The 115343-nt window shown below is 37.8% G+C and carries 113 protein-coding genes and 1 riboswitch; of the genes, 55 read left to right on the top strand and 58 right to left on the bottom strand.

Annotation, left to right across the window (positions count from 1 at the left end; genetic code table 11):
* Positions 1–143: 143 nt before the first annotated feature.
* Positions 144–863, bottom strand: coding sequence for a hypothetical protein (locus H6G06_RS18630; protein ID WP_190562804.1), 720 nt, complete (start codon positions 861–863; stop codon positions 144–146).
* A 220-nt stretch (positions 864–1083) separates the two neighbouring features.
* Complete coding sequence (locus H6G06_RS18625) at positions 1084–1473, bottom strand: hypothetical protein (protein WP_190562802.1); 390 nt, start codon at positions 1471–1473, stop codon at positions 1084–1086.
* A gap of 118 nt (positions 1474–1591) precedes the next feature.
* On the opposite strand from H6G06_RS18625, the gene H6G06_RS18620 reads away from it, so the two are divergent.
* The 5 genes from H6G06_RS18620 (at position 1592) to H6G06_RS18600 (ending at position 4665) form a co-directional block, all read left to right on the top strand.
* The gene (locus H6G06_RS18620) at positions 1592–1885 is read left to right on the top strand and encodes a hypothetical protein (RefSeq protein ID WP_190562800.1); all 294 of its coding nucleotides are present in this window, start codon (positions 1592–1594) and stop codon (positions 1883–1885) included.
* 190 nt (positions 1886–2075) lie between these two features.
* The gene (locus H6G06_RS18615) at positions 2076–2432 is read left to right on the top strand and encodes a YtxH domain-containing protein (RefSeq protein WP_190562798.1); all 357 of its coding nucleotides are present in this window, start codon (positions 2076–2078) and stop codon (positions 2430–2432) included.
* Between the two features lie 11 nt (positions 2433–2443).
* Positions 2444–2914 (top strand): DUF948 domain-containing protein, encoded by a 471-nt coding sequence (locus H6G06_RS18610; RefSeq protein WP_190562796.1) that lies wholly within the window; start codon positions 2444–2446, stop codon positions 2912–2914.
* Positions 2915–3152: 238 nt separating this feature from the next.
* Positions 3153–3962: a TPM domain-containing protein gene (locus H6G06_RS18605; RefSeq protein ID WP_190562794.1), complete on the top strand. Its 810-nt coding sequence runs from the start codon at positions 3153–3155 to the stop codon at positions 3960–3962.
* Between the two features lie 73 nt (positions 3963–4035).
* On the top strand, positions 4036–4665 hold the full coding sequence (locus H6G06_RS18600) for a precorrin-8X methylmutase (protein ID WP_190562880.1): 630 nt from the start codon (positions 4036–4038) through the stop codon (positions 4663–4665).
* Between the two features lie 17 nt (positions 4666–4682).
* On the opposite strand, the gene H6G06_RS18595 is transcribed toward H6G06_RS18600, so the two are convergent.
* Entirely contained in the window at positions 4683–5387 is a 705-nt protein-coding gene (locus H6G06_RS18595; protein ID WP_190562792.1) for a phosphate ABC transporter permease, read from the bottom strand.
* A 159-nt stretch (positions 5388–5546) separates the two neighbouring features.
* Positions 5547–6383 (bottom strand): 4-hydroxy-tetrahydrodipicolinate reductase, encoded by an 837-nt coding sequence (gene dapB, locus H6G06_RS18590; RefSeq protein WP_190562878.1) that lies wholly within the window; start codon positions 6381–6383, stop codon positions 5547–5549.
* Positions 6384–6929: 546 nt separating this feature from the next.
* Between dapB and H6G06_RS18585 the strand changes: the two genes are divergently transcribed.
* Positions 6930–7313: a hypothetical protein gene (locus tag H6G06_RS18585; RefSeq protein WP_190562790.1), complete on the top strand. Its 384-nt coding sequence runs from the start codon at positions 6930–6932 to the stop codon at positions 7311–7313.
* A 151-nt stretch (positions 7314–7464) separates the two neighbouring features.
* Here the strand turns inward: H6G06_RS18585 and H6G06_RS18580 are convergent, their stop codons facing one another.
* Positions 7465–7656: a hypothetical protein gene (locus H6G06_RS18580; RefSeq protein WP_190562787.1), complete on the bottom strand. Its 192-nt coding sequence runs from the start codon at positions 7654–7656 to the stop codon at positions 7465–7467.
* A gap of 103 nt (positions 7657–7759) precedes the next feature.
* On the bottom strand, positions 7760–8533 hold the full coding sequence (hisF, locus tag H6G06_RS18575) for an imidazole glycerol phosphate synthase subunit HisF (RefSeq protein WP_190562785.1): 774 nt from the start codon (positions 8531–8533) through the stop codon (positions 7760–7762).
* A gap of 176 nt (positions 8534–8709) precedes the next feature.
* Here hisF and ruvB point away from each other — a divergent pair, with 176 nt between their 5' ends.
* The 4 genes from ruvB (at position 8710) to H6G06_RS18555 (ending at position 13564) form a co-directional block, all read left to right on the top strand.
* A complete protein-coding gene (gene ruvB / locus H6G06_RS18570; RefSeq protein WP_190562783.1) occupies positions 8710–9825 on the top strand; it encodes a Holliday junction branch migration DNA helicase RuvB in 1116 nt (371 codons plus the stop codon).
* A 251-nt stretch (positions 9826–10076) separates the two neighbouring features.
* On the top strand, positions 10077–10895 hold the full coding sequence (locus H6G06_RS18565; protein ID WP_190562781.1) for an FkbM family methyltransferase: 819 nt from the start codon (positions 10077–10079) through the stop codon (positions 10893–10895).
* Positions 10896–11002: 107 nt separating this feature from the next.
* Complete coding sequence (locus H6G06_RS18560; RefSeq protein WP_190562780.1) at positions 11003–11803, top strand: tetratricopeptide repeat protein; 801 nt, start codon at positions 11003–11005, stop codon at positions 11801–11803.
* Between the two features lie 207 nt (positions 11804–12010).
* On the top strand, positions 12011–13564 hold the full coding sequence (locus tag H6G06_RS18555) for a cytochrome P450 (RefSeq protein ID WP_190562779.1): 1554 nt from the start codon (positions 12011–12013) through the stop codon (positions 13562–13564).
* A gap of 137 nt (positions 13565–13701) precedes the next feature.
* Here H6G06_RS18555 and H6G06_RS18550 read toward each other — a convergent pair whose 3' ends face one another.
* Positions 13702–15090: a cytochrome P450 gene (locus tag H6G06_RS18550; RefSeq protein ID WP_190562778.1), complete on the bottom strand. Its 1389-nt coding sequence runs from the start codon at positions 15088–15090 to the stop codon at positions 13702–13704.
* Positions 15091–15238: 148 nt separating this feature from the next.
* A complete protein-coding gene (locus H6G06_RS18545) occupies positions 15239–16027 on the bottom strand; it encodes a TIGR01548 family HAD-type hydrolase (protein ID WP_190562777.1) in 789 nt (262 codons plus the stop codon).
* 396 nt (positions 16028–16423) lie between these two features.
* Between H6G06_RS18545 and H6G06_RS18540 the strand changes: the two genes are divergently transcribed.
* Entirely contained in the window at positions 16424–17008 is a 585-nt protein-coding gene (locus H6G06_RS18540) for a hypothetical protein (protein ID WP_199306785.1), read from the top strand.
* 291 nt (positions 17009–17299) lie between these two features.
* Here H6G06_RS18540 and H6G06_RS18535 read toward each other — a convergent pair whose 3' ends face one another.
* On the bottom strand, positions 17300–18112 hold the full coding sequence (locus H6G06_RS18535; protein WP_190562776.1) for a Cif family virulence factor: 813 nt from the start codon (positions 18110–18112) through the stop codon (positions 17300–17302).
* 85 nt (positions 18113–18197) lie between these two features.
* Here H6G06_RS18535 and murG point away from each other — a divergent pair, with 85 nt between their 5' ends.
* On the top strand, positions 18198–19271 hold the full coding sequence (gene murG, locus H6G06_RS18530; protein ID WP_190562775.1) for an undecaprenyldiphospho-muramoylpentapeptide beta-N-acetylglucosaminyltransferase: 1074 nt from the start codon (positions 18198–18200) through the stop codon (positions 19269–19271).
* Positions 19272–19579: 308 nt separating this feature from the next.
* On the opposite strand, the gene H6G06_RS18525 is transcribed toward murG, so the two are convergent.
* Positions 19580–20443 (bottom strand): isocitrate lyase/PEP mutase family protein, encoded by an 864-nt coding sequence (locus H6G06_RS18525; RefSeq protein ID WP_190562875.1) that lies wholly within the window; start codon positions 20441–20443, stop codon positions 19580–19582.
* Positions 20444–20495: 52 nt separating this feature from the next.
* Between H6G06_RS18525 and H6G06_RS18520 the strand changes: the two genes are divergently transcribed.
* On the top strand, positions 20496–20735 hold the full coding sequence (locus H6G06_RS18520) for a hypothetical protein (RefSeq protein ID WP_190562774.1): 240 nt from the start codon (positions 20496–20498) through the stop codon (positions 20733–20735).
* 163 nt (positions 20736–20898) lie between these two features.
* On the top strand, positions 20899–21321 hold the full coding sequence (locus H6G06_RS18515; RefSeq protein WP_190562773.1) for an NlpC/P60 family protein: 423 nt from the start codon (positions 20899–20901) through the stop codon (positions 21319–21321).
* A 30-nt stretch (positions 21322–21351) separates the two neighbouring features.
* On the opposite strand, the gene H6G06_RS18510 is transcribed toward H6G06_RS18515, so the two are convergent.
* Positions 21352–22320 carry a DUF1152 domain-containing protein gene (locus tag H6G06_RS18510; protein WP_190562772.1) on the bottom strand — a complete coding sequence of 323 codons (969 nt, stop codon included), beginning with the start codon at positions 22318–22320 and terminating at the stop codon, positions 21352–21354.
* A 136-nt stretch (positions 22321–22456) separates the two neighbouring features.
* On the opposite strand from H6G06_RS18510, the gene H6G06_RS18505 reads away from it, so the two are divergent.
* The 10 genes from H6G06_RS18505 (at position 22457) to H6G06_RS18460 (ending at position 32875) form a co-directional block, all read left to right on the top strand.
* Positions 22457–23506, top strand: coding sequence for a nitrilase-related carbon-nitrogen hydrolase (locus H6G06_RS18505; RefSeq protein ID WP_190562771.1), 1050 nt, complete (start codon positions 22457–22459; stop codon positions 23504–23506).
* 31 nt (positions 23507–23537) lie between these two features.
* On the top strand, positions 23538–24959 hold the full coding sequence (locus tag H6G06_RS18500) for an aldehyde dehydrogenase family protein (RefSeq protein WP_190562770.1): 1422 nt from the start codon (positions 23538–23540) through the stop codon (positions 24957–24959).
* Between the two features lie 72 nt (positions 24960–25031).
* Positions 25032–25481, top strand: coding sequence for a DUF3598 family protein (locus H6G06_RS18495; protein ID WP_190562873.1), 450 nt, complete (start codon positions 25032–25034; stop codon positions 25479–25481).
* A gap of 247 nt (positions 25482–25728) precedes the next feature.
* Complete coding sequence (psbP, locus tag H6G06_RS18490; protein ID WP_190562769.1) at positions 25729–26274, top strand: photosystem II reaction center PsbP; 546 nt, start codon at positions 25729–25731, stop codon at positions 26272–26274.
* A gap of 120 nt (positions 26275–26394) precedes the next feature.
* Positions 26395–26988, top strand: a complete 594-nt coding sequence (locus H6G06_RS18485; RefSeq protein ID WP_190562768.1) for a Maf family protein — start codon at positions 26395–26397, stop codon at positions 26986–26988.
* A 165-nt stretch (positions 26989–27153) separates the two neighbouring features.
* Entirely contained in the window at positions 27154–27891 is a 738-nt protein-coding gene (locus tag H6G06_RS18480; RefSeq protein ID WP_190562767.1) for a phycocyanobilin:ferredoxin oxidoreductase, read from the top strand.
* Positions 27892–28093: 202 nt separating this feature from the next.
* A complete protein-coding gene (locus tag H6G06_RS18475) occupies positions 28094–28459 on the top strand; it encodes a hypothetical protein (RefSeq protein WP_190562766.1) in 366 nt (121 codons plus the stop codon).
* Between the two features lie 882 nt (positions 28460–29341).
* Positions 29342–30781 (top strand): HlyD family efflux transporter periplasmic adaptor subunit, encoded by a 1440-nt coding sequence (locus H6G06_RS18470; protein ID WP_190562765.1) that lies wholly within the window; start codon positions 29342–29344, stop codon positions 30779–30781.
* 131 nt (positions 30782–30912) lie between these two features.
* Complete coding sequence (devC, locus tag H6G06_RS18465) at positions 30913–32067, top strand: ABC transporter permease DevC (RefSeq protein ID WP_190562764.1); 1155 nt, start codon at positions 30913–30915, stop codon at positions 32065–32067.
* A gap of 67 nt (positions 32068–32134) precedes the next feature.
* Complete coding sequence (locus H6G06_RS18460) at positions 32135–32875, top strand: DevA family ABC transporter ATP-binding protein (RefSeq protein ID WP_190562762.1); 741 nt, start codon at positions 32135–32137, stop codon at positions 32873–32875.
* 17 nt (positions 32876–32892) lie between these two features.
* On the opposite strand, the gene H6G06_RS18455 is transcribed toward H6G06_RS18460, so the two are convergent.
* Positions 32893–33702, bottom strand: coding sequence for a hypothetical protein (locus tag H6G06_RS18455; RefSeq protein ID WP_190562760.1), 810 nt, complete (start codon positions 33700–33702; stop codon positions 32893–32895).
* A 114-nt stretch (positions 33703–33816) separates the two neighbouring features.
* Between H6G06_RS18455 and H6G06_RS18450 the strand changes: the two genes are divergently transcribed.
* The 5 genes from H6G06_RS18450 to H6G06_RS18430 all read left to right on the top strand — a co-directional run bounded on the left by H6G06_RS18450 (position 33817) and on the right by H6G06_RS18430 (position 38181).
* Complete coding sequence (locus tag H6G06_RS18450; RefSeq protein WP_190562758.1) at positions 33817–34596, top strand: HAD family hydrolase; 780 nt, start codon at positions 33817–33819, stop codon at positions 34594–34596.
* Between the two features lie 664 nt (positions 34597–35260).
* Positions 35261–35599: a Mo-dependent nitrogenase C-terminal domain-containing protein gene (locus H6G06_RS18445; protein WP_190562756.1), complete on the top strand. Its 339-nt coding sequence runs from the start codon at positions 35261–35263 to the stop codon at positions 35597–35599.
* 22 nt (positions 35600–35621) lie between these two features.
* Positions 35622–35894, top strand: a complete 273-nt coding sequence (locus H6G06_RS18440) for a cupin domain-containing protein (RefSeq protein WP_190562755.1) — start codon at positions 35622–35624, stop codon at positions 35892–35894.
* 417 nt (positions 35895–36311) lie between these two features.
* Positions 36312–37058: a creatininase family protein gene (locus H6G06_RS18435; protein ID WP_190562753.1), complete on the top strand. Its 747-nt coding sequence runs from the start codon at positions 36312–36314 to the stop codon at positions 37056–37058.
* Positions 37059–37113: 55 nt separating this feature from the next.
* Entirely contained in the window at positions 37114–38181 is a 1068-nt protein-coding gene (locus tag H6G06_RS18430; RefSeq protein WP_190562750.1) for a PDDEXK nuclease domain-containing protein, read from the top strand.
* 73 nt (positions 38182–38254) lie between these two features.
* On the opposite strand, the gene H6G06_RS18425 is transcribed toward H6G06_RS18430, so the two are convergent.
* The 4 genes from H6G06_RS18425 to H6G06_RS18405 all read right to left on the bottom strand — a co-directional run bounded on the left by H6G06_RS18425 (position 38255) and on the right by H6G06_RS18405 (position 42867).
* Positions 38255–38722 carry a thioredoxin domain-containing protein gene (locus H6G06_RS18425; protein WP_190562748.1) on the bottom strand — a complete coding sequence of 156 codons (468 nt, stop codon included), beginning with the start codon at positions 38720–38722 and terminating at the stop codon, positions 38255–38257.
* Positions 38723–38880: 158 nt separating this feature from the next.
* Complete coding sequence (locus H6G06_RS18420) at positions 38881–40272, bottom strand: malic enzyme-like NAD(P)-binding protein (RefSeq protein ID WP_190562746.1); 1392 nt, start codon at positions 40270–40272, stop codon at positions 38881–38883.
* 727 nt (positions 40273–40999) lie between these two features.
* Positions 41000–42244, bottom strand: a complete 1245-nt coding sequence (locus tag H6G06_RS18410) for a pentapeptide repeat-containing protein (RefSeq protein WP_190562744.1) — start codon at positions 42242–42244, stop codon at positions 41000–41002.
* Positions 42245–42516: 272 nt separating this feature from the next.
* Positions 42517–42867: a histidine triad nucleotide-binding protein gene (locus H6G06_RS18405; RefSeq protein ID WP_190562742.1), complete on the bottom strand. Its 351-nt coding sequence runs from the start codon at positions 42865–42867 to the stop codon at positions 42517–42519.
* Between the two features lie 120 nt (positions 42868–42987).
* On the opposite strand from H6G06_RS18405, the gene H6G06_RS18400 reads away from it, so the two are divergent.
* Complete coding sequence (locus tag H6G06_RS18400; RefSeq protein ID WP_190562740.1) at positions 42988–43584, top strand: Rpn family recombination-promoting nuclease/putative transposase; 597 nt, start codon at positions 42988–42990, stop codon at positions 43582–43584.
* Between the two features lie 62 nt (positions 43585–43646).
* On the opposite strand, the gene H6G06_RS18395 is transcribed toward H6G06_RS18400, so the two are convergent.
* From H6G06_RS18395 to H6G06_RS18385, 3 genes are all read right to left on the bottom strand, one after another.
* Entirely contained in the window at positions 43647–44261 is a 615-nt protein-coding gene (locus tag H6G06_RS18395; RefSeq protein WP_190562738.1) for a Uma2 family endonuclease, read from the bottom strand.
* Between the two features lie 199 nt (positions 44262–44460).
* Entirely contained in the window at positions 44461–44751 is a 291-nt protein-coding gene (locus H6G06_RS18390; protein ID WP_190562736.1) for a hypothetical protein, read from the bottom strand.
* Between the two features lie 117 nt (positions 44752–44868).
* Positions 44869–45474, bottom strand: coding sequence for a Uma2 family endonuclease (locus H6G06_RS18385; protein WP_190562734.1), 606 nt, complete (start codon positions 45472–45474; stop codon positions 44869–44871).
* A gap of 147 nt (positions 45475–45621) precedes the next feature.
* On the opposite strand from H6G06_RS18385, the gene H6G06_RS18380 reads away from it, so the two are divergent.
* Positions 45622–47157 carry a YifB family Mg chelatase-like AAA ATPase gene (locus tag H6G06_RS18380; protein WP_190562732.1) on the top strand — a complete coding sequence of 512 codons (1536 nt, stop codon included), beginning with the start codon at positions 45622–45624 and terminating at the stop codon, positions 47155–47157.
* Positions 47158–47201: 44 nt separating this feature from the next.
* Here H6G06_RS18380 and H6G06_RS18375 read toward each other — a convergent pair whose 3' ends face one another.
* Complete coding sequence (locus H6G06_RS18375; protein ID WP_190562730.1) at positions 47202–47840, bottom strand: hypothetical protein; 639 nt, start codon at positions 47838–47840, stop codon at positions 47202–47204.
* A 239-nt stretch (positions 47841–48079) separates the two neighbouring features.
* On the opposite strand from H6G06_RS18375, the gene H6G06_RS18370 reads away from it, so the two are divergent.
* On the top strand, positions 48080–48847 hold the full coding sequence (locus H6G06_RS18370) for a nucleoside phosphorylase (protein ID WP_190562729.1): 768 nt from the start codon (positions 48080–48082) through the stop codon (positions 48845–48847).
* A 273-nt stretch (positions 48848–49120) separates the two neighbouring features.
* Here the strand turns inward: H6G06_RS18370 and H6G06_RS18365 are convergent, their stop codons facing one another.
* Entirely contained in the window at positions 49121–50215 is a 1095-nt protein-coding gene (locus H6G06_RS18365; protein ID WP_190562727.1) for a Gfo/Idh/MocA family protein, read from the bottom strand.
* Positions 50216–50380: 165 nt separating this feature from the next.
* Between H6G06_RS18365 and H6G06_RS18360 the strand changes: the two genes are divergently transcribed.
* Complete coding sequence (locus H6G06_RS18360; RefSeq protein WP_190562725.1) at positions 50381–50614, top strand: DUF6737 family protein; 234 nt, start codon at positions 50381–50383, stop codon at positions 50612–50614.
* Between the two features lie 46 nt (positions 50615–50660).
* Here the strand turns inward: H6G06_RS18360 and H6G06_RS18355 are convergent, their stop codons facing one another.
* A complete protein-coding gene (locus H6G06_RS18355; RefSeq protein ID WP_190562723.1) occupies positions 50661–51251 on the bottom strand; it encodes a thioredoxin family protein in 591 nt (196 codons plus the stop codon).
* Between the two features lie 66 nt (positions 51252–51317).
* On the opposite strand from H6G06_RS18355, the gene H6G06_RS18350 reads away from it, so the two are divergent.
* Positions 51318–51722, top strand: a complete 405-nt coding sequence (locus tag H6G06_RS18350) for an NIL domain-containing protein (protein WP_190562721.1) — start codon at positions 51318–51320, stop codon at positions 51720–51722.
* A gap of 328 nt (positions 51723–52050) precedes the next feature.
* Positions 52051–53064 carry a CHAD domain-containing protein gene (locus H6G06_RS18345; protein WP_190562719.1) on the top strand — a complete coding sequence of 338 codons (1014 nt, stop codon included), beginning with the start codon at positions 52051–52053 and terminating at the stop codon, positions 53062–53064.
* A 72-nt stretch (positions 53065–53136) separates the two neighbouring features.
* Here H6G06_RS18345 and H6G06_RS18340 read toward each other — a convergent pair whose 3' ends face one another.
* Complete coding sequence (locus H6G06_RS18340; RefSeq protein ID WP_190562717.1) at positions 53137–54084, bottom strand: N-acetylmuramoyl-L-alanine amidase; 948 nt, start codon at positions 54082–54084, stop codon at positions 53137–53139.
* A gap of 269 nt (positions 54085–54353) precedes the next feature.
* Here H6G06_RS18340 and bchH point away from each other — a divergent pair, with 269 nt between their 5' ends.
* On the top strand, positions 54354–58103 hold the full coding sequence (gene bchH, locus H6G06_RS18335) for a magnesium chelatase subunit H (protein ID WP_190562715.1): 3750 nt from the start codon (positions 54354–54356) through the stop codon (positions 58101–58103).
* 286 nt (positions 58104–58389) lie between these two features.
* On the opposite strand, the gene H6G06_RS18330 is transcribed toward bchH, so the two are convergent.
* Positions 58390–59127 (bottom strand): class I SAM-dependent methyltransferase, encoded by a 738-nt coding sequence (locus H6G06_RS18330; protein WP_190562713.1) that lies wholly within the window; start codon positions 59125–59127, stop codon positions 58390–58392.
* 548 nt (positions 59128–59675) lie between these two features.
* On the opposite strand from H6G06_RS18330, the gene H6G06_RS18325 reads away from it, so the two are divergent.
* A complete protein-coding gene (locus tag H6G06_RS18325) occupies positions 59676–60260 on the top strand; it encodes a cytochrome b (RefSeq protein WP_190562711.1) in 585 nt (194 codons plus the stop codon).
* Between the two features lie 38 nt (positions 60261–60298).
* Here H6G06_RS18325 and H6G06_RS18320 read toward each other — a convergent pair whose 3' ends face one another.
* Complete coding sequence (locus H6G06_RS18320; protein ID WP_190562709.1) at positions 60299–60592, bottom strand: hypothetical protein; 294 nt, start codon at positions 60590–60592, stop codon at positions 60299–60301.
* A 278-nt stretch (positions 60593–60870) separates the two neighbouring features.
* Positions 60871–61692, bottom strand: coding sequence for a SirB1 family protein (locus H6G06_RS18315; protein WP_190562707.1), 822 nt, complete (start codon positions 61690–61692; stop codon positions 60871–60873).
* A gap of 517 nt (positions 61693–62209) precedes the next feature.
* On the opposite strand from H6G06_RS18315, the gene H6G06_RS18310 reads away from it, so the two are divergent.
* From H6G06_RS18310 to atpC, 4 genes are all read left to right on the top strand, one after another.
* Complete coding sequence (locus tag H6G06_RS18310) at positions 62210–63028, top strand: DUF1194 domain-containing protein (RefSeq protein WP_242039764.1); 819 nt, start codon at positions 62210–62212, stop codon at positions 63026–63028.
* A 712-nt stretch (positions 63029–63740) separates the two neighbouring features.
* Positions 63741–64601 (top strand): choice-of-anchor L family PEP-CTERM protein, encoded by an 861-nt coding sequence (locus tag H6G06_RS18305; RefSeq protein ID WP_190562705.1) that lies wholly within the window; start codon positions 63741–63743, stop codon positions 64599–64601.
* A 228-nt stretch (positions 64602–64829) separates the two neighbouring features.
* Complete coding sequence (gene atpD / locus H6G06_RS18300) at positions 64830–66278, top strand: F0F1 ATP synthase subunit beta (RefSeq protein ID WP_190562703.1); 1449 nt, start codon at positions 64830–64832, stop codon at positions 66276–66278.
* A gap of 107 nt (positions 66279–66385) precedes the next feature.
* Positions 66386–66799: an ATP synthase F1 subunit epsilon gene (gene atpC, locus H6G06_RS18295; RefSeq protein WP_190562701.1), complete on the top strand. Its 414-nt coding sequence runs from the start codon at positions 66386–66388 to the stop codon at positions 66797–66799.
* Positions 66800–66960: 161 nt separating this feature from the next.
* Here atpC and H6G06_RS18290 read toward each other — a convergent pair whose 3' ends face one another.
* The 8 genes from H6G06_RS18290 to H6G06_RS18255 form a co-directional block, all read right to left on the bottom strand.
* Complete coding sequence (locus tag H6G06_RS18290) at positions 66961–67287, bottom strand: 30S ribosomal protein PSRP-3 (protein ID WP_338422961.1); 327 nt, start codon at positions 67285–67287, stop codon at positions 66961–66963.
* A gap of 246 nt (positions 67288–67533) precedes the next feature.
* Entirely contained in the window at positions 67534–68703 is a 1170-nt protein-coding gene (bioF, locus tag H6G06_RS18285; RefSeq protein ID WP_190562699.1) for an 8-amino-7-oxononanoate synthase, read from the bottom strand.
* A gap of 81 nt (positions 68704–68784) precedes the next feature.
* Positions 68785–69429 carry a Holliday junction branch migration protein RuvA gene (ruvA, locus tag H6G06_RS18280; RefSeq protein WP_190562697.1) on the bottom strand — a complete coding sequence of 215 codons (645 nt, stop codon included), beginning with the start codon at positions 69427–69429 and terminating at the stop codon, positions 68785–68787.
* Positions 69426–70172 (bottom strand): sucrose-phosphate phosphatase, encoded by a 747-nt coding sequence (locus tag H6G06_RS18275; RefSeq protein ID WP_190562695.1) that lies wholly within the window; start codon positions 70170–70172, stop codon positions 69426–69428. The genes ruvA and H6G06_RS18275 overlap by 4 nt, the downstream gene beginning before the upstream one ends.
* A 76-nt stretch (positions 70173–70248) precedes the next feature.
* Positions 70249–70809, bottom strand: a complete 561-nt coding sequence (locus tag H6G06_RS18270) for a Uma2 family endonuclease (protein ID WP_190562693.1) — start codon at positions 70807–70809, stop codon at positions 70249–70251.
* Positions 70810–71070: 261 nt separating this feature from the next.
* The gene (locus tag H6G06_RS18265) at positions 71071–72714 is read right to left on the bottom strand and encodes an acetolactate synthase large subunit (RefSeq protein WP_190562691.1); all 1644 of its coding nucleotides are present in this window, start codon (positions 72712–72714) and stop codon (positions 71071–71073) included.
* A 101-nt stretch (positions 72715–72815) separates the two neighbouring features.
* A complete protein-coding gene (locus H6G06_RS18260) occupies positions 72816–74183 on the bottom strand; it encodes an NAD-dependent succinate-semialdehyde dehydrogenase (RefSeq protein ID WP_190562689.1) in 1368 nt (455 codons plus the stop codon).
* A 333-nt stretch (positions 74184–74516) separates the two neighbouring features.
* Complete coding sequence (locus tag H6G06_RS18255) at positions 74517–76133, bottom strand: adenylate/guanylate cyclase domain-containing protein (RefSeq protein WP_190562687.1); 1617 nt, start codon at positions 76131–76133, stop codon at positions 74517–74519.
* 1063 nt (positions 76134–77196) lie between these two features.
* Between H6G06_RS18255 and H6G06_RS18250 the strand changes: the two genes are divergently transcribed.
* Complete coding sequence (locus tag H6G06_RS18250) at positions 77197–78717, top strand: VanZ family protein (protein ID WP_190562685.1); 1521 nt, start codon at positions 77197–77199, stop codon at positions 78715–78717.
* A gap of 319 nt (positions 78718–79036) precedes the next feature.
* On the opposite strand, the gene H6G06_RS28030 is transcribed toward H6G06_RS18250, so the two are convergent.
* The 13 genes from H6G06_RS28030 to H6G06_RS18190 all read right to left on the bottom strand — a co-directional run bounded on the left by H6G06_RS28030 (position 79037) and on the right by H6G06_RS18190 (position 90771).
* Complete coding sequence (locus H6G06_RS28030) at positions 79037–79297, bottom strand: PIN domain-containing protein (RefSeq protein ID WP_338422958.1); 261 nt, start codon at positions 79295–79297, stop codon at positions 79037–79039.
* Positions 79237–79482, bottom strand: coding sequence for a type II toxin-antitoxin system VapC family toxin (locus tag H6G06_RS28025; protein ID WP_338422957.1), 246 nt, complete (start codon positions 79480–79482; stop codon positions 79237–79239). Before H6G06_RS28025 ends, H6G06_RS28030 begins: the two co-directional genes overlap by 61 nt.
* Positions 79483–79493: 11 nt before the next feature.
* Positions 79494–79754, bottom strand: a complete 261-nt coding sequence (locus H6G06_RS18240; protein WP_190562683.1) for a hypothetical protein — start codon at positions 79752–79754, stop codon at positions 79494–79496.
* Positions 79755–80025: 271 nt separating this feature from the next.
* Positions 80026–81891, bottom strand: a complete 1866-nt coding sequence (locus tag H6G06_RS18235; RefSeq protein WP_190562680.1) for a hypothetical protein — start codon at positions 81889–81891, stop codon at positions 80026–80028.
* Between the two features lie 21 nt (positions 81892–81912).
* A complete protein-coding gene (locus H6G06_RS18230; RefSeq protein WP_190562679.1) occupies positions 81913–82971 on the bottom strand; it encodes a 5-methylcytosine-specific restriction endonuclease subunit McrB in 1059 nt (352 codons plus the stop codon).
* Between the two features lie 128 nt (positions 82972–83099).
* Positions 83100–84017: a hypothetical protein gene (locus H6G06_RS18225; protein WP_190562677.1), complete on the bottom strand. Its 918-nt coding sequence runs from the start codon at positions 84015–84017 to the stop codon at positions 83100–83102.
* A gap of 19 nt (positions 84018–84036) precedes the next feature.
* The gene (locus H6G06_RS18220; protein ID WP_190562675.1) at positions 84037–84216 is read right to left on the bottom strand and encodes a PCP reductase family protein; all 180 of its coding nucleotides are present in this window, start codon (positions 84214–84216) and stop codon (positions 84037–84039) included.
* Between the two features lie 130 nt (positions 84217–84346).
* Positions 84347–84790, bottom strand: a complete 444-nt coding sequence (locus H6G06_RS18215; RefSeq protein ID WP_190562673.1) for a hypothetical protein — start codon at positions 84788–84790, stop codon at positions 84347–84349.
* A 150-nt stretch (positions 84791–84940) separates the two neighbouring features.
* Positions 84941–86314 (bottom strand): phosphomethylpyrimidine synthase, encoded by a 1374-nt coding sequence (thiC, locus tag H6G06_RS18210; protein WP_190562671.1) that lies wholly within the window; start codon positions 86312–86314, stop codon positions 84941–84943.
* Between the two features lie 8 nt (positions 86315–86322).
* Positions 86323–86419: riboswitch (TPP riboswitch) on the bottom strand.
* 384 nt (positions 86420–86803) lie between these two features.
* Positions 86804–87280 (bottom strand): DUF2726 domain-containing protein, encoded by a 477-nt coding sequence (locus H6G06_RS18205; protein ID WP_190562669.1) that lies wholly within the window; start codon positions 87278–87280, stop codon positions 86804–86806.
* A complete protein-coding gene (locus H6G06_RS18200) occupies positions 87280–87981 on the bottom strand; it encodes a hypothetical protein (protein ID WP_190562667.1) in 702 nt (233 codons plus the stop codon). The genes H6G06_RS18205 and H6G06_RS18200 overlap by 1 nt, the downstream gene beginning before the upstream one ends.
* 223 nt (positions 87982–88204) lie before the next feature.
* Positions 88205–89842, bottom strand: coding sequence for an alpha/beta hydrolase (locus H6G06_RS18195; RefSeq protein ID WP_190562665.1), 1638 nt, complete (start codon positions 89840–89842; stop codon positions 88205–88207).
* Positions 89843–89856: 14 nt separating this feature from the next.
* The gene (locus H6G06_RS18190; protein ID WP_190562663.1) at positions 89857–90771 is read right to left on the bottom strand and encodes a phosphodiester glycosidase family protein; all 915 of its coding nucleotides are present in this window, start codon (positions 90769–90771) and stop codon (positions 89857–89859) included.
* Between the two features lie 86 nt (positions 90772–90857).
* Between H6G06_RS18190 and H6G06_RS18185 the strand changes: the two genes are divergently transcribed.
* The 4 genes from H6G06_RS18185 (at position 90858) to H6G06_RS18170 (ending at position 95474) form a co-directional block, all read left to right on the top strand.
* Positions 90858–91445, top strand: a complete 588-nt coding sequence (locus tag H6G06_RS18185) for an rRNA large subunit pseudouridine synthase E (RefSeq protein WP_190562661.1) — start codon at positions 90858–90860, stop codon at positions 91443–91445.
* 113 nt (positions 91446–91558) lie between these two features.
* Positions 91559–93487, top strand: coding sequence for a serine/threonine phosphatase (locus H6G06_RS18180; RefSeq protein ID WP_190562659.1), 1929 nt, complete (start codon positions 91559–91561; stop codon positions 93485–93487).
* 230 nt (positions 93488–93717) lie between these two features.
* Positions 93718–94962, top strand: a complete 1245-nt coding sequence (locus H6G06_RS18175; RefSeq protein ID WP_190562657.1) for a protein kinase domain-containing protein — start codon at positions 93718–93720, stop codon at positions 94960–94962.
* Positions 94963–95069: 107 nt separating this feature from the next.
* Entirely contained in the window at positions 95070–95474 is a 405-nt protein-coding gene (locus tag H6G06_RS18170; RefSeq protein WP_190562655.1) for a four helix bundle protein, read from the top strand.
* 73 nt (positions 95475–95547) lie between these two features.
* Here H6G06_RS18170 and H6G06_RS18165 read toward each other — a convergent pair whose 3' ends face one another.
* Positions 95548–95766 carry a DUF4327 family protein gene (locus tag H6G06_RS18165; protein ID WP_190562653.1) on the bottom strand — a complete coding sequence of 73 codons (219 nt, stop codon included), beginning with the start codon at positions 95764–95766 and terminating at the stop codon, positions 95548–95550.
* A 381-nt stretch (positions 95767–96147) separates the two neighbouring features.
* Between H6G06_RS18165 and H6G06_RS18160 the strand changes: the two genes are divergently transcribed.
* The 5 genes from H6G06_RS18160 to H6G06_RS28020 all read left to right on the top strand — a co-directional run bounded on the left by H6G06_RS18160 (position 96148) and on the right by H6G06_RS28020 (position 101910).
* Positions 96148–96537 (top strand): tetratricopeptide repeat protein, encoded by a 390-nt coding sequence (locus H6G06_RS18160; RefSeq protein ID WP_190562651.1) that lies wholly within the window; start codon positions 96148–96150, stop codon positions 96535–96537.
* Positions 96538–96727: 190 nt separating this feature from the next.
* Positions 96728–97486: a Uma2 family endonuclease gene (locus H6G06_RS18155; protein WP_190562649.1), complete on the top strand. Its 759-nt coding sequence runs from the start codon at positions 96728–96730 to the stop codon at positions 97484–97486.
* Positions 97483–97653: a hypothetical protein gene (locus H6G06_RS18150; RefSeq protein WP_190562647.1), complete on the top strand. Its 171-nt coding sequence runs from the start codon at positions 97483–97485 to the stop codon at positions 97651–97653. Before H6G06_RS18155 ends, H6G06_RS18150 begins: the two co-directional genes overlap by 4 nt.
* Before the next feature lie 263 nt (positions 97654–97916).
* On the top strand, positions 97917–99800 hold the full coding sequence (locus H6G06_RS27065) for a methyltransferase domain-containing protein (RefSeq protein ID WP_242039763.1): 1884 nt from the start codon (positions 97917–97919) through the stop codon (positions 99798–99800).
* A gap of 13 nt (positions 99801–99813) precedes the next feature.
* Positions 99814–101910, top strand: coding sequence for a DUF5672 family protein (locus H6G06_RS28020; RefSeq protein WP_338422956.1), 2097 nt, complete (start codon positions 99814–99816; stop codon positions 101908–101910).
* Positions 101911–101978: 68 nt separating this feature from the next.
* Here the strand turns inward: H6G06_RS28020 and H6G06_RS18135 are convergent, their stop codons facing one another.
* The 9 genes from H6G06_RS18135 to H6G06_RS18095 all read right to left on the bottom strand — a co-directional run bounded on the left by H6G06_RS18135 (position 101979) and on the right by H6G06_RS18095 (position 110803).
* Positions 101979–102971 carry a hypothetical protein gene (locus H6G06_RS18135; protein WP_190562645.1) on the bottom strand — a complete coding sequence of 331 codons (993 nt, stop codon included), beginning with the start codon at positions 102969–102971 and terminating at the stop codon, positions 101979–101981.
* A 29-nt stretch (positions 102972–103000) separates the two neighbouring features.
* Positions 103001–104017 carry a hypothetical protein gene (locus H6G06_RS18130; RefSeq protein ID WP_190562643.1) on the bottom strand — a complete coding sequence of 339 codons (1017 nt, stop codon included), beginning with the start codon at positions 104015–104017 and terminating at the stop codon, positions 103001–103003.
* Positions 104018–104050: 33 nt separating this feature from the next.
* Positions 104051–104512: a DUF29 domain-containing protein gene (locus tag H6G06_RS18125; protein ID WP_190562641.1), complete on the bottom strand. Its 462-nt coding sequence runs from the start codon at positions 104510–104512 to the stop codon at positions 104051–104053.
* Between the two features lie 149 nt (positions 104513–104661).
* Positions 104662–104811 carry a hypothetical protein gene (locus H6G06_RS18120; protein ID WP_190562640.1) on the bottom strand — a complete coding sequence of 50 codons (150 nt, stop codon included), beginning with the start codon at positions 104809–104811 and terminating at the stop codon, positions 104662–104664.
* Positions 104798–107014: an O-linked N-acetylglucosamine transferase, SPINDLY family protein gene (locus tag H6G06_RS18115; RefSeq protein ID WP_190562638.1), complete on the bottom strand. Its 2217-nt coding sequence runs from the start codon at positions 107012–107014 to the stop codon at positions 104798–104800. The genes H6G06_RS18120 and H6G06_RS18115 overlap by 14 nt, the downstream gene beginning before the upstream one ends.
* Positions 107015–107146: 132 nt before the next feature.
* Positions 107147–107716 carry a type IV pilin-like G/H family protein gene (locus H6G06_RS18110; RefSeq protein ID WP_190562636.1) on the bottom strand — a complete coding sequence of 190 codons (570 nt, stop codon included), beginning with the start codon at positions 107714–107716 and terminating at the stop codon, positions 107147–107149.
* A 205-nt stretch (positions 107717–107921) separates the two neighbouring features.
* Positions 107922–108491 (bottom strand): type IV pilin-like G/H family protein, encoded by a 570-nt coding sequence (locus tag H6G06_RS18105; protein ID WP_190562634.1) that lies wholly within the window; start codon positions 108489–108491, stop codon positions 107922–107924.
* Between the two features lie 399 nt (positions 108492–108890).
* Positions 108891–110219 carry a class I SAM-dependent methyltransferase gene (locus tag H6G06_RS18100; protein ID WP_190562632.1) on the bottom strand — a complete coding sequence of 443 codons (1329 nt, stop codon included), beginning with the start codon at positions 110217–110219 and terminating at the stop codon, positions 108891–108893.
* A 59-nt stretch (positions 110220–110278) separates the two neighbouring features.
* Positions 110279–110803 carry a type IV pilin-like G/H family protein gene (locus tag H6G06_RS18095; RefSeq protein ID WP_190562630.1) on the bottom strand — a complete coding sequence of 175 codons (525 nt, stop codon included), beginning with the start codon at positions 110801–110803 and terminating at the stop codon, positions 110279–110281.
* A 162-nt stretch (positions 110804–110965) separates the two neighbouring features.
* On the opposite strand from H6G06_RS18095, the gene trxB reads away from it, so the two are divergent.
* The 4 genes from trxB to H6G06_RS18075 all read left to right on the top strand — a co-directional run bounded on the left by trxB (position 110966) and on the right by H6G06_RS18075 (position 114717).
* Positions 110966–112327, top strand: coding sequence for a thioredoxin-disulfide reductase (gene trxB / locus H6G06_RS18090; RefSeq protein ID WP_190562628.1), 1362 nt, complete (start codon positions 110966–110968; stop codon positions 112325–112327).
* A 190-nt stretch (positions 112328–112517) separates the two neighbouring features.
* Entirely contained in the window at positions 112518–113405 is an 888-nt protein-coding gene (locus H6G06_RS18085) for an ABC transporter permease (protein ID WP_190562626.1), read from the top strand.
* Positions 113406–113502: 97 nt separating this feature from the next.
* Positions 113503–113664, top strand: a complete 162-nt coding sequence (locus H6G06_RS18080) for a hypothetical protein (protein WP_190562624.1) — start codon at positions 113503–113505, stop codon at positions 113662–113664.
* A gap of 162 nt (positions 113665–113826) precedes the next feature.
* A complete protein-coding gene (locus H6G06_RS18075) occupies positions 113827–114717 on the top strand; it encodes an ROK family protein (RefSeq protein ID WP_190562622.1) in 891 nt (296 codons plus the stop codon).
* Positions 114718–114777: 60 nt separating this feature from the next.
* Here H6G06_RS18075 and H6G06_RS18070 read toward each other — a convergent pair whose 3' ends face one another.
* Positions 114778–115209 carry a hypothetical protein gene (locus H6G06_RS18070; protein WP_190562620.1) on the bottom strand — a complete coding sequence of 144 codons (432 nt, stop codon included), beginning with the start codon at positions 115207–115209 and terminating at the stop codon, positions 114778–114780.
* Positions 115210–115343 lie beyond the last annotated feature (134 nt).

The raw sequence follows: 115343 nt of genomic DNA, 5'->3' as shown, positions 1-115343 counted from the left end.
TCCGTTCCTGCCAGAGAAGATTAACTATAATCTTGGAGAGGGTGTAATCTTCTAAAAATATCAATATATTGTCAGTTTAACCAAACAACTGTGCGATCGCATACTAGATGAAAAAAAGGTTAACTTAATCTATTAATTGGGTTTTAACGCTGATTTTGTAACCTTCGCATTTCGTATTGGACATCTAAAGCAATTTGCAACGCTTCATTCAATAATCGGTCATGTTCAGTTGCTTGTTCAGTAACTTGTATGGAAGTTAATGTAGCTAAATTGTTAGCAAATAAATCCGAATTAGTCAAAATGAAATTTTTATTTTCTCGCAAAATTCTTTCGGTTTTTAAAGCACGTACTAAATCTAATTTGGTAAAAACTAAAGCTTCAATAACTCTCTCTCTTTGCTTGATCCCTACCTCTGGATTACCAGCATCTTCTATTTGGTCATTAATATCTATAGCTTTAATAACAGCATTATATCTTTCAACATCAGTGAGTAAAGTTTGCAGAGAATTTGTCATATTTTTTTTGATAAACTTAGCTTTGCTCTTCCACAGTAAATATAATATAGTCTGGATTACACCACCAACCCAAATACTAACTAAAATTAGTAATATCCAAGATGGTATTGTGATCCAACTAGCAAATACTTTGAGAAGTATGTCAAATAATAGATATGAAAACACCAAAGTAGAACAACCTATAAAAACTACCGTAGCCCACTCTGAACCTTTGATTTTTGCTATTAATAATTTTCTCACTTTATGCAGAGAATTAGTAATAATAAATAATTCATTTTTAACAGGTAAATTAGTCAAATTTTCCAACTCCTGATGACTAATTTCTAAGCCCTTCAAATCATCACGCACAGCTTTGCAAACCTCAGCAGAATAGTAATTTACTCTAATATAGCAATCAAATTTTGAGAATGGTAGTTGTCATGAGATTTTACCAAAACTTTACATACAACAGAAAGTATAAAGAAGATGACAGAAAGGAAGAAGAGAGGATAAATTTAGATTTTAGATTTTTAATTTATTGCTATCATAGTTACACTTGAGCATAACTGGAAATTGCCTGATTTCTTAATTATTTATTAATGATAGTGAATAAATAAAAACCAGCAGCAGTAAACATAAAGAGGATAGTTGAGGCATATACTATGATATCCCTCAAAAGAAATAATATCCAATCTTTCCTAAGTTCCTGTCGAAATTTCATTTCCCTTAACTTGCGTTCAAGTTCCAAATCTTCTTGAGTAGGTAAATTGACAAACCTACTGGTATATACATCCTTAAGTATTTCTGCGGTAGAGTGTGTTTCTTCTTCAGTTACAAAATTTTCTGGAAAACTATCTAATTGCTGATTTACCTCAGTTGAAACAATTGGTAAACTATCCTGATTGAGTTTCGTGATTTCCTTTTTGAGCAGCTTTTTCACAATTTTGACTATTAACGCTTCTAAATTTTTATCTGTCATCGGATTTAAAGTCAAATATGTCCTAGTATCAGCTTTTAAGTGTAGTTTAACTGAATGTCAAACAACTGAAGTTGAGGCTACAGGAACAAAAACCGTTTGAATTTCTGTAAGGACCAAAATGGTAATAATAGTTGTCCTGATTAATATCTTAATCTCACTAATACTTTTTTACATAGCTTGGCAGGTATGGAAACTCAAGCACAAGCTGCGAATTATAGCAGAAAGATTAAACAGCTATGAACGCGCTACCCATACAGTACTGTATACAGCACCAGAAAATATTTATACAGGGCAACAGCAAATTTATAACTTGCGACAAAAACACCAAAACCTGAAACTGCAAATCCAGCAAGTGCGGCAGATTCTCAACCTCATACTACTGGGGAGAAAAATTTGGCAGAGGTATCTTTGACAATCAAAATATAACGAGTGATTATAGAATTTGATAACTGTATGTTCTCATCCAACTGACAACCGCCTGATCTACACAACTGCGGTAAATGGTCATTTCCAAAAAGTCGGAATCTACCTATCGCTATTGCCAGAACATAAAACCAGCCTAAAATAAGTGTAAATAGATAAAAGATCAACCATAAAAATAAATGTCCAATAATCGTTCTGGAATATTTATTGGCGGCTTGATGCTGGGAGCTACTATCGGTGCTTTAACCGGCTTGCTCGCGGCTCCCCGCACAGGGCGCGAAACCCGTAAACTTTTGAAAAAATCAGCAGATGCCTTACCAGAATTGGCAGAAGATATATCAACAAGTGTGCAGATGCAAGCAGATCGGCTTTCTGCCAACGCACTGCGAAACTGGGATGATACCCTAGAGAGACTGCGGGAAGCGATCGCTGCTGGAGTAGATGCTACTCAACGCGAAAGTCAAGCCCTAAAACGGCCAAACCCTGCTGCTGCCGAAAACACAGATTCTATAAACCAGAATCTAGAACGCTTATAAATAGCATAACCGTGATTGACCCTCTGTTTTGGCTGGGACTGTCCATTCTCTTAGTCGCTGCTAGTCTCACTGCTGTTTTAGTAGCGGCTATACCCGCTTTGCAGGAGTTAGCACGCGCCGCTCGTAGTGCCGAAAAGTTTTTTGATACTCTATCAAGGGAGTTACCGCCTACTCTCAAAGCCATCCGTAATACCAGTTTAGAAATAACAGATTTAACCGATGATGTTAGTGAAGGTGTAAAAAGTGCTGGACAAGTCGTTCAACAAGTAGATCAAAGCCTGGATAACGCCAAAAAACAAGCTCAGAACATTCAAGTCAGCACACGCAGCCTCGTAGTTGGTGTTAAAGCTGCCTGGAAAAGCTTCACGCACCAAAAACCTGCTAGACGCAGTCCTGAACGCTTACCGATGAATGAAAAACCAGAGTTAACTCTGCGAGAGCGAGAAGTGCTGAGGCAAGAAAATAAGCGCACACATTCATAATGATAACTTAGTAGCAATGGCTACAGTGAAGCTGTTAATTAGGAAAGTGATTTTGATCAAGAATAGGTGAGAGGGAACAGGGAATAGGTGACAGGGAAAAGTGATAACTGATAACTGACCCATTCCCCATTGCCTTAGATTAGAGTAAAGTAAACAAGTGTAAAGAAGTATCACTTTTCTCGTACTCTTTTAAAACAACTTGTTCACTTCTGCCCTTAATATTTGTATAAAAAATTCCATGCAGCGTTGTTTTTGGCGACAAATTTTAGTATCCATTGCAGTATTTTTCTTTGCTGGATCAATTTGGGCGATTCATTCACCATCAGCCCTGGCTTATGAAAATCCTGACTTGCTACCTGACACATTTACCCCAGTGGTTGATTTAGCGAAAACTCTCCCCGACCCCCAAGAAGAAAAACTGGTCAACGAGTTAGAACAGTTTGAAACTGCTACTGGCTGGAAATTGCGAGTATTAACCCAGTATGACCGCACCCCAGGGAGAGCAGTAATCAAATATTGGGGTTTGGATGACAAAAGCATTCTCTTGGTTGCAGATGCTCGTGGTGGTAACATTCTCAGCTTTAGTGTGGGTGATGCGGTTTATGAACTTTTACCCCGTACATTTTGGATTGAACTGCAAACGCGTTTTGGTAACTTGTACTTTGTGCGGGAACAAGGGGAAGACCAAGCCATCCTCCAAGCCTTAGATTCAGTTAAAGGTTGTTTACTCAAAGGTGGTTGTAACGTCGTTCCTGGACTACCAAGAGAACAGTGGATACTCACCGTCATTACCTCAGCTATTGGTGGTGTGATTTGTGGCTTTGCTGCTCAACCCCGCAATGATAAACAAGTTTTTGCTTGGCAATGGGCGTTAATTTTCTCACCTTTGTGGGGAATTTTGTTTATTGCCTTCGGTATTGCTCCAGTCATAACCCGTACTAGCGACTGGGTTCCTCTGGTTCGCAATATTTCCGCTTTCTTAATTGGTGTTTTGGTAGCTTATCTATCTCCAGGTTTCAGTCGTCCTCCTTCTAGTAGCGAATCATAAATCTGTTCCCTGTTCCCTGTTCCCTACCTTGTGATGATAAGCTGAAAGCTGATATGTGAGAAGCTTAACAGCAATGGAATGGCACGTAACTGATGCTCAAAGCTTGGCAATCATTGATAGTGAAATTGGCGATCATGTCTTTTCACCAGCAGAATATGAGATAGTCCGGCGAGTAATATACGCCACGTCTGATTTTGAGTACAAGTCTTTGATTCGCTTTTCGGAACACGCTTTACAAGCAGGAGCAGCAGCACTAGCAGCACGTACTACAATTGTGGTAGATGTGCCAATGGTACAAGTCGGTATTGCCTACGATATTCAAAACACCTTTGCCAACCCGGTGTATTGCAGTATGGAAGCTCTGACTCGTCCACAAAAAGAAAGAACTCGCTCTGCTTGGGGGATTGAAACCCTGGCCAAGCGGTATCCAGAGGGGATTTTTGTGGTTGGTCAAGCCCAAACTGCTTTGACTGCACTTGTAGATTTAATTGAAGCGGAAGAAATTCGACCGGCTTTGATTATTGCTACTCCAGCAGGATTTATCAATGTAGATTCTGATAAAGAACGTTTGCAAGAATCTTTAGTACCTTATATTACTATTGACAGTCGTAAAGGTAATGCGGTGGTAGCATCTGCTATTGTTGATGGTTTGGTTGATTTGGCTTGGCAAGCCTATGGTCAAGATAGAAGTGGAGTAAGTTAGAAGAGAGATGGGGAAAATTAATATCTATCATCCCCTCTGCTTCTCTGGTTTTCTGGGCGACGACGACGAGGTTTTTCTTGTTGGTTTTCTCGTAAGCGGAGACTGACTTCATTAAAGAAATCCTCTCGCACGTAGGGGTAGTCACTTACCCAGAGGTTACGACTGGGGATGTAGATATTGCTAAATTCTTCAATGCTGCTTAAATCTGGGCTATTTGACATGACTATCATTTCTGCAATTTGACCACGTGCGATCGCTTTGTGAGCAGGACGTAATGGGGCATCAAATTCTACACTAAACCCTGTGTTATCACCAATTTCTAAGTTAATCCGTTTTTCGCGGTTTTCGATAATTACTAACTCGCCTTTGTTGTTGACGGTTTCTTGCTTACCTGTCAATTTATCTGTAATCCACCAATCTAGCACTCGTCCTCGGAAAAAGCCGCTGTACTTGTAACGGCGGCATTTTGCATTGCGAATACTGGCTTGAAATACGGGATACCACAACCAAAAAAAAGCGCCAAATACCCCGAAGGTGAAAATCAGCCCAAAATCCAGCTTCAAAAAGATTCTGCCCAGAAAAATTACAACTACAGTCACTACAGAAATTAATAGCCGCTGTAAAAAACTGTTAAACTTTCCCCAGTAGTATTTGTACTGTGAACCACTGGCAATAAGAGGGATAATTTGTTCAAATTTTTGGCGAGTCAGTGGAACAAGCATATTTTAGAATTTAGAATTTAGAATTTAGATTTTGGATGGGAAAAATCGCAAATCGAAAATTTATAACAGAGATATCAATGGACAGGGTAATCAGGATATCAATATAATTCTGAAAATCAGACTACACATTTATTTTACTCCTGACTCCTGACTCCTTTCTTACAGGATTTTTTCTAATCCATATACTAATGACTTTAGCTGGTTGACTTTGCGAATTGCTAGTAGGACTCCGGGCATATAGCAGGAGCGATCGCTTGTATCATGGCGTAAGGTGTAAATTTGCCCTGCTGCGCCGAAAATGACTTCTTGATGGGCAATGAGTCCAGGTAGGCGTACACTATGAATTCTAATGCCTTCTTCGGCTAAAGAGCCTCTAGCTCCTAGTATTTTTTCTGTTTCTTCGACTTGAGGAATGTTAAAAGTTTTACCCAATTCCGCTAATAACTGCGCTGTTTGAATGGCTGTACCGCTTGGTGCGTCGGCTTTTTGGTTGTGATGCAGTTCGATAATTTCTACATGATCAAAATATTGGGATGCGGTAACTGCGGCTTGTTGTAGCAGTACCATACCTATGGAGAAATTAGGAATTAGCAAGCAACCGGTACTGGCTTTTTCGGCAAAATCTGTCAAATTTTGAATTTGTTCGGGACTTAAACCTGTGGTTCCCACTACTGGACGAATACCGTAAGCGATCGCACTCCGCACGTTATCATAAACCGCATCAGGATGGGTAAAGTCTACCATTACCCCAGGAGCCATCTGTCTTTCACCAGCTACATAGCCTAACATTGGCTCTAATTGATTGGTAATAGGCACTTCTAAAGGTTCGCTTAAACCTGCCAGTTCTCCTGCGTCCTTGTCTTGATGTTCAGGTGAGGTATCGAGAGCGCCCATTAAAATCATATCAGGTGCTTGGGCTACTGCTTTGATTACTTCACGTCCCATTTTGCCAGCAGCACCGTTGACAATAACTGGGATGGTAGATTGATTGGTCATATTTCCTGCAAATGCGTTTTTAGTCATTTTACTCCTAAGAAACACATTTTATAACCCTTGCCAGGTAAGGATTTCAGGTTTCCAATCTGTTGGGTGTTTTTTTCAATTGTTGCGGGAGCGCAAACCGCTCCCGTTGGAGGCTCATATCTGATTAAATAATCACCTATGATGAGGATACGAGTATCTTCACTAGCTCCTCCGTCACAGAACTCAAGAAATCAGTATTTACCCTTAACTAATCAGGAATCTAAAAAATTAATTCATACATCCAATCACAACATTTGACACAGGTACTACGTCTTTTCTACTAGAGTTTATTGGATTTCTGATCAAGGTTTTGAAACCCACTCAGGTGGTTTTTGACTCTGTAGCTGCGATTTCTAATCGCTACGATTTCTCATCGCCCAGGCTAATATAGAAAAATTCTATCGTTTCTATTGAAAAACTGCGACATTTGCAGCGACTTTGTATAACATGGACTGATTCAGAACCAATTTATCTGAAAAAGTTGGTTTGGTTCCCTATTGACAAAGTTATTTGAAGCAGATGAACAGAAAATTTATCTTAGCCTTGCTTTCTAGCCCCGTCGTGTTTATGTCCATGCTATCTACAGTCATGATGGCTAGACCAGTTCACGCTAGTCAAACAGTTACCCCTGTAGGTACTCATCTTTCTTGTGTGCGTTCTCCCCACTCAGCAAATGTGCGTCAAGTATGTATATCGGTAGATAATGCTACTCCCACAACCGCTAAACCTGCGATGCAACTAGCACAAGTTCAACCTGAACAAAATCTAGAACAAAATCAGGCAGATGAACTAATATTTACGGAAGCAGAAAGTGATGAGGCTATCAAGTTATTTGGCTGTGATTGTCCAGCCTGCCTTAATGCTGTGCGTCAGTTGCATGGTTTAGCACCTTTACCAGTTTAGTTGGAATATCATATTTTCTAGATAAGGAGCTTCGATTTAAAAAATTTAATACTGAATACTGAGATCCCCAACTTCTCTAAGAAGTCGGGGATCTTAATTAATTGTTAAGGAAACTGGGGTAAATATTATCTCTTTATCCTGACTCTTGACTCTAAGACACTTGTAATAAATAGCTCATACAGTGTCCCATTAAGAAATAAACTACCAACATCGCCGCAGCCGCTAGGGCAACCAATGTACCAGCGAGCATCAGCGAAAATTCTTTATTTTCGTAGGCTTTCTCCATCAGGTGCAGGGACCAGGCTACAAGCGCCACATCAAAAAGTAAAATAGGAATCAACATATTTTTTCTTAATATTTCTTAATACTAGTAAAGTAATATTAACATTGTTTTGGCTAACTGTGTCTAACCTGAGAGGGATGGAATTGGTTGCTAGGGCATGGGATCAGCAAGGGAGACGGACTGGAACTGATCTTTCCTGCAAATAATTTTTAATTTGCGCCACGCTTAATTGCCCATAATGTAGTAAAGATGCTAATAATGCGGCTTCTGCTCTGCCATCGGTTAAAGCTTCGTGAATATGCTCACAATTTCCTGCACCACCAGAGGCAATCACAGGAACTTCGACAGATTGGGCGATCGCACGCGTCAAATCGAGGTCATATCCGGCTTGAGTGCCATCTGCATCCATACTTGTTACTAGCAATTCACCAGCCCCCCTTTTTTCTACTTCCTGCGCCCACAGTAAGGCATCTTTGCCAGTATTTTCCCTCCCTCCACGTATGTATACATCCCAACCAGGGTTGTTGGGGTCAAGTCTTCGTCTGGCATCAATAGCAACAACGATACACTGATTACCAAAGCGATCGCTCGCTTGATTGATCAAATCTGGGTTACGGACGGCCGCAGAATTAATACTAACCTTGTCAGCGCCGGCGCGTAACAAACCTTTAACATTTTCTAAGGTTTGAATACCTCCCCCCACAGTCAGCGGAATGAAGACCTGTTCAGCAGTCCGGTAAACCACATCAATAATCGTGTCTCGGTCTTCATGAGTCGCCGTAATATCCAGAAACACTAACTCATCCGCACCGGCTTCGTTATAAACCTTGGCTAGTTCTACCGGATCACCCGCATCCTTGAGGTCTACAAAGTTAACTCCTTTGACAACTCGTCCCGCCTTGACATCCAAGCAAGGTAAAATTCTTTTAGATAACATAGCAATTTCTCTATTTTTGGTAATTGTTCGGAATTTAAATTGTAAAGGCAATTGGGAAATTAGGTGACAGGTGACAGGTGATAAGGAAGAGATAATTAGTTATTTTCCCCAATACCCATCGATCTCCCCAATCCTCAATCCCCAATCCCCAGTCCCTAAGTTAAGATAGCGGAATTATGGCGATATACTCCTCAAAAAAACAGTCCCCAGAACCAGACGGACAGCCAAAACAGCGCCGGGAGTCGGCTAAAGCGCCTTCTCAGCCAGTACCTACCGAGGAAAAAATACTGCAACCTCAAGCAGCTATTGATGAAGAAGGTAAGCAGGAAGAGAGTATTCGACCTCAGCGATTTGCTGATTACATCGGACAGAAAGACTTAAAGGATGTGCTAGATATTGCCATTAAAGCAGCTAAGTCTAGGGGTGAAGTCATGGATCATCTGTTGCTGTATGGTCCTCCTGGCTTGGGTAAAACCACAATGGCAATGATTTTAGCTTCGGAAATGGGGGTAAATTATAAAATTACCAGCGCCCCAGCTTTGGAAAGACCAAGGGATATAGTCGGGTTATTGGTTGGTCTCAAAGCGGGTGATGTGCTGTTTATCGATGAAATTCATCGGCTTTCGCGGATGACGGAAGAAATTCTTTATCCGGCAATGGAAGATTATCGCTTAGATATTACTGTCGGTAAAGGTTCGAGTGCCAAGATTAGAAGTATACCTTTGGTTAAGTTTACCTTGGTGGGAGCGACAACCCGTGTCGGGGCGTTAACTTCTCCTTTGCGCGATCGCTTTGGTTTAATTCAAAAACTGCGATTTTACGAAGTTGACGAACTCAGTCAAATTGTCCTCCGCACTGCTGAATTATTACAAACTCCAGTTAACTCAGAAGGCGCTACGGAAATCGCCAAACGCTCACGGGGAACGCCCCGGATTGCAAATAGATTGCTCAAACGAGTACGTGATTATGCTGAAGTGAAATCCCATACAGAAATTAATCAACTGATAGCAGCGGAAGCATTGCAACTATTCCAAGTAGACCCCTGTGGGTTAGATTGGACAGATAGAAAGATGTTAAGTGTAATCATTGAAAACTTTAATGGTGGTCCAGTGGGATTAGAAACTCTAGCCGCAGCGACTGGGGAAGATACCCAAACCATAGAAGAAGTTTATGAACCGTATTTAATGCAAATAGGTTATTTAAGCCGGACACCAAGAGGTAGAATAGCGACAAAAACGGCATATCAACACATGGGATTTAAACCACCTAATGAGCAGTTATCATTGCTGTAAGCGCATCAACATCCAGATCATTGACTTCTCTCAAAAGTCGGGATCTAAAATCATGAGATTTGTTAAGTAGCCATCATGAACTGCGTACACCAGGACACGATGAAAAACTTCTTATTCCCCTCCCCGCTTGCGAGGAGGGGTTAGGGGTGGGGTCTTATTTTCAAGTCAGGTGGGTGGAAAAATTTATAACTGTAAATTTAGGGAGTATAATTTTTTAGGTATGATTTTTTGAAGCTAAAAGCTCTATCTCAATGTCAACTTTAATATCAGAAACTCGTCTTCCCAATGGAATGAAAATCTTTTGTCTACAAAAGGACGAAGCACAATTAATGTATCAGGAAGTACAGAATTATTTAAAATATGGTATTCAGGTAAAGGAAGGCGATACAGTTTTTGATGTTGGTGCAAATATTGGATTATTTACAATTTGGTTATCTAAAAAGTTTAATCATAAAATCAATATTTATGCCTTTGAACCCATACCTGATATTTATGAAGTCTTAAATGCTAATGTTCAGCGTTTTATTCCGGAAAATTTCCGATTATTTGCTTGTGGACTTTCGCTGCAACCTGGTAATGTAAAATTTACTTATTATCCAAATATGACTTTAGGTTCTACAGCATATCCTATTACTGAAAAAGCAGAAATAGATAAACTGCAAGAGATAAGTATAGCAAATTTTCAACATTTCCCTGCTCCTATTTCTTGGTTACGATGGTTGCCATATTCTTTATTTTCACGCATTATCAATCATAAATTAAACACCGCTTTCCAAGGAAAGGAAGTTAATGGCAAATTAAAAACTATATCAGAAATTATCCGTGAACATCAAATTGAGCAAATTGATTTACTCAAAATTGATGTAGAAAAAAGTGAACTGGATGTGATATTAGGTATTGAAGCTGAGGATTGGAAAAAGATTAAGCAAGTATTTGTGGAAGTACATAATTTAGATTTTAGGTTAGACAAGATCAGTAAATTGTTGAAAGATAAAGGATTTGCAAATATTACAGTTGAACAAGAACCAATACTAAATGGATCTGACATTTTTAGTTTGTATGCTTGGTGACAAAAGTCTCAGATACCCGAATTCATAGAGAAGTTGGGTATGTTGTTATTTACTAATGATTGAAGATTGTTTTATCATTGATTTTACTGCACATAACCTACTTATCAATGATTAAATTAATCAGTATTTTCCTGAGTATATTACTGGTGTTTGGCTTTTGTACACCAGTGATGGCACAAACCCAAACAATCACTGCCGAAGAGTTACAATTAGGAGATGAGTTAGCAACTAAAGCGTTTGCAGCCACTAATAATGGTGATTTTGCAACTGCGGAAAGCTATTGGACCCAGATTATTGAAAAGTTTCCCACTAATGCAGGTGCTTGGAGTAATCGCGGTAATTCACGGGTAAGTCAAAATAAATTGCAAGCTGCATTGACAGATTATAACCAAGCTGTAGAATTAGCACCTAATGTCACTGACCCTTATTTAAATCGGGGGACAGCGTTGGAAGGTTTGGGAAAATGGGAAGAAGCGATCGCAGATTATAATCATGTTCTAGAATTAGATCCGAAAGATGCGATGGCCTATAACAATCGCGGTAACGCTAGAACAGGTTTGGGAAAATGGGAAGAAGCGATCGCAGATTATCAAAAAGCCACAGAAATTGCTCCCAACTTTGCCTTTGCTCGTGCTAATTATGCCCTAGCACTGTATGAAACAGGTCAAACAGATCAAGCCATCCGCGAAATGCGGAATATAGTCCGTAAATATCCCCGCTTTGCGGATATGCGTGCTGCTTTAACCGCTGCTTATTGGGTTGGAGGTAACAAAGGGGAAGCTGAAAGCAACTGGGTAGCAGCTTACGGACTTGATGCTCGTTATAAAGATATAAATTGGGTAACAAATATCCGCCGTTGGCCTCCTAGTTTGGTAGCGGCTTTGGATAAGTTTTTGAAATTACAGTAAGATTTTTGGCGATTGCTGGGAAACATAGGAAACAAGAGAGCGATCGCCTACGGCAGTGCGCTTCGCGTAATCGCTTAATTTTCGCTTTACTATTCCCATAAGTATACATTTTCTGGTATAAATTTACATGATATTTATAATTAACCAGAAAAACGGAATATTAACAGCAGGTTGATAATTCCATAAAACTTTTTTGAAAGGAAATTTATGTTTCAAGAACTTGCTGGTCAGATTGCTGTTTCTTCCTCATCTCTAAATTTAGCCACAGTCTTAGGCATTAGTAGCACAGCAGGAATACTTGGTTGGCGGTGGTGGAAACAAAAAAACGCTTACAAATCACTAGAGTCCCTTCCTTCTCCTCCCAAACACTGGCTGTTAGAAAATATTCCTCAAGTATTGGCAGCAGTAAAACAAAAGAAATTCTTTCAATTATTATTTGATTGGAGCAAAGAACTAGGACCGATGTATGTTTATTGGGCTGGCCAACCCGTTGTTGTTTTGAGCCGGACAAAAGTGATCGAAGACACCATCGTCAATGGCATGAGAGACGGTAGCTTAATTAGATCCCAGCGAACAAGCACAGCTTGGAACGACATCGGCGGACCAATTCTTTTGGGTCAAAACGGCAATGAATGGCAGTGGCGACGTAAAGCTTGGAATCCTGAGTTTAGTTCTAGCGGTATTTCCAAATATGTTGATCTTATTAATCAAGCCTGTGAACAAGTAATTGAAAATATTCAGGAGGCAGGTCTATCAAAAGAGGTTCAGGTAGATCCTCTGTTTGTAGAACTGACAATGAGGGTAATTTCCTCTTTGGTACTGGGCATTCCTGTAGACAGAAAAACTGTTAGTCCCGAAGGTCAACCCCTTGATGTTGCCAAGGTATACGAAGCGATGTCTATTTTAAGCTATCGTTTCTTGCGGGTAGCAACTGGCGAGAAGATATGGAAGAAATATTTGCCAACTAAAAATTCACGAGATTATTGGGCAGCAAGGCGATATGTAGAGGAATTTCTTAGTCCCCGTGTAGATTTAGCTTTGCAGATGAGAGAACAAAACAAGACCGATTTAGAACAGGTGAGTTCTTTGTTCCAGGAATCAATGTTAGTGAAAATAGCTGCCAAAGAACCAAACTATAAGCGGGAATCACTGATAGCAGAAGCTATTGAACTCTTAATAGCTGGTACTGACACAACAGCCCATAGTTTATCCTTTGCAGTGGCAGAGTTGTCCTTAAATCCAAGGGTTTTTCAACAGGCACGGGCTGTAGTTGATCAAGTGTGGGAAAATCAAGGTGGTATTAATACAGATAGCTTCAAACAACTGAGTTACATCAGTGCTATTTTCAAGGAAACCTTGCGCCTTTATTCCGTTGCTTCTGGTTCAGCGCCATTAGAAGCCACACGAGAAATTGTGATTGAGGGTCAGGTGATTCCTCGTGGTACGAAAATATTCTGGTCAATGCTCGCTGCTGGGCGAGATCCAGAAGTTTATTCTCGTCCTGAAGAATTTTTACCAGAGCGTTGGCTAGAGAAAAACAAGGAAAGTAGTCAACTGCTAATGATAGACTTTGGATCAGGTTCTCATCGCTGCTTGGGTGAGCATCTGTCAATGCTGGAAGCAACGGTGATGCTGGCGCTACTGTTGCGTTATTTCGACTGGGAGTTGGTTAATGGTCGTTCATCTGTGGAAGAGTTACAGCAGAACCTTTTGATTTATCCATCTGATAGAATGCCAGTACGTTTTCGGCTGAGAAAATAGGTAATATGAGTGATCCGCGATAGGTAGCGTCTGATAAAGTTACACACTGCCTATGGTGAGGTTATCACAATTGATTTTATTCGTTCTGTACTCTAAGCGATACTTACAGTCAGCTACGCTAACGCATCCCAAACACCTCAACTAACGCTAGTCTCAAAAACTCGCTGACTTTCCTCTCTTCTCCCCCTCACAACCATCTTCACACCCCCAGATGGACCCAATAAAGCGCCCTTCCGTGCTGGTTGTACTGGTTCAGTATCAGCCAATTCCATCTCCCATTGAGATAAAACCGTTGCTAAGACCAACTTCATCTCAAACAGTGCAAAAGCCATCCCAATACAACGACGGTTTCCACCCCCAAACGGTAAAAACTCAGTCGAAGAAAATTGACGTTCTAAAAAACGCTCTGGTTTAAACTGTTTAGAATCAGGATATAAATCTTCTCGATGATGGGTTAAATAAATACAAGGAATCACCAAAGTTCCAGGTTCTAAATTATAACCCATCACTTCCAACGGTGATTTTACCAATCTATTTAAAGCCAACATTGCCACTGGATATAATCGCAATGTTTCCGAACAAACAGCATTTAAATAGGGTAATTTGAAAATCTCATTAGCATCTAGATTTTCACCCAAATTATCCAATTCTTGCAATAGTTCTTCTCGCACCTGTGGGAAACGATGAACCCAGTAAAGCGCCCAAGTTAAAGAAGTTGCAGTAGTTTCATGACCAGCTATCAACAAAGTAATCAACTCATCTCTTAATTCTACATCACTCATGGGTTGACCATTTTCATCTTTCGCAGCCATCATTAAAGATAAAATATCAGTGCGAGATGGATCTGGTTTTTCTTGACGTTCTTTTATTTCTGCATAGATCAGTGTGTCAATTTCAGCTTTTAACCGGAGGAATTTACCCCAAGGACTCCATGCACCTAAATCTTTTTGCAATGATGGAAAAAGTAACATCATTCCTCTCACAAAAGGTTTTTCAGGATTGAGAATTTTTAACAGTAATTCCTTTAGTTGTTCATAACGTGAACCTTCCTGTAAACCAAATACAGCTTTTAAAATTACCTCAAAAGAGATTTCTTGAATGGAATAAAGGACATTAAATGGTTCTCCAACCTGCCATTTATTAGTGACTTGCTGTGTAATTTCGCGGATTAAATCACCATAAGCCAGCATTCTTTCCCCGTGTAAAGGAGGAGTTAATAATTTGCGCTGACGTTGGTGAGGTTTTCCTTCTAGTGCTAATAAAGATTGTTGTCCCAATAAAGGGGCTTTAATCCCCGCTGGTTCCCCAGAATCTAACTGTTTTGTATCAGTGGTAAAAATCTGTTGAATGGCTTGGGGGTTGCTGATGAATACTTGCGGTTTAAAAACGGGTCCAATTCTTAAAGTGAAGATCTCACCGTATTTTTCCGCACATTCTTCCATATATCCCAAAGGATTTTTCAACCAGTGGAAAGTCTGTACCCAAGGGTGGTCTTGAGGTCCATCGGGCAGTTTAAATGTAGCCATTGTGATTTATCTCCTCATAATTCAAAGCAAGATTGTTATCAACCAATGATGTCTACACCCATGATTTCGTTTATTCTATGTCAAGATTCAGAATCAAGAATATAGATATATTGCTAATGCAAACAAATATTCTAAATTCTGACTTCTGCTATATTTCCCACTCCTGAATTTTTACTGGTGTTAATTCCTGCACATTATTAAATACTATCTTTGCTCCTGCTTTCATCAGTGTTGCAACATAAGCATCCCGTCTTGCTGCTGTTTCCTGTACGTGAGGTGGTAAAACTCCCACACCCACCCACTTCCGAGAACTATCCAAATTTCTTGCTTTTTCGACGGTGTGCATATCTGCTACTGTATCACCCACATATATCACCGTTTGTTTTTTATCAAATCCCTTTTCTAATAAATTAATAGTCGCAAAAAGTCCGGTAGGATCAGGTTTACCTGGTGCATCTTCCATAGCTATTAAAACCGGAGATTTTAAACCCAAACGTTTTTCTAAAACATAAGTAGCAGAACCGCGAGTAGCACCACTAAAAAATCCCCAACTAATATCTGCTTGTGTGAGTTCTTCTAAATATCGTGGTTGCAATAATAAAGGTTCATTACAAATATACCCATTCCAATTTTCTGGATCTGTACCCCGGTAACGAGATTGAAAATAGGTGACAATCTTTTCATAATTTAATTGTAGTTGTTCCCTGGTCTTTCCTTGGCTAACAAAGTGACGGTAAATTAATTCTTGAGAACCGTCCCAATCATTATTCCAAATTCCCTCAGACTTAAGATTGTCAATATCTACATCTGTAGGACGATAAACCCGATTAGTAAAATGCTCTACGGTATCTGCTATGGCGCGACGATAAGAACCGCCAACATCACGAATCACACCATCAATATCGAAAACAATGATTGCATTTGTTTGTTTGGTCATGGGAACAGTAATTAATATTTTCCAGAGTTTAGTCCTAATTAACCATAGATTTTAATTGATTAGACCTGATAAATAAACAAATTTCTGCATCTGGCCTGTCTTCACTCCGTGCTGGGAATGAGTCTTCAACCGGACACGATATCAATGGGGATCATTGCTACTTGGACAAAGACCCTTACCCACAAATTTAAGATTGGCTATAGGATGGTAGCAGTGGGGATCGCTATTATGTATCCTCCAGTAGCCAAACAAAAGGTAAAAAATTTATGCCGTAAATCCCATCTGTCTAAGTAAAACAACGTCAGGATTCTTGTCAAGGCTCCATATAGGGGGTTAAACCCCTGGTATCATAGTTATACAGGAATTAAGATTACACAATTACGGAGGTGCATCAATATGCTTAGGAGTAACACTAAGAAACAATTAACCTATTACCCTCAGAAACAATTCAGTTATCATCCTCAGAAACCATTAACCTATTACCATAAGAAACAATTCAGCTATTATCCTCAGAAACCATTAACCTATTACCATTTAATTGTTACCTTTGTGGTAGGAGCGTTAGGAGGATACGCGCTCAATCAACTTTATCAAAATCATCTTAACCAAAGTTTAGTTTACTCACCATCTCTAACTCAAGCAAACAAAGCTACTGCTGTGAAGGCTTATTACCCTAGCATCAAAATAGATAAGCAAAAAGCTTTCAACTCAGTCTGGAATTTACCACAAGTACAACGCAAAGCCAGAGAAATTGAAACCCTTTCTAAAGGGAGTATACGTGTTTCAGCAGTTGTTGATAGTTCCCCCACTTTCGATGCACCTTTTTATATAGTGAAAGTCTTTGAAAATCACCCTAATGACATTACTAGTCCAGTTTATTGGTTCAGAGTATCTAGTTCTAGCGGTGCGATTGAGCCTTTGGATTTGGTGCAGAACGAATACATTGCTCTTGAAACATGGAATCCTGATGGACGGCGATAGTTAGATATTTGTAGTCTATTAAATAGCTACTTGAAAATCATTTTCATTTTTTCCGGTCTTTACTCCTTGCATTTTGTCGTTTTTAAAGCACTTTAAGCAAACAAATCTTGAGCAAATGAGCAAAACAATAAAGGTAAAAAGGGTAACACAGCACCTTTTGGTCATCAGCGGTCAGCTATGAGCAGTAAAACCCTTTTAGTGCAAGGCTTTGTGATTAAAAATTGTACCTCATTAACCTGCAATATGCTGTAATTTACCTTTATCTTTTAACCTTTAATAGCAGCCTCAGTCCTACTTTTTCACTACTTGTAGACGCTGAGTAATCATTGTCATCCCATCATTACGAAGAATGACCGCAGAAATCCATTGTTGTCCGGGGGTAGATGGTGCGAGTCCAGTTTTAAACAGCCCACCAGCATTGAGTAATTCTAAATTTACTGGTGTGGGGGTGAGATATTTACTTGGTTGGATGTTTTCTTCTATGGCACTTCCCAACAAGAGATCATTGCCCAATGGTTCTTGGACAATAGCATCAAAGTGATATTTCTGCCCAGCTTTTACCTGTTGTGGCAGTTTAATTTCTACTTGGGGTGGTTTGTTGCCAGAGGTAAGTTGGGTGCGTTCTGATAAAATTTCTTGGCGCTGGATTTTTGTACCTGTAATGCGCTGGCGGGAAGTAATCGTCGCATTGAGAGCTAGATTATTACTGTTAGAAGATGGTAAACCTGTGATGGTGGTGACTGTTTCTGCAATGATGGCGTTGCCTTCTGATTTCCAAGATTGCAGTCTTGTGCTGTAGCGTAGTTGAGGATACCGCTGCCAGAAAGACTTCAAAGCTTGTTCCATAGTTTGGCGGTTTAGTCCATCGCCATGAGTGAAATTGGGGCTGTAAAATTGCATTACGCCTTTAATATCACCTCGGCTAGAGGCTGTGTCAATTTGTGTGAGTAGGTTTTTGAGTGCTGGGGGAGCATTTTCCGGTTTAGCAGCTTGAGCAAATAGCCCATTACTGGTTAAATCCAGTGTCAGTAGGAAGGACAACAGGGAAATACTGGCAGTAAATGTTTTGTTGTGTTTCATTAATAAAGCAATAATCTTAGTCATTGGTAATAGTTTACTGATTTGATCACAGAAGGTCAGGAATTTGTTTTATCTTAGATAAGCTAGGCGCTAAATGGTATAGCTTTCAATGGCAAACGCACGGTTAAAATTATTAATAGCTGCTAGTGGGACTGGTGGACATTTGTTTCCAGCGATCGCACTGGCTGATAAATTACAAGAATATGAAATTGAATGGCTTGGTGTCCCCACCAGACTTGAGTCTCAGCTTGTCCCTAGCCAATATCCTTTGAATACGATCGCTGTAGAAGGGTTTCAGCAAGGTTTGAGTCTTTCCTCTGTGGGTATCTTGTTTAAGCTCATCGGTGCGATTTTGCAGGTGAGACGTATTCTCAAACAAGGAAATTTTCAGGGGTTATTTACTACAGGGGGTTATATTGCCGGGCCTGCGGTGATTGCGGCTCGTTCTTTGGGTTTACCGATTGTTTTTCATGAATCTAATGCTTTACCTGGTAAGGTAACGCGATTTTTTGGACCATGGTGCAGTGCGGTAGCGGTGGGTTTTGATGTGGCTGCCCAGTATTTACCCCGTGCTAAAACTGTCTGTGTGGGTACTCCTGTGCGATCGCAATTCTTGGATCAAGGAATTGATCATGGTCTAGATTTACCTATTCCTGATGGTGTTCCTTTAATTGTGGTTTTTGGCGGTAGTCAAGGTGCGGTGGCGGTTAATCAATTAGTGCGCCGTTCTGCTCCAGCTTGGTTTGATGCTGGTGCTTATATAGTACATTTAACAGGTGATAGAGATCCAGATGCAGATAGTCTGCAACATCCCCAGTACATAGCATTACCATTTTACGATAATATGGCGGCTTTGTTACGACGGGCTAATTTAGCTATTAGTCGTTCTGGTGCTGGCAGTTTAACAGAGTTGGCGGTTTGTGGTACACCAGCTATTTTGATTCCTTATCCTTTTGCGGCTGAAGATCATCAATCTTTCAATGCTGCGGTTTTTAGTGATGTTGGTGCGGCTTTAAATTTTAAACAGTCGGAGTTGACACCGGAAATTTTGCAAAGGCAGGTGTTAGAATTGTTGCAATCTCCAGCAGATTTGGCAAGGATGGGAGAGAAGGCAAAAGCGATCGCATCTCCTGATAGTGCTGATAAGTTGGCTGCTTTGGTGCGGGAAATATTGACAAGTTAATCAAAGGTGAAAACTGCCGATATTTTCAGATCCAGCAGAATTCAGGAGTTATATCGTGTCCGGTTAAAGACTTATCATTAAGGCAGAAGGGGAGCTTTCTTGAAGGGAGTAGGTGAAAAAAGAGTTTACCCATTTCTGCACAGATATGGTAATTAGGCGTTGCTGATTAAGAGTATGATTTTGTTTCACGCAGAGGCGCTCCAGTCACAGAGAGTAAGAGTTTGAAATCATTGATTTTTCAATTTCATATCCTAATTCAGCAACGCCGGTAATTATAACTTATCAACCGGGCTTGATATCACTCTTTATTAAACTATATACTCTTTTTCAATTTGCAGATATTTGGGAACTCCTATCAATTCTTGAAAATCTTGAAAATTCATCAAACCTGTTAAATTAGCCGTACTTCCCTGTTCTTTGAGATGACGAAAACAAGCACTCATCACCTCAGTTACAGCCATCAGCGCAGTCAGGGGAAAAAAGATAATTTTAAAACCTAATTTTTGTAATTCTGCTGTAGTCATTTCTGGTGTTTTTCCACCTTCCACAATATTAGCTACTAAAGGTACATGAGGAAAAGCAGCAGCTATGGTTTGCAATTCTGCCACAGATTGAGGTGCTTCGATAAATAACACATCTGCACCTGCATTGATGTAAGATTTTCCCCGTTTAATAGCTTCTTCTAAACCCAAAGGTGCGCGGGCATCAGTTCTGGCTATAATTACCAAACCACTATCACCCCTTGCTTCTACAGCAGCACGAATTTTTCCCGCGTGTTCGTGCATAGAAATAACTCGCTTACCCTCAAAATGACCGCATTTTTTTGGCCATTCTTGGTCTTCCAAAATTATCCCCGCTAACCCAATTTGTACGGCATCTTTTACAGTCCGCATCACATTTAAAGCATTACCATATCCTGTATCACAATCGGCAATTAAGGGTATATTAATTGATTGTGTTATCCGTCCTACACTATAAAACATTTCTGTAGCAGTGAGAAAACCATAGTCAGGTAAACCCAAGGTAGAAGCAGCGATACCAAAACCACTGGTAGCAGCAACTTCAAAACCCGTTTGTTCTACCAACTTCGCACTCAGACAGTCATAGACACCGGGAATAACAATAATTTCAGGACGTGCGAGTAATTCCCGCAATTTTTGGGAAGTAGACATAACAACAATCATAAAGTTACTATCTTAAATATTACCTTACGGAGTCATAAAAATGCTATTTCCCATCAAGCAACGCCGTTATTTATTTTATCTGTGGAATTTGTCTTGGTTCTTTTTAGTAGTTTTGCTTTTAGCTCCTGTTAGTTATGGTATTCTTCGTTTAGCTACAGTATGTTTAATAGCTGGGATTGTATTGGGAGCATTAGTTTTATTCTGGCATCATCCGATTATCCGGTTTATAAATATTTTGATTTGTCTAAGTAAGTCGGCGGGAAAAAACCGAAGTATGTAACAAAAAGTAAATTCACCAAAACCCTCTTCCCCGTTCCCTGTTCCCTGTTCCCTTGTCATAACGACAATTTTTAACGCCCACTTACTTAATCTGTATTTTAATTGCCATTCTACCTGGGCATAAATTTGAACCAAATGTTCTCAGAGAATATTACGTGCAAGAAATGAATAGCTTTTTAGGAACTAATTATCTTTGGGGTGGGGAAAATAAACTGGGGATTGATTGCTCAGGTTTAGTGAGACAGGGATTAGTAGGTGCAAATTTAAAATATGGTTTACTTTCTCTTAACCCTCAACTAATTAGAGAAGGAATTTCCATCTGGTTTTTTGATGCTTCTGCTGAAGCTTTAGCCTCAGAATATCGAAATAAAACCAAGGTAATTATGAAAGCTAATAGTATTAATGAATTAGATCATGAAAAAATCCAACCAGGAGATATTGCTGTGACTCAAGATGGTACACATACATTAGCATATATAGGTAATCAAACTTGGATTGAAGCTGATCCCAATTATTTAAAAGTCATTCAATTGCAAGTTTCTGACAAGAATAATCCCTGGTTTAATGTTCCTATTTATATAGTGTAATGGCAACAATTTAATTTAAAATAATACAATTTAAACTAAGGGAATTTTATCAGCTATTCGTCGAGGTCTGGTTTGCATAACTTTTAGCATTACTTGGATGACATCTGCTACTGTCTCAGTTAAAAACAGTTCAGACAAAAACAAATGTTGCTCTACAATCGTAGATAATTCAAAAAACCAGTATATCGACATCAAGGGTGAAATCCATAGTTGACTACCTTTGGTTCTATATGTAAGGTGATAGTCTCCAAAATGCCCTTGGACTGCGGAAATAATAGATGAGTTAATAATACTAGGTTCTTGCTGTGGCTGACTCTGAACATATAACAAAGCTTTTTCATAGTTTTGATAACATTGCATTTGTTTCAGGAGTGAACAAGAACCTAAAAAACCGCCTGAATTAGCTAAACTCGCTATATTTTCTAAAATATGGGCATGACTAATATCTCGTTCTGCACCCATACCCAAGCATCCGATTAACCGCAAAGGAACTTGAGTTAGTTTGCTCACAGCTGCTATGGAAACAGCATCTTCCGTTACAGTTCCCATATTGGCTTCATCACCCCGTGCTAAACTATCAACTCCACCATCAATTAACAAAATACCATCAATAGAGAGATGTTCAATTAGTAGGTTGTAGTTAGTTAGTAAAGGTAACACACCTGTTTTTTTGAAACACCATAAGGTAACTGCTTCGTTCAATTCTTTTTTAAACCACTGCGCTAAATAAAGTTCAGGAAAATAAACGGGTAATTCTTCTGTTTCCGATGTAATACCTACCAAGGTTTCTGTTAATAGGATCGTCTGTTGAAGTTTGGCAGATTTTGAAAATGCAATATTAGAGAAACTAAGATTAGCAAGATGCACTTTTAGCCCCAACCGTCGCAACTCAAAGTAAATCGGTAAGCCACAAAAAATATCAAAGCCACCTCCCATCCCTGCAATGAGTAAGTTTCTGCACTCAGAGAGTTGCTTTATAATTGGTATATTTAAGTTCATTATGCTGGTTATAATCAGAAAAAAGTTGTCAATAAACACAAGAGAATTTTATGCTAATAGTGCTGTTTGCTGCAAAATCATCATGTTCCCGAATAAGATTTGTAACAAATTTTAATAAACTCAACATAAAAGGTATATGGAAACTAACAATTGTAACACTCATTCTCTCGACTCATTCCGCGCTTTAGCATTACAAGTTACCTGTCATGCAGTCAACCAAGCAAGTCCGACTGAAGCCCGTTTAATTATTCAAAATACCATTCAACGCTTGGAAAAACAAATTGCTGCTAGTCTAGCTTTTATAGGTGCTGACTGTCGTTTAATAGTTCTCCCTGAATACTTCCTTACAGGCTTTCCGATGGGAGAATCTCTAGAAGTATGGGCAGAAAAAGCCTGTTTAGAAATGGCAGGAGTTGAGTATGAAGCACTTGGTAAAATTGCCCAAAAACATAAAATATTTTTAGCTGGTAATGCTTATGAATTAGAACCAAATTTTCCTGGTTTATATTTTCAAACTTGCTTTATTATTGACCCCTCCGGCTCAATTATTTTACGCTATCGGCGCTTAAATTCAATGTTTGCACCCACACCTCATGATGTCTGGGATAAATACCTTGAATGTTACGGGTTAGAGGGTGTTTTCCCAGTTGCAAAAACGGAAATTGGTAATTTAGCAACTTTAGCATCAGAGGAAATTTTATATCCAGAAGTTGCCCGTTGTTTAATCATGCGTGGGGCAGAAATTTTATTGCACCCCACATCAGAAGTTTATAGTAAAAATCTCACGCCTAAAGATGCTGCTAAAATTACCCGTGCTGTAGAAAATATGGTTTATGTCGTGTCAGCCAATACAGGAGGTATAGTTAATAGTTATATACCTAGCGCCTCTGTTGATGGTGGTTCTAAAATTATTGATTATCGAGGCATTGTATTAGCAGAAACAGGTGCTGGTGAAAGTATGGCAGCATTCGCTGAGATTAATTTAGCAGGATTAAGGAGCGATCGCCAACGACCAGGTTTAAATAATTTACTCTCCCGTCAACGCTTTGAACTTTACGCCGAAAGTTACACCAAGTCACATTTTTACCCCCCTAATACCATGCTGAATGGCAACATAGACCGTAAACATTTCATCCAAACCCAACAAGAAACTATTGAACGCCTCACCAAATTAGGGATAATTTGAACAATGAGTAATTCCCTGTTCCCTGTTTCCAATGACCAAACCAATAGAAGTCCGTAACCCCCGCACAGGTAAATTTGATTATGTGATCATCCCCCCACCCCCGAAGTTGCTTTCTCAGCAATGTCACAGACTCCGCAGGGGACAAATTCCTTGGCAGGAAATGGGTATTGAAGGTAGAATTGAGGCACTACAGCAGTGGAAGCAAGCCCTATTATCTGATCGCAAACAGCTAACAGATGCTTTGGTAAATGATACAGGCAGATTATCAACTTCAATGTTAGAAATAGACTCTTTTTTATCTAGCATTGATAGATGGTGTAATTTAGCGCCCCAGCTATTACAAGAAACTGCCAAAAATACAACTATTCCCTTTATTGCTTTACAACAATCTGCTGTTCCTTACACCCTTGTAGGCGTAATTAGCCCGTGGAATTTTCCCCTGTTGTTGTCTACAATTGACACAATTCCGGCTTTATTAGCGGGTTGTGCAGTGATAGTCAAACCCAGTGAAATTACACCCCGCTTTGTTGCACCTTTGATGACTGCACTAAATACAGTTCCTAAATTGCGCGATGCCTTAAATTTTGTCGAAGGTGCAGGACAAACAGGTGCAGCTTTAATAGAAGATGTAGATTTAATTTGCTTTACAGGTAGCGTTGAAACTGGCCGTGTAGTTGCAGAAACCGCAGCCAGAAATTTTATTCCTGCCTTCTTAGAATTAGGTGGAAAAGACCCAGCCATTGTGTTAGAATCAGCAGATTTAGATTTAGCAACTTCAGCGATTTTATGGGGTTCTGTTGTTAATTCTGGACAGTCATGTTTATCGATTGAAAGAATCTATGTAGCTGAATCTATCTTTGCAGAATTCTATCATCAATTAGTAGCTAAAGCCCATCGCCTCCAACTCGCTTATCCCACAGTTGAAAGTGGGGAAATAGGTCCAATAATTTCCGAAAACCAAGCAGCAATTATTAATGAACATCTGCAAGATGCAGTTTCCAAAGGAGCAGTAATTCATTGTGGTGGTAAAGTTGAAGAATTAGGTGGTGGTTGGTGGTGTCGTCCCACAGTTATAACTGAAGTTGACCATTCCATGAAAGTGATGACTGAAGAAACTTTTGGACCGATTATGCCCATCATGCCTTTTTCTACTATTGAAGAAGCCATAGATTTAGCCAATGATTCTATTTATGGATTGAGTGCTGCTATATTTGCTGAATCAGAAGAGTTAGCATTAGAAATTGGTATGCAAATAGACGTTGGTGCTATTAGCATTAATGATGCCGGTTTAACAGCCATCATGCACGAAGGCGAAAAAAACGCTTTTAAATTTTCTGGTTTGGGAGGTTCCCGCATGGGTGCAGCAGGGTTGAAACGCTTTCTCAGAAAAAAAGCCTTTTTAATTAAAACCAACACAAGTAAAGACCCTTGGTGGTTTCATGATCAAGAGTAAGGAAGGTGATAGGTGACAGGTGACAGGATTCAAGAGTATAAGATAGATGAGGAAGTAATTCAATTACTAATTATGTCTAATATTCGTTTGGAAATGCCTGTTTTAGCCCGTCATGAAGGTGATTGGGTGGGAACCTATACCCTGGTTGATATAACCGGAAAAATTCTTGACACTCATCAATCTCATTTAAGTTGTCAATTTCCGGAAAATAGCGAGTATCCTTACTATCAAATCAATCGTTATACCTGGACTGATGGTAAAAAAGAAGAACATCAATTTCCTGGGACATATCAAGATAAAAAACTTTGGTTTGACACTGAACGTATTCAAGGTAAAGCCTGGGAAGTTGATGATTCAACCGTGATTTTGTGGTTTGGTTATAAACAATTTCCAGATATGTATTTATATGAAATGATTCAAATTAGTCCAGATAATAACCATCGTGCTAGGACTTGGCACTGGTTTAAAAATCATCAAATCTACCAACGCACTCTTATTCAAGAACAACGGGTAAGCAGTTAAACCTCATTGAAAATAAAAAGCTCAGGAGATATATCCCCTACTTCTTTGAGAGGATGTTTGTCAAGTTTCATGTTGTATTGAGATCCCCCTGACCCCCTTACAAAGAGGGGGAATAATTTCTCAAAATTGCGATCGCTCGATAATCAATCTCTTCTCCATAGCCTAAAGCGTACCAATTGATGGGAGAATAAAAACTTGCAATCATCCTTGTCTTAATATTGCTTCCATCCCAAAGGAATTTTGTCAAATGTGGAAACGAATTGCGTTAATTTTGGTTTTAGTGTTCAGTATCAGCTTCAGTAACCCTAGTGTAGCTGGTGCTGCTGGACTCAAAAGCTTTATAGATAGTGCTGATGGTTATCAGTTTTTATATCCTAATGGTTGGTTGCAGGTGAAAGTTGCCAACGGTCCTGATGTTGTCTTCCATGATTTAATTGAGGTATCAGAAAACGTCTCTGTGGTGATTAGTCCCGTTCCTGATGGTAAAACTTTGACAGAACTAGGAACACCAACAGAAGTGGGATATAAATTAGGTAAAGCTGCTCTTGCTCCTGTAGATTCTGGCCGTTCAGCTGAATTAACCAATGTTGCTCAAAAAGAAGTTGATGGTAAAACATACTACCTTCTAGAGTATGAGGTAACACTCCCTAATCAACAAAAAAGACACAATGTATCTAGTGTTGCGGTGAGTCGTGGTAAGCTTTTTACCTTTAATGCTTCAGTACCAGAAAAGCGTTGGAAAAAACTGCAACGCACAATTGATGAACTTGTAAATTCTTTTACGGTGTATTAATTAGGTGATTGGGGACTGGGGACTGGGGACTGGGGACTGGGGACTGGGAGCAGGGGAAAAATATGATCTTTCTTTTGCCTATTGCTTTTTCTCAATTACCAATTACTTATATTATTGACTATGAAAATTCCTCAATTTATACTCGCTTCCGCTTCTCCTGCGCGTCGTCGCTTGTTGCAAACTGTAGGTATTGAACCGATAGTTTGCCCTAGTGATTTTGATGAGTCGCAAATTCAAATCAGTGAACCAGCACAATTGGTACAGACTCTGGCTCAGTGTAAAGCGGAGACTGTAGCACCCCAGTTTTCATCGGCTTTGGTGATGGGTTGTGATTCGATTTTAGCTATGAATGGTGAGATTCATGGTAAACCAGCGGATGCACAGGAAGCGATCACTCGTTGGCAATTAATGCAAGGTAATTTTGGAGACTTGTATACTGGTCATGTTTTGATTGATAATACACAGAATCGCACTATTGTCAAATGTCAAGTGACTAGAGTTTATTTTGGTCAGATGAGCGATCGCGCAATTCAAGCTTATGTAGCTACAGGTGAACCTCTTAAATGTGCTGGTGCTTTTGCTTTAGAAGGATTTGGGAGTTTGTTTGTAGAAAAAATTGAAGGTTGTCACAGTAATGTGATTGGGTTAAGTTTACCCCTATTGCGGCAAATGATCGCCGAATTGGGGTATGATGTGGTTGACTTTTGGGAATAGTGATAATTGTTGGTTGTGAGGAAAAATTACTTTTTCAATCATAATTTTCACCTAAAATCATAAAAATAGAGTGTTGCTATGTGTGCTGTGTGTTTATAATTTTCAGTATAACAGAATGTACTTAGTAATTGTAAACTAGACACTAAATTACATGATTCAAATAATATGTCTTCCAACCCTACCGCCTCCCTTCGTGAACAACAACATCCCCTCATCCGTCAACTAGCTAATACCATTGAAGGGGTTTGGCATAAATACCTAGATTTATCACCCTATCATTTACCGGCTGAGTTGGGATATGTGGAAGGTAGACTAGAAGGCGAAAAACTGATTATAGAAAACCGCTGTTATCAAACACCCCAGTTTCGCAAAATGCACTTGGAACTAGCAAAGGTGGGGAATATGTTAGATATTTTGCATTGTGTAATGTTTCCCCGACCAGAATATGATCTACCCATGTTTGGTTGCGATTTAGTTGGGGGTAGAGGTCAAATTAGTGCGGCGATCGCTGATCTTTCTCCTGTAAACTTACATAGAAGCTTACCAGTAGCTTATAATTTTGCCCTGACCGAGTTAACAGCGATCAACTTTTCCCAACCCCGTGAGTTACCAGACTGGGGAAATATATTTTCTGATTTTTGTATGTTTGTTCGTCCTAGTTCTCCAGAAGAAGAAACCTTGTTTCTGTCTCGCGTCCAAGAATTTTTAGAGATTCATTGCAGTCAAGCAACTTCCTCTAGTCCCGTAGCACCGGAAAAAGTAGCCTCAATTATTGCTGGACAACACAACTATTGTACAAAACAGCAACAAAATGACAAAACTAGACGTGTTCTAGAAAAAGCTTTTGGTCAAGATTGGGCAGAAAATTACATGACCACTGTATTATTTGATTTACCAGAATAATCATCAAATTATAGTGATCCGATTTGATTTATGAATTTTTCGTAGAGGCAGGGAACAGGGAACAGGGAACAGGGAACAGGTAAGAAGATTTTCCGTGTGTACTGAGTCTTGTTCAATAATCAAATAGGAGTCCTATATTAAGGAAATTATTAAGCCAGAAAAAAAGCTGTCATGTAATTGAAGATGAAACTCATGGGGAGAAATGACAAATAATCTGGAAAATCCTGCCAACAATCAACCTTGCAGTTGTATTTTTCCTGATGGGTTGCAATATGGAAAGTTTCTGAGTAGAAACATAGGAATTGATAAAAGCAAGGGCAGATTCGGCGAAGTGTCAATTTACAAATGCTGCGCTTGTCAAAGGTTATGGTTGCACTATTTTGTGGAGTATGAGCATTTATCGCAGTCAGCTAGATGGTATCGGGGCTTAATTACTGAGGCTATGACTAAAACCATCACAGCAGAAAATGCTGTGGAAATTCTTAGTAACTTGCAGTGGTACTTATATGGTGGTTCTTATTTTCATGGTAAGTACGGCTGCTCAAAAGGTCAAATTGATGTTGATTAAAAATTTTTCCATACTCCATATCTGTAAGCTCCGTTACGTTTTTCCATAACTGATGAATGTAGAATTCATTTAACTAGAGTTTAATGGAGTCTAAAAACAGTAGGGGTAAAAGTAGCGCATCAAATCTTTTCAGTAAATAACCAAAGATATATTTGTTGTCTTGTTAGATGTAAACAACTAATTCTGCTCACAGGTTAACAATTCATTTATAGCAGGTGACAGATGACAGAGTTGAAAGTCCATTTGTGTTTAAGTTTTATCATCTGTTGATCTCCTAACCACCTTGGCGGTTGCTATAACAATCAAGTTAGGAAAACTGTGATGTTAGGAATGCTCTATTTGACAGATATTTTTCAGTTTCTCCTTGGCTGTGCCAATTTTAGATTTGAGAAAAGCCGATTTTATATTTTTTGGCACATTTCCCTAGTTTCAAGTATGGAATAAATAAACAGTTATCAGTAAACAGTAAATAATGAACAGACTGATAACTTAAAGAAAGCTCATCTATGGTTGTAGAAACTCTTGGCAATAGTCTACAGCTTAGAAGATGTCTGCATGATTATTCCTAGCAAATTTATACCAGGTTGCTTTCAGAAATATTCAGCAATAAATAGTAACGTCAGCTGCTAGTCAGGAGTCAGAAAGCAGAAGTCAGGAGGTAGAAATTATTTAATTTTGACTTTTGACTTGATTTGTTTTTCCGTCTCCCCATCACGGTTATAACTAGCAGGGTTAGTATTTGGGTGCTTAAATTTGTGAATTCAACATGATGAATTCCCTTAACTTTTCGTGCAATTACAACTCATATTTTACTAAATCAACTGAGGCTAATTTGCTTTTTTACTTCCAAGACTTACAAATCAGATAGAAGGGCAATATACCATGTCAAGGGTGACTGAGAAGCCAAAGTTAACAGAACAGGCACTAGAAAAATCTAAAGTTTGGTTGAAAATTGCTGTAGCCTTACCAGTAGCGATCGCAGCTGGATTCCTAGCTACAGCTAAAATTGAACAACTCAAAAAACTAACTTCTTCTGTATCCATAGCACCAACCCCCAAAAGCATTAGTGCTGTAGGCAGATTAGAACCGCGAGGAGAAGTGATTAAAATTGCTGCTCCCAACTCAGGACTATCAGCAGGTTCACGAGTACAGCAACTCTTAGTCAGAGAAGGACAGCGAGTACAGCAAGGTCAAGTTATTGCCATTTTAGACAGCCGCGATAGCAACATGGCAGCAGTCGAAGAAGCAAAAGCCAGACTGCAAGAATCTCGTGCTAATTTAGCTCAGATCAAAGCTGCTTCACCAAGAGATATTCAAGCTCAATCAGCGGTCATTGCTCGTTTACAAGCACAATTAGCAGGGGAAAAAGATGCTCAACAAGCAACTATTGCCCGCATCGCTGCCGAGTTAAGTGGGGAAAAAATCGCCCAAACAGCCACAATTAAACGGTTAGAAGCCGAACTGAGCGGACAGAGAGATAGTTTAAGAGCTACAATTGACCGGATACGAGCCGAACAGCGTGACGCTCAAGTTGATGCTGGGCGCTATGAGTTTTTATACCGAGAGGGGGCTATTTCTCAGCAAGAAAGAGATAAAAGGCGGTTGCGTGCAGCTACTGCTAATCAACAAGTGCGGGAAACTCAAGCCAGTTTAAGACAAGCACTGGGAACCTTGCAACAACAAATTGCTGAAGCTAGAGCTACTCAAATCAAAACTATCGCTACTTTGCAACAGCAACTTATCGAAGCCACAGCCACCCGCGACAAAACTGTGTCCACTTTACAAAAGCAAATCGACGAAGAAAGGGCTAGATTAAGCAGGTTGTTAGATGTTCGTCCTACAGATGTACAAATGGCACAAGCCCAAATTAGCAATGCGATCGCCTTTGTCAGAAAAGCTCAAGCAGAACTGCAATTAAGTTACGTCAAAGCACCAACCCCTGGAGAAATTTTAAAAGTTCACACCAAATCAGGCGAAGTCATGAGTGCAAATGGCATTGCTGAGATTGGACAAACCGATCAGATGTTTGTAATTGCCGAAATTCCCGAAGATAGTATTGGTAAAGTTCTTGTTGGTCAAAGTGCGACTATCACCAGTGATAACGGCGCATTTAGCGGGCAAATAAAGGGCAATATCACTGAAATTGGTAGAAAAATAGGTAAAAAAGATGTGCTGAATACAGATCCAGCCGCAGATATTGATGCCAGAGTAGTAGAGGTGAAAATTGCTCTTGCTCCAGAATATAGTCAGCGCGTTTCTGGTTTAACTAACGCTAAAGTCGTTGTTGAAATTAATACTGATGAAGTGAGCAAGAAAAAGTAATTACAGCAGGAGTCAGGAGTTTTCCTTGGGAAAGTCAAAACTCAAATTTTAGGAGTTCAAGGAGTTTTTAAATTGTTATTTTCCCTATTCCCTATTCCCTGTTGCCTATTCCCTATTTTTAATTGTTTAAAATGACTCAAAAAATACCTCTATCTTGGCTACAACTGACAAGAGAAAAAACTCGCCTAGCTGTGGCTTTATCAGGTATTGCCTTTGCTGATATTTTGATGTTTATGCAGCTTGGTTTCCGGGATGCACTATATTATAGTAACGTCCGAATGCACAGCAGTTTAAAGGGTGACATTGTTTTAATTAACAATCAATCTAATGCTGTGTTAGCTATGAAACCTTTTTCCCAACGGCGATTATATAGAGCTTTAGATTTGCCAGCGGTGGAGTCAGTGCATCCTATATATTTAGACTATACAAGCTGGAAAAATCCTATTACTGGTCGCCCTCGAAGTATTCTTACTTTTGGCATAAATCCAGAAGTTAACGTATTTGATTTGCCTGGTGTCGAGGAGAATTTAGATAAACTGAAAATGCCTGATGTGGTATTATTTGACCGTTCTTCTAGAGTAGAATATGGTCCGATTGCTGCTGATTTTGATCAGGGAAAAAATGTAACAGCAGAAGTGAGAAGAAGACGTATTAAAGTAGCCGGATTATTTACTTTAGGTGCATCTTTTGGAGCAGACGGTAATCTAATTACTAGTGATGTCAATTTTTTGCGGATATTTTCTAACCGACAAACTGGATTAATTGATATTGGGTTAATTAGATTAAAACCAGGAGCAGATATCAACCAAGTTACTGAATATTTGCGGACTTATCTACCTACAGATGTTAATGTTTTAACCAAAGAAGAATTTATTGCCTTTGAAAGAAACTACTGGGCAACTAGTACGGCGATTGGTTTTATTTTCACTTTAGGGACAATTATGGGTTTTATTGTGGGAACCGTAATTGTTTATCAAATTTTGTATACAGAAGTAACAGATCATTTATCTGAATATGCTACGCTCAAAGCTATAGGGTATACACAAAACTATCTATTAACTGTGATTCTTCAAGAAGCTTTTATGTTAGCAGTTTTAGGATATATTCCTGGATTTGCTTGCGCTATTTTTATGTACCAAGTTGCTAGAGATGCGACACTTTTACCAGTTTTCATGAGTTCTTATCGCGCTATCATGGTACTAATATTGACTATTTTAATGTGTTTTATCTCTGGAGCGATCGCCATGAGAAAATTACGTTCAGCCGACCCTGCTGATATTTTCTAAGGCAGGAGGCAGAGGGGAGAGGGCAGAAGAAGGATAAATAACTATTACCAATTATCTATTACCAATTATGAACAGTACAGAACCTGTAATCGCTATTAAAAATATCAACCATTACTATGGTAAAGGTGCGCTGAGAAAACAAATTTTATTTGATATCAGCCTAGAAATATATGCCGGAGAAATTGTAATTATGACTGGACCATCAGGTTCAGGTAAAACTACATTACTAAGCCTCATAGGTGGTTTGCGTTCTGTGCAAGAAGGCAGCCTGAAATTTTTAGGTAAAGAACTATTTGGTTCTAGTCAAAGTCAACTTGTACAAAGCCGACGCAGTATCGGTTATATTTTCCAGGCTCATAATTTACTGGGTTTTTTAACTGCTAGGCAGAATGTGCAAATGGCAGTGGAATTAAATCAGCGGATTTCTCAATCGGAAACTATTAAGAAGTCAGAAGCCATGCTGGGTGCAGTGGGGTTGGCAGAACGGATGAACTACTACCCAGACAATTTATCTGGTGGGCAAAAACAAAGGATAGCGATCGCTCGCGCTTTAGTCAATCACCCTCCATTAGTTTTAGCAGATGAACCCACGGCCGCATTAGATAAACAATCAGGACGCGATGTGGTAGAAATCATGCAGCGTCTAGCCAAAGACCAAGGAACCGCCATTTTACTAGTTACCCATGACAACCGCATCTTGGATATAGCTGATCGCATCGTCGAAATGGAAGACGGTCTGTTAACTCGTGATGCCCAAAACATACATAACAGCCACAAGGTAGGGCTGCACGTTTCCGATCCTCACTAACTAAACTTTCTACTGAGTCAAGCCTTAGCCTTTCTAGTTGGCGTGTTTGGGGGTGCAGTCACATTTGGTTGACGAGTAGTACGGAAAGTAACATTTACCCCTTCATTCGATTGTTCCAAGACGAGTAAAGGAGTAGGTTTAGCCTTTTGATCCCAATGCATATAGACAATCCGACCTTGAATTGTTGGCTGCCATGAATCCTCATCTTCTCTAGGGCTAAGGTAAGTTTCTATACAGTCCATAATTTGGCTAATAGTAGTAGAAGTTGCCTGTGTAGGTAACTTCATTAACCGAATTTGAATCCGAAACAGCACTCGCTTGACAATGTTGGGTGCAACACCAGTTTCATACTCAACATCAAAAATCTGATCTACCTGTCTGCCAGTGCTGCTGGCAACCCCAACCTGTCCCTGTTGAGATTGGCCTGGACGCAGTGCTAGAGAAATTTTATCTTTAATCTTGAGTTTAATTTGATTAACAATCCCAAAACGAAATACCTCTTCTGACATCCGCATTCGCAAATAATCAAGGTTAAAGTCGCGGGAGTGAACTAAATCGGGGTTGGTTTCCATTTTGCGAATGGTTTCCAGCGCCAACTTCAACTTTTTTTCTAGTTCTCGGGTGCGAAAGTTTTCAAACCTAATTTTTTTTTCATATTTCTGGACTAAAATTTTGCCATAAACAATCAGAGCTATTAGTCCTAACAGCAGTCCTCCACTGGCAAACATGAATAAGGATGATGGCTGAGACTCACTAGCTGGTACTTGTTGGATTGCCTTTGTAGTCTTGGCATCTGAAGACTGGGCTAGAAACATTGTACTAAGCATGGTTAGCAAATTAAAATATTTTACTCGTAATGTTTAGGATGCCCAAAAATTTGGTATCACTTTACTGTGTTGTTAATATTTTTTTACATCATATTCCTTTATTACGAGTTTTATATGTCCAGACACATTAGTAATTCTCATGATTTGAAGAATATTCGTCTCGTAGCTACAGATATGGATGGAACTTTGACTCAGGATGGCAAATTCACATCCTCACTGTTGCAAGCTTTGGAGAATTTAGCAGCAGCAGGAGTTCAGGTACTGATTGTCACGGGGCGTTCAGCTGGTTGGGTAAGTGGACTAAGTAGTTTGATGCCAGTTGCGGGTGCATTGGCAGAAAATGGGGGTTTGTTCTATTCATCTCATAAATTGGAATCAGTAGCTTTAACACCGATTCCTGATTTAGCTGAACATCGACAGCACTTAACTACAACTTTTACCAAATTACAAAGTCAATTTCCCCAAATCAAGGAATCTGCCGACAATCGGTTTCGTGTCACAGATTGGACATTTGATGTTGCTTCTTTGACATTAGCTGAACTGCAATACTTAAGTAACCTTTGCGAACTTGAGGGATGGGGATTTACTTACAGCAATGTCCAGTGTCACATCAAGCCTCAAGGACAAGATAAAGCGATGGGACTTTTACAAGTATTGCGCGAATACTTCCCAGAATATTCCCTCGATCAAGTGGTTACAGTAGGTGATAGTCCCAATGATGAAAGTTTATTTAATAGTTGTTATTTTCCTGTTTCTGTAGGTGTGTCTAATGTGCTGAAATATGCTAATCAGTTACAGTATCAACCTACTTATGTAACTACCGCGCCCGAAGGGGAAGGATTTTTTGAATTAACTAGTTATATTTTACAAAGTTTGTCAACACCAAAAAGTTAGATAGTTTTTAGTCTACAAACTTGATTACTCGTATGGTGGGCATTGCCTACCTGAGATTAATTTATTAAGTCCAATTATTAATGTTGATTATTTATTAATACATTAAATGTATTATAGCATATTTTGTTTTCGATAAGCTAATTTTGCAAGTCAATTAGTTTGTTCTTATCAAACGATATCTTGCTACTAGTTAGATAATATTTAGGTTAGCTTATGTAACGTATATAACATTTGTCTGGATAAAATCTGATTTAAAATCCTCTGAGGTCATTGCCAAATATTAGTCAACCCTAGTTATAGTCAAACCTAACCCTATATTTTGAATTGTACAGTTACCATTTGCAGCACTGTATAGTTTACCCACCAAGCCTTTGGGTTTGATATATGAGATCACAATATTCGACATCAGTTATTAATAAGTTAACGAAATACCATTTTTACAATTTCTTTGTTATTTTGTATTTAACGGGACAGTTCTCCAACATACCGTGAGTTTAAATAGCAATTAGTTAAAGACTTTCTCTGCTTATTCTATGTAAGATATACTAGTTGCAATTATCTTGCCTGGAACTACCAAGACAATGCTGATTCCCGCATCAAATGGCATATTCATAAGCCAAAGTGACAAAATTTCATCAATCTGAAGACAACAGGATTTAGAACTATGATCACCACAAATACTCAACCTATCATTTTCCCTACTTTGATTAGCCATATCGAAAACAACCATCAAACAGGAAATAAATCTGATTTACTGCAACCACTACGTCAATGGTTAGATGAAATCGAATTTCACAATCGGAAACTAGCTCAATTTATCGCCAAACTGATTCCTGCTCAGTGTCCATTTGAACGTGATATCATGTTTTTAGGTCGCAAAATCGCTCACATTCCTCCAATGTGCAAACTAAATCCACTATATGACGAATTTGTAGGCTTGCGTTTTCGGGCATTATGTTATTTAGTAGATGAGTGTGGAGAGGATATCCAATCCTACTGCTAAATACAACTAGATTAAAGACTGCATGAAAATTAAGATCGAGCATCAACCTAGTCAAGAGAGCCTCAACCAGTTAGGTGTATACAACTGGGCAATTTGGCAAAAAGAAGCTTCCAAATTCCCTTGGACTTATGATTTTCAAGAAACTTGTTACTTTTTGGAAGGCGATGTAATTGTTACCCCTGATGGCGGACAATCAGTGCAGATGGGCAAAGGAGATTTAGTGACGTTTCCTGCTGGTATGTCTTGTATATGGGAAATTACCAAAGACGTAAAAAAACATTATTGCTTTGATTAATCCGGCCTCAAGAGCCAATCTTTCGTGTTTTTGTCTCCTGGTATCCTGGAGATTTCAAAAAACCAACATTTCATCATTAATTTGGAACTAGTCTTGTCTGGAGATTCGCAACGAGTATCATCAACTAAAGTGGCAATATCGGTAAATTGTGATATTCTTATCGTTCACAACTTGTTGCGACTCCATCCTTTAAAGATTTTTAGACAATTAAATAATTAAATTCCTATCTAATTTGGATGATTTGGGCTGGCAATATGCCTACCCCCACAGGAGTTACAGCAGATTGCCGCAACTACAAAATTTAAGTCAAAAAATGGCTACCGCCACGCTGCGCTATCAAGTGTCAAGCGGTTTTTAGTCCTGGCTCCTGAATTCTGCTTTATTATATATAGAATTAGATTTTTAGATTTACAGAAAATGTTATTACATCTCAGCACCTGGCCAGAAGTTGAAAATTATTTACAACAATCTCAGGGAATTATTTTTCCCATTGGTTCTACAGAACAACATGGACCAACTGGTTTAATTGGAACTGATGCGATTTGTGCAGAAGCTATATCCCGTGGAGTGGGGGAAGCAACACAAGCCATGGTTGCACCAACAATTAATATCGGTATGGCATTACATCATACAGGCTTCCCCGGTACAATCAGTTTGCGTCCTAGCATTTTAATTCAAGTAGTCAGAGATTATATAACTTGTTTAGCCAAAGCTGGTTTTACCAAGTTTTATTTTATCAACGGACACGGTGGTAACATTGCCACCCTCAAAGCTGCTTTTTCTGAAACCTACGCACACCTAGAAGACTTACAAATTGCTAATTCCCAAAAAGTGCAATGTCAAATTGCTAATTGGTTTATGTGCGGTTCTGTATACAAACTTGCCAAAGAATTATACGGTGATCAAGAAGGTTCTCATGCTACTCCTAGTGAAGTAGCTGTGACTCAATACGTTTATCCAGAAGCAATAAAAAAAGCCTACCTGTCTCCAGAAGTTGCTTCTGGACATAGAATTTATGGTGCTGCTGATTTTCGAGAACGTTACCCTGATGGCCGCATGGGTTCAAATCCTGCTTTAGCTACTCCAGAACATGGTAAACAGTTTTATGATTTGGCTGTGGAGGAATTAAGTAAAGGGTATTTGGAGTTTGTAAATCAGGGATGAAGTAAACAACCCTTTTGCGTGAGATACTTACGGAAAGTAAACTGATAAAAATATCGTGATTAACGAGTACGAAAACACTCTCACTGATTTAATTGAACTTTTAGAATCATCTCGACGTGCAGCCGCTCGTTCAGTTAATGCTATCATGACAGCCACTTACTGGGAAATTGGGCGGCGAATTGTAGAACTTGAGCAAGGTGGAGAGAAACGAGCGGAGTACGGCGCATCAGTTATCAAAAGGCTTTCTACAGACTTAACTCAAAGAATTGGCAAAGGTTTTTCTGCACGTAATTTAGAGTTAATGCGTCTTTTTTATTTGGAATGGCAAATTTCGCAAACAGTGTCTGCGGAATTCAGTTTAGCCACTTTAGCTGAAAAGTTTCCATTACCTTGGTCGCATTATGTTCGTCTTATGTCAGTCAAAAATTTAAAAGCTAGAACATTTTATGAAACTGAATCTTTACGTTCTGGTTGGAGTGAAAGACAGCTAAAAAGGCAGATAGAAAGTAAGTTTTATGAACGAGTAGCCCTATCACAAAATAAAACTGCGTTACTCAAAAAAGGTGAAGAACCCCAGCCAGAAAATATCATTACTCCAGAGCAAGAACTTAAAGATTCTTATGTATTAGAATTTTTAGGATTGAAGGATGAATATTCAGAAAGTGATTTAGAACAAGCATTAATTGATAGTCTTGAAGACTTTTTGTTAGAATTAGGAAGTGAATTTGCTTTTGTAGGTCGTCAGAAACGTCTGCGGATTGGATCTGAATGGTATAGGGTAGATTTATTATTTTATCATCGTGTATTGAAATGTCTGATTGTCATTGATTTGAAGCTTGGTAAACTAACTCCTGCCGATACTGGGCAAATGAATTTTTATGTTAATTATGCTAGAGATAATTGGACTTATCCTGGAGAAAATCCTCCCATTGGACTAATACTTTGTAGTGAAAAAGATGAAGCTGTTGCACATTATGCATTAACAAATTTACCCAATATTTTATCCGCAGAATATCAACTAAAATTACCTGATGAAGAAAAGCTGGCATTAAAAATAGAAGAAGCGAGAAAGACTATAGAGGAAAAAATTTTACTTTCTCAAAAAGACAACTTAAATTTTTGATCTGTGTTTCTTTAAGGACGGGCAATATTCCCATCCTAAATCCTCTTAAATCAGTCGATATTTGGGGTTGAAATTAGTTCTTAAAATTGCGTTTTCCTTTATAACCAGATATCTGAGATAAATTTTCTAAAGATTGGGTTCCTGGATATAATTTACCTTTTATTTCCCAAGTCGGATAACCTTGGATTTTGGCTTTTTCACATAAATCAGGACGGGGATTTGTACCTTTGGGATCGCATTCAATATAGGTAATTGTTGTCCATGCTTGTTTACCAAAAAGTTCTTGTTGGTGGTGACAATGTGGACACCAAAAAGCACCATACATTTTAGCTTTAATCTTTTTAAGATGTTTGGCTAAGGCGATTTCCGCTGCTCCTGATGAATTTTTTATAGGTGGGGCTTTTTCAGCTTTTAATGTTTTATTAGTGATTAAATTCTGGGAATTTACAGAACATGATAGTTGAGTTTCTTCGGCTGTAGCAATGGTAGTAAATAAACCTAAAGTAGCAGCTAGAGAAAAAGTAATAATTGGATATTTCATGGCAGAATTTAGTATTGTTGAAAAACATTGATATGGTTTTAAGAAGCCAGGGAATAAATTCCCTGTCTTATAGCTAAAGTCGGTTAAAACCGACTATTAATTTATTTTTGGGTTAAGTTGACACCTGTAAACATTGCTAAACCCTAACTCCTGCTATATCAACTCTGAGCAATACCCTCTTCCCGTGCAGCTTGTTTTACAGCAGCAGCGACAGCGGTAGCAACACGCTCATCAAAGACTGAAGGGATAATATGTTCTCGATTTAAATCTGAAGGTTTTACTAAAGAAGCGATCGCACTTGCAGCTTCTAAATACATTGTGGTAGTAATTGTCTTAGCCCGACAATCTAAAGCCCCACGAAACACCCCTGGAAACGCCAAGACGTTATTAATTTGGTTGGGGTAGTCACTCCTACCTGTAGCCATAACTGCCACGTTCTTAGGGGCTAATTCTGGTTGGATTTCGGGGATGGGATTAGCCATTGCAAATACAATTGCATCCTTTGTCATTCCTTGCACCATTTCTGGTGTCAAAACTCCGGGGGCGCTGACACCGATAAACACGTCTGCACCTTGCATAGCACCGGCTAAGGTTCCTTGGGCTTTAACGGCAAATTCGCGCTTTTCCTCGGTTAAATCAGGGCGATTGGTGGATATAATCCCTTTAGAGTCACACATCAAGATTATTTCTGCTCCGGCTTTGCGGAGTAAACGAGCGATCGCCACTCCAGCAGCACCAGCACCATTAATGACGATGCGGATATCTGCAATTGATTTATTTACTAATTTTAAGGCATTAAACAATGCTGCCAAGGTGACAATTGCTGTACCATGTTGGTCATCGTGAAACACTGGTATATCTAATTCTGCTCGCAATCTTTTTTCAATTTCAAAACACCGGGGTGCAGCAATATCTTCTAGATTAACACCCCCAAATACAGGTGCAAGATTTTTCACGGTTTGGACAATTTCATCTGTATCTTGGGTAGCAAGACAGATTGGGAAAGCATCCAAACCAGCAAATTCTTTAAACAGCATGGCTTTACCTTCCATCACGGGTAAAGCTGCTGCTGGTCCGAGATTTCCCAAACCTAAGACTGCACTACCATCGGTGACAATAGCAACAGTGTTTTGTTTGATGGTGAGGTTGTAAACTTCCTCTGGATTTTGAGCGATCGCAGTACAAATTCTCCCTACCCCTGGAGTATAAGCCATTGCTAAATCAGAAACACTTCTTAAAGGAATTCTACTAGCAATACTAATTTTGCCACCACGATGTAAATTAAAAGTCCTGTCATAGACATCTATAACTTTAATATCAGCTAATGCTTTTACGGCTTGAACAATGGTTTCTGCGTGTTCCGTACTTGCAGCATCCACAGTAATATCACGGATTGATTCTTGCCGACTTTGTTCAATTAAATCAATTTGTCCTAGATTACCACCATTGGTAGCGATCGCTTGAGTTACAGAGGCTAACATCCCCACTCGGTTGGGAATTTGTAAGCGTAGAGTCACACTGAAACTAGAATTAGGAGTTAGATTTGTCATTGTGCTTTGTGATTTTAAATTTTAGATTTTATATTGAATTGCTTGTGAAAATTCTATTTCGACAATAAAATATGATCTTTAATGTGTATAGTTAGGTATTTACTGTAAAAGTATTTTTTTAGTGTATTAAAATACACTATTTCAGACTCATAATTTACAGTATTTAAGGATTTTGGTTTGCGTTGAGGTTTTTTTGTCAGCATCAGGATTTACAGGATTCAAGGATTTTCAGGATTTCAAAGATTTTTTGGATGTTGTGTAAATGAGAATTTTTAAACAATACCTTACAGGACTTACGCAAAACAGAACGGAAGTAGGGGTAATTCATGAATTACCTCTACGCAAGAATCAGGTTTTGAGTTCAATCTTGCATAAGTCATACCTTAGCCAAATTACGAGGGTTCAATGGCTGTAGAAGCATTGTGAATACGACCAAGAGAGGTAAGCTTGGCAAAAATCTGGGCTAATATAGCAAAAGGCACTCATGCAAAAGCCAAAAGTAAAACCCTTGCCATCACTGAGTTTGAGCTTTCAATAATGTCCTAACCGCCTTGTCCACTGCTATAATAAAGGCTCTGGTGGTTCTGGAAGTATTTTTAACATTACACGAACATATCGAATGCTCGTTGCCTCAATCATCGTTGCATACAGTAAAGTAGCAAATTTTCAAATTTCACTATAGCAAGCGTCTTCTTTGATTATCTGTGTTTTGAATGTTTACGCCTATTTAATGACTTTGCACTGTTTCAGCATCCACAATCTTGCCAGCAACTTGAGAGTTTTGCTGGTTATAAATAGAAACTTTACCTGATTTTTCTTGTAGTTGATTAACTAAATAAAACAAGCGATTAATTTCTTTATCCTTATCTTCTAACCTTGACTGATATTGTTCTTCTAAAACCTTGTGAGCAAATTCATATCCTTGCATAAAGTCAGCGTGTATTTTCTCCTTATTAGCATCAGGAGAAACACTAATTCTGACTAAAATAACTCCATCCCCCTTTTTTTCAATGCTCTGGACATCTAGTTGAGAACCAAGGCTCTCAACTTCAATTTTCTTAAATGAGTAAGCAAAGGCATCCCAGTCAATGCCGTTACGGAAAATTAAGTCAACCGTGTCTAAAGATTTTTGATACAGCTTGGTGAACTCACCTGGTGCAAAATTCCCACTACTAGGGCGACGTTCTTGTTGTTCTTGTATGAGATAAATATAATCACATATTACATCAGTGAGATTTGTAGCACTGTTAGTATGCCAGTCTTCTATACAAGCTCCAGTTAACTTGGCAGAAGTGAAATTTGTATTTAAGGCTTGAATTCTACTGAGGTTAGCCCCACTGAGGTTAGCCCCACTGAGGCCAGTTCCACTGAGGTTAGCCCCACTGAGGTTAACCCCAATCAGGTTAGCCTCTCTGAGGTCAGCGTCACTGAGGTTAGTCCCAATGAGGTCAGCCTCACTAAGTTTAGTCCCAATGAGTTTAGCCCCAATGAGTTTAGCCCCAATCAGGTTAGCCCCACTGAGGTTAGCCCCACTGAAGTTAGCCCCACTGAGGTTAACCCAACTGAGGTTAGCCCCACTGAGGTTAACCCCAATCAGGTTAGCCCCACTGAGGTTAGCCCCACTGAGGTTAACCCCAATCAGGTTAGCCCCACTGAGGTTAGCCCCACTGAGGTTAACCCCAATCAGGTTAGCCCCAATGAGAATAGCCCCAATGAGAATAGCCCGATTGAGGTTAGTCTTACTGAGGTTAGTCCCACTGAAGTTAACCCCAATGAGGTTAGCCTTACTGAGGATAGCCCCACTGAGGTCAGCCCCACTGAGGTTAGCCCCACTGAGGTCAGCCCCACTGAGGTCAGCCCCACTGAAGTCAGCCCCACTGAGGTCTAACTCTATTTGTAAATTTTTAATTCTCCAATTATTCCAAACTTTTACCCCTTGCAGAAGTATTGCCAGATGTTCTTCACTTACCATCTTCAGCTATTCCCTTTACTCACATCTTGCATCTACAAAAATTAATTTAATAATTTTATTACACAGTATAATTCCAAAACCCCTGATTTATCGATAAAAACCAATAAAAATCAGGTAGCCTTATCGCAGATCTTTTTAGATTGCCTGGGGTTCTACTGAGAGATGCAAGATATGAGCGCCCAAATGGTATGTAAATCCAGATTCTGAGCGAAGTAATTTGGGCGGGCAAGATGCCCACCCCACAAGATTTGTAGATTATTTATAGATGAAAATCAACCAGGAGGCCAAGACATATGCCGTCCACCTAAGATGTGTATATGTAGGTGATATACGGTTTGACCACCATCTTGACCTGTGTTCATAACTACGCGATAACCGTTTTCTAATCCAGCTTGGGCTGCGACTTTTTTGGCGGTTAACAACAGATGTCCTAACAAAGCTTGATCTTCTGGTTCGGCTGTAGCTATGTTAACTATGGGTTTTTTGGGGATGACGAGGATGTGAACTGGTGCTTGGGGGTTAACATCTGTAAATGCTAAAGCCAGGTCATCCTCATAAACGATGTTTGCGGGAATTTCCCGACGAATGATTTTACTAAAAATGGTGTCTGTGGTTTCACTCATGCAGATTTACCTAATATATCTGTTAGAGATTTTAAGCTATGCCTAATCGAGATTCGGGGGCGATCGCTTTTTTGTGGAGAAAAAGTTAAGCTGTTGTGTAGTCAATGCATCTATAGCTTTATGGCCAAACCTGCTGATGTCAGTACCAAACGCTTAATTAGTCTTGCACCCAATAACTGGGTAAAATGGGTAACAAATCTTGCTGGTTTGGAAGTGCGTCAAGATTACCGAGTAATTAATCTTTGGGAAGTAGATGTTAAAATTACCTTAGAACAACCTTTACCTTCTTTACTGCCTTTTGTGCCGATTCTCAAAGGTGGTGAAGATGAAACTATAATTCGGGAAGCATTGCTTTTATTGCAAGCGGATGAACAATTAAGCCAATTAGAAACGGTTCTCGCTTTTTTTGCTACTTTTGTATTAGATAGCGCCTTAGTTCAAGAAATTATGAGGTGGGATATGGCTGTTTTACGTGAATCACCTTGGTATCAGGAGATATTACAACAAGGGGAAAAACAAGGTGAAGAAATAGGAGAAAGAAAAGACAGAATTTCAAGTATTGAGTTATGTTTAGAAGTTAAATTTGGTGATGAAGGATTAAAGTTCATGCCGAAAATTTCTGAAATATCGGATTTGGAAACATTAAAAACTATTCAACGTTCAATTCTCACGGTTCAAAGTTTAGAGGAATTAAGACTTGTAATGGGAAATTTGTAACTATTAATTACCCAAAAAGTGAATTGAAAATCAAGTGATGCGTAAAGCAAGATAAATATTTATCAAATATTACCAGCTTGAAAAATTTGTTGAGCAGTCAAATTCAAATCTGGAAAAGTTGATGATGTTATTCTTGCATCATCTCTAAACTGCGTTACTTGATACTCACCATCAATCAATAAGTGAATAGATATAGTAGGCTGTTTAGGATTACCTATATAGCGAATACCTCCCAAAGCTAAATAATCAATAATCCAATATTCAGGAATGCCAATTTCTTCATAATCTCGTAATTTAGTTAAGTAGTCATCACGCCAATTTGTACTGACAACTTCAATAATTAAAGGAATGGAAGCAGCTTGAGTTACAGTTGATTGTTTTTGCCAAAGTGGTTCATTGACTAAATTAGTCCGGTTTAATAATAAAATATCTGGTACATAGCCTGATTCACTTTCAGGTGGTTTGACTAATGCTTGTTTAGGAATGGAGTAAGGAAGATTTAATCTATCAAATTCAACAGTTATTTTCCTAGCTGTAAAACCTATGATCTCTTCATGTGGTCCTAATGGTTGTGACATCTCAACAATTACTCCATTATGCAGTTCATAGCGTCCTCCGTCTGGTTTCCAATCTACAAACTCTGCAAAGGTTACTGGTTTTTGTAAGACTTGAACCATGATTTATTTACCTTAACTTTGCTGTTGTGGATGATTTTATTATACTTGATAGAAAATCAATTTTGAGCAAAATCAAAAATTTTTCTGAAGGTAATAAACATTCATAAATTAGGAATTTATTTATTTAACTTCTAATTCTTTGAGAAATTTAAGTATTGCTGTTGATTTAACAATAAATACCATGCGTTCATAAGTCTTATTAATTGTATTGTGGATGATTTGCTATATCAGTTGTCAAAAAAACCCAATTAGCATCTTGAGTTCTCTTACATTCAATAACTGCTCTATAATTTGCACGAATACCAAAACTTCCTAGAATTATATCAATAAAGCCTTCATGACCCGTATTGGGTGATCTCCAGAAATGTTCACTAGATAAAACATCCCAACCATGTATATCTGATGATTTATCAATTGCATCTTTTAAATACAGTTGAAATGGAAAACCTGAAGAATTTACTAAATCAAGAATTTTTCCGTTATCTGACATAAATCAAAATCATGTAGAAAAATTTGTATTCCCTCAGTATATCACTTTATTTTAACTATTCATTCCTAATTTACAAATAAAATCCAGCTTTAGCTTCCCATTTATCCCAACTAATATTTACCTTGGCATCACATCATCAAGACGTAGTTGAAGAGAGGGTAAAAGAGGAGATTTAATCAACTCACCTAAACGATATTTTTGCTGACTGTAATCTTCACCAATTAATTGACAAACTGTAAATGTAGGTTGCTTTGGTTTACCAATAAAAACAACACCACCTAATCCCCGATAATCAACAATCCAATATTCAGGAATTCCTAATAAAGCGTATTCTTCAACTTTACGCGCATAATCTGTTTCCCAGTTTGTACTCACAACTTCAACGACTAATTTAATTGTTTGTCCTAAAGCAATAACAGGTTCATGTTCCCAAAAAGGTTCATGGTGCAGCATTGTTTCATCTAATACTACAATATCAGGACGGCGGGCTGTGGCAGTTTCTGGGAAAGGACGAATCAGACAGGTACGAGGAATGAACCAGGAAAGTTTTTCCGCAGTGATAGCAATACCTATTTGGGTAGCTATTTTACCACCGACGGTTTCATGAGGTCCAGTTGGTTCCATATCAATCAGTTCTCCATCTGCAAGTTCATAGCGGGGGTCATTACCGTATTGGATGATGAATTCTTCAAAGGTTAATGGTTTTGTTAATGCTTGAACCATAAGTCACCTAAATCTTTAGCTGCTATTATTTTAGCTTGAAGTTTTTCTGATTTTATGATTATTAACAACCTTATTGCGTGATTTCACTCATTGTTAATTCACCTACAAATCTGCTTTGATATTCTCAAGGTTTCTTCATATACAAAAATGCTGGCTAGAGTCTGGAGTGCATCTATTGTTGGTATCGACGCGGTTAAAGTGGGTGTGGAAGTGGATGTTTCTGGTGGTTTACCGGGAATTGTAATTTTGGGTTTACCAGATTCGGCTATTCAAGAATCTAAAGAACGGGTAAAAGCAACTTTGAAAAATGCCGGTTTTGCTTTTCCCATGCGAAAGATTGTAATTAACCTCACTCCCGCAGATTTAAGAAAAGAAGGACCCGCTTTTGATTTACCAATTAGTGTGGGAATTTTAGCCGCTTCTGAACAAGTTAATCCTGATTTATTGGGAGATTTTTTATTTCTAGGTGAAGTTTCTTTAGATGGTAGTTTGCGTCCGGTTTCTGGTGTTCTACCGATTGCTGCAACAGCCCAAAAAATGGGAATTACTGGTTTAGTTGTGCCTATGGAAAATACTCAAGAAGCTGCGGTTGTAGAAGGATTAACTGTTTATGGTTGCAGCAATATTACTGATGTAGTGGATTTATTAAATAATCCTAGAAATTACAAACCTGTAAAATTAAATGAAACAACAGAAACGTTAAAATTAACATCTTTAAATTTAGCAGATTTGCAAGATGTGAAAGGACAATCTCATGCGCGTCGAGCTTTAGAAATTGCCGCAGCCGGAGGACACAATTTAATTTTTGTCGGACCTCCTGGCAGCGGAAAAACGATGTTAGCAAGACGTTTACCTGGCATTTTACCACCTTTAGAATTTTCTGAATCTTTAGAAGTTACTCGCATTCATTCTGTTGCTGGGTTATTGAAAAATCGCGGTTCATTAGTACGGGAAAGACCTTTTCGCAGTCCCCATCATTCCGCATCGGGTCCATCTTTAGTTGGTGGTGGTAGTTTTCCTCGTCCTGGTGAAATTTCATTATCACATCGAGGGATACTTTTTCTCGATGAATTAACGGAATTTAAAAGAGATGTTTTAGAGTTTTTACGACAACCTTTAGAAGATGGTTATGTAACCATTTCTCGTACTCGTCAATCTGTTGTTTTTCCCGCACAATTTACTTTAGTTGCTAGTACAAATCCCTGTCCTTGTGGTTATTATGGCGATACAATTCAACAGTGTACTTGTTCACCTAGACAACGGGAGCAATATTGGGCGAAATTATCAGGACCGTTGATGGATAGAATTGATTTACAAGTAGCTGTAAATAGGTTAAAACCAGAGGAAATTACCCAAACTGCCACAACAGGAGAAGCATCAAAATTTGTGCGGGAAAGGGTGCAAAAAGCGCGAGATATTGCTACAAATCGTTTTCAATCAGAAGCAAATCTCCGTTGTAATGCTCAAATGCAAAGTCGTCATCTTCAAAAATGGTGTAATTTAGATGATGCAAGTCGGAATTTATTAGAAGCAGCAATTAGAAAATTAGGGTTATCTGCAAGAGCGAGCGATCGCATTCTCAAAGTAGCACGCACAATTGCAGATTTAGCAGGAGATAAACATCTTAAACCCCAATATGTAGCAGAAGCAATTCAATATCGGACAATTGATAGAATGCAGTAATTCATAATTAGGAAAAACTCTTACCTGTCACCTGTCAACTGTTATTAATTAAAGCTCAAAGAGTTAATCACCTGTTGATATGCTCTGCGGTAGATAGCATCATCATTACCAGAGCCAATTTGAGATAATGTGACAACAATGATATTAGAGGTTTTCGGATTAACTAAAACGGTGTGCTTGTTTTCATACAAACCACTAGATTCAAATTGGAGGGCGTTTTGTCCTGCTATTTTTACAGTACTAAATTTTTTGGGTGCTGCAAAATCCTGACTTTGTTTAATCCAGTTTTGTAAAGACAAACGTCGAGGATTATAGTACACTCTAACCTGTGCATTTGCTGGGTATTCCGCTCCACCTTCATAAGCTCCTGCTTTGATTTTCTGAGCGTGTTTTTTATTCCAAATATCAATAACTAACAAATTCAAGTTAGAACTGGGTCGAGTAGTTTTATGATCAATTACAAAATCCTGGAGAGAATAGTTAAACCTCAATTTGAAAGTATTATTTCTATAAGCACCTTGATTTTGAGCAACTAATTTTTTGCTAGTTGTTGCTGGTTCAATACTTGTCGTTGTCGCACTAAAAGATGGAACGGGATAAGATGCGATCGCTACTGCTGCTAATACAACCACCGACACAGGACTAAAAACCCATTTTCGCATAAGTTGAGAGTTGAATTTCATACTTTACTCCTTCTAACTCAATGATTGAAATTTCTTCTTGCTTATATCTCCAATACCAGCAAAAGCATTTTCGTAAATTCCAGGAAATAATCTTTAATATCTATCTTTCGGATGATGCCTTTAATCTGGTTTAATGAATCAAGAACAATAAGATCACCGACTTCTTTGTTGATCTTGTCAATTATGAATTGATGTCAGAAGTTAGAGTTTTGGGTTAATGCTATATATCCTGAGTAGTTATGACTGATAAACGCTTATATCATATAGGTTTTGGAAGGGAAGATTTAGGTTCACTATCTCCCACGATGGCATTATTATCAGGTGATCCGCAACGTGCTGGTTTTATCGCTCACACCTATTTACAGGATGTGCAGGTATTATCAGAAAATCGCGGACTGCATAGCTATGTGGGACATTTACCCAATGGTAAACCGATTTTATCTGCAACCAGTGGCATGGGTGCGCCTTCTTTAAGTATTGTGGTAAATGAATTAGTGCAAGTAGGTATTCAAAAAATTATTCGTATTGGTACTTGTGGCTCAATTCAACCCCATATACCCGTTGGTAGTATTGTAATTAGTAGTGGGGCTTTGTGTCGTCAAGGTGCAGCTAATGATATTGCACCTGTGGAATATCCAGCAGCAGCAGATCCGTTTTTAACTGTGGCTTTGGTGAAAGCAGCACAAGAATTAAACGTTGAGCATTATTTAGGAATTACTGCTTCAGTTGATACTTTTTATGAAGGACAAGAACGGACTGATTCAGCTAATCCTAATTTAATACGTAAGCTAGAAGGAATTACAGAAGAATATCGAAAATTAAATATATTGAATTATGAAATGGAAGCCGGTACACTCTTTAAAATGGCAGGTGTCTATAATTTTGCTGCTGCTGCTGTTTGTGGTGTAGTTGCTCAACGCACTGTAGCCGAAAATATAATTTTCACTAGCAAAGATATAGCCATAAGTAATGCGATTTTAACCGCAATGCGTGTAGCTAGTGAATAGATATATCCCCGACTTAATACTTGTCGGTTAAGCTCAAAAGAAGGAAATTATGTAGGTTGGGTTGAGGAACGTATCCCTTCGGGACACTACGTGTTCGCAAAGCGTGCTGTAAGCATACACGCAGTGTGCCGAAGGCATAACCCAACATTTATAAGCTTTTGTTGGGTTGCGCTGTCGCTTAACCCAACCTACAAAAACTCTTAACCGAACAGTATTCCCCGACTTCTCAGAGAAGTCGGGGATCTGAATACAGTAGACTCGATAAATTATTAATTAAGCCAAAAAAGATTCTAAACTCGGCACTTTCACCCACATTTTTGACTCATTTGATTGATGCGATAAATCCATCAATAATTGTGAATAAACTCCTTCTTTCAAAGATGGTGTAATTTCCTGCTGCGTTTCAATTCCTTGTACCCATTGATCTACAACCCGAAGAAATGCACAAATCCGACCATCAGCATAATGTTGAGGAAATAATAATTGTTGAGGAATTTCCATTTCTGTTAAAGGTTGACCAGGTTGAGAACCCCAAACATGAAACCCGTGAATATAATCTTTTTGATGCTCACTGCCTAAAACTAATGTTCCTTTATCTCCATAAACTTCTATCCAATGGGGTCTAGCTGCATGAACAACTGCACTAATAGAAACTTGGCAAGGTGTACCGTTTGCTAATTCCAGAGATAACAGACAATTATCATCTGTATTTACTGCTTTTAACTCCCCATTTGCTGGATCAATTCTTTGGGGAATAGCTGTATTTAAATAAGCATTTAATTTACTAACTGATCCAAATAACCAGTGAATATAATCAAAAGCATGGGAACCTAAAGAACCCAATGCACCACCACCTTTTTCTTGAGAAGAATACCAATTCCAAGGACGGGAAGTATCAGCGCGAGAAGAACCTAACCAGTCAATTTTAATTAGGCGCAAATTACCAACATATCCTGAAGATAGAAGTTGGTAAAAATATTGCCATGCTGGAACAAAGCGAAATTCAAAATCTACAGTGGCAATGACACCTTTAGCTTTTGCTAATTGATAGAGTTCTTTAGCTTCAGTTGCATTTAAAGTGGTAGGTTTTTCTAATAACAGATGTTTACCAGCTTCTAATACTTGTTTGCCCATTTGATAATGTAAAAATGGCGGTGTCGAAATGCTAACTGCTTGTACTTCTGGTAAAGCGAGAATTTCGGCTAAGTTGTCACTAGCATGGGGAATATTATTAGCTGTGGCAATATCTTGAGCTTTATTAATATCTCGATGATAAACGGCGGTTATCTTGGTTTGGTGATGTGCTTGAAACGCGGGAATATGCACTTTTTGACCAAATCCAGTACCGACAATTGCAACCCCAATCATATTTATGTTTTAATTTTTGCTAAATTTACCTATAATTATTGTACTAAATATTGTTTATTTTTAATAAAATAAAAGTTTGTATTTAGGGCTTTAGACTTTAAAATCTTACAATAGAGCGATAAATCGCTCACTACAAACAAAATCACCAAAAACTTAAGCCAAACTATGTCTGAAAAAAAACTTCTAAATCCTTGGGATTATAAACCTTGGTGGTGTCAACCTTGGTCAATTATGCTCACAGGTTTAACATTGATTAGCGGTAGCTGGCTGATATTTAAACTTATCTGGCTGACAATTCTCGTTGCTATCCCGCTATTAATTTGGATGGGATTCTTTTTATTAATCTGGCCACAACTGATGATTAAAAGTGGCATTTTAGAGCAAAAAAGTAATGAGTAATTACCCATTACTTCTTCTGTGACTGTCACCTGTCACCTGTCACCTATTAATTTACCACTTGGCTACCATGACTACGGGGATCATCTTGATTACCACCAGCTGATACTGGGGCTGAAAATTTGGAAGTTTTGCCACTCATTTGAGCATAGGGAAGGGGAGAACCTGTCATCAAGGCTTCTAAATTGCTGGCCATGACGGCACGGGGTATATCACCAATAGCTTCTGCTATACCTTCTCCTTGCTTACCCAAAAAGACAAAATGGGGAATGCCATCTACTCGATATTTCAGCATTTCTGGCAACCATTTGGTATTATCTACATTCAGCATGACAAAATTTAGCTTGTCAGCATATTGTTGTTTGAGTTGAGCCATATCTGGAGCCATTTTTTGGCAGACTGTACACCAATCAGCATAAAATTCAACTAAACTGGGCTTATCATTGCTAACAGCGACTTCTAAGGGTGTGGATGCTGCATCGAGTTGGGTGAGAGAAACTGAGGTTGTCTGGGTTCGCAGTCCTAAAAATAGCGCCGCACTCAGAATGATCGCTACAATGACAATTAGGAGGTTTCTTACACGTCTCCCAAAGTTAGATTCAGGTTTAGTGGGAGTATTCACAGTTTGATCTGTAGTCATATTTAATTTATTACAACTTGTTAAGCATGGTTATTATTTAGTGTACCAAAACCCAGTTTTTTACCCATGAAAAAACGAGTCACCCTGACTTTTCCTAAACGTGCCATTCAAATGCCTGTCACCTACCGACTGGCAAAAGATTTTAACGTTGCTGCCAATATTATCCGCGCTCAGGTTGCCCCCAATCAAATTGGTAAATTGGTTGTGGAATTATTGGGGGATATTGATCAGCTGGATGCGGCTATTGAGTGGATGCGATCGCAACATATCAGTGTTTCCCATAACTTAGGTGAAATTGTGATTGATGACGATCTGTGCGTTGACTGTGGCTTGTGTACTGGGATTTGTCCGACTGAAGCCCTTTCCCTCAACCCAGAGACATATCAACTCACCTTCACGCGATCGCGTTGCATTGTCTGTGAACAGTGTATTCCCACTTGTCCGGTACAGGCTATTTCTACCAATCTCTAAAACTGCTCAATTTCGCTGCTTTGATGTGATTTTTTTCATGAATAGCTCAAATTTCACCTCAGTTAAATATAATATATAGTTACAAAAATAATGGAACAGATTTAAACGTGGAAATTCCTATTAAAACCGAATTTATTATTTTTGAATTTGTATAAGTATAGTTGATGTAAGAAGCATAATTTTTAAGAAAAATCAAGTATCTTTAGAGATAATAAATCAAATAACAAGCAGCAAAAGTTGTTAAAAAAGTCTATAAAATAATAGGTGTCAATTTTTCACTAGTGCTATGATGCAAAAACCTGATTTGGATAGTTAATTTTTATCAATTATGAATTTAGACACCAAAACAACAATCAAAACTCTAGGAGATTGTGCATATCAAGCAATCGAAAAACACTTTCACAAAACCCTAAAGTGGGAAAAATCAGTTAAGAAAGACGAAGATCCGGAAGGACTACACCAAATGCGTGTAGGAATGCGTCGTCTACGTACAGCAGTGAGTCGGTTTCAGCTATCTTTAAATCTACCCAAGTCTGCCAGCGATAAAAATATTGGTAAAATTGCCGGAATACTAGGAAATCTCAGAGATTTAGATGTCCTCAAAGAGATACTAGAAAATAATTATAAACCACATTTATTACAGCAAGAACAAGCATATTTAGAAATAGCTTTCTCTGCTTTAGCTAAACAACGTGAAGCTGCTTTTTCTCATGTTCAAAAAACATTAAAGGATGAAAATTATAAATCTTTCAAAAAAGACCTTCAGCAATGGGTAGAAAAACCTATTTATCAACCATTAGCATCTTTACCCATTCAACAAGTGCTACCTGATTTACTGTTACCAGAAGTCAGTAAATTTTTATTGCATCCTGGATGGATGATTGGGACTAAAGTTGTAAACTCAGAAGTGATTGTTCAAAGCAACTGGACACCGGAACAGTTAGAACAACATCTCAAAACTCAAGGTGAAACTCTTCATGATTTGCGAAAACAAGCCAAAAGAGTTCGCTATCAGATGGAATTATTTACTGATTTATACGGTGAATCTTTTGCAGCACATATTTCACAAGTAAAACATATACAAGAAACTTTGGGTAATCTGCAAGATAGCATGGTTTTAAATGAATGGCTTGAGAATATTTTTAAATCAGAAATTAATAAGCAAATTAGTGGAATAATAACTTTATTAGCTGCCAACCGTTACCAGTTATGGCAGCAGTGGCGACCAATTCAAGAAAAGTATCTGAAAGCTGAAACTAAACATCAATTTCATTTAACTGTACTACAACCATTGCAATCTTCAATCGTAAATCCAGAAATCCAAAATGGAGAATTGCTCTGAAGTATGAATTAGGTGTAGAGACGTTCTATATATATAACGTCTCTAGACTCAAGAATAAAGGGGTTAGTCAAGCTAACCAATTAATTTCTGCCAAGTCATTGCCCCGACAATTCCATCAGGCGTTAAACCATTTTGCTGCTGAAATCTCTTAATTGCTGCTTCTGTCTGAGAACCATAAATACCATCTGGAGTAGCACCTACACGATATTGCAAGTATCTCATTATCGGTCCACTGGTTTGACTTCCTTGGACTAATCGTTTTGATAGTATCTGATTGATGGCATTCCATGTGGTGCTAGTTGCCATTCCCGTCGGGATAATTCCTACAACCCTCTGAAACTTTTCTACAGCAGAAGTTGTTGCAGGTCCGGTAAAGTTATCTTCAACCAAACGCCTATTATTTCTATCAGTTATTTGCAGTTGATTTAAGGCTTTTTGTAGTCGTAGAATACTGGTATCTGTATTCTGTTCCTCATCTCGGACTGTGTTCACAGGGGCAGATGCTACTGTTACTTTACCCGTTAACCCTTTAACAATAGCATTGGCCATTGCTTCACCATCATAGAGTTGCATATCTTTGGCTGAATCTATAAAGCAACATTCTATGAGAATTCCTGTCATATTTGTATTTCTAATCACGTACAAGTGAGAACCATTCTTGACACCGCGATTAAAAAATCCTAACTGAATAATTTCATTTAATACAGGTTGGGCGATTTTCTTGCCAGAATCACTCATGGCAAATACTTCAGTACCATTAGCTTTGCCATTAAAGGCATTAAAATGAATAGAAACAAAAACATCGACTTTGTTCCTATTAGCTATATCACAACGTCTGCCGAGAGATTGACCTACTGAAGTCGCACTATTTGGTGTACAAGATATTGCTGTATGACCTAAGCTTTCTAACTTAGCTATAACTTTAGTACCTACTTCTTTAGTTAATTTATCCTCAAATTTAATTCCACTGGCTCCAGTATCTGGAGGGCAATTATGCCCCATATCAATTCCAAATTTCATGGTGTATCCTCAAATTACTTTCACAAAATATGAGTTAAGAAAAGCTGCTTTCTTGGGTGTTTTTTCTAGTTAGAAAACACAAAATTATAATATCACATATCATAATTGGTGAAAATTGGCAGTAACTAGATATTTATGTAATCACAATATAACTTGTATATTTCCAATTTCCGTAAAAAAAATATTTTACTCTCTAGGTAGATATTCCCCCCATTAGCCCATAACAATGTTTAAGATCAAAGTAAAGAAAGATTTCGTAACTGAGTGGCATGAAACGCATAGTCTTGATAGCTGGTTTTGAATCGTTTAACGCTGACTTGTACAGAAAAGCGGCTTTTTTGGCTAGTTCTCGCTGTCCTGAGTTAGATATTCGGGTGTTTAGCGATCGCGATATTACCACCAAGCGCGATGAGGTGAAAACAGCACTCCAAGGTGCAGATGTGTTTTTTGGCAGCTTAATATTTGACTATGAGCAAGTTTTGTGGTTGCGGGAACATATCTCTACTATCCCTATCCGGCTTATTTTCGAGTCAGCACTAGAATTAATGAGTTTAACCAAGATAGGCGCATTTTCCATCGGTGATAAACCCAAAGGAATGCCAAAACCCGTTAAATTCATCCTTGACAAATTTAGCAATGGTAAAGAAGAAGACAAACTCGCTGGTTACATCAGTTTCCTGAAAATCGGACCCAAGTTATTAAAATTCGTCCCAGTGCAGAAAGTCCAAGACTTACGCAACTGGTTAATTATCTACGGATACTGGAACGCAGGAGGAACAGAAAACGTCGCTGCTTTATTCTGGATACTTGCGGAAAAATACTTAGATTTAAAAGTCGGTGACATCCCCCCACCTATTGAAACCCCCAACATGGGCTTACTGCATCCAGACTATCAAGGGTTTTTTACATCACCACGTGAGTATTTACTATGGTATCAAAGAAGGGAACAGGGAACAGGGAACAGGGAACAGGGAAGAAAGAATTCACCAGTTATTGGAATTTTACTTTATAGAAAGCACGTCATTACTAAACAGAATTATATTCCCCAACTAATTAGAAAATTTGAAGCAGCGGGTTTAATACCTTTACCAATTTTTATCAACGGTGTAGAAGGTCATGTAGCGGTACGAGACTGGATGACAACCGACTATGAAACCCAACAACGTCAACAAGGAAATATTGAAACTCCGTCTCTTTCTCCCGAAGCAGTCAAAGTTGATGCGATAATTTCTACCATTGGTTTCCCCTTAGTTGGTGGCCCTGCTGGTTCAATGGAAGCAGGACGACAAATAGAAGTAGCTAAACGCATTCTTACAGCTAAAAATATCCCTTATATTGTTGCTGCACCTTTATTAATTCAAGATATTTATTCATGGACTCGTCAAGGAATTGGCGGTTTACAAAGTGTTGTATTATATGCCTTACCAGAATTAGATGGGGCAATTGATACTATTCCCCTTGGTGGTTTAGTAGGCGAAAATATTTATTTAGTTCCTGAACGAGTACAGCGTTTAATTGCTAGGGTAAAAAGCTGGGTTTCTCTCCGAAAAAAACCAGCAGCAGCAAGAAAAATCGCCATCATTTTATATGGGTTTCCTCCTGGTTATGGGGCGGTAGGAACTGCTGCATTATTAAACGTTCCTCGCAGTTTAATTAAATTACTTCATGCACTCAAAGCACAAGGTTATACAGTTGGTGAAATTCCTGAAGATGGAGAAGAATTAATTCGCCAAGTTAAAGCAGTAGATGAAGAAATGGAAACATGGGCAGAAAATAAACCTTTCCCGACATCAGCTAATACTGTTAATGCACGTAAATTGGAAAAATGGTTAGGATATCTCCGCACTTCTCGCATTGAAAAACAATGGAAATCTTTAACAGGTACGGGAATTAAAACCTACGGTGAGGAACTACATATTGGTGGTGTGCAGTTAGGAAATATTTGGATTGGTGTCCAGCCACCTTTGGGGATTCAAGGTGATCCAATGCGGTTAATGTTTGAGAGAGATTTAACTCCTCATCCCCAATATGCAGCTTATTATAAATGGTTGCAAAATGATTTTCAAGCTGATGCTATTGTTCATTTTGGAATGCACGGAACTGTGGAATGGTTGCCGGGTTCACCTCTAGGAAATACTGGTTATTCCTGGTCGGATATTTTGTTAGGAAATCTACCCAATTTATATATCTATGCTGCGAATAATCCCTCGGAATCAATTTTAGCTAAACGTCGCGGTTATGGTGTGTTGATTTCTCACAATGTACCACCTTATGGTCGCGCTGGTTTATATAAGGAGTTGGTAAATTTACGAGATTTAATTTCTGAGTATCGGGAAGATCCACAAAAAAATTATGTGCTGAAGGAAGGGATTTGTAAGAAAATTGTTGATACTGGTTTGGAGGTAGATTGTCCTTTTGATGATGCTAAAAAATTAGGTATTCCGTTTACACCGGAAAATGTGAGGATGTTTAGTGGTCATGCTTTTGATCATTATTTGGTGAAGTTGTATGAGTATTTGCAGGTTCTAGAAAATCGTCTCTTTTCTTGTGGTTTGCACGTTTTGGGAGAAGCACCAAATCAGGAGGAGTTAACTGGTTATTTGGATGCTTATTTTGGGGGAGAGAATGAACCACGTTCTGCGAAGCAGTTCCCGCAGGGTAGGGACGAAGAACACGAAGGAAGAGAGGAAGAAGGAAGAGAAGAAGAAAGAAAGGAAATTACAAGGTTATTAAATCAGTCTACTGATGAGTTAACTAATCTTTTGCGGGGTTTAAATGGTGAGTTTATTCCTCCTGCACCTGGTGGGGATTTATTAAGAGATGGTGCGGGTGTTTTACCAACAGGACGCAATATTCACGCTTTAGATCCTTATAGAATGCCTTCTCCTGCTGCTTTTGAAAGAGGTAGAGAAATCGCTAAGAAAATTATTGATCAACATTTAGACGAAAATAAGAAATATCCGGAAACTGTGGCGGTTTTATTATGGGGTTTGGATGCTATTAAAACTAAGGGTGAGTCTCTTGGTATTCTCTTAGAATTAGTTGGTGCTGAACCTGTGAAGGAAGGAACTGGAAGAATAGTAAGATATGATTTGAAACCTCTTTCTGAAGTGGGACATCCGAGAATTGATGTGTTAGGAAATCTATCAGGTATTTTCCGTGATAGTTTTGTGAATATCATTGAATTATTGGATGATTTATTTCAACGTGCTGCGGATGCTGATGAACCAGAGGAACAGAATTTTATTAGAAAACATGCTTTGTCTTTAAAAGCGCAAGGTGTGGAAAATTCTTCAGCGAGATTGTTTTCTAATCCATCGGGTGATTTTGGTTCTTTGGTTAATGATAGAGTGGTTGATGGTAATTGGGAATCTGGGGATGAGTTAGGTAAAACTTGGGAAAGTCGCAATGTGTTTAGTTATGGTAGACAGGATAAGGGACAAGCTAGACCGGAAGTTTTACAGACATTATTAAAAACGAGCGATCGCATTGTTCAAGAAATAGATTCGGTAGAATATGGTTTAACTGATATTCAGGAATATTATGCCAATACCGGCGGTTTGAAAAAAGCCGCAGAACAGCAAAGCGGGAAAAAAGTTACAGCTAGTTTTGTAGAGAGTTTTTCTAAGGATACCACCCCCAGAAATTTAGATGATTTATTACGAATGGAGTACAGAACTAAGTTATTAAATCCTAAATGGGCTGATGCAATGGCTAACCAAGGTTCTGGAGGTGCTTTTGAAATTTCCCAACGCATGACGGCGTTAATAGGTTGGGGTGGAACTGCTGATTTTCGAGATCATTGGGTTTATGAACAAGCCGCAGATACCTATGCTTTAGATCCAGAAATGGCGGAAAAATTACGCAAAGCCAACCCAGAAGCTTTTAGAAATATTGTCAGCAGAATGTTAGAAGCATCGGGACGCGGTTTATGGCAAGCTGATGGAGATAGGTTAGAAAAATTGCGTAAGTTGTATGAGTTGAGTGATGAAGAACTGGAAGGAGTGAAATTTGTGTAATTACAAGCAGGGGAAACGCATCTTATCAATAAGGACAATTTAATCTCAATAATGAGCAAAATATTCGCATTAATGCCTACTTATTGACAATGCTCTAGTCCATCACTATGACTCTAAAAAAATCAATCAAACTATAAATTGGGATTTCTTCGTTTGTGCATCAAAACGGTATTTTGTCAATAAAATTTAGATGCGTTTCCCCTGTAATTACAAGGTAACTTAGTATGAGTAAAAACTTTTTGCTCCTTCTTTGATTTTACAACCTTAAATTTGAATTCTTACGTATTTATCTACGTTTTTCTGCAATAAAAGCAGGTCTAAAACTTGAACCCATAAATATATGAATTAAGCTTGGAATACCAATAGTTTGTACGTGATCAAATCCAGCCTCTTCTAAGAGTTGTACAACCTGGTGATGTAAAAAAGTATGTGGATGAGCTTTCACTAAAATTTCATCCTTTGCTATCCTACGCAAGATATACTCAAACTTAATTTGTCCAAGTATTGATCTACAGTCCACCCCTACTAATATTTGTCCCCCGCTTCGTATAGATTTATAAGCATTACGTAAAATTAACAATGGATCTTTTACATGATCTAAAACATTATAAATAATAACAGTATCAAATTCTTCCTCATATTCCATTTGTTCTCCAGATTTCTGAATGTAATTACCCTCTTCACTAAGGCTACTTATCCAATCAATAAATGGTCTAGCCCATATCTGTTGGATTAGTGATGATTCCGTTATTAAAGTCCGTGCTAACGGCTCTAACTTTACTAATTTTTTGATTTTATGTTTTTCTGGATAAAAGGAAGCAAGACTAATTCCCAGTGGTCCCACACCAATTTCAAGAATTTCTTTATCATCAAATAGATATTGAAGCTGCTCCTGACTAAGGATACTCAAGAAATCTGGTTTTTCAGTGCATATCCTCAACAGTTCAGTAATATTCATTCCATCCCAATATTGAGACTCTGCCAATTGAGCAGCTTGCCATCTAGCTTGTTTTACTGTGGTCATAGTTAGTTACATTACTTAGCTAAATAAATTGCTTTCATTGAGTTAAATATTAACTTCAATCTTAGATTTAGCAATACCATATGCAACTCTAAAGGGGAGCATCCCATTTTTTAGAGCGATACCCCTTTATCTATAAGGTTTTTAGCATAAATAAACGTTATTTTCTTTCTTTCAAGCGTCTAGTTAATCTGACGTATTTATCATATCTATCATATCTATCCTTCTACTGTATCAATTCATCTTTAAGCTATCTTGCGGGTTAGCGTCGTTCAGCCATCTTTCCTGAATGCTGTCAATCATTTCTTTTAGGAATGTAAAGCTGTATACCATTTATTACGTATATACACGATTCATTTTTCTGATAAATGCTGATAAATGATTTAAATTTTATCTTGTAAAGCCGTTTAGCATATTTTATGTACTTAGCTGGTGAGATTCTCCACTTCCTTAAATCAACCTTAACCCAAAAACACGGGCGTATAAATTAAATCTTTGCTAAACTAAATTTACAACTGTTCATAAACATAGATTAAAATCAATCATCATCTATGTCCTCAGTCAATACACCCTCTAAACCCAGACAAAATTCTGCATTTAAGCACCTAATGTCTATCCATTGGTGGATGTCAATTGGTTATTTAATATTATTTGTAACTGGAACATCTATGGCCAGGTTGCCAAGAGAGGTTTTTATTCGTCCCTCTCTTTATGATTTTCATAAATCAATCGGCGCTTTAACAATGGCTGTACTCACTTGGCGAATTTTAGTATTGTTGCGTGTTTGGTGGCGCAAATATACAAAAAAATTTCCTAAATTTTCGACCGAATGGTTTAAAACTGTTGCCCTGCATACCAGTTTATATATCTTTATGTGGGCTGTTCCTATCGCTGGCTTCTTACTTTCCAACTCTTATAAAAGTAATAATGTCAAATTTTTTGGTATTCTTTTACCTGATATCTTCCCACAAAATTCAGCAATGGTAGAAATCGGTAGAAGTCTTCATTTCTGGTTAGCCTATACATTTTTGGCTTTTATTATTCTACATTCAATCCAACAGAAAAAAGTAGTGCGATCGCTCTGGCGCAAATTCACCAAAGCTATCACATTGGGCAATACTTTATCCAGTAACTAATAAATTACCATCCCATCATTCAGCTAATTATTAGCTAATTATTTTTCATGTTCCTGTTGGTGATTATGTGTGGTGTTATCTGCTTCCAATAACCTTGACATAAATACATCTGGTTTTCTACTCATCACAGATACAACTTTATCAATGGCAATGACTTCACTGGTTTTGACCACCATTTCCCACAAAGTATCTTCTTCTGTCTCTTTGTTGTGAGTTCTGTGTTTAAACCACAGCAAATCATCTACAACCCCGATGATAGTAGCAAAATACCACTTATCTCGTATTAGTAACCATATTTCTTTCTCTACGTAGGTTTGGAGAATAGATTTCATAATAGAATAGGTTAGATAACAAAAAGTTATTGCGCTACATACTACTTTTGATAGAGAAAATATAACAAGCGTAAATTTACTTAAATTAAAAATAGTATAATAATACTACTATACAGAAAACCTCTGGGCATTGGTAAATACTGGAGGGAAGTCGCTTCGACTTAAAAAAGGTAATACCCAGATCCCTGACTTCTTAAACAAGTCTGGATGTATCTCCTGAGTGAGAGTTTTATGTTTAATTATGTTGACCTACTTAATTATAAATTATAAATTATAAATTATTTTTTACCTAATTTACTCAGTAATTGCCGAATCACGTCAGCGTCTTCAGCGTCGGGAACCTTAGTCAGATAACTTTGTAAATCCTCTACAGCTTGGGTAAAGTAACCAAGTTGATAATAAAGCAAACCTCTGTCTCTCAGTTCTAAACTGACACCAGGAAACAACAGCAAAATTCGTTCTACTACAGCTAGAGTTTTTTCTAAATCCTGCTGTTTTAGGTAAATATATTTCAAATTAGTCAGCATCCGCGCTAAAAAATGCCGCTTACTCACTACTGCTAAAAATTCTGGTTTCAAAATTACCGCTTGCTGATAAATTTGTGATAATCGTTCCTGGCAGTCTTGAGGAAACATCACCTCACCACCATTGAAAGCATCCACAAAAATCTCTATATCTGCAACATCGGGACGGATGAGGAAATGTCCGGGCATTCCTATTCCCACCATCGGAAAATTAAGGCGTTTTGCTACCTCAATATAAACTAACCCTAAAGTAATAGGAATACCTGTTCTGCGTTCAATCACATCATTAAAAAAGCTGTTACGCGGATCATAATAATCTATTTTATTACCTGTAAAACCCAATTCATCGTATAAATACTGATTAATATTTTGAATTATCCGCAAAGGATAGCGGGAAGATGGCAAGCGTTCCTCTAACTCCGTTGCCATTGTATCCAGTGAATTTAAGTATTCTTCCGGCTCAAGGTCGGGATATTCTTCCTGGGCAATATATAAAGCCGCCCTGGCCAAGTTGATGGACTCGTCAGGTTGTTGAATTTCTTGGTAAAAATGCTGTCGTGCTGACGAGAAATTCATAAATGATTATACGGTAAAGGGATGAAGCGACTGGGAGCAAAGTTAATACTTACTTTCTATTTTAGGTGCTGGAGAGGATTTGGAGTAGAAAACCACCAAAATCAACAGCTTTTCAATGGACTCTCCTTAAAATAATATTATATTTACATTAGCTTCATCATTTCTTTAAATATCAAACTCTTTTAATCTGTCGGTAGATAGTAGGCTGTACACTCTACTACGTAAGTGTTTTAACGGTTACTCCCAATATTTAGTAGCTTTTTCTAATAGTGAAATTTCTATGAAGTAGCTGAAAACGGGTTTACAGGCATTACAAAGGTATATTATTATGCGGATACGAAGAAAGGTGACAAAAAGCCTCATCAAACTTACTAGAACAATTAATTTCTTATGTGGTACTACCTGCAACTTATTAATGCTTAACTAGCAACCTTACATACACTAAGGAATTTTGTTCTGGGTATATCAGGTATCAATAAGAATTACTGTAACCAACCTCTACCATTTAAATCTGAAAATGAGCGCCAACATGAAAATTTCTAACCTGTTCCGTGGAACACTTGTAGCAGTAACTTGTGGTTTGTCAGTTGTAGCTATTTCCACATCTGCTTCTGCTGCCCAAACTCTTGTAGATTTGGAACTTTCCCTCCTGACTGACGTATCTGGAAGCGTAGTTCTCTCCGAATTTAACCTGCTAAAACAGGGCTATGTAAATGCTTTCGCAAATCCTGACCTTTTCAACAACTTCATTTCTAAGGGACAATACGGCAAGATTGCAGTTAACTATATCTACTGGTCCGGTGCAAGTGAGCAACAAGAAACTATAGGTTGGACTTTGATTGATAGCGTAGCAGCTTCACAGAACTTTGCTAACCTGATCAATACAGCAGCGCGTCCTTTCAGTGGTTTAACCGCGCCTGGTTCGGCAATTAATTTCGCCACACCCAAGTTCTTCAATAATGCCTTTGATGGAACTCGTCAAGTCATCGACGTGGCTGGTGACGGCGCTCAAAACGCTGGTGCTAACACACTTGCTGCCCGAAATGCTGCTCTAGCGGCTGGTGTTGATGCCATTAACGGTATAATCATTGGTGGTGAGTCTGGACTGGCGAACTTCTATCAAAATAACATTGTGGGCGGGATTAATGCTGATGGTAGCCCAGCCTTCCTCAAGACAGCTACTAACTTCCAAACCTTTGGTGAAGCCATTGACCAGAAACTTAAGGCTGAAATTAAACCTACTACTGTTCCTGAACCCGCTTCCCTCATCGGTATCTTAGGCTTGGGTGCTTTTGGCGTTACCTCACTCCGCAAACGCAAGCAAACCGCAATTTAACGCATATATTTATTCAGCACAAATAAATATAATTCAATTCCTGCCGTGTCAACACCAGACATGGCATTTCTGCTTTTGATACCAAATATGCCCAACTTGTTCAAGTAATTGGGGATCTACTCTTAAGAATGAATTTAAGGCGAAGGTGGAGTCCTTCAATGCTAACCTAAAAGATGATATTACTTGAATTCAGGTCTTTGACGACCAACTCTGAAAAATAGCTTTGCTGTCTTGGAGATTTGAGATTAGTGAACTGCTTGCAGCATCGCTTCGCTACCGCTATCTAAAATTTCCAGGATTTTGTATAAAACTTATCCTTTGAGGTATTCAAAAATCCGCAGTTATCGATTGTGACACCTGGGGGTGCGGAATGTGGGATATATGATAATATCTATGTCTATTAGATTATGACTTTTTAGTTTAAATCATAGCATAAAAATGATATTAATTGTCTCGCTTTAATAAATAAATTATTTACATTAGCTTCATCATTTCTTTAAATATCAAACTTCTTTAATCTGTCGGTAGATAGTTGGCTATACACTTTACTACGTAAGTGTTTTAACGGTTACTCCCCATAATAGTAGATAATAGTAGCTTTTTCTAACAGTAAAATTTCTATGAAGTAGCTGAAAAAGGGTTTACAGGCATAGAAAACTTATTATGATAAGTAGTATCGAATAGATCAACAAGAGAAGAGGAAAATAATACTATGAAGTATGTAAATTTTTTGAAAAATTTGTCAATAGTGGCAGCAGCGGCAGTAAGTACAACCGTAGCTCTAGGCGGTCAAAGCGCGGCTTCTGCTTTCACTGTAACTCAAAATAACAATCCTAATGATTTGCTCAACTCATTGTTAGGGTCTAATACTAGTGGACTTAGTGGCTTCACTGTGACAACCACAGGTAATGCAAATGCGTTTGGCTTGTTCAATAATGATCCATTTGGTTTGGGTTCTGGTGTAGTTCTCAGTACAGGAAATGTTGTAGATGTAATCGGACCAAATGATACATCTAGCAAAACAACCTCTTATGGCACACCAGGTGACACTCCCGGCTCTTTCGACTTAGCTCAACTAGATATATCCTTCTTTGCAGACAATACAGTAAGCAATGTCTTCTTTGAATATGTGTTTGGTTCCGAAGAGTTTTTAGAGTACGCAGGTAGCCAGTTTAACGATTCCTTCGAGCTTTTATTAAACGGAACAAACTTAGCACTTTTAGCCAACGGTAACTTCGTCACTATCAACAACCTGGCAAATAGCCCTAGTGGACCTTTCAACCCAGCTTACATCAACAATACTGGTAACGCTACACAGTTAGATGGATACACCACAAATCTTACTTTTCAGGGTGCTGTGAATAAGAATGCTGTAAATACTCTCAGTATCAAAATTAAGGATGTGGGTGATAGTGTTTTGGACTCTGCTGTGTTATTGAAAGGCGGTTCTATTAGTGTAGTACCACCCAAAACAACTCCCGAACCTGCTTCCCTGATCGGTATCTTAGGCTTAGGTGCTTTTGGCATTACCTCACTTCGTAAACGCAAACAACAAGCCGCCGTTAAAGCATAAATCTATAACTAAATATAATTCAATCCATGCCGTGTCAACACCAGACATGGCATTTTTGCTTTTGATACCAGAGATCCTCGACTGCGGGAACAAGTTGGGGATCTCCTCTTAATAAAGAATTTATGGCGAACAGAGGGGTCGTTCAATGCTAACCTAAAAGATGATATTGCTTGATCTCAGGTCTTTGACGACCAACTCTGAAAAATAGCTTCATTCATTAGGCGCAGCATGGTCACCACCGCAGAAAAAACAAACATAGGTTACATTACCCAAGTAATTGGTCCGGTTGTAGACGTTAAGTTCCCCGGCGGTAAATTACCCCAAATCTACAACGCTTTGACCATCAACGGCACCAACGAAGCTGGACAAAACATCAGCCTCACCGTTGAAGTACAGCAACTGTTAGGCGATAACCAAGTTAGAGCCGTTGCTATGAGTACCACTGATGGTTTAGTCCGTGGTTTAGAAGTAGTTGATACAGGCGCTCCCATCAGCGTACCCGTAGGTAAAGCCACTCTGGGTCGAATTTTCAACGTTTTAGGTGAACCCGTAGACAACCAAGGTCCGGTAAACGCTGAAGCAACTCTACCCATTCACCGTGACGCTCCTAAATTTACAGAACTGGAAACCCAGCCTTCTGTGTTTGAAACTGGGATTAAAGTTGTTGACTTGCTAACCCCCTACAGACGCGGTGGTAAAATCGGACTGTTCGGTGGTGCTGGTGTTGGTAAAACCGTGATCATGATGGAATTGATCAACAACATCGCTACCCAACATGGTGGTGTGTCTGTATTTGCGGGTGTGGGTGAACGCACTCGTGAGGGTAATGACCTCTATAACGAAATGATGGAATCTGGGGTTATCAACAAAGACAACCTCAATGAATCCAAAATTGCTCTAGTTTATGGTCAAATGAACGAGCCACCCGGAGCCAGAATGCGGGTTGGTTTGTCTGGTTTGACAATGGCTGAATATTTCCGGGATGTGAACAAGCAAGACGTACTGCTGTTTGTTGATAATATCTTCCGGTTTGTACAAGCTGGTTCTGAAGTATCTGCGCTGTTGGGTCGGATGCCTTCTGCGGTAGGATATCAGCCCACTCTGGGTACAGACGTTGGTGCGTTGCAAGAACGGATTACTTCTACAACCGAAGGTTCTATTACTTCTATTCAAGCTGTATATGTACCTGCCGATGACTTGACTGACCCCGCGCCTGCAACTACTTTTGCTCACTTGGATGGTACAACAGTATTGTCTCGTGGTTTGGCAGCTAAAGGTATTTATCCTGCGGTAGATCCTCTGGGTTCTACTTCTACAATGTTGCAACCCAATATCGTTGGTAGTGATCACTACGATACTGCACGTGCTGTACAATCAACCTTACAACGTTACAAAGAACTACAAGACATCATCGCCATTCTCGGTTTAGATGAATTGTCTGAAGAAGACCGTCTCATTGTGGCACGGGCGCGGAAAGTTGAGCGTTTCTTGTCTCAGCCCTTCTTCGTAGCTGAAGTATTTACCGGTTCTCCTGGTAAGTATGTGAAGTTGGAAGACACCATCAAAGGATTTAAGCAAATTCTTTCTGGTGAGTTGGATGCTTTACCTGAGCAAGCTTTCTACTTAGTAGGCGATATCAACGAAGCGATCGCTAAAGCTGAAAAGCTAAAAGGCTAATAGAGGGAACAGGGAACAGGGAACAGGGAACAGGGAAAAGTAAATACTGTCACCTGTCACCTGTCACCTGTCACACCTCAAACCCACCATAAGTAGAAACTCAAAATATGACATTAACCGTTCGTGTAATTTCCCCAGATAAAACTGTGTGGGATGCTCAAGCTGATGAAGTGATACTGCCTAGCACAACTGGTCAGTTGGGTATCCTGACTGGACACGCACCAATGTTATCTGCCTTGGATATAGGTGTAATGCGTGTTCGTGCCAACAAAACTTCCAACTGGCAAGCGATCGCTCTATTAGGTGGTTTTGCTGAAGTTGAAGAAGATGAAGTTACCATTCTCGTTAATGGTGCTGAACGTGGCGATGCTATTAATTTAGAAGAAGCCCGCAAAGCTTACAGCGAATCACAAACCAAATTGAACCAAGTTCCCGCAGGGGACAGACAGGCTCAAATTCAGGCAAATAAAGCCTTTAAACGCGCTCGCGCTCGTTTTCAAGCCGCTGGCGGTTTGGGATAAAAAAGGCAGGAGGAGGATTTACAAGAGAATTCTCCTACAAAGATCGTAGAGACGCATGGAGCGTCTCTACAATAGTTATAGAAAACTGGGGATTGGGTCGGAATTGGGTAGTAATTGCTAATTACGAATTACCAATTACCAATCAATTACCAATTACCCAATCAGGCGCTACCTGTGAAGGCAACTTCAGGAAACTTCAACTGCGCTTCTGCCATCGGGCGGTTTCTGCCTTCTTCTTGCCAGTAGTTGATCACCTCTGTTGCCTTGTTCAGCAACTCGACGCGATCAATGTCAGTAATCCAGTGTTTGGATTCTAACTCTTTTTTTAGTTCTTCCCAAGCATCATTACGAGGCCAGAAAAAGTATTTAGTTAAAGGGCTTGTACCTTTACCGACAACTTGATCAACTGCTAAGGCAACGTTCTCATCTAACCAGAGAATTTTTAAGATAAATTTCGTCAATCGTACCTCCGGGACAAATCCGGCTATGACTTACTGGGTTTGCGACCCCTTATTGTAACTTAATATCTGCTCAATTGACCAATGAGTATTTTTGATGGATGATGTTGATAGGTAATTTTTCTATAGCTTTTTTTGGTCGAATGCTCGAGGGGGAGGCTGTTGGAAATGCTGTTGCTCAAAAAATCCCTGAAATCATCTTCTTACCAGGAACAGGGGGGTAAGAACCAGAAAATGACTCATAGACATCGGTTGGTATTGCTTTAGGGAAGAATGCTATAGTTGCATACCTTTCAAAGTATTTACTAATTTCTCAATATGCTCTAATTCATGTGTTGCCATCATCGTGATTCTGATCCGACTGGTGGGAACTGTGGGGGGACGTATAGCAGGGGCAAAAATACCCACTTCTTTCAGGTGCTTTCCTGCTGTTAATGCTGTGGCTGCATCAGGCAATTGAAAACATAATATCGGTGATTCGGAAGGTAAGATTTTTAAGTTAGGTAGATTATCTCTAATCAATTGTTTCAAATAATTAACATTATCCCACAATCGCTGTCGTCGTTCTGGTTCTTGTTGTACTATTTTCATAGCTGCTAAGGCGGCTGCTGTGTCTGCCGGTGAAAGGGCTGTAGTGTAAATCCAACTGGGAGCGCGATTTCTTAAAAAGTCAATGAGAGTATGACTTGCCGCTACATATCCGCCTAAACTTCCCAAGGCTTTGCTTAATGTTCCTATTTGAATTAACTCTCTACCTGTACAGCCGAAATGTTCCACACACCCAGCCCCAGTTTTACCCATGACTCCGGTAGCGTGTGCTTCATCTAAGAGCAGCATACAGCTAAATTCTTCAGCTAAGTCTAACAGTTCTGGTAAAGGACATAAATCACCATCCATGCTGAAGACACTATCAGTCATAATTAAACAGCGTCTGTGGTTTTGACGTTGTTGAGATAGTTTTTCTGCCAATACTGCAGTACTATTGTGCGGGTATTCTATGACGGCTGCACCGCTCAGAACAGCCCCTCTTTTCAAGCTGGAATGGTTATATTGATCTGATAATATTAAGTCTCGCTTGCCTATTAAAGCAGTAATTACACCTATATTTGCTAAATATCCTGAACTAAATACTACTGCATCTTCTGTTTGTTTGGTAGATGCGATGGCTTGTTCTAATTCCCTGTGTAATTCTCGATGTCCGCTGAGTAATCTAGAACCAGTGCTACCAGTACCAAATTGTTGAATAGCTTTAATGGCGGCTGTTTGTAAGCGTTCATCTCCTGCTAATCCTAAGTAATCGTTACTGGCAAAATTAATTACCTTTTGCCCAGATAACAGCACGGTTGCACCGGGAAGACTGTTGATTGTTTGTACAGAACGATACCAGTCAGCCCGATGAATGGTTTCTAAAGATGCTTCTATCCAAGCGTAAGGATTATTATTCATTACTCAGCAATTCTGAATCGCACACACTGATTTTTAACAAGAATACACTGATGTTTTAGATGTCTAATTCCCAATTATGAATTATGAATTATGAACTACTTCGCTGTTGCTAAGATGAGCGATCGCTTGTTTAATCCAATCTTCTACATAGGCATCTTTGGGTAAACCGATATCTTCGCTGACCACGTGCAGAGCATGACTAACTTCATGGGCAGTATATCCCAAAGCGAAGAGCGTCATTTGCACTTCTTCCAAAATTCCTGGTGCAGGGCCACCTGTAGCCACGAAAAAACCTGCTGATTTGCGCCACTCAATCAATTTTCCTTTCAGTTCTAAACATAAACGTTCAGCGGTTTTCTTGCCCACACCAGGAGCTTGAATTAAAATTTGGGTATTAGCGGCAACAATCGCTTGGACTAACTCTGGTAATTCTAAAGTGTCCAAGAGAGCGATCGCTAAAGCTGCACCAATGCCACTTACAGATAGCAAGTGACGAAATAAATCCCGTTCTGAGGGGGAAGAAAACCCATAGAGTATGGGTACTTCTTCTCGTATTTGGTAATGAGTAAAAATTTGTACCACATTACCAGTATTTGTTAATTGGTTAGCCAGGCGTTGGGGAATCTGTAAATCATACCCCATGCCGTTCACCTCTAAAGTCAAAATGACGCGATTAGGGCTAACCGTTTGCACACCAGCAACAATACCTTTGAGATAGCTAATCATTCCAGGAAACCAAAGTATTTTAATCCTTCCATAATCCCCGCAGCACAACGGTTTTGTGCTAGGTAACGGTAGTCAGCAGGATTCTGATTGTGCCATTGTAATAACTCTGGACGAGCATTACCGACAATGATTCCCCGTTCGTTACCTACAGCGAATAAAGCAATATCATTACCTGAATCGCCACAAACAACAGTTTGCTCGGCTGCAAATTTCCACTTTTGACGTAGAAATTGCATTGCTTGACCTTTATCGCTGGTAAGGGGTAAAATGTCAAGGTCGATACCGCTACTATAAATTAACTTTATATTTAGTTGGGATTTTTCCAACTCTGCCTCAAGTTTTGGTAATATCCCAGAAAACTCTTCTTTGAGAAAGAAACTGACTTTAAAAGGACGTTGTTCTGAGTCTGGTTGCAGAACTAATTCAGGAAATTTCTGGGTGATAGTAAGTATAGTTTCCCGTTGCCATCCGGGGGAGAGAATTTTTGACCAGTCAGGATCTGGAGTATCGCTACCATCGAGATAAATTTCCGTACCGACAGATACAACCAGCGCATCTGGTGAGAAGAGATTTTTTTCTTGTTGTAATTCCCGATAAAGAAGAGGCGATCGCCCGGTAGAATAAACTATTTTTGTACCATGTTGTTGACGATGACTTTGGAGGCGATCGCTTAATTCTACCAAAGCCTGGTCATCGCCTACTAGGGTATGATCCAGGTCGGTTACAAATAAAAATTTAGTCACAGCATTCTCCTTTGTTAGCGTTAGCAACAAAAAGAGTGTACGCTGTTTTTGCTACTTATGCCACTTCTGTAATACTTTAAGGAATACCCGCTTGTTGAAAAATTTGTTCCGCAGAAATTACCAAACCTGGAAATAGAGAATCTTCTAAACTATCTTGACTGCGTTTTGTTTGTGGTCGTGCATCAGGATAAAATATAGTTACAGTTTTCGCTTTGGGATCTATTACCCAAACTCTCAACACACCTGCATCAAGATAATCTGTAGCTTTGGCGCTCATCTCCCCAAAAGATTGGTCAGGTGATATAATTTCTATGACTAAATCAGGAGGAATGGGACAAGCTTCATTTTCAATTACATCACTAGGAAACCGAGAATAGGAAATATATAATAAGTCTGGTACAGGAACCCAATCTTTACCACGAATTCTTAAAATAACCGCCCATTCTACACCAACTTCACCTTTATTTTCTGCCCATTGAGTCAGAATTAAACATAATGCAATAGTTAATCTAGAATGGAATCTTTTTGGTGACATTTTTGGTTTTGCTTCCCCGTTAACTAATTCATAGGTGATATCCTCTTCTTCTGGAGAGTTGAGAAATTCTTGTAGTGTCAGTTGATTTTTAACAGCAATCATAAATTAATTTATAGTTGGTAATCATTAAATTATAGCTTAATAAATTTGTCTGAATCAGGATGTCCAGGATTTTAGGATTTTCAGGATGTTGATTTAATAAAAATGTGATGATTTTTTAAAATTTGATTTTGTCTGATAGCTACGCTATCAGACAAATTTGGGTAATGGGTAATGGGTAATGGGTAATGGGTAATGGGTAATGGGTAATGGGTAATGGGTAATGGGTAATTATATTTTTCCCAATCACCAATCACCAATCACCTAAACATCACAACTCAACTCACCTGATTTTTGACTAAACCTGCGATTTTCCCGATAATCTACCCGACAATCTATCACCGCAGGTACATCTTGAATTAAGGCTTCTTTAAGGACAGGAATTAAATCAGTTGCAGATTCAACGCGATAACCTTTTAAACCCATACTTTCGGCTAATTTGACAAAATCAGGATTACCAAAATGCACAAAAGCAGAGTTACCTTTACCAAATTGATTTTCTTGTTTCCACTCAATTAAACCATAGCCACCATCATTAAAAATTAAGGTGACAAATGGTGTACCCACGCGCAAAGCGGTTTCTAATTCTTGACAATTCATCATAAAGCCACCGTCACCAGTCGCTGCTACAACTTTGCGATTTGGATAGACTAATTTAGCTGCTAAAGCCCCAGGAATTGCAATTCCCATTGCTGCAAAACCATTAGAAATAATGCACGTATTGGGACTGTGACAATGATAATGTCTAGCAATCCACATTTTATGTGCGCCGACATCAGAAATAACAATATCATCTGGACCCATCACTTGCCGCAAATCATAAATTAATTTTTGCGGTTTAATAGGAAATCCATCATCATTAGCGTATTGTTCGTAATCAGCGCGAATATTTGAACGTAAACTAATAGCGTAGGGTGTAGGTTTACTTTGACGATCTGCCAATTTTAAAATTTCATTGAGTGAATCAGAAATATCGCCAACTATTTCCACTTGGGGAATATAACTACTATCAATTTCGGAAGAAGTAGCCGCAATATGGATAATGGGAATAGTACCTTCAGGGTTCCATTTTTTCGGAGAAAATTCAATTAAATCATAGCCAATTGCAATGACTAAATCGGTATTATCAAAACCGCAAGTAATGAAATCTCGTTGTTGCAATCCTACAGACCATAAAGCTAAAGGGTGAGTATAGGGAATAACACCTTTACCCATAAAAGTATTAACAACAGGAAGATTCATTTGGGTAGCAAATTGCGTCACTGCATCACTAGCTTGGGCGCGAATTGCCCCATTTCCCACTAAAATTATGGGGTTTACGGCTTGAGAAATTGCAGCGGCAGCGGCGCGAATACTGGCAAAAGAAGCATAGGTTTTTTCGCTATTATCCTTATTTAAAGGTTTGCCTTCTACGGGCATAGCAGCGATATTTTCCGGTAAATCAATGTGAACTGCACCGGGTTTTTCAGTTTGCGATCGCTTGAATGCTTTCCTAACTACTTCTGGTGTAATACTCGGTCTAACTATCTGTTTATTCCATTTAGTAACTGGGGCAAACATAGCCACCAAATCTAAATATTGATGGGATTCAATGTGCATTCTATCAGTTCCCACCTGTCCGGTGATAGCTACTAAAGGCGCACCATCTAAATTAGCATCTGCCACACCAGTCATTAAATTAGTAGCACCAGGACCAAGAGTAGAAAGACAAACTCCCGCTTTACCAGTTAACCTCCCATAGACATCCGCCATGAATGCTGCACCCTGTTCATGACGAGTGGTAATAAATTGAATCGATGATTTTTTTAAAGCTTCTAAAACGTGTAAATTTTCTTCACCAGGAAGACCAAAAACATATTGTACTCCTTCATTTTCTAAACACTGTACTAACAAATCTGCCGTATTCATTTTATTTCCTCAATCTCAAAAAATCTGACAATCTTAGATACACGCGAAAATAAAAACAAATCATCTGCGTTTATCTGCGTCCATCTGCGTTTAAAAAACAATTATTTCACCCAAACAGTCTTGATATTCACAAATTCATGAATACCTTGAATACTCAACTCTCGTCCATAACCAGAGCGTTTAATCCCCCCAAAAGGTAAACGGGGATCAGATTTTACCATGCTGTTAATAAATACTGCACCGGCTTCAATTTCTTGAATAAGGCGATTTTTCTCTTCTTCATTATTTGTCCAGGCACTTGCACCCAAACCAAAAGGTGAATCATTGGCTAATTTGATGGCAGCATCAATATCCCGAACCCGAAATAATAAAGCTACCGGGCCAAAAAATTCTTCTTTGGCAATAGGATGATCTAAAGGGATGTCTATGATAATAGTTGGCGGGTAAAAGTTACCAGGACGATCTTCTAAAGCATATCCACCTGTGAGGACTTTAGCACCACTTTCAACGGCAATTTGGACTTGTTTATCCAAATCTTGAAGAATACCGGGAGTTGCCAATGGTCCTAAATCTGTGTCTGCTGCCAAAGGATCACCAACTTTCAGCGCCTGGATTTTTTGTAACAGCAGTTTTTCAAACTGATCAGCAATTGTTTCTGCAACAATAAAGCGTTTGGCTGCTATACAAGACTGTCCATTATTTAACATCCGCGCTGTGACTGCGGTGGATACTGCTGCTTCTAAATCAGCACTTTCTAGAACAATAAATGGGTCACTGCCACCTAATTCTAAGACGGTTTTTTTAATTTGTTTACCAGATGCAGCAGCTAAAGAAGCACCTGCTGGTTCACTGCCGGTTAAGGTGGCTGCTTTTACCCTCTCATCAGCCATTAAATCGGCAACTTTAGCAGCACCGATTAATAAAGTTTGAAATGCACCTGCTGGAAAACCTGCGCGGTTGATAATATCTTCTATTGCCAAAGCACACTGGGGTACATTGGAAGCGTGTTTGAGTAACCCCACATTTCCGGCCATCAGTGCTGGTGCGGCAAAGCGAAAAACTTGCCAGAAGGGAAAATTCCAAGGCATAACAGCAAGAATTATACCTAAAGGCTGATATTTAACAAAACTATGACTAGCGTCGGTTTTAACTGTGACATCAGCGAGGAAATTAGGGGCATTTTCCGCATAGTATCGACAGACGAGGGCGCATTTTTCTACCTCAGCGATCGCAGATTTTAAGGTTTTACCCATTTCTAGAGTCATCAATTTGGCAAAATCTGCCTTTTCTTGCTCTAAAATATTGGCTGCTTGTTGTAACCATTGCGATCGCAACTGAAAACTAGTCTGACGATACTGCTCAAAAGTCTGCTGTGCTAATTCCAGTTTAGCCGCTATTTCTCCATCCTCAAGCGACTCAAAGATTTTCAGAGTTTCCCCAGTGGTAGGATTAATCGTGGCGATAGCCATTACCTGACCTCCCGTTAAAAAATAGCTTCAGGTAGCTTCCTAGTCTTACACAGATTCATCATAGAAGCTACCATCAAAATTCTAGTCTTTCAATTGTGAAAGAGTTGCTTAATATTAAGAATTTGCAACTTTTTTTGAAATAAAGTATACAATACGATAATAAAATACTTAAAAAAAATATTAGTAATTAATTAATAACTGACAAGTTATATCACGACCGGCGAATTACTTATAATAACTTTTTTCCTATTACCCATCACCTATTCCCTTTTCCCTGCCCTAACATATGATAACTATTCAGACAGGCATAATATCACAATTGACCCATAAAAATTAATTCATTTTTGTCTGATAAACCTTAATAAATCTATCAATACCTTTAAAACGATGGTCTCCCATTTCTTGAAAATCAGACTTTTGCGACAGCATTCTATAAGTGGCTTCACTGATAACACATTCACCAGGAGGGCAAATTGGTTCCATCCTAGCGGCCACATTAATTGTTGTTCCTAACGCTGTATAGTCTAACCTTTGAGAACTTCCCACATCACCCACCACAGCTTTACCACTGTTAATAGCAATACGTAATTGTAAAGATTCCTGCCAAAAATGATTAGCATTAAGACGTTGCAGACGAGAGAGCATTCCTTTAGCAGCAGCAACAGCCCGATCTGCATGACCTGGTTGTGGTTCGGGAGCGCCAAAAAAAGCCATAATACAATCACCAATATATTTATCTAAAGTGCCACCATAGGCAAACACTTCTTGTAACATTTCCTCAAAAAAATTATTTAATAATTCAGAAATTTCTGTGGGTTTGAGCCTTTCCGATATTGCCGTAAAGCCTACCAAATCAGCAAATATAATACTGATTTCACGTTCGTTAGGAGGCAAACGCCCATCGGGAAATTCTCTCACTGCTATTAACTGCTGCACCACCGCCGGAGAATGATACCGTTCTAAACGGTGACGAATGACCTCTTCAGCTTTGAGTTTATCTACTAATAACCAACGTTGAACACTAGATGCAACCAAATTTGCTAAAGCAGAAAAAAAGCTGAGTTCTTCTTCACCATTATTTTCCCACTGGGAAGAATAAAGATGAGCATCGGCGTAGAGAACACCGACTACTTTATTTTCATCCCATAAAGGTACTGCCATTGCACTCATAATACCTTTAAATAAAATACTTTGTTCACTAGAAAAACGTTCATCAGACTGGGTATCAGCACTTTGAATAGCTACTTTCTCAGTAAATACTTTTTGACAAATACTGCGACTAATCCAACTACCATCAGTGGGCAAATTTTTGTCGTGGGAACTAATTTTAGTGGCTGAGTTGATTAACTGCAAATTTCCGGAGCCATCAACATCAATTAATAATGCCAGGCGTTCCATGCCATCAATATAACGAAAAACTACTTGTTGCACCTGAGAAAAAATTTCTTCAATAGATGCTGCTGCACAGAGATTTTTAGCTATGTCTACCAAGTCTTTTAGACGGGCAATGGTTTTTTCTTTATTGTTCTTGCCATTAATGCTACTAGCGTCTATCCATTGTTGTTGCAGTTCTTTGACATTCCGCAGAATTGTGATTTGCTGATTATTAGTTTCCGAATTTCCTAAATATGGAGACGGTGACTGTTCTACATTAGTTGATAAAATTACTACCAAACTGACATTACCCAACCAAATAACATCACCGTCTCGCAACTCTTCGGCTGAAGTAACAGGGTTGTGATTTACTTGGGTTCCATTTTTACTACCCATATCCTCAATAGTCCACACATCATCATTGGTTTTGACGATACGGGCGTGTCTGCGGGAAACTCCCCCAAAAGGTAAAAACAAGTCGCATTCTGGCAAGCGACCGATAATAAATACATCTTGCTTCACTGAAACCTCGGTTTCAATATTACCCTCTGTTAAAAGCAGTGTGAGTTCAGTCATGAGTGTAATACATCCATACTGGAAGTTGGAAACACAAGTATCAAGGCTAACTTTTTAAAACTTACGCATCAGATACCAGACATCCGGTTACTCAAGACTAGTTATGGTAATAAACCAAGTTCTTTTGTGTAAGTCCTAACCTAACCTTTTCTTTATGATACTGTTAAGAGCATTAGAAAGAATCTAGTTGTATTAATTTTTACATTAACTCTTGACGGCTGCATAAATTATTGCTGTTTTCGCATGGCAGAAATAATTAATAGCAATTCTATATGAGGTTGCGCTAAAGCGATAGCCATCATCAGTGCTAGGGGTATCGCCTGAAAAGCTTATTAATTGGTTGTTTTGTGTTCTCTCTATATTTAGGCGAAATGTCCACGTGGCAAGACTTATAAAAGCTTTTTGGTTTATTGGCTACGCAAGCTATCAGTAATCAAACCGGATTCCTATAGTATCTGCAATAAAGTCATTATTTATATAAATGAGTAAGTATAATCTTAATTAAAGGTTGTATATCTGACTACAGGAAAACCAAATTTTTAATGATAAATTTAATATAAATATGTTAAATGATTCTTTTCAAAACTAAGGGTTTTGTCTTTATAAAAAAGTCATAAATACTTGATAAATTCTTAATAAAAAATGGCATTTATAGGACTAATATTTAATTTAAAACAAAAGCTTAGTACACCCCGTATACCTGAATTTTCTGTAATTATATAATTCTATTCCCTATTCCCTATTCCTTATTCCTTATTTCTTATTCCCTGCCTCCAGGAGTAATTATGGCTACGCCACGCAAGCTATAAGTAATGAAATCGGATTCCTATATATTTTATGTATGGAAATAATATCAAACTTGTTATAATGGAAACATTACAATAAAGATAAACAAAATTCAGCATCTATCATAATTCTTATTCCTAACAATATACATCACTATTCGAGTTACGCTATAACTAACTTACATTAGCAGTGAATACGTGTTAAATAATTATTGAGTCCTATTTATTGCCAGTTGAATTTCAGACATTCACCGTCAGTTACTAAACGTGAGGAACTTATGAATCAACGCAAAAATCCTACTCAAAAACCTAAAGTAATAAAATCATATAGGCTTAGGCTGAATTTGTTGTTTGTATTAGCAACTACTTTGGTAATAGTCATAGCTACGCTTTATCCATTTAATTTTTCCTTACCTCATAGTTTTTCTGTAACTGATTTTTTTGCCAGTTTTAACCATGTAAGTTCTTTTCAAGATCAGGTAAATAATGTTTTATTATTTATGCCTTTAGGTTTTTATTGCGCTAATTTCTTGCAGAAACTTAAAATTAGAATACTATTACAAATAATCATAGTATTGGTGCTAAGTGCAGGCTTATCATTGACAGTTGAAACTTTACAAATCTTTCTCCCTTCCAGAAGTCCTACTCCAGCAGATATTGTTAACAATACCTTAGGGGGAGGTCTAGGTTTATTGGGCTTTTATTTCTGGAATTATCAAAAATTAAGTAATACTGGTTCACAAACTACAGGGAATAGTTCAAGATTATCAAATCAACAAATCACAGGATTTATTCTGGCTTATGTATCTTTCACTTTACTGATTTCTATATTCTGGCAAAGTACCATAAATTTAAGTAATTGGGATTTAAATTATCCCCTGGTGCTAGGTAATGAACGCACTGGGAATAGACCCTGGCAAGGATATATATCGGAAGTTTATATTACTGATAAAGCTATATCAAGTTATGAAGCCAGAAAAGGTTTAAATGATGCTACTAATTACTTTAAAAATCTTGATGGTTCTCTGTTAGCTAACTATCAATTAAACGGAAAATGTTGTTATCAAGAACAAACCGGAAATTTGCCAGAACTATTATGGCAAGGAACGCCTACAAATATAGAAGAAGAAGGTCAAGGCGTTTTTGTGAATTCTAGTCAATGGCTAAAGACAGCAGAATCTGTAAAAAATCTCAATCAAAGAATTAGCCAAAAATCTGAATTTACCTTGTTTGCTAATCTTGCTACTGAAAATACTCAACAGACTGGTCCAGCGCGGATAATCTCAATTTCTGGTAGTTATTTGCGGCGTAATTTAACGCTGTCACAGCAGGGAAATTACTTGGATTTAAGGTTAAGAACCCCGCTGACGGGAGAAAATGGTGCAGATTTACAACTGATGATACCGAAGGTTTTTACAGACAATAAATTCCATCAAATTATCATCACTTATTCCAGGGGAACAGTTCAAGTATATATCGACAAAGTACAACGCTCTTACTCTTTTCATTTACTGGAATTAATTCCGTTTAATCAGAAATTATTTTATTATGCGCTGATTTTTATACCTTTAGGTGCGAGTTTAGCTATACTAAATCTCTTGGCTAACAATAGGGTGATAGTTTCTAAGGTTTTGATTCCAAGTGGCATTTTATTACCTTCTATCCTAATGGAAGCTATTTTGATCACTGAAAGTCATAAAAGTTTGAGTTGGAAAAACCTCTTCTTAGGAATATTATTTACAGCCGGAACAATGTTGATTTTCAAAATCAGAGCAGAATATTTAAAAGCTAGAAGTTAATTTAGAAGTTTACTCGGTACAACAGACACCAGACCATTGGTTAAAATCTCCTATCTCTTTTCAGGTCAGAAATAACTTTTTCTAGAAACCAAGCCTCCGTTTTACCAGGGTTTAGCTAATTGCACTACAAGCGATACCTTCGGTCAGCTTCGCTATCGCACTTCTCCAAAATCACATCACAGCGATCGCACTCTAAAAAATCACACTACTCATAGCGATCGCATTCCCAAAAATCACATCACAAGCGATCGCTCTCCCCAAAATCACCCTACAAGCGATCGTTCATTTTCTCCAAGCTGTTTTTTAAAGTAGAGTCAACCTATACCCATGATTCCAGAGAAAAAGGCTGTACTTGATGAATACGCCTAAAATCGCTATCAGCAGAAACGAGAGTGAGGTTGTGTTGAATAGCTGTCGCTGCTATCCAAAGATCATGATCGCTAAATCCCAAGTTTTCAATGCTGAAACTACGACGTTTGCTTTTGTCTTTGGGAGCAAAATAGTTAAAAACAGATGCTTTTAAACGACTGTAAATAATAGCAGTTTCTTCATCAATAAAATACAGATCAACATCAGACAAAAAACTTGAACTGCACCTAAATTTTGAGATTTTAGTGCTGATTTTTCTGTCATATATAGTAATTCTGCATAAGTAATAATGCTAACGCCAATGGTAACAGCAGAGCGAAATTTTAAAGTATCGGTAACTTGAGGATTACCATTAATAATGTAGCTACAATGATTAGTATCGAGCAAATAAGACATAGTGACAAAAATTAAAACTGCGTTTGAGAACGAGTTTCTTCAACTAAACGCAGACAATCTTCCAGATCATCACCATGCCAAGTTCCAGCATAATGTAGTAAATCACCTGCTTTTTTACCTCGCTTAATGGGGGAAATACGACGTAACGGGCGTTGATTTACGGTAGTTTTTTCCTGGATAGAGTCAAGGAAATCACTAACTAAGGAAAGCTGTTCTGGTGGTAGTTGGGATATTTGTTGTTCAATTTTTTGATGTAGTTCTAAATAAGTCATCTGTACCTCGTTTTGATAGGAAGAATGGGAAATACCTAATTTAGCCTTATTCTATTTTATCTCACAGCGATCGCACTCCCAAAATCATCCTACAAGCGATCGCTTTCAGGTAGTTGAAAGGCTTGCTCTTTCAGTTCTTGTAGGGACATAGAGGTTATTTTAACAAACGCTATATTTACCTTTGTTCTATTTTATCTCAAAGCGATACATTTCGTGTGATTGGTCATCGCACTCCCAAAATCACACTATCTCAACAAGACAGTATTTTAAGTTACTTTTCTTCTGTTTCTAAATAGCTGTCAATTACAGCCATGATATTTACACCTGTTAATTTAATATAATTATTCATAAATTTTGTATTTTCTGGCATTGGTATAAATGTTTCTTGAGTTTCCGAATAAGCAGGAAGCCAAAATTCGCTTTTTATATCTAATTCTTTTAATGGGTTGTTAGTTTTTTCAAGATGCTTTTGTAGTATATATTCATAAACAAATTGTTTTCTAATACTTCTGTTTTTTATTTCTTCTATCTTGTCTATATTTTCGTAATATTGAGGATCGGAGTATTTTATATCAATAAAATAAAAATTACGTTTATCAAGAAATTCTTTATATAGTTGATTTATTTCGTCCATTTCACGTAATCTAGAATATTCACGAAATAGTGACCAATAGAAAATATTATTGTTAATTTTTGCGTCCGTACCAAATATATTACATATAAATTCTTCAAAAAAATTAGTATAATCATATAGTTTCATGAGTAATGCTTTATAAAATATATGATTTAGAGATATCATCATTACTAATTCTTCGTGATTGATATTAGTAACATTCCAATATGAATAATAGTTATCAGGTAATTTTTGTTTAGAATTAATCTTGATGTCATTAAAACAATGTTTTAAATTTTCTTCTAATGATTTATCAATATTAGTAATCTTTAGACCTTTTATTCTTGATTGACTAATTCTTTTACCACCAAATTTTATATTTATATCAAATATAGTCAGATAGCCATGATCATTAAATGAATCGTTTTTTGTTAGACTATATTCAATATAATTTCTTTTCTTAAACTCTCTATTGGTTAATGATAAAATTTCACCTTCTTCAGATTCAAATGACCAAATTACTAAATCAGGGATTAGGTTATTACCATTAATATTAAATATATGTGTAATATCAATTATTTTGCTACAATCATTCCATTTATTTATCAAGCTATTAGATATGAATGTTTTGTCAAAATAAAAAATAGAATTAAGTGCTATACTGTGAATCACATGAGTTAAACACATTGATTCCCAGATAGTATTAAAATTACTAAATCCCCAAACTTCACCTTTTAAAGAATTATCTAAATCTCCAAACAAAAATTTATATATAGCTTCGTAAAAATCCCAATAATCACTATCTTTAATTGGAGTGTAATGATCAATTAATTCTAAAGCATCTTTTAATTCATTAGTAACTCGTAAATAATACTTCTCATTAAATAAACTAGCTTCTATACCTAAATATTTTTCTTGAAAACGTTCTGCTAAAGATTTAATATCAGGATTTACTTCTTGCTGTAACTGTTCCTTAATTTCAGTCAAAATATAACAATACATAGCAACTATATCAGTTGAATCAAAATGTATCTCCTTTCGTGATAAATTCATAGCATCAATATAAATTGCACCGTTATTGAGAAAAACAGCATTGTTTAAATAACGATGTAACTTACTATAATCTAATCTTTCAGATTTTCCTAATCTGCTAACAAGTCCGAGTATTTTTAATTCGTCATAAGCATCTAGGATACTTGCTAAAACATCAAGTTTAGAATAAAAAATATTTTTGCTATCGTCATCAGATGTAATTTCTGAACCAGTATCAACCTCAAGAACTCCATCACGATCATTAGCTTGGTTATTTTTGTTTAAATAACCTTTTTCGATACAGATTTGTTTAAAGACGTTCAGCACTCGATAAAGACGGAAAAATAAATCACGTTTTTTATCAAAAGTGTTAATATCATCTTCGGAAAATCCTTTAGGGATATGAAAGATAAGTTTTGAACCTTCTTTTTGTATTCCTACAAAGGAATACTTAGTATTAACTTTAAGTTCTAATGCTGCAAAATTTATCATTTTGTCTTCAGAATGGATTAATTAAAATGGTATAAATTCTATTATTTTTATAACAAAATCAGAATATAAACTTGAAAAATCTGTGTAAGTAATTAACTTTTTACTTAGTAGTTTTTCCAATGGTCTTTTATCTTTTGCAAAAACACTATCCCAAAGATAAAACATCAGCTTATTTCTAATTGCTGACTCTGTAATTGTATTATTGTCATCAGCTTTCAAAAACCACCAACCAATCTGTTTATCCTCAATTCTTCTAATAGCCTGATGATTAGATATAATAAAATAATTTAGTTGGATAACTAAATCATACCATTCATATTGTTTATCACCTATAACTACTGATATATTTTTAATTTTTTCAGGTATAAAATCACGATGAGGTGCGTCTACGTATTCCCAATCCCAACGGCGTTTAAATGCACTATCAAGATAATAAATAGATTCATCAGATGTATTGATTGTAGCAATAATAGATAGATTAGGCGGGATAGTAATACAGTTATTTTTTAAATTTTCTAAAACTCGTAAACCATCATTATTCTTATAATTATTTAGGTTATCTTTAGTAAGTTTATAAAACTTATCGAAATCAGTTCCATCGATCCGTATATTTTGATGATCAGCTTCAGCTTTATATTCCATTGCTCGAAAAATTCCTACTATCTCAAGCTCAGATAAATTAACTCTATAACTTGACCAATCATCATCTTCTCTATCTAATAACTGAAAAATTGAACCAAATATAGCTGCTGCATTACCTCTATTTAATTCATCTATAACTAACAGGACATTTTCATCACTACCATCAATTATTTTTTTATATGCTAAACCTAAAGCACGTAAAAAATGCCCCTCATAAAATTTATATATTACAGAACCGTTTCCAGTAGTTTGTGGTAATAGCTTTCCGACAAAATCTGAATAGGTATACTCTGGATGAAATATTGTTGTAATCGTATTTTCTAAAGAGTTGGTTTGTTCATCCAATTTTATACCTAGTTCTTGTTGTGCAATTTCACGAATTTTATAGCTTTTTCCTGTTCCTGGACTTCCAAAAAGAATCTTCTGAATTGGTGGCATTTTCTAACCTCGAATATTTCACTAACTAATTTATACCATAAAATTAGCCTACGCAGGTAGGCTTTGTCTATATAGCCCCAGATTTCTAATCTGAGGACTATATAAAAAAATACATTAAACAATATATCCTAAACTGCTTCATTCCTCAATCTTTGCAACAATTCCTCACGGGATAAATTACCCAAAGAAAGAAGTAACTGAGTGCGTTCAGAAATAGGAATATTAGCAATCTTTTCCACCAAACCAGATAACTCAGCATCTAAAGTACCAAAACGCCCTTCCAGAAGAGAAGTTATCAAAGAAAATCGTTCTTCCTCTTTTCCTTCTTGCTTTCCTTCTTGCTTCCATTCTTCTATTTGTTGTAAATAAGCCGGTGATAAGTTCATAATTACTTCCTCTTCATCCCTACTTAAATTATCTCTCAATTCTAAATTCTTGCGCCAGTCCGCTAAAATTTCTAACAAATTCTCTCGAAAAGGGTTATTTTCTGGTAATTCAGTTAACTCTTCCACTGCTCTTTTTTGTGTTCCTCCTTTCCCCAAAACTCTCAACCATAACGTATCTTCATTTTCTGGTAATTGATGAATCACAACTATTGCTGTTTTCAGGATATTCGGCAAAAAATAAACACCTTGAACCCAATCTTCGGCAATTTCAACTGCACCTAAACCCACAATCATCCGAGATGAAAAAGTTGGTGTTAAAATCCATAAAATCGGTAAATCTGATTCTGCAATATTTCTGTTTTCCCGTTTCGCTTTCCTAACTACATCACCATGAACGGCATATAATTTAAGTAAACAACTGCGAATTTCTATTTCTGATGGTGGATTGCGAAAAGGCTCAAATAAACATTGAGTTTTAGCCATCTTCCCTAATAAACCTAAAGGTAGATTTTCCTGATTTTGATCAGAAAATGGTTCAAACCAAACATCAATTTCTTGGACTTCGCTTTTAACTTTTTCGCTTTTTTTGATTGTTCCTAGAGGTGTTAATAATTCCTCTAGGTATTCCTTGGCAAATTGGTCGTGAGATTGTCGAGTCATGAAAATTTAGGTAAATGCTTTAATTATGATTCTTATTAAACAGTTTTTTAGCCTCATCATAAACCTCAAGAGTAATTAATAATATATCCTTCTCATAAGCATAATTTTCAATCTTCTTCCGTGCAAAAGGACGCACAAAAAAAGGAATTTTTTTCACTTTCACTTCTGCTTCCGCAGTCCATTTAATTTGTTCACTCATAGATTTTTTGGGTTTAATGTTAATAGTACAAACTTTAAATCATACAATATTTAATAACCAATATTATAAATCATAACCATGATTAAATAAAAGTTGTAAATTTCACATTTCCTCAAGTGATCAAAAAAGATTACTGATTAGATAGACTTAAAGTACAAACTCGTCGCAACATATTCTGACTAGCAGCACTGTCAGCTTCAACCAGAAAATATTGAGGCCAATAATCTATAAAAGTAGTGTAGGTTTTCCAGCTAGAATTAGCACTTAATTTACCACGATTACAAGATTTGGTATAAGCATTTCTTTTTCTACCACCAATATTATATTCAAAAACAACAACTTTTACCTTTGGATATTTATCATTATCGCTATAAAATCCATCTTCATTGTTGAGAGTATCATCAGCTAACATGATTTCAAATTTAACACTACTCTCATTTAATTTTATAATTTCACCGTTATTAGTTTGACCAAAATCTACCCACTTTTCTTGTTTAGTTTGAGCTAATACAGGTGTTGTGAATATAGGCAGAGAAGAAATTGCGATCGCTATCGTATATTTGATCAGTTGCATAACTTTATAAACTCACATTTTTACATTAGGTTTAATTACATTAAATATACACAATCTCAGTATTTTTTGGCAAATAAAAAATTGTTACATACAATAAATATTTAAAACCCCCGACTTCTCCAAGAAGTCGGGGATCTTATGGTTCAGTATTTAACCTTGCGCTACAGGTTCTTTCGCCAAAAACTTCTCCAACTCAGTCAAAGCATCAGCATCAACCTTAGTCTGCATTGGACAGAACTTAGGACCACACATTGAACAAAACTCAGCCGTTTTATAGATATCTGCTGGTAAAGTTTCGTCGTGATATTCCTTCGCTCTTTCTGGGTCTAAAGATAACTCAAATTGACGATTCCAATCGAAATTATAGCGAGCCGCAGACAGTTCATCATCTCTATCTCTAGCACCAGGGCGATGTCTAGCAATATCCGCCGCATGAGCCGCAATTTTATAAGCAATTAAGCCATTACGCACGTCTTCAGCATTAGGTAAACCTAAATGTTCTTTAGGAGTCACATAACACAACATCGCCGTCCCATACCATCCCGCCATAGCTGCCCCAATCGCTGAGGTAATATGGTCGTAACCAGGAGCAATATCTGTCACTAAAGGACCGAGAACATAGAAAGGTGCTTCCGAACACTCTTCCATTTGCTTGCGGACATTGAACTCAATTTGATCCATGGGAACGTGGCCGGGACCTTCCACCATCACCTGTACATCATGTTCCCAAGCCTTGCGGGTGAGATTTCCCAGGGTTTTCAGTTCTGCTAACTGGGCTTCATCGGACGCATCATGGGTACATCCTGGGCGCAGGGAGTCGCCTAAACTGAAAGAAACATCATATCTTTTGAAAATCTCAATGATGTCGTTGAAATGGGTATACAGGGGGTTTTGTTTGTGGTGATGCAACATCCACCGCGCCAAAATTCCGCCACCGCGAGAGACAATACCTGTAATGCGGTTTCTGACTAAAGGTAAATGTTCAATCAAAATTCCCGCGTGGATAGTTTGATAGTCTACCCCTTGCTGGGCGTGTTTTTCGATGATGTGGAGAAAGTCGTCAGCGGTGAGATTTTCAATTGTGCCGTGAACGCTTTCTAAAGCTTGGTAAACTGGAACTGTGCCAATGGGAACAGGTGAAGCGTTGATAATTGCGGTACGAATTTCATCTAAATTACCGCCACCTGTGGACAAATCCATCACGGTATCAGCACCGTATTTTACCGCCAGGTTGAGTTTATCAACTTCTTCTTGCAAGTTGGAAGAGTTGGGAGAAGCGCCGATATTGGCGTTTACTTTACACTTAGAAGCGATACCAATGGCCATCGGTTCTAAGTTAGTGTGATTAATATTCGCAGGGATAATCATCCTTCCCCGTGCCACTTCAGCGCGGATTAGTTCAGCAGGAAGATTTTCCCGCGTTGCTACGTATTGCATTTCTTCTGTGATTACACCCTGACGGGCGTAGTGCATTTGCGATACGTTAGCTTGTCCACGTCGCTTGGCTACCCATTCTGTACGCATTATGAAATTCCTCAAATAAACAGCTTCCCTCCGCTGGTATTACCCAGACTCAGGTGTTAAGGGTTTGATCTCAGCTTGTTTTCCCAAGCACCCCTAGCATGAATGGAATTGTAGCATTTTGGTTATTGGCGGGGGGAGGGGCGTTATAAATTGTGAGGATGTGGAGGTAATAATCTTCACGCCAGGGAATAAATTCCCTGTCTAAAAGCTAAAGTCGGTTAAAACCGACTATTTGTGATCTATTTATTCTGGAAATAGAATAAATTTTGATTTTTAGTTAATCAGAGTGCGTTTTAACGTACTTTAGCTATTAGCCCGGAAATTGATTTCCGGGTGGGTGTGAAAGCTAACAGATAACCAATTTGTAGGTTAAGTTGATACCAATGAGCTTTTGCTATACTCCTACGAAAATTTATATGTATTTAGGTATTTTTTTCACGCAGAGGCGCAGAGGCGCAGAGTAAGAGCGCAAAGAATATGTATTATTTATTAAGCTATGGCTTGCAAATTAGCAAAGTTGGATGGTTCGCAATAGCTTCTAATTAAGGCTTTGGCGTTTTCTCGTTTTTCGCCTGTGAATAAGTTAAATATTACTTCTTCTTGCTGAGAGTAAAGATGTAATAATCCAAAGTCTTTAATTCTTGAATAAAGTAAGGGAACTCCTGCTAATGTGAGTAAATGTAATTTTTTATGATCACGCTCTTTTGCCTCATTGGAACTATGATATTTTTCAGATTGACATTCCACTACTAAGCAAGGTTGATAATTATCATTTGTGATTAGAGCATCTACACTGGAGCTAAAGAAAAATTTTCTTAGTTCTATATCAACTCCTATGCCTAATTCACAAATTTGGGATAAGCTGACCTGGGTATGAAGTTTATAATTTTCATCTATGCAGGTTTGGAGAAATTCTAACATTCTTTCTTCGTAAGGGTTAACAAGTCTTTTGGGTTTGATATACATTAGTTTTTCTCCATTAATATTTTTGCAAAGTAACCAAGGAATTCTTCTAGAACTTCTTTTGAACCAATACACGCTTGCCATGTATAAGGAAAAAGCTTATCTTCTTGCAAAATGAGATAACTTTGATTATTACTTAATGATTCAATCCGAAATTCATTTCTTGGAATAATCTCACTGTTAGGAATGATAGAATATGACTCATCTGGCATATTACTATTAAGACTGCATTGATTAAGAGGAATCTCACCTACTGTTATCTCTTCACTTTGTAAAAAATCCCAATATTCAGGGGGTAAAGATTCAAGAAAAATATCTTTTTTAGAAGGATTTACCCAAATTACACCTACTCTTGAAAATCCTACATCGGGAGCTTCTTGTATATCAACCCAATACCCTATTTCTAAGATATGTCCATCTAAAATATCTTGAGGAATAGAAATACAAAGTCCCTCTTTACGTTGAGCTAAAACCAGTTGATAACGTTTAGCTCCTTTTGTGGGATTTTTAAGTCTGTACCCTATATATTGAGATGCTCGACTTACTTTAAACTTGTCGTTGAAACCAAGTTTTTCCAAGAGATTGATAGCTAAAGACATCAAATCTTCGCCACCTGCAATCATTTCAATATTGGTTGAAACCAAGCGAGGAACGCCGTTTTCAACCTCAAAGCGTTGGATGACATCGTATATAATTTTTGACATTACTTTTTCCCAAAAACCTTATCTAAGGTTCATGGAAATATCTTAAACCCTATTCGCAAAAATTACAAGAATGTTAGCTAAGATTTTTGGATTTTGTGGAAATGGTTGATTTTACCTATTTATCCCACATTCCGCTAAAAAATGTAGAGACGTTCCATGGAACGTCTCTACAAGGGTTCTGAATGATAAGCATATTTAATTTTTTAATTTTACGAATTACGAATTATTTAAATGCTTCTTGCAGTTGCTCTAGCGTCAGAGATTGAACTAAACTCAATGGTAGCGATCGCTTACTAATAGTATTAACGTAATCTGCACTCAAGTAAGGCTGGTAACTTGGCTGTTCAGCGACATAGGTTTGCAAGAAGGGAAAACTTAAAGCTTTGACGTAGCTACGTGCCAGTGCGGGACTTGAACCAATTACCTGTGTAGGAACAGGCAAAACTGCATTTGGTGATTCTGCAATAGTAGAAAAGTGTGTACCACCATTGATCAGCACTAAATACTTATTTGGTGTTGTTAACCAGGTAAAGGGTATAATTTGTTCCTGCAAAGCCGGAGCAATGGTATCGCCACTGCCAGATATTATCATCACTGGGATTTTAATTTGGCTGAGACTAGCTTCGCCCATAATACTGCTATTAACAGGATTAATTGCAATTATTGCTTTCACTCTTGGATCGAATAAATTGTATTCTATATTTGGTAAATTTATAGCCAAGCATTGAAGTAAGAGCGAAATATTGAGTGTACTGTTTGTAGGTGGGCAGTCTTTTTCTAATTGCTCAAAATTCATCTTTGCGCCTGCTAATGCTAAGGCTGTGTAGCCACCAAAGGATTGTCCTATAACTCCTATTTGTTGTAAATTTAATTGCCCTTGAAATGCTGGGTTGTTTTGAGATAATCGAGTTAGTTCATCTAACAAATACTTCACATCCAATGGTCTGTCAATCAATTCTCTGGGGCTAGTTACTGCCTGTGCTGTTCCTGACAATAGAGCTTTTAGTTGTTCTGCATTACTACCAGGATGCTCTGGAACAGCAACTACAAAGCCTGATTGGGCAAGATGTTCAGCCAGGTAAGCAAAACTGTTTCTGTCAGAACCAAGCCCGTGGGAGATGACAATGATTGGACGCGGATTTGAGACATTAGGTAGATAAATATCAGCGGGAAAAGTGCGATCGCGAGATTGGTCATTGAGGACAATAGTTTGTTTTTGCCAAGTAAATTTTCCTGGTTTTTTGATATCTGCTAAAAGCCCTGAAGTCAGATTTGATGTGGTTGATTTTAGTTGAGATTGTTCGTTAATAAGTGCTACTGCATTTTGGGTTTGATTTACTAAATTTTGTAATGTATTGACAATTTCCAAACTCCGGTCTAAATCAATTGAAATTGAGCTTGTGGGAAATTTGCGTAATACATTTAGAAGCGTAAAATTGTTTGGATCAGCTGCTGCCAAAATCAGTGCGGCTCGAATTGCATAGAAACCCGATAAACGAGATTCTGTTTGAATAATTTCTCCCAAATTATCTAATAATCTTTCACCAATTGGTGTATACAGAAATTGCGAAACGTTTACTATATTTAAGGGAATAGGAGTTAATAAAACTTTCCGTAGTTGAGTTAGTTGTTTGTTGTTGGTGTACCGAGCATATACAGCTAAATCATCATCAATTTTGCCTGTTTCCGCATATTTTTCCAGTGAATCAATTGGTATAGATTGCTCTAAAATGCCGTAAGAAAGGGTTAATCGCTCTGCACCTAAAACAGGATAAGCCGTTAGTGCAGGTAATAAACCTATACTAAAAATCCTGCAAGCAAATTTACTCCAAACAAGCCGTTTAGTTATGAGATCAGTCATTAAACGCCACCTTACTAACCGGATACCGCTGGGCGATAGCGTTCGCGAAGCGTGTGCCTTGCACTCAGCGCTCCGTAGGAATCGCCTTTTTGAAATCTTTCCCATCCCTGTTGGAGATGAGTTGGAGCGGGATTATTAGCATCATAAACAACAATCGCATTAGTTAACTTCCTCCCCGCAGGTACTAAAATTTTACCTTTAGCGGCTAAAGCCCTGGATGCACCCCCATCTAAATTCATCGCTTCAAAGCAGCCGATCACCTTCATCGCTTGGGCTTCTTGCTGCAAAGTCAGATTTACTTCAAAATTCACCAAAAATAGCTTTGTACCATCTTTATTATATCCAATCGCTGTTCTTGCACCATTACCTAAAACGTGGGGGTCTTTAAAGCCTTCAATAGCTGGATTCAGCCAAATTTGCCCTTTTCGCAAAAGTCGAGGACCGCAGGTGATAGAAAACCAATGTTGATGCCATTCTGGTTTTCCCTCAACTCTTGCTGTCACCATTTCGGGTTTATTACCGACGCGCAAACCCAAGGTAGTACCAAAATTTTCCCACTGACTGTATTTGAGGAATTTCCCACCTGCAACCATATTACCCATAACAGTTTTTTGGGCATTTTTGGCGAAAAATGTACCATTAGCAACTACAGCAGCGCGGGAACGGGCAACCATTTGATTAAATTCTTCATCACCGCTAGTTTTTTGGATGGTGTTTGCAAAATTGGCGTTATTCGCTAAAGCAATCGTCATCAAGGTGTTCGGATCGGTGAGGTCTACAATAGTTTGATAGAAAGGAATACCGTTGACCTTTCCTTTCTTCACCTGTACAGTTTGGGCAGTGCTTGGTAATGTCAGTGTCAAACCTTGAGCTAAAGTAGCACCACCCAGAAACAAGAAAGACCTGCGACCCATTTGAGAATTTGGCATAATAAATAATTCGTAATTAGTTTGTAATTTGTAAGTTGTAATTTGTAATTGATGAAAGAGTAGTTTTAATAACTGACAACTGACTAATGACCACTGAATTTAAGTATATTATTTTTCATAAACCCTATGGTGTCCTGAGTCAATTTACCCAGGAATCTCCCAAACACATTACCCTGAAAGAATATCTTGATGTTCCTGATGTGTATCCTGTGGGTCGTTTAGACTGGGATAGTGAAGGGTTACTATTGTTAACCAACGATGGACCATTACAACATCGTCTTTCTAACCCCCGGTTTGGGCATAAACGCACCTACTGGGTGCAGGTAGAAGGTATTCCTGATACAGAGGCTATCAACAAGTTATGCACAGGGGTAGAAATTCAAGATTACCGGACTCGTCCCTCCCAAGTTAAGCTATTTTTAGAAGAACCAACGGTCAGTGAACGTAACCCCCCGATTAGATTTAGAAAAAATATTCCCACAGCTTGGCTGGAAATGACCCTTACAGAAGGGAAAAACCGCCAGGTGCGGCGCATGACTGCTGCGGTAGGGTTTCCAACTTTAAGATTAATCAGGGTCAGTATTTCTCACTTACAATTAAATGGTTTACAACTAGGTGAATGGCGCAACCTGACACACTCAGAAATCAAAGACCTGAAAAAGTCTCGGATTTAACAGATTCCATATAATTAGTAACTATATCCACTATAATCAGGGGCTGCTCATTGTGGCACTTTGGATTTTAGTGGATAGAAGCATCTTAGAAGGAAAATCAAGGAATTTCTACTATGCTGATTTGCCCTCACTGTCAATTTGAAAACCCCAATGACAATAAGTTCTGTCAAAGTTGTGGCACGTCTTTAACTCACAGGACTTGTCGTGAATGTGGGGCGGAAGTCCTGATAAATACCCAGTATTGTCAAGAGTGTGGTGCAGAATGCGGCACAATTTGGTGGGCAATCATTACCCAGGAAACATCTATTCCAGTTTCAGAAGTTGAGGACGAGAAACTTATACAAGCTAGAGTAAGTACAAACTCACGTCCACAATTTGCTGTAGGCTCATTTTTAGACCGGGGAAAACGCTATCAATTATTGGAACCGTTACCAGCACCAGAAGTCATTGCTGCTAATACTGAGGTCAAAGTTAGGGTTTTAGATTGCCAACCCTTTCACATCTCACCTATTGAAGCGATGCTGGAAAATCAACCACAAGGGTTGATTGTTCCATCTGTGAGTGTAATTGGAATACCCAGTTTAGCTCAAGCTTATGTAGCATTACAAAGTGAAATGCCACCGGGAATACCAGTAATTCACGATGCTTGGCAGCAAGATAATATGCAGGTGGTACTGATTGAAGACCGTTCCCATTGGCAGTTGTTACTGGACCTGTGGCAAGATCCTACAACCCATCCGTTACAGATTTTACACTGGTGTTATCAGATGATCCAACTTTGGGGGATACTCGAACCGGTGAACTGTCGCCAAAGTCTGTTGGAGTTATCAAATCTGCGACTAGATGAAGACCAAACACTGGGGTTACAACGTTTGTATGTGGAAACACCTGCTAATATTTTGTCTTCAGATGTAGATGAGCCTTTAAGTATCAAGGCTTTGGGACGGGTTTGGCACAGTTTATGTATACAGTCTCAACGTACTCAAATTGCCTCAGTTGTGGAAATATTGGAGGATTTAGAAGTTGGTAAGATTTCGACTTTGACAGAATTGCGATCGCGTTTGGAGGAAATAGCCACAGAACTACAACCACCCTCTAACCCTGATGTTAGTTCTACAGAGCCACAATCTGCTTCTTCACCAACTCTGCTGCAAGATGATGATTTGCCTGATCTGGACAGAAACGAAGATGCACCGACCATTATCTTGTCAATGCAGTTAAGGAGTGTAGAAAATACAGGACGCACTGATATCGGTCGTCAACGTGATCACAATGAAGATTATTTTGGCATTGAAACCAAGCAGCAAAAGCTGGAATTACCCAGAAGTCGCAATTTGCAAGCTCGTGGTTTGTATATTCTCTGTGATGGGATGGGGGGACACGCTGGGGGTGAGGTGGCCAGTGAGTTGGCTGTAACTACTCTGCGACAATACTTTCAAGAAAAGTGGATTGGTCAAGAACTACCAACGGCTGAAGTTATCCAGGAATCAGTTTTTCTAGCTAATCAGACGATTTATGATCTCAATCAAGAAGGACTACGTTCTGGTGTTGGGCGCATGGGTACGACTTTGGTGATGTTATTAATGCAAAACACTAAGTTAGCAGTCGCTCATGTGGGAGATAGTCGTCTTTATCGCGTTACACGCAAGGGGGGACTAGAACAAATGACCATAGATCACGAGGTTGGTCAACGGGAAATTGCTAAAGGTGTAGCTCCCAGTATAGCTTATGCCCGTCCTGATGCCTACCAACTCACTCAAGCTTTGGGTCCACGGGATGCAAATTTTGTCCATCCTGATGTCAATTTCTTCGAGATTCGTGAAGATGCGCTGCTGTTGTTAGTTTCGGACGGTCTATCAGATAATGATTTATTAGAAACTAATTGGCAGACTCACCTAGAACCGTTGCTGAGTTCTGGCACAAATCTGGAATTAGGTCTCAGCGACTTGGTTGATTTAGCAAATGAACACAATGGTCACGACAATATTACAGGTATACTGATTCGGGTCAAGGTTTCTCCCCATCAGCAAAATTGGCTATAAAGTTGTGATTGTCAAATATAGCAAGAGATAGGTGATAGGTTTGGAACTATGTTTGTGTCTGATTTTTATCATTAGTTCATCTCCTAAGCACCTTGGCGGTTGCTATATAATTAGTAGTAATTACTAATTCATAATCACAATTACTTTGTAGATTATGCCTTTACAGCCTGTTCTCTTTTCTGATAGATAATTAATTATGAATTATCAATTATGAATTATCAATTTTTATTGTGGTTACTCTGACCCTGTTAGACACGCAACATAAAACACCGATTAAACAGTGGTGTTTTGAGGGTTCCTCCGTGATTCGCATTGGTCGAGCGGTGGATAATCACGTTGTTTTAAATGATAGTTTAGTTTCTCGATATCATCTGGAACTTAAGCAGTTTATTACTGGTAATAAAGGTGATGCTTGGCAGGTAGTTAGTCAAGGAACAAATGGGACGTTTCTTGATGGTGTTCTTGTCACGAAAAGTACATTACCGGATAATTCTTTACTGCAACTAGCACAGGGAGGTCCCTTACTCAAATTTCAACTTCAGGATATACCAGAACCGACTGCTTTGCCTTGGCAACCAATACCCCAGGAAAAAGAAAATGTCTCTGCTTCCAGTTGCAACCATGAGGGAAATTCACCAAATAATATATTTTGTGTTCACTGTGGTCAACCTCTGAATGTGATCCAGCGAATTCGTCATTATCAGATTTTACGCACTCTGGGACAGGGTGGGATGGGTACTACTTACCTGGCTTGGGATGGTACGGGTTTGAGTACAGGAGTACCGCAACTGTTGGTGTTGAAGCAGATGAACGCTGATATGGCTAGAATTGCTAAGGCTCAGGAGTTATTTGAAAGGGAAGCAAATACTCTTAAATGCCTTAATTATCCAGGTATTCCTAAGTATTATGATTTCTTTGTCGAAGGTGGCAAAAAATACTTGGCAATGGAGTTAATTCACGGTCAGGATTTGGAAAAACGTGTATATAATACTGGTCCTGTTGCACCTAATCAGGCGATCGCTTGGATGATTCAGACCTGCGATATTTTAGATTATCTCCATAACCAAGATCAGCCTCTGATTCACCGGGATATTAAACCAGCTAATCTGATGGTGAGGAATGCTAATAATCGCATTGTAGTGCTAGATTTTGGGGCTGTGAAGGAAACTGGAACTGCACCAGGGACAAGAATTGGTGCTGAAGGTTATTGCGCTCCTGAACAGGAACGAGGACAACCATTGACACAATCAGATTTGTATGCTATCGGTCCAACGCTGATTTTTTTACTAACGGGGGAAAATCCTTTGAGGTTTTTCCGCCAAAGGGGAAGAGGTTTTTGCTTTGATGTTAAAAGTGTGCCTACTATTACTCCCCAACTCCGAGAAGTTATTGAGCGGGTTACGGAACCTCTCCCACGCGATCGCTTTCAAAGTGCGAAGGAGTTGACTAAGGCTTTAATTTCAGCTACCAGCTAGAAGGGGGATTGGGTACTGGGGATTGGGGATTGGGTACTGGGGATTGGGGATTGGAATAAAAATCTTCAAAGATACTGTAAAATTTAAGGGATTGAGACTGGTATGGTATGGGGGATAGGGGCTTTGAGTCGTTAGACTTCTATCAAGATAGCCTTAAACTACTAAAAGCAGCTTATAGACTGGCAGACAGTCTACCAGACTGCGATCGTTACAATTTGAGCGACCAACTCAGAAGAGCTTGTTGCAGTCTGTTACTGAATATAGCGGAAGGTTATGGACGCTATCATTATTTGGATAGATTGCGTTTTCTATATATTGCTCGTGGTTCCTTAGCTGAAACCAAAAGTGCCTTTATTATTGCTCATAGTCTAAACTACTGCAACGCAGAACAGTTAAACTGGGTCAGTCAGTTAAAAGACCGCATAGAAAAAGGTCTGAATGGTTACTGTCGCTTTATTCGTTCCCAACAACAAGGAAAAGAAGAGTATGGGAGTAAATTGTATGATGGATGATGGGTAATGGGTAATGGGTAATGGGTAAAAATCTTTTCCTAGTCCCCAGTCCCCAATCCCCAATACCCAATCCCTAGTCTTCGTCCCAGGTTTCTACTGCTAAAAGATCACCAATGGGGTCTTGCATACTGAAACCAAAGTCTTGCAGTTCCTGTTTCCAGTGTGGCCAGTCATTGCCATAGAGTAAGGCAATTTTCCAGATGCTATCGGTGGGCTTGATAATATTCGATTCTACGAGTGATTGCACGTTACGCTGCAATTTCACCATAGGGTGAATTACTTGCTGAGTCATAACCTCGATGTAGTTAAGATTTTATTTGGGTAAATGCTTAGTTAAAACTGCTTTCCGGTTGGCAATTATTACTGGTGCGTGAGTCCCTATAGCTGGGCAAAGCTAGTCTTAACTTCTTGAGTATACCATAACTTATTCTAGTACGTTGCTAAAAAATTGGTTTTTGTACGGTAATCACGACCACTAATGGCTAATTATGCAAAATAGAGGAAAATTTGTGAAAAGTCAGCAAATCTTTATATAATTATTGGCTTTTTCAGCTAACTCAACTCGTCTTGGTGATGGGGCATGAGGTGATAGTTTCTGGAAGATTGTGGGTAATCTCGTACATAGGAGAGGAAAATGCTGTTTTTCAGTTTTTACCGCAGCAAGTATTGATACATGGCAAGTGCAGAAAGTGATTACCTAGAGAAACGTCGTCAGCAGATTGCAAGAAAGCAAAGAATTGTTACATATATTTCCTTAGTCGGCTTCGGTAGTTCTATATTATTTGGGGGGTTTAATACTGTCAAACAAGCTTGGGAAAAACCTGAGCAATCGGTGGTGCAATCGGCTGAGACTGAGTTACAGAAACAGGTTAAGGGTTATGAGTTGGTTTTGCAGCGTGAACCTAATAATCAGATGGCTTTGGAGAAGTTGTCTATTATTCGGTTAAAGTCGGGGGATAACAAGGGAGCGATCGCACTGATGGAGAAGTTGGTGAAGCTGCATCCTGATCGGCAGGATTATAAGACTGTCTTGGAAGGGGTAAAGAAAAGAAATATAAATTAATGAAATAGATATAATAGTTATCATGTAAGAATTCAGGTAAGGCGATAAGATCCCCGACTTCTGAGATCAATTTATCATTTATGGACACAATAAATAAAAGAAGTCAGGGATCTGAGTATGAACGATTACTATAGCTGAATACTTACGTTATCATAGCGAACACAACCCTATTCTTCCACAATGGTAAGTTATGGATAGTATTAAACTTGATCTTCCAACACAGTTACCAGATCATACTCAATTACCCTGTGAAGATGGAAATTTTGTGTTAGCGAAGCGTACCGGAGGTCAAAATTTTCAAGAGCATCCCCAAAGTATTCTTTTAACAGAATCAATTTGGTTAAAATTACAAGAAATTCATCCAGATAAACAATTTTGTATTGGTCAAGATAGTGGCATTTATTGGCGTATTACTGACCCACCAGAAAAAGGAGCAGAAGCACCAGATTGGTTTTATGTTCCTGATGTGCCACCCACTTTAAACGGGCAAATGCGTCGTTCTTACGTTTTATGGCAGGAATTTTTAGCTCCGTTAATTGTCATTGAATTTGTATCTGGTAATGGCAAAGAAGAAAGGGATGAAACCCCCTACATGGGTAAATTTTGGGTTTATGAAAAAGCCATTAGAGTACCTTTTTATGGAATTTATGAAGAGAAGAAATCATCTTTAGAACTATATCATTTAGTAGAAGGAAAATATTATTTAATGCCGCCTAATGAAAAGGGGCGTTATCTAATTCAAAAAATGGGTGTGGAATTGGGTATTTGGCAAGGAACATATAAAAATGTAGAATTGCCGTGGTTACGTTGGTGGGATTTACAGGGTAATATTTTATTAACAGGAGAAGAACTAGCTGAACAGGAAAGACAACGGGCTGAACAAGAAAAACAAAGAGCTGATAAATTAGCGGCAAAATTGCGAGAATTAGGGGTTGATGTTGATGATTGAGTAATGTTTTATATGGAGACGATTTAAATTTACAAGCTCAAGAATTAATAGTTTTTCGTAATCCTGAAAATGGGTATTATTTAGTGGAAGTAAAAGGGCAAGAACCTATAATTAATCCTTTAGATTTTCCTGATGTTGAGATTATTATTAGTCAAATATTTACTTAAAAAAGTATAGCTCTACAGTTACCTTTATGTAAGAGGATTTTTTAAAATTTTTCACATTAATTGTAAAGATTTATAAAAATCAATATCAGTGGATATAGAAAGTGATAGATTTCCGTGAATTGCGGGTACTATCCAGATATGGGGGTAATAGAAGATGTTAAGGGGGCAAGTAAGTGAGCGATACCTACGGTGAGCTACGCTAACGCACTCATGGAGAAGTTGGTTAAGTTGTATCCTGATAGGCAGGTTGATAATTTTTTTGATTGATTGAAGAAAAATTACATTTTAATTTTATATTTTTGGAGAAACAAATGCTAAGACAAGAACAAATACAAGAAGTTGATACTATCTATAATTCTAACGCATCAGCATCATCAAAATTGATGTGTGTAGATTTAGGTTGTGGAACTCATAAAGCAGAAGGTTTTATAGGAGTTGATGTTATTGCTGGTGATAATGTTGATGTTATTGCTGATTTAAAAAGTCATTTTCCATTTCCTGATAATAGCGTTGATTTTATCAAAGCACATGATTTTATTGAGCATTTGCCAGATAGAATTCATACCATGAACGAAATATGGAGAATCTGTAAACCAAATGCAATAGTTGATATTAGTGTTCCATCAACAGATGGAAGGGGAGCATTTCAAGATCCCACTCATGTCAGTTTTTGGAATATTAATTCCTTTATGTATTATTGCCAAGAATTTCCTCCTTATTTAGCAGGTTGTCAAAGTCATTATGGTTTTAAAGGTGAATTTAGTATTGTTAATATTGAGGAAAAACATTCGGCGCTTCAAATTGTTCACGTTCATGCTGTTTTAAAAGCTATCAAACCAGAAGAAAATAGTTATCAACTGAATTTAAGAAATATTAATTTCATTATATTCCCAGATTGGAATCAATCTATGGAGGAAATATTTGAACAGTTGGTAAATATATGTCAAGCTATTATTGGTCATTCCAAAAGTAGTGATATCACCTTATTGATTGACACCCAAAATACAAATCTAGAAGATGCACAATTTTTATTAGCAGATGTCTTACTGAATCTTTGCTATGAAGAAAACACAGAAACTAATGAAAATAATTTACCAGAATTTAATTTACTAAATATAAGTTCACCAGAAGAATATAAAGGTTTATTACCGGTTTTATACTCTAGAATTGTTTTAGAGGGTGAAAACGAAGAATTTATTAATCAAATCGGATTAGGACAATTACATTATTTTACTGTAGAAGAATTTTCAAGTGCTTCACTAGCTGTAGAAAAATCACAACTGTTAGATAGTTTACCAAATACACAGTCACAACCACAAGAAAGTAGTTTATCTAAAGCATATCGAAAATTTGGCGAACAAAAATTTGCTGAAGCCGTCGAATTCTTTCAAAAAGCAATCATTGAAAACCCTCAATTTGCTGACACTGGTTTAATTCCCTTAGCTCATAGCTTAGTATTAACTCTTGACTGGCCAAAAATTTCTAGAAATTTACCACCAGGTATTAACTATTTAGAAACTTCTGGATGGTTACAGTCTTTGTATTCAGGGAAACCTATTAATCAAGAAGCAAAACCTATTCCTTGGTACACTTATCCTGCTATAGAATTTATTGAAAATAAAATAGATAGTAATTTTTGTGTTTTTGAATATGGTAGTGGTAATTCATCTTTATGGTGGTCTGAAAGAGTAACACAAGTAATTTCTATTGAAAGTGATGCAAATTGGTTTGGATATATCAAAGAAAATATGCCTTCAAATGTAGAACTATATTTGATTGAAGATGATTTAGAATATGCTGCTGCTATTAATCAATATGAAGATCATTCCTTTGATGTAATTATTGTTGATGGTAGCAATAGAAATCAATGTGCTGAATTTGCCATATCCAAAGTAAAAGATAAAGGATTTATAATTTTTGACAACACAGATGATCACAAACACGCAGAAGGTGTTGAAAAATTGTTAGAATCTGGATTTATGAGAATAGATTTTTATGGAATGATTCCCAGCTATCTTTATAAAAACTGTACTTCCATCTTCTTTAAAGATGTTAGTTTATTATCCAGAGGAGGCTTACCTAGCGAAAAACGCTCTTGTTTAGGAAGATCCTGTTTTCAGATTACAAATCCTATAATTGCAATTTAAAAAGTAAAATTTTATGAATGAATGGCACTTAAAAACCCCAGTTTGTTTTATAATTTTTAACCGTCCTGATGTAACGGAGAGAGTATTTGAAAAAATCCGTGAAGCTAAACCTCCCAAATTATTAGTTATTGCTGATGGTGCAAGAGCGAATAAAGTTGGAGAAGAAGAAAAGTGTGCTGCTACCAGATTAATTATTGATCAAGTTGACTGGGAATGTGAAGTATTAACTAATTACTCCGATGTTAATTTAGGTTGTAGAAAAAGAATCTACACTGGGTTAGATTGGGTATTTTCCCAAGTTGAAGAAGCAATTATTTTAGAAGATGACTGTCTTCCCCATCCTACATTTTTCCATTTTTGTGAAGAATTACTAGAAAAGTATCGTCATAATCCCAGAATCATGCTAGTTTCTGGACAAAATCTTCAGTTTGGAAGACAAAGACGAAATTATAGCTATTATTTTTCTCGTTATAACCATTGTTGGGGTTGGGCAACTTGGAAAAGAGCATGGCAATATTATGATGATACTATGCAACTTTGGCCTCAAGTGCGAGATGAAAGTTGGTTATTTGATATTCTCCAAGATGAACAAGCATTTAGATATTGGTCAGCGACTTTTCAGGCAATGTATGAAGGCTATGATACGTGGGATTATCCCTGGTTATTTGCTTGTTATATAAATCAAGGTTTAAGCATTTTACCAAATATAAATTTGGTTTCTAATATCGGTTTTGGAAAAGAAGGAACTCATGCAACAGACTCAAATAGTATCTTAGCTAATATACCTGTTGAAGAAATGCAGTTTCCTTTAAATCATCCTCGTTTTATCATTAGAGATATTGTGGCAGATGAGTTTACAGAGAAAACTTTTTATAGTGGTATTCTATCTCGACAAAAACTAGACATTGATATTCAAACATTATTAATTAACAGCCTGAAGTTACTCCAACAAAATATTAATAACAATAGCAAACTTAATCTTCGTAATATAACGTTAATTACTGTATCTTCTGTAGAAATCGAACTTACTTTACTAAGTTTAGTTATTTCTAATCTCCATGCAACCTTTCACAGAATATTATTTTTTACTTCAGAAGAAGTTGATCAAAAATACCTGGAGCTTTTCCCACAGTTAGAAATTATTAAAATTCATCCTATCAGAAGTTTAGTAGAATATAGTAGATTTATTATCAAAGAGCTTAACTCATTTATAGATACAGACTTTTGTTTAGTAACTCAAGGTGATGGTTTTATTGTCCATCCTCAAATGTGGTCAGAAGAATTTTTAAATTATGATTATATTGCGGCACCTTGGCCACAATCAGTTCCTTTGATTAATAAACTAAAAGAAGTTATTGGCATCCTCGACCTCATTCAAAATAGAGTAGGAAATGGAGGGTTCTCTCTCAGAAGCAAGAAGTTACTAGAATTATGTTCACAATTAGACTTTGATAACATCCAAACACCCTCATTATCTGAGGATTTAATTATCTGCCATTATTTGTATGAATGGTTTAAAGAACAAGGTATTAAATTCGCACCTTTAGATATTGCAGCTAAATTTAGTTTTGAACAACCTATAGAAGAAATTGAAAATTTCTCTTGGGAAAAAACTTTTGGATTTCATGGTAAACCTCATGTTAATCATGTTCTGAATAAAATCACTCATGATTTAAAATTATCTTCTGATTCCTTAGTTGAAACACCAGATAATAGTAGTTTAATTAATGACTTAAAACTGAAAGAAATTAATCTAGTCATTTTTCCAGATTGGTCAGCAAATGAAGAAGATTTAGGCATTGAAATACAAGAGATTATTCAAACTCTTGCTTATAATTCTGATAGAAATAAAATCACGCTGTTAATTGATACCAGTAATACTTCTCCAGAGGAGGCAGATATTTTCCTAGCTGCTATAGCTATGAATATTATGATGGAGGAAGAAATAGATATCACTGAAGAATTCACTATTTCTTTATTGCCAGATTTAACTGAAATTCAGTGGCAACATTTACTTCCTCAAATTTATGGTAGAATATCATTGGTAAATGATAATCAGAAAATAATTAGCATAAAGCAATTAGATAAAATTCCACTATATTCAATATAATTGGTAACTTGATAATCACTAATATGTTGATTTTTCTAAAAAAATGTACATATTATTTGATAATTCAACTAACCAATAACTTTATCAATACCTATAGTTAAAACCCTTTCTGCTACAGCTTTTGGTGAATAGTTTTCTATCACCCATTTTCTACCGTTCAAAGATATTTCATCTAATTGTGATTCCGATAAAGACAATAATTTGTCTACATCTTCTTCTAATTTACCTAAATCTAAACCTATATAATGCTGCCAATTTTCCGGCATCACAGGTAATTGAAAACCATATTTCTTAAAATCCAAGGTGATAGGAATACAACCCATAACCCAGCTTTCCCATAAACGCCAACTATCCCAACGTAATATAATAACGTTTTTTGAATAAGTAATTTCAGAATTTTCTACAAACTTTAAGAGATCAGGATTTAATGCCACATTACTTGCATAATCACCACAATAAGCTAAACAAAATCTACTTGCTAATAATTTTTTCAGAAAATCATTGTTATTCTTATAACTTGAATTATAATTAGTATTTCTATCAATTGGAATATTTTTTTCCAATTTCGGAACTAACAAAAGGTCTAATGAGTCTCTGACTGATTGACGGAAACTAGGTTTAAAATTCCTTAAAATAACTCTTTCTCTTGGGCTATAAAAATCATAATCTTGTGTGAAATCAAGTAATTTTTGTTGAAACCCAAAACCCCAAGGAATCCTTGTACCAGAAGGGTAATTAATAAATTCTGTAGATTGTGCAGCTAATAACCAATATTCAGGATCACTAATATAATGTTTAGTACCAAAATCAGCTATATTTGCAAAAATTGACTTATTTTTGAAATCCTGCCAATTATGTAAAAATGGTAATAAATCAAAGAAATTTTTATATTGGGAAGATATATCAAATATATCAACTATGTTCAAATTACTATCTTCTGGGTTATCACATATTTTAATGTCTAGTTGTATTAAACCTTCCTTAATGCAGCGTAATAAATGATCTTCTCCACTTTGTGAATAATGTAAATATACTCCCTGATCATAAATTTCTTTTAGCATATTTTTAATTTCTTTAATCTCTTCAACAATTAATAACTAACTGAGCCGATAATTTTATCAACTCCTGTAGTCAAAACCCTTTCTGCTACAGCTTGTGGTGAATAGTTTTCTATCACCCATTTTCTACCATTCAAAGATATTTCATCTAATTGTGATTCCGATAAAGACAATAATTTGTCTACATCTTCTTCTAATTTACCTAAATCTAAACCTATATAATGTTGCCAATTTTCTGGCATCACAGGCAATTGAAAACCATATTTCTCAAAATCCAAGGTGATAGGAATACAACCCATAACCCAGCTTTCCCATAAACGCCAACTATCCCAGCGTAATATAAAAACATCTTGGGAGTAAGTAAGTTGACAATCTTTTAGTAAGTTATATATGTAAGGATTTAATAGTATATTGCTTCCATACTGTCCACAGTAAGCTAAACAAAATCTACTATCCAATAGTCTTGTTAAGAAATTATCATTTTGTGTATGGCTAGAATAATCCTCCAGAGCCTTATCAATGGTCATAACTTTTTCTAGCTGAGGAAGTAAAACTAAATCTAATGATTCTCTAACTGATTGATTGAAACTAGGTTTAAAGTTTCTAATAATAACTCTTTTTCTGGGTTGGGTAAAATCCAAATTCTCCGTTAAAGTAAGTAATCTTTGCTGAAACCCAAAACCCCAAGGAATTCTTGTCCCAGCAGGAAAACCCACAAATTCTGTTGTATGTGCTGAAATTAACGAATAACTAGGGTCACTTATATAGTGTCTGGGAGCAAAATCAGAGATATTCAAAAACAAACTTTTATGTTTCCAAACTTCACAATCACCTAAATATGGCAATAAATCAAATGAATGTTCATGACAATTAGATATAAAAGATATATCAATAATATTCAAATTACTATCTTCTGGATTATCACAAATTCTAATATTTAAAGCTGTTAATCCTTCCTGGATACAGGATAATAAATGTGTTTCTCCTGTTTGAGTATTAAGTGAAAATGAACCTAAATAAACTCCTCGATCAAAAATCTCATTAAACATAATAATACGACGCTGACACTTTTTGAATTTCAGTTATTTTTCAGGATACCAACTATCATCTAATAATTGTTCTAAGGAATAGGGGCAGTTATTAGGAAATTGCTTTAATGATAATCCTGTTTTTTTGTCAACTAATTTCAAAGCAACCTGATAAATATCTTCTATCTCTTGGCTTAACTTATTTTTTAAAGTAGTAGTTAAGCTATGGTTTAAATCATCTCTAAACGCAATTATTTCTCCTTGCCAATGTCGAAAATTGTGTTCATATTCCTGGTTCCAATATTCTAACAGTAAAATATGAATCATAATTTGTCTTAATAAACTTCTAACTTTATTTAACTCACTTCTTCCCAAGCTTTCTAACTCCTCAATTAAATTATATAAGTCTAAATTATCTAAATCTTTTGTTTTCAAAAGTTTAATGGTTTCTTCTAACCATAGATAATCATCAACTTCATACAATTTTTGTAGTTGATTTTGTGTAATATTTATCATAATCAAAAACCTAAAACAATATCTACGCTGGTAAACTAAGCCTTTTAGTTAAATATTAACATAACTTTCAATACTTGTCGGTTAAGCTCAAAACAATCAAATTATGTAGGTTGGGTTGAAGCAAGGAAACCCAACCTCATAAAGTTATGTTAATACTGCTCGGTTAAGGATTTTCGTAGGTTGGGTTGAACAAAGTGAAACCCAACAAAGCCTTGTAAATGTTGGGTTTCGTTCCATTGCTTCGCAACGCTGACGCGAACAAACCAACCTAAAACCCAACTAAGATCAACTATCAACATACTTCTGCCACATCTGTTCATAGGCACTTTCTAAATCACGGGTAAATTGTTTAGCATTCCATAAAGGAGCAGTTTTTCTTCCTTGTGTTAATTTCCAAGAAATTTCCTCCCTCAGTTTTTCATCCTTACCTAAACGCACACCCCACTCTACATATTCTTCCTCTGTCCAAGCAATACCTTCTGTAATACCAGCATTGATCATCATGGTATAGCTATTACGGGCTGCAAACTGTTCTCCTACTCTTGTTACCATAGGAATACCCATCCACAGGGTTTCCATAGTAGTAGTTGCTCCATTGTAGGGAAATGTATCTAATACCACATCAGCAATTGCTAAATTAGCACGATGGGTAGCTTCCGCAGGGAAAGGAGGTAAAAATCTGATGCGAGAAAAATCTACACCCTCTTCTGTGGCAATGGTTTCAAAAAACTGTCTTGATAAATCTGCATCTGCTTCACCTTTGATTAGCAGATAACTATTGGGAACTTTTTTAACTATCCTCATTTGTAAATGTAGGTGTTCTGGATGCCGTTTATATCCTTTTTGATTCATCAAATAAATAATTGCATCACTAGGAATACCAAAATCTTCCCGTCGCAAAGTAGGAACATTCACTTCAAAACCATCCACAGCAAGATAAGTTTGCGGAAGTCTCCAAATAGTTTCTTGATAATAGTCTTGTGCTGACTCAGGTAAAACATAAGGATCTGCAAGAAAATAGTCTATGGATGGTAATCCCGAAGCGTCCCAACCTAGCCATGTTACCTGAATAGGTGCAGTTTTTATAGACATGACCTCACAAGAACTATCTAGGGTAATACTATCTAAATCTACTAAAATATCAATTTCATCACTTACTATTTCTTCCCAAATTTTCTTAGGATTAGTTAAGGAAAGCTGTTTAAATTTATAGGATTGATCAGCAAAGTGATGTTTTGTAAAAGGTTCTATCTGTTCTGCATCCGATAAAAAATAAGTATGGATTTGAAACTTTTCTCTATTGTGATGTTGGAAAATCCATCTACATAACCATGAAACCGAATGTTTTTTAAAGCAATGAGAAATATAACCTATTTTCAGATTTTTTTTGTTGAGTATTTTTTCTCTATTAGCAACTGACAACCACCAACCATCAGGCGTTAAATTGTCTTGACAGTGGTGAATAATATTTGCTTGGGCAAGACGAGAAACTTGGTTTTGTAAATAGTGATTTTTAACAGGATCATCATTAATATAAGGGAAGAAATAAACTGAATTATATAAGGTTAAATTAGAAATTCTGTCAATATCTAGAGGAGGCTCTGATATGAGTTGATAAACTAACTGTTCTTGCTTTTGTAAATTTTCAAAAGTTTCTTCCCAATAACTACCAGTAGACATTAACGCTCTATTTACTAAACCAAGAGCAGCCAGTTTCTCCGCATTGCTATTTACTAATTCATATAAACGTTTAGCAATTTCAATTCCTTGTGCATACTGGAATGAATTTTGATAAAAATAGGATATTTGCAGTAACAGTCCCTTGTTATGAGGCTGAATCTGCAAGCATGGTTCAGCAAACTTCACAGCAAGATCAGGTCTTTTGGCAAACAGAGATATTTTAATACATTCTGAAACTACAGTATCAAGTATAATTTGAGTATGAGGGAAATACTTTAAGCAAGTATTGACAAAATTAAAAACTAAATCTTTCTCAGGTGCATAGCTCATCAATTGCGGTACTAATTGTAAGAGCAATTCTGGAGTATAGTCATCATTTTCTTTAGTCAATAGGTTTATTATTTCTAATAAATAATTATCTAATTCTTCAATCTTTCCTAATAGTGTTGAAAGTTGAATCAGTCTCACTAAATTATTAATATTTTCTGGAGCTATTTCACGAATATGCTGATGGATTGCCCAAGAAATATGATATTCAGTAATATCAAACTGACGTTCAGATTCTTTAAACAAGATTTCCAGAAGTTCTGTGAAATAAATTTTATATTCTTCTTCCTCTGCCTCTGCTAATATAGAAAACCAGGTCAGTTGCGCTTCAGTTTCCTGACCTTGTAGTAAAAGCATTAACCCTAAATACCAGTAATTGATCCTACTTTCAGGCTCTTGTTTAATTGCTTCTTCATAAATCCTAGCAGCCGCAATATAATCTGCTGCCAATAGATATTGTTCAGCTTTTTGTTGCCAATCAGTTAATTTTTCCATATTAATTATGTACTGTTAAAAATTTATAGTTCAGTCATCACTAAAAGAAATAAAACTCCCTACAATTTACTTGTTTGGGAGTTTAAATGTAATCCTTACTACGCATAGCAAGTAATATCCAAATATTGCATACTACTTGATCAGCTTCCAATCTGTTGGACAAGTAGTTCCTGTACCCATATCAACCAAGGAAACATTAACTTTTTGAGCTTCACACATAAAGGCAAGACTGGTAAGTTCAGAGTTAGCACCCACCTGTTGTAAGTAAACCTTACCGTTATAGTTCTTTAAGCCAGAGGAAGCACTGTTTAAACTTGAATAGGATGTAGAGTAAACATTTGAACCACCACCGTTAAGATAGGCGGAAGTACCGTAATTATAGTTTTGGGTTTGAGTAGCAATACCAATACCAAGGGCGTTCATTGCTGCTGTTACGCTAGTATTCACATTGGTATCTGCACCCGCAAAAGTATCGTTTTCAGCGTAGTAAGCTTGATCACCTCTATTCAGAGAACCAACATAAGTCTTAGCTTCAGATTGTTTAGCTTTCTTAGCTTGGTTTAAGAAAGAAGGCAACGCAATAGCAGATAGAATACCAATGATGATGATAACAACTAACAATTCAATCAGGGTGAAACCTTGATTATCTTTCTTTTTGCCCAGGAGGTGTTGTAAGAATTTTGCTTTCAGTTCACTTTTCATAGTAGTTTCTCTTGAGTTGGGGTGTTGTTTGTTTCCTTATGAGAAGAACTTACCCACTTCTGATCAGTTTCATATCACCTCTAAGAAAATATTTTTTGGTAGCTAGATTAAAAAGTAAAACTCCCACACAAATAAATAGTAGGGAGTCTAAATGTAAATTAAATTTACTCATTACTTACTGCAAGTAAGATACAACCATTGCATATTACTTGATCAGCTTCCAATCTGTTGGACAAGTAGTACCTGTACCCATATTAGCCAAGGAAACATTAACTTTTTGAGCTTCACACATAAAGGCAAGACTGGTAAGTTCAGAGTTAGCGCCCACCTGTTGTAAGTAAACCTTACCGTTATAGTTCTTTAAGCCAGAGGAAGCACTGTTTAAACTTGAATAGGATGTAGAGTAAACATTTGAACCACCACCGTTAAGATAGGCGGAAGTACCGTAATTATAGTTTTGGGTTTGAGTAGCAATACCAATACCAAGGGCGTTCATTGCTGCTGTTACGCTAGTATTCACATTGGTATCTGCACCCGCAAAAGTATCGTTTTCAGCGTAGTAAGCTTGATCACCTCTATTCAGAGAACCAACATAAGTCTTAGCTTCAGATTGTTTAGCTTTCTTAGCTTGGTTTAAGAAAGAAGGCAACGCAATAGCAGATAGAATACCAATGATGATGATAACAACTAACAATTCAATCAGGGTGAAACCTTGATTATCTTTCTTTTTGCCCAGGAGGTGTTGTAAGAATTTTGCTTTCAGTTCACTTTTCATAGTAGTTTCTCTTGAGTTGGGGTGTTGTTTGTTTCCTTATGAGAAAAACTTACCCACTTCTGATCAGTTTCATATCACCCCACCGAATTTTTTTTTGCTAGATAGGAGAAAATGCCCTAAAAAGCTTATTTATCAAGGATTTCATCTCTTCAAGTTTTTTATATAAATCGCCAAATCGGCGTTTATCAGCGTTTATCTACGGTTAATCATTGATATTTTCGAGACTTTGATAAAAAAGTCATCTCCGTTAAATCAATATTGAAAACTGTAAAGTAGAGACATTACATCTAACGTCTCTAAGGAATCGACGCTCTAGAACCTTTGTAGAAACGTTCCGTGGAATGTCTCTACATTCTTTTCAGGAGATATTTTAGTATGGTTATTATATATAGTGTCAAATTAATTCTCTACCATTACATAACCGCAATCTTCCACAGTTAACAGCAGGTCTTTCACCGTTTCAAAAGCCTGTCGCAGTGCTGTAGGCTGAAGGGTAACAGGGTCTACAGGTCGAGCTTGTCGGAACCGTTCTACAATATACATCATTGCTTGGGGCGCATCTAACAAAGGCAGCAAGCAAACAGCCACTGCACTATCTACACATAAAGTTTGAAATTCTGGCGCTGTTAATAAGTGCTTACCAAGATGAAATGGTTTACACTGTGTCACACAATCAATGAGGTCTGCTTGAAAGTTAGAATTGTTTAATTGTGGATGCAGATGTACTATAGCTTGTTCCCAGTCTAAATCATTCCATTCGGCAATTGGTACAAATGTTTGCTCCTGTTGAGGATGACCACACCAGAAATCTAGTAAGCGGTGAATAGGATGTAATAGGTCAACTAACTGTAATCTTTCTTCTAGAGAAATTTCTGGTAAACTCATAGCCAGAAAAGTAGGTAGATTATCAGGTTCTTTAAATAAACGCATTAAATCCCATTCTCGCCAATGTATCATACTGATAAATTCTAAATCTGCTGCTCTCAAAGCTGTAAACATATCGCTGATAGTGTAACCTTTGTCTCCTTGAAACAAATAGTTCATTAAAATTCGCTCTTGTTTATCTTCTCCTTCATACTCAGAACTCCAAGTTTGAGTTTTGAGAGTGACATTATCTTTCAAAGCTTTCATTGTATCAATGGCAATTTCTATTTCTAATTCTCCTGGATTTTCATCCATCAAACCCATCATACTAAATACTTTTTGAGCGCGATAAATATTAAATCGTTGGATTGCACTATGTAAATTACTACGAATGATACCATCAGTATTTAACACCGATTTCATGGCTTGTAAAGCTATAGAAATATTAGGAAATAGATACAGCAGTTCATCACAATTTATATAGTCAAATTTATAATTTAGCTCAGGTAAATCATAGATTGATAAAACATGAAATTCGGCATTATTAAACCCATGATATTCTAGGCGCTGTTTGGCTAATTGGATTGATTCTGATGAGATATCAACACCGACTATTTTTGCACCAGGATTAGCTTCTGCTAAAAATAATGATTTGTAACCAGTCCCACAACCAGCATCTAAAATTATTTTATCTTTAGTATCTACAAATTTTTTGTTTCTTAAATAATAAGCCGTTGATAAATTATGAATGTACAGTAAATTAGGATTGTCTTTAGGCGATTTATCCAGGGGCATTCTGGGATATGGTGCGCTGTCAAATTGCTGACGAATCTTATCCCACAAATCAGAGTTAGAATTATTCATGATCATCAATGTTATTCTTCAGAATTTTATAGTAAATTAAATCATACCTTCCTTATCACTTATTTTGGCAACAGTAACCAACCAGTGGGACAAACCCCTGATGTCATAGTTTGCTGAGTACCCACACCAGTATTAGGGCTTTCACATAAAATAGTTATCGTCACTGACTCAACAGTACCTGCTGTGCTGATAAATGTATTCAAATAAGTAACTCCTACATAAGAATTTAAAGCTTTTTTCCTAGAAACACCGTTATTTGTAGCGACTGTGTTATTTATCTGGATATTGTAGTCATAGTTCTCAGTTTGGGGTTGAATCCCAATTCCTAAATTATCAATAGAAGTAGTAAAGGCGGTATTTTCCAGATAATAAGCCTGTTGAGCGCGATTCATTGAGCCAGTATATAGTTTAGCTTCAGTCTGCTTACTTTTATTAGCTCGGCTCAATATTGAGGGTAGGGCGATCGCAGACAGTATACCAATAATTACTGTAACTATAATTAGTTCAGTTAGTGTAAAACCTGCGTTATCTTGCTTTTTTGGGAGGATGTACCCTAAAAGTTGCCTTTTGAAATCGCTTTTCATCTTATTTTTAAGTAGTTAGTTTGACAAAAATCAGCAGAATATCAACGCAATATTACTTGGAGATACACCCTAATCCCAGTATGCCCAAATCACCCCAACTTTTATCACTGCATTTGTTATGCTATGCTTAAATTAAACGTAGTCGTTATGAGTTTGGATAATATGACTAACCCCACAGTAGAAAACTTAGTAATTATCGGTTCTGGTCCTGCTGGCTATACAGCAGCTATCTATGCAGGAAGGGCAAATTTAAAACCTGTGGTTTTTGAAGGTTTCCAAGCAGGAGGTTTACCCGGTGGACAACTGATGACAACCACAGAAGTTGAGAACTTTCCAGGGTTTCCCCAAGGTATTACCGGACCAGACTTGATGGATAACATGAAAGCGCAAGCGGAACGGTGGGGGGCTGAGTTATATACTGAAGATGTGATATCAGTTGATTTAAGTCAGCGTCCTTTTACTATTCGTTCCCAAGAAAGGGAACTCAAAGCACATAGTTTAATTATCGCTACTGGTGCAACAGCTAAACGTTTGGGTTTACCCAGTGAACATCAATTTTGGAGTCGGGGAATTTCCGCTTGTGCGATTTGTGATGGTGCAACCCCCATCTTTCGCGGTGCTGAGTTAGCGGTTATTGGTGCGGGAGATTCAGCAGCGGAGGAAGCAATTTATTTAACGAAGTATGGTTCTCAGGTACATTTATTAGTGCGTTCTGAAAAAATGCGGGCTTCTAAAGCCATGCAAGATAGAGTTTTGAGCAACCCAAAAATAAAGGTACATTGGCACACCGAAGCGGTAGATGTGGTTGGTAAGGGTAATATGACCGGTGTGCAAGTTCGTAATAATCAAACCGGGGAAGAAAGTACCATCAATGCTAAAGGTTTATTTTACGCTGTTGGTCACAAGCCCAATACAGATTTATTTCAGGGACAATTAGAGCTGGATGAGGTGGGGTACATTGTCACTCAACATGGTGGTGTAGAAACCAGTTTAGAAGGTGTATTTGCAGCCGGTGACGTGCAGGATCATGAATTTAGGCAAGCAATTACAGCAGCGGGTACTGGTTGTATGGCGGCCATGTTAGCAGAAAGATGGTTATCATCAAAGAATTTAATTCATGAGTTCCATCATCAACCAGAAACAGCAAATAATGAATTAGCAACGCAACCAGAAACACAGAAAGCAGAAACAGAGTTTAATTTGCAAGCAACACGCCATGAGGGGGGTTATGCTTTAAGGAAATTATTCCATGAAAGCGATCGCTTGCTGTTGGTAAAATATGTTTCTCCTGGTTGTGGTCCCTGTCATACCTTGAAACCGATATTAAATAAAGTAGTCGATGAATTTGATGGTAAGATTCACTTTGTCGAAATCGACATTGATAAAGATCGAGATATTGCTGAAAATGCCGGAGTGACAGGAACACCAACAGTACAATTGTTTAAAGATAAGGAACTGGTGAAGGAACTTAAGGGTGTGAAACAGAAAAGTGAGTATCGGCAGTTAATTGAAAGTAATCTGTAAAAACAGGTGACAGGTGAAAGGAAGAAAATTCCTCGTTCCCTGGTTTTACCAGGGAATGCACTAAGGAGGCTCTGCCTCCACCACTCTAGCTTATTTGAGGCAGAGCCTCAATATCTGCATTCCCAGCCAGAGACTGGGAACGAGTCTAGGAGACTAATATTTTCACTCAAGCCCCAGTAAAAAATCTCCCATGACCATTACAAAACGTCAAATACCAAGTTTTTTTAATTTTGCTAAATCTAACCTATCCCAGCGATTTATGCTGATAGGTTTGGCTATGACTTTATTTTTTATCTTTTTAGCCTTTTTTGCGCCTGTATTTCAATCTTGGGGATGGCTACAAAACCCCAAAGAATTTTTAAGTAACCCTATTCATGATGCACCTTCCCTTAAACACTGGTTTGGTACAAGTCGTTTGGGTTATGATGTCTTTTCCCGGACGATTTTTGGCGCACAAGCGGCACTACAAGTAGTTATTTTAGCTACCGCCCTCAGTATGGTAATTGGTGTACCGTTGGGGATGGTAAGTGGCTATTTGGGTGGAAAATTAGATAAAGTATTGCTGTTTCTCATGGATAGCATTTACACCCTACCGGGATTGCTGCTTTCTGTCACACTGGCTTTTGTGGTGGGGAGAGGAATTTTAAATGCTGCGATCGCTATTAGTATAGCCTACATACCCCAATATTATCGCGTAGTTCGTAACCACACCGTCAGCGTCAAAACGGAAGTATACATCGAAGCCGCGCAAGCAATAGGCGCTTCTACCTGGACTGTACTTTCAAAATATCTATTTTTCAATGTTATTCAAAGTGTCCCCGTCCTCTTTACCCTCAACGCCGCAGATGCCATATTAGTTTTAGGCGGTTTAGGCTTTTTGGGTTTAGGACTACCTGAAGATGTACCAGAATGGGGATATGATTTAAAGCAAGCTCTGGAAGCACTACCTACAGGCATTTGGTGGACTACCCTGTTTCCGGGTTTAGCTATGACAACCTTGGTAGTAGGGTTATCACTACTTGGTGAAGGGTTGAATGAATTTGTCAATCCTCGTCTGAGAAGAGAAAATAGGCAATAGTTATTTGGTGATTGGGAAAAATAATTAATAACTAATAACTAATGACTAATGACAACTGACTGATGACAACTGACAACTAACAAACTGAGAGACTCGTGTGAAAGATAATATTACTTTAATTGCAGCTGCTACCGGTGGATTAATGCTTTCTGTAGCTTTATCGGGTATTTTAAAAGGCGCACCCGTGGCAAATTGGCAGAATTCAAGTATTAGTTCAAACCAAATAGCTCATGTGCGAATAGTTAACAAAAACCAATAGAATTGGTGATTGGGTTATTTAGAATATTCCAAGTAAAAAAATGCCCAATTGTCATTGCGTTCGCGGAGCGTGGCGTTAGCCATATGGAGCAGAACGGAATGAAGCAATCTCTGGTTTTGGATCATTTATTGTTTGGAACACTCTTATCTCCCCCTATTCCTAATGACTAAACAAGTAATCGGTATTGATTTAGGAGGAACAGCAATTAAGCTGGGACGTTTTACAGCAGATGGTAATTGTTTACAATCTTTAACTGTAGATACTCCCCAACCAGCAACACCAGAAGCTGTATTATCTAAAATATTGGATGCCATAACTCAAATAGACCCAAATAATCAAACTATAGCTATTGGTGTGGGAACTCCCGGGCCTGCTGACGCTGCGGGAAGGGTTGCCAAAGTTGCCATTAATTTGGCAGGATGGCATGATGTACCCTTAGCCGATTGGTTAGAAGCCAAAACTGGTAAACCAACTATCCTCGCTAATGATGCTAACTGTGCTGGTTTAGGGGAAGCTTGGTTAGGTGCTGGCCGAAATTTCCCAAATCTAATTTTACTAACATTAGGGACTGGGGTTGGTGGTGCAATTATCCTTGATGGTAAATTATTTGTCGGTCATCAAGGTGCAGCAGCAGAATTGGGTTTAATTACTTTAAACCCCGATGGTCCAATGTGTAATAGTGGTAATCAAGGTTCTTTAGAACAGTATACCTGTATATCTGCTATTCGTCGTCGCACGGGGAAAGAACCCTCAGAATTAGGCGCACTTGCCCAAAAAGGTGATACTGAAGCCTTGACTTTTTGGCAAGAATATGGTAAAGACTTGGGACTTGGTTTAACAAGTTTAATATATGTTCTCACACCCCAGGCGATTATTATTGGTGGTGGTGTCAGTGCCAGTTTTGAATATTTTTTACCATCAATGCAAGCTGAAATTGAAAAGCGGGTTCTACCTACTTCGCGTGTAGGTTTACAAATACTACCAGCAGAACTCGGTAACTCAGCGGGAATGGTAGGTGCTGCTAAATTAGCATTGGGAATAGGTGACAGGTGATTGGGGACTGGGGACTGGGGACTGGGGACTGGAAAGATGAATAACCTAATTACCTATTACCTATTCCCTATTTTCCAGATCAAATCCTATGTGTTTTTCTAAGTAGTTTACCACCTTTTGATAGGATTCGGGACTGCTTGTGGGGTTAATAATGATGGGGAAATTAATATCTGGCAACCAAAAAGTTAATCTACCATTCTGTTCATGACAGAAAGAACTAATACAGTTGAGATTGATTAAATATTCTTTTCTATCATAGGTTATTTCTACCCAATAATCATGATTTAAATCTAGTTGTTGGGCGTACTCTATATATTCACAAATTTTTTGATAGTCTTCCTCATTACTTTGGGGGTTAATGACTATAGGTATAGAACTATTAGGCAACCAAAAAGTAATTCTACCGTTTTTTTCATAGCAAAATGTATTTACACGTTCCAAATTAACTACATATTCTTTCCTCTGGTCTTGTATTTTTACCCAGTAAGCCACAAAATTGCCTCAACACTCCTACGGCAATTTTACCTTATAGGCAATAGGGAACAGGTAATAGGTTATTCACCCAGTCCCCAGTCCCCAGTCCCCAGTCCCCAGTCCCCAGTCCCCAGTCCCCAGTCCCCAGATCG

The sequence above is a fragment of the Anabaena sphaerica FACHB-251 genome (genome assembly GCF_014696825.1).
Lineage (GTDB): Bacteria > Cyanobacteriota > Cyanobacteriia > Cyanobacteriales > Nostocaceae > RDYJ01.
The sequence above is the reverse complement of the archived record's forward strand: the minus strand, read 5'-3'. Positions and strand labels throughout refer to the sequence as shown.

What these genes read in the sequence shown, in the direction of transcription:
- H6G06_RS18625 (WP_190562802.1), bottom strand. Translation starts at nt 1,473, where the DNA reads ATGACAGATAAAAATTTAGAAGCGTTAATAGTCAAAATTGTGAAAAAG.
- H6G06_RS18620 (WP_190562800.1), top strand. Translation starts at nt 1,592, where the DNA reads ATGGTAATAATAGTTGTCCTGATTAATATCTTAATCTCACTAATACTT.
- H6G06_RS18615 (WP_190562798.1), top strand. Translation starts at nt 2,076, where the DNA reads ATGTCCAATAATCGTTCTGGAATATTTATTGGCGGCTTGATGCTGGGA.
- H6G06_RS18605 (WP_190562794.1), top strand. Translation starts at nt 3,153, where the DNA reads ATGCAGCGTTGTTTTTGGCGACAAATTTTAGTATCCATTGCAGTATTT.
- H6G06_RS18600 (WP_190562880.1), top strand. Translation starts at nt 4,036, where the DNA reads ATGGAATGGCACGTAACTGATGCTCAAAGCTTGGCAATCATTGATAGT.
- H6G06_RS18595 (WP_190562792.1), bottom strand. Translation starts at nt 5,387, where the DNA reads ATGCTTGTTCCACTGACTCGCCAAAAATTTGAACAAATTATCCCTCTT.
- dapB (WP_190562878.1), bottom strand. Translation starts at nt 6,383, where the DNA reads ATGACCAATCAATCTACCATCCCAGTTATTGTCAACGGTGCTGCTGGC.
- H6G06_RS18585 (WP_190562790.1), top strand. Translation starts at nt 6,930, where the DNA reads ATGAACAGAAAATTTATCTTAGCCTTGCTTTCTAGCCCCGTCGTGTTT.
- H6G06_RS18580 (WP_190562787.1), bottom strand. Translation starts at nt 7,656, where the DNA reads ATGTTGATTCCTATTTTACTTTTTGATGTGGCGCTTGTAGCCTGGTCC.
- hisF (WP_190562785.1), bottom strand. Translation starts at nt 8,533, where the DNA reads ATGTTATCTAAAAGAATTTTACCTTGCTTGGATGTCAAGGCGGGACGA.
- ruvB (WP_190562783.1), top strand. Translation starts at nt 8,710, where the DNA reads ATGGCGATATACTCCTCAAAAAAACAGTCCCCAGAACCAGACGGACAG.
- H6G06_RS18565 (WP_190562781.1), top strand. Translation starts at nt 10,077, where the DNA reads ATGTCAACTTTAATATCAGAAACTCGTCTTCCCAATGGAATGAAAATC.
- H6G06_RS18560 (WP_190562780.1), top strand. Translation starts at nt 11,003, where the DNA reads ATGATTAAATTAATCAGTATTTTCCTGAGTATATTACTGGTGTTTGGC.
- H6G06_RS18555 (WP_190562779.1), top strand. Translation starts at nt 12,011, where the DNA reads ATGTTTCAAGAACTTGCTGGTCAGATTGCTGTTTCTTCCTCATCTCTA.
- H6G06_RS18550 (WP_190562778.1), bottom strand. Translation starts at nt 15,090, where the DNA reads ATGGCTACATTTAAACTGCCCGATGGACCTCAAGACCACCCTTGGGTA.
- H6G06_RS18545 (WP_190562777.1), bottom strand. Translation starts at nt 16,027, where the DNA reads ATGACCAAACAAACAAATGCAATCATTGTTTTCGATATTGATGGTGTG.
- H6G06_RS18540 (WP_199306785.1), top strand. Translation starts at nt 16,424, where the DNA reads ATGCTTAGGAGTAACACTAAGAAACAATTAACCTATTACCCTCAGAAA.
- H6G06_RS18535 (WP_190562776.1), bottom strand. Translation starts at nt 18,112, where the DNA reads ATGACTAAGATTATTGCTTTATTAATGAAACACAACAAAACATTTACT.
- murG (WP_190562775.1), top strand. Translation starts at nt 18,198, where the DNA reads ATGGCAAACGCACGGTTAAAATTATTAATAGCTGCTAGTGGGACTGGT.
- H6G06_RS18525 (WP_190562875.1), bottom strand. Translation starts at nt 20,443, where the DNA reads ATGTCTACTTCCCAAAAATTGCGGGAATTACTCGCACGTCCTGAAATT.
- H6G06_RS18520 (WP_190562774.1), top strand. Translation starts at nt 20,496, where the DNA reads ATGCTATTTCCCATCAAGCAACGCCGTTATTTATTTTATCTGTGGAAT.
- H6G06_RS18515 (WP_190562773.1), top strand. Translation starts at nt 20,899, where the DNA reads ATGAATAGCTTTTTAGGAACTAATTATCTTTGGGGTGGGGAAAATAAA.
- H6G06_RS18510 (WP_190562772.1), bottom strand. Translation starts at nt 22,320, where the DNA reads ATGAACTTAAATATACCAATTATAAAGCAACTCTCTGAGTGCAGAAAC.
- H6G06_RS18505 (WP_190562771.1), top strand. Translation starts at nt 22,457, where the DNA reads ATGGAAACTAACAATTGTAACACTCATTCTCTCGACTCATTCCGCGCT.
- H6G06_RS18500 (WP_190562770.1), top strand. Translation starts at nt 23,538, where the DNA reads ATGACCAAACCAATAGAAGTCCGTAACCCCCGCACAGGTAAATTTGAT.
- H6G06_RS18495 (WP_190562873.1), top strand. Translation starts at nt 25,032, where the DNA reads ATGTCTAATATTCGTTTGGAAATGCCTGTTTTAGCCCGTCATGAAGGT.
- psbP (WP_190562769.1), top strand. Translation starts at nt 25,729, where the DNA reads ATGTGGAAACGAATTGCGTTAATTTTGGTTTTAGTGTTCAGTATCAGC.
- H6G06_RS18485 (WP_190562768.1), top strand. Translation starts at nt 26,395, where the DNA reads ATGAAAATTCCTCAATTTATACTCGCTTCCGCTTCTCCTGCGCGTCGT.
- H6G06_RS18480 (WP_190562767.1), top strand. Translation starts at nt 27,154, where the DNA reads ATGTCTTCCAACCCTACCGCCTCCCTTCGTGAACAACAACATCCCCTC.
- H6G06_RS18475 (WP_190562766.1), top strand. Translation starts at nt 28,094, where the DNA reads ATGACAAATAATCTGGAAAATCCTGCCAACAATCAACCTTGCAGTTGT.
- H6G06_RS18470 (WP_190562765.1), top strand. Translation starts at nt 29,342, where the DNA reads ATGTCAAGGGTGACTGAGAAGCCAAAGTTAACAGAACAGGCACTAGAA.
- devC (WP_190562764.1), top strand. Translation starts at nt 30,913, where the DNA reads ATGACTCAAAAAATACCTCTATCTTGGCTACAACTGACAAGAGAAAAA.
- H6G06_RS18460 (WP_190562762.1), top strand. Translation starts at nt 32,135, where the DNA reads ATGAACAGTACAGAACCTGTAATCGCTATTAAAAATATCAACCATTAC.
- H6G06_RS18455 (WP_190562760.1), bottom strand. Translation starts at nt 33,702, where the DNA reads ATGCTTAGTACAATGTTTCTAGCCCAGTCTTCAGATGCCAAGACTACA.
- H6G06_RS18450 (WP_190562758.1), top strand. Translation starts at nt 33,817, where the DNA reads ATGTCCAGACACATTAGTAATTCTCATGATTTGAAGAATATTCGTCTC.
- H6G06_RS18445 (WP_190562756.1), top strand. Translation starts at nt 35,261, where the DNA reads ATGATCACCACAAATACTCAACCTATCATTTTCCCTACTTTGATTAGC.
- H6G06_RS18440 (WP_190562755.1), top strand. Translation starts at nt 35,622, where the DNA reads ATGAAAATTAAGATCGAGCATCAACCTAGTCAAGAGAGCCTCAACCAG.
- H6G06_RS18435 (WP_190562753.1), top strand. Translation starts at nt 36,312, where the DNA reads ATGTTATTACATCTCAGCACCTGGCCAGAAGTTGAAAATTATTTACAA.
- H6G06_RS18425 (WP_190562748.1), bottom strand. Translation starts at nt 38,722, where the DNA reads ATGAAATATCCAATTATTACTTTTTCTCTAGCTGCTACTTTAGGTTTA.
- H6G06_RS18420 (WP_190562746.1), bottom strand. Translation starts at nt 40,272, where the DNA reads ATGACAAATCTAACTCCTAATTCTAGTTTCAGTGTGACTCTACGCTTA.
- H6G06_RS18410 (WP_190562744.1), bottom strand. Translation starts at nt 42,244, where the DNA reads ATGGTAAGTGAAGAACATCTGGCAATACTTCTGCAAGGGGTAAAAGTT.
- H6G06_RS18405 (WP_190562742.1), bottom strand. Translation starts at nt 42,867, where the DNA reads ATGAGTGAAACCACAGACACCATTTTTAGTAAAATCATTCGTCGGGAA.
- H6G06_RS18400 (WP_190562740.1), top strand. Translation starts at nt 42,988, where the DNA reads ATGGCCAAACCTGCTGATGTCAGTACCAAACGCTTAATTAGTCTTGCA.
- H6G06_RS18395 (WP_190562738.1), bottom strand. Translation starts at nt 44,261, where the DNA reads ATGGTTCAAGTCTTACAAAAACCAGTAACCTTTGCAGAGTTTGTAGAT.
- H6G06_RS18390 (WP_190562736.1), bottom strand. Translation starts at nt 44,751, where the DNA reads ATGTCAGATAACGGAAAAATTCTTGATTTAGTAAATTCTTCAGGTTTT.
- H6G06_RS18385 (WP_190562734.1), bottom strand. Translation starts at nt 45,474, where the DNA reads ATGGTTCAAGCATTAACAAAACCATTAACCTTTGAAGAATTCATCATC.
- H6G06_RS18380 (WP_190562732.1), top strand. Translation starts at nt 45,622, where the DNA reads ATGCTGGCTAGAGTCTGGAGTGCATCTATTGTTGGTATCGACGCGGTT.
- H6G06_RS18375 (WP_190562730.1), bottom strand. Translation starts at nt 47,840, where the DNA reads ATGAAATTCAACTCTCAACTTATGCGAAAATGGGTTTTTAGTCCTGTG.
- H6G06_RS18370 (WP_190562729.1), top strand. Translation starts at nt 48,080, where the DNA reads ATGACTGATAAACGCTTATATCATATAGGTTTTGGAAGGGAAGATTTA.
- H6G06_RS18365 (WP_190562727.1), bottom strand. Translation starts at nt 50,215, where the DNA reads ATGATTGGGGTTGCAATTGTCGGTACTGGATTTGGTCAAAAAGTGCAT.
- H6G06_RS18360 (WP_190562725.1), top strand. Translation starts at nt 50,381, where the DNA reads ATGTCTGAAAAAAAACTTCTAAATCCTTGGGATTATAAACCTTGGTGG.
- H6G06_RS18355 (WP_190562723.1), bottom strand. Translation starts at nt 51,251, where the DNA reads ATGACTACAGATCAAACTGTGAATACTCCCACTAAACCTGAATCTAAC.
- H6G06_RS18350 (WP_190562721.1), top strand. Translation starts at nt 51,318, where the DNA reads ATGAAAAAACGAGTCACCCTGACTTTTCCTAAACGTGCCATTCAAATG.
- H6G06_RS18345 (WP_190562719.1), top strand. Translation starts at nt 52,051, where the DNA reads ATGAATTTAGACACCAAAACAACAATCAAAACTCTAGGAGATTGTGCA.
- H6G06_RS18340 (WP_190562717.1), bottom strand. Translation starts at nt 54,084, where the DNA reads ATGAAATTTGGAATTGATATGGGGCATAATTGCCCTCCAGATACTGGA.
- bchH (WP_190562715.1), top strand. Translation starts at nt 54,354, where the DNA reads ATGAAACGCATAGTCTTGATAGCTGGTTTTGAATCGTTTAACGCTGAC.
- H6G06_RS18330 (WP_190562713.1), bottom strand. Translation starts at nt 59,127, where the DNA reads ATGACCACAGTAAAACAAGCTAGATGGCAAGCTGCTCAATTGGCAGAG.
- H6G06_RS18325 (WP_190562711.1), top strand. Translation starts at nt 59,676, where the DNA reads ATGTCCTCAGTCAATACACCCTCTAAACCCAGACAAAATTCTGCATTT.
- H6G06_RS18320 (WP_190562709.1), bottom strand. Translation starts at nt 60,592, where the DNA reads ATGAAATCTATTCTCCAAACCTACGTAGAGAAAGAAATATGGTTACTA.
- H6G06_RS18315 (WP_190562707.1), bottom strand. Translation starts at nt 61,692, where the DNA reads ATGAATTTCTCGTCAGCACGACAGCATTTTTACCAAGAAATTCAACAA.
- H6G06_RS18310 (WP_242039764.1), top strand. Translation starts at nt 62,210, where the DNA reads ATGAGCGCCAACATGAAAATTTCTAACCTGTTCCGTGGAACACTTGTA.
- H6G06_RS18305 (WP_190562705.1), top strand. Translation starts at nt 63,741, where the DNA reads ATGAAGTATGTAAATTTTTTGAAAAATTTGTCAATAGTGGCAGCAGCG.
- atpD (WP_190562703.1), top strand. Translation starts at nt 64,830, where the DNA reads ATGGTCACCACCGCAGAAAAAACAAACATAGGTTACATTACCCAAGTA.
- atpC (WP_190562701.1), top strand. Translation starts at nt 66,386, where the DNA reads ATGACATTAACCGTTCGTGTAATTTCCCCAGATAAAACTGTGTGGGAT.
- bioF (WP_190562699.1), bottom strand. Translation starts at nt 68,703, where the DNA reads ATGAATAATAATCCTTACGCTTGGATAGAAGCATCTTTAGAAACCATT.
- ruvA (WP_190562697.1), bottom strand. Translation starts at nt 69,429, where the DNA reads ATGATTAGCTATCTCAAAGGTATTGTTGCTGGTGTGCAAACGGTTAGC.
- H6G06_RS18270 (WP_190562693.1), bottom strand. Translation starts at nt 70,809, where the DNA reads ATGATTGCTGTTAAAAATCAACTGACACTACAAGAATTTCTCAACTCT.
- H6G06_RS18265 (WP_190562691.1), bottom strand. Translation starts at nt 72,714, where the DNA reads ATGAATACGGCAGATTTGTTAGTACAGTGTTTAGAAAATGAAGGAGTA.
- H6G06_RS18260 (WP_190562689.1), bottom strand. Translation starts at nt 74,183, where the DNA reads ATGGCTATCGCCACGATTAATCCTACCACTGGGGAAACTCTGAAAATC.
- H6G06_RS18255 (WP_190562687.1), bottom strand. Translation starts at nt 76,133, where the DNA reads ATGACTGAACTCACACTGCTTTTAACAGAGGGTAATATTGAAACCGAG.
- H6G06_RS18250 (WP_190562685.1), top strand. Translation starts at nt 77,197, where the DNA reads ATGAATCAACGCAAAAATCCTACTCAAAAACCTAAAGTAATAAAATCA.
- H6G06_RS28025 (WP_338422957.1), bottom strand. Translation starts at nt 79,482, where the DNA reads ATGTCTTATTTGCTCGATACTAATCATTGTAGCTACATTATTAATGGT.
- H6G06_RS18240 (WP_190562683.1), bottom strand. Translation starts at nt 79,754, where the DNA reads ATGACTTATTTAGAACTACATCAAAAAATTGAACAACAAATATCCCAA.
- H6G06_RS18235 (WP_190562680.1), bottom strand. Translation starts at nt 81,891, where the DNA reads ATGATAAATTTTGCAGCATTAGAACTTAAAGTTAATACTAAGTATTCC.
- H6G06_RS18230 (WP_190562679.1), bottom strand. Translation starts at nt 82,971, where the DNA reads ATGCCACCAATTCAGAAGATTCTTTTTGGAAGTCCAGGAACAGGAAAA.
- H6G06_RS18225 (WP_190562677.1), bottom strand. Translation starts at nt 84,017, where the DNA reads ATGACTCGACAATCTCACGACCAATTTGCCAAGGAATACCTAGAGGAA.
- H6G06_RS18220 (WP_190562675.1), bottom strand. Translation starts at nt 84,216, where the DNA reads ATGAGTGAACAAATTAAATGGACTGCGGAAGCAGAAGTGAAAGTGAAA.
- H6G06_RS18215 (WP_190562673.1), bottom strand. Translation starts at nt 84,790, where the DNA reads ATGCAACTGATCAAATATACGATAGCGATCGCAATTTCTTCTCTGCCT.
- thiC (WP_190562671.1), bottom strand. Translation starts at nt 86,314, where the DNA reads ATGCGTACAGAATGGGTAGCCAAGCGACGTGGACAAGCTAACGTATCG.
- H6G06_RS18205 (WP_190562669.1), bottom strand. Translation starts at nt 87,280, where the DNA reads ATGTATATCAAACCCAAAAGACTTGTTAACCCTTACGAAGAAAGAATG.
- H6G06_RS18200 (WP_190562667.1), bottom strand. Translation starts at nt 87,981, where the DNA reads ATGTCAAAAATTATATACGATGTCATCCAACGCTTTGAGGTTGAAAAC.
- H6G06_RS18195 (WP_190562665.1), bottom strand. Translation starts at nt 89,842, where the DNA reads ATGACTGATCTCATAACTAAACGGCTTGTTTGGAGTAAATTTGCTTGC.
- H6G06_RS18190 (WP_190562663.1), bottom strand. Translation starts at nt 90,771, where the DNA reads ATGCCAAATTCTCAAATGGGTCGCAGGTCTTTCTTGTTTCTGGGTGGT.
- H6G06_RS18185 (WP_190562661.1), top strand. Translation starts at nt 90,858, where the DNA reads ATGACCACTGAATTTAAGTATATTATTTTTCATAAACCCTATGGTGTC.
- H6G06_RS18180 (WP_190562659.1), top strand. Translation starts at nt 91,559, where the DNA reads ATGCTGATTTGCCCTCACTGTCAATTTGAAAACCCCAATGACAATAAG.
- H6G06_RS18170 (WP_190562655.1), top strand. Translation starts at nt 95,070, where the DNA reads ATGGGGGATAGGGGCTTTGAGTCGTTAGACTTCTATCAAGATAGCCTT.
- H6G06_RS18165 (WP_190562653.1), bottom strand. Translation starts at nt 95,766, where the DNA reads ATGACTCAGCAAGTAATTCACCCTATGGTGAAATTGCAGCGTAACGTG.
- H6G06_RS18160 (WP_190562651.1), top strand. Translation starts at nt 96,148, where the DNA reads ATGGCAAGTGCAGAAAGTGATTACCTAGAGAAACGTCGTCAGCAGATT.
- H6G06_RS18155 (WP_190562649.1), top strand. Translation starts at nt 96,728, where the DNA reads ATGGATAGTATTAAACTTGATCTTCCAACACAGTTACCAGATCATACT.
- H6G06_RS28020 (WP_338422956.1), top strand. Translation starts at nt 99,814, where the DNA reads ATGAATGAATGGCACTTAAAAACCCCAGTTTGTTTTATAATTTTTAAC.
- H6G06_RS18135 (WP_190562645.1), bottom strand. Translation starts at nt 102,971, where the DNA reads ATGCTAAAAGAAATTTATGATCAGGGAGTATATTTACATTATTCACAA.
- H6G06_RS18130 (WP_190562643.1), bottom strand. Translation starts at nt 104,017, where the DNA reads ATGTTTAATGAGATTTTTGATCGAGGAGTTTATTTAGGTTCATTTTCA.
- H6G06_RS18125 (WP_190562641.1), bottom strand. Translation starts at nt 104,512, where the DNA reads ATGATAAATATTACACAAAATCAACTACAAAAATTGTATGAAGTTGAT.
- H6G06_RS18120 (WP_190562640.1), bottom strand. Translation starts at nt 104,811, where the DNA reads ATGTTGATAGTTGATCTTAGTTGGGTTTTAGGTTGGTTTGTTCGCGTC.
- H6G06_RS18115 (WP_190562638.1), bottom strand. Translation starts at nt 107,014, where the DNA reads ATGGAAAAATTAACTGATTGGCAACAAAAAGCTGAACAATATCTATTG.
- H6G06_RS18110 (WP_190562636.1), bottom strand. Translation starts at nt 107,716, where the DNA reads ATGAAAAGTGAACTGAAAGCAAAATTCTTACAACACCTCCTGGGCAAA.
- H6G06_RS18105 (WP_190562634.1), bottom strand. Translation starts at nt 108,491, where the DNA reads ATGAAAAGTGAACTGAAAGCAAAATTCTTACAACACCTCCTGGGCAAA.
- H6G06_RS18100 (WP_190562632.1), bottom strand. Translation starts at nt 110,219, where the DNA reads ATGAATAATTCTAACTCTGATTTGTGGGATAAGATTCGTCAGCAATTT.
- H6G06_RS18095 (WP_190562630.1), bottom strand. Translation starts at nt 110,803, where the DNA reads ATGAAAAGCGATTTCAAAAGGCAACTTTTAGGGTACATCCTCCCAAAA.
- trxB (WP_190562628.1), top strand. Translation starts at nt 110,966, where the DNA reads ATGACTAACCCCACAGTAGAAAACTTAGTAATTATCGGTTCTGGTCCT.
- H6G06_RS18085 (WP_190562626.1), top strand. Translation starts at nt 112,518, where the DNA reads ATGACCATTACAAAACGTCAAATACCAAGTTTTTTTAATTTTGCTAAA.
- H6G06_RS18075 (WP_190562622.1), top strand. Translation starts at nt 113,827, where the DNA reads ATGACTAAACAAGTAATCGGTATTGATTTAGGAGGAACAGCAATTAAG.